This is a genomic window from Micromonospora sp. NPDC047793, assembly GCF_040642635.1.
GTDB lineage: Bacteria > Actinomycetota > Actinomycetes > Mycobacteriales > Micromonosporaceae > Micromonospora.
In genome coordinates this window covers 343,792-459,134 of sequence record NZ_JBEYSG010000001.1, presented here as the reverse complement: position 1 = coordinate 459,134, position 115,343 = coordinate 343,792, and the positions used below count along the sequence as shown (strand labels likewise).

Annotated in this window: 105 protein-coding genes, 4 tRNA genes and 2 pseudogenes (1 of these 111 running past the window's edge); 31 read left to right on the top strand and 80 right to left on the bottom strand. The window is 72.4% G+C overall.

All coding sequences use genetic code 11. The annotated features are described in order from the left end of the window. Positions 1–26: 26 nt before the first annotated feature. The 13 genes from rplK to ABZ738_RS02050 form a co-directional block, all read right to left on the bottom strand. Positions 27–458 (bottom strand): 50S ribosomal protein L11, encoded by a 432-nt coding sequence (gene rplK / locus ABZ738_RS02110; RefSeq protein ID WP_131052802.1) that lies wholly within the window; start codon positions 456–458, stop codon positions 27–29. A 215-nt stretch (positions 459–673) separates the two neighbouring features. Next, a complete protein-coding gene (gene nusG, locus ABZ738_RS02105; RefSeq protein WP_131052801.1) occupies positions 674–1,396 on the bottom strand; it encodes a transcription termination/antitermination protein NusG in 723 nt (240 codons plus the stop codon). Positions 1,397–1,434: 38 nt separating this feature from the next. Further along, the gene (gene secE / locus ABZ738_RS02100; protein WP_131052800.1) at positions 1,435–1,833 is read right to left on the bottom strand and encodes a preprotein translocase subunit SecE; all 399 of its coding nucleotides are present in this window, start codon (positions 1,831–1,833) and stop codon (positions 1,435–1,437) included. A gap of 211 nt (positions 1,834–2,044) precedes the next feature. After that, a tRNA-Trp gene (locus ABZ738_RS02095) sits at positions 2,045–2,117 on the bottom strand. A gap of 126 nt (positions 2,118–2,243) precedes the next feature. Then, a complete protein-coding gene (locus ABZ738_RS02090) occupies positions 2,244–2,636 on the bottom strand; it encodes a MaoC family dehydratase (RefSeq protein ID WP_131052799.1) in 393 nt (130 codons plus the stop codon). Between the two features lies 1 nt (position 2,637). After that, complete coding sequence (locus ABZ738_RS02085) at positions 2,638–3,084, bottom strand: MaoC family dehydratase N-terminal domain-containing protein (protein ID WP_131052798.1); 447 nt, start codon at positions 3,082–3,084, stop codon at positions 2,638–2,640. A 125-nt stretch (positions 3,085–3,209) separates the two neighbouring features. After that, positions 3,210–3,377 (bottom strand): 50S ribosomal protein L33, encoded by a 168-nt coding sequence (gene rpmG, locus ABZ738_RS02080; RefSeq protein ID WP_007073056.1) that lies wholly within the window; start codon positions 3,375–3,377, stop codon positions 3,210–3,212. Between the two features lie 131 nt (positions 3,378–3,508). After that, positions 3,509–3,581 (bottom strand) — tRNA-Met (locus ABZ738_RS02075). A gap of 25 nt (positions 3,582–3,606) precedes the next feature. Beyond that, positions 3,607–3,679, bottom strand: a tRNA-Thr gene (locus ABZ738_RS02070). Between the two features lie 92 nt (positions 3,680–3,771). Continuing rightward, a complete protein-coding gene (locus tag ABZ738_RS02065) occupies positions 3,772–6,303 on the bottom strand; it encodes a bifunctional diguanylate cyclase/phosphodiesterase (protein ID WP_131052797.1) in 2,532 nt (843 codons plus the stop codon). A gap of 515 nt (positions 6,304–6,818) precedes the next feature. Next, positions 6,819–6,968: a hypothetical protein gene (locus tag ABZ738_RS02060; RefSeq protein WP_161594943.1), complete on the bottom strand. Its 150-nt coding sequence runs from the start codon at positions 6,966–6,968 to the stop codon at positions 6,819–6,821. Positions 6,969–7,401: 433 nt separating this feature from the next. Further along, the gene (locus tag ABZ738_RS02055; protein ID WP_131052796.1) at positions 7,402–8,049 is read right to left on the bottom strand and encodes a hypothetical protein; all 648 of its coding nucleotides are present in this window, start codon (positions 8,047–8,049) and stop codon (positions 7,402–7,404) included. 248 nt (positions 8,050–8,297) lie between these two features. Continuing rightward, a tRNA-Tyr gene (locus ABZ738_RS02050) sits at positions 8,298–8,381 on the bottom strand. A 148-nt stretch (positions 8,382–8,529) separates the two neighbouring features. On the opposite strand from ABZ738_RS02050, the gene ABZ738_RS02045 reads away from it, so the two are divergent. Then, positions 8,530–9,024 carry a YajQ family cyclic di-GMP-binding protein gene (locus ABZ738_RS02045; protein WP_161594942.1) on the top strand — a complete coding sequence of 165 codons (495 nt, stop codon included), beginning with the start codon at positions 8,530–8,532 and terminating at the stop codon, positions 9,022–9,024. A gap of 96 nt (positions 9,025–9,120) precedes the next feature. Here ABZ738_RS02045 and ABZ738_RS02040 read toward each other — a convergent pair whose 3' ends face one another. After that, entirely contained in the window at positions 9,121–9,942 is an 822-nt protein-coding gene (locus tag ABZ738_RS02040; RefSeq protein WP_131052794.1) for an SDR family NAD(P)-dependent oxidoreductase, read from the bottom strand. A 123-nt stretch (positions 9,943–10,065) separates the two neighbouring features. On the opposite strand from ABZ738_RS02040, the gene ABZ738_RS02035 reads away from it, so the two are divergent. Further along, positions 10,066–10,755, top strand: coding sequence for a TetR/AcrR family transcriptional regulator (locus ABZ738_RS02035; RefSeq protein ID WP_357210382.1), 690 nt, complete (start codon positions 10,066–10,068; stop codon positions 10,753–10,755). 19 nt (positions 10,756–10,774) lie between these two features. On the opposite strand, the gene ABZ738_RS02030 is transcribed toward ABZ738_RS02035, so the two are convergent. The 8 genes from ABZ738_RS02030 to ABZ738_RS01995 form a co-directional block, all read right to left on the bottom strand. Continuing rightward, positions 10,775–12,034, bottom strand: a complete 1,260-nt coding sequence (locus ABZ738_RS02030; RefSeq protein WP_357210379.1) for an MFS transporter — start codon at positions 12,032–12,034, stop codon at positions 10,775–10,777. A gap of 155 nt (positions 12,035–12,189) precedes the next feature. Then, entirely contained in the window at positions 12,190–13,065 is an 876-nt protein-coding gene (gene htpX, locus ABZ738_RS02025) for a zinc metalloprotease HtpX (RefSeq protein WP_357210376.1), read from the bottom strand. A 126-nt stretch (positions 13,066–13,191) separates the two neighbouring features. Further along, the gene (locus ABZ738_RS02020; RefSeq protein WP_357210373.1) at positions 13,192–14,652 is read right to left on the bottom strand and encodes a proton-conducting transporter membrane subunit; all 1,461 of its coding nucleotides are present in this window, start codon (positions 14,650–14,652) and stop codon (positions 13,192–13,194) included. Positions 14,653–14,808: 156 nt separating this feature from the next. After that, positions 14,809–16,347: an NADH-quinone oxidoreductase subunit M gene (locus ABZ738_RS02015; protein WP_357210371.1), complete on the bottom strand. Its 1,539-nt coding sequence runs from the start codon at positions 16,345–16,347 to the stop codon at positions 14,809–14,811. After that, on the bottom strand, positions 16,344–18,263 hold the full coding sequence (locus ABZ738_RS02010; RefSeq protein ID WP_357210369.1) for an NADH-quinone oxidoreductase subunit L: 1,920 nt from the start codon (positions 18,261–18,263) through the stop codon (positions 16,344–16,346). Before ABZ738_RS02010 ends, ABZ738_RS02015 begins: the two co-directional genes overlap by 4 nt. Beyond that, a complete protein-coding gene (nuoK, locus tag ABZ738_RS02005; RefSeq protein ID WP_131057507.1) occupies positions 18,260–18,634 on the bottom strand; it encodes an NADH-quinone oxidoreductase subunit NuoK in 375 nt (124 codons plus the stop codon). Before nuoK ends, ABZ738_RS02010 begins: the two co-directional genes overlap by 4 nt. Beyond that, a complete protein-coding gene (locus ABZ738_RS02000) occupies positions 18,631–19,185 on the bottom strand; it encodes an NADH-quinone oxidoreductase subunit J (protein ID WP_131057505.1) in 555 nt (184 codons plus the stop codon). Before ABZ738_RS02000 ends, nuoK begins: the two co-directional genes overlap by 4 nt. Then, the gene (locus ABZ738_RS01995; RefSeq protein ID WP_176095253.1) at positions 19,182–19,856 is read right to left on the bottom strand and encodes an NADH-quinone oxidoreductase subunit I; all 675 of its coding nucleotides are present in this window, start codon (positions 19,854–19,856) and stop codon (positions 19,182–19,184) included. Before ABZ738_RS01995 ends, ABZ738_RS02000 begins: the two co-directional genes overlap by 4 nt. 148 nt (positions 19,857–20,004) lie before the next feature. Between ABZ738_RS01995 and ABZ738_RS01990 the strand changes: the two genes are divergently transcribed. Next, positions 20,005–21,036, top strand: coding sequence for a glutathione S-transferase C-terminal domain-containing protein (locus ABZ738_RS01990; protein WP_357210366.1), 1,032 nt, complete (start codon positions 20,005–20,007; stop codon positions 21,034–21,036). A 111-nt stretch (positions 21,037–21,147) separates the two neighbouring features. Here the strand turns inward: ABZ738_RS01990 and ABZ738_RS01985 are convergent, their stop codons facing one another. Next, on the bottom strand, positions 21,148–22,110 hold the full coding sequence (locus ABZ738_RS01985) for a complex I subunit 1 family protein (RefSeq protein ID WP_131057418.1): 963 nt from the start codon (positions 22,108–22,110) through the stop codon (positions 21,148–21,150). Next, a complete protein-coding gene (locus tag ABZ738_RS01980; RefSeq protein WP_176095255.1) occupies positions 22,110–22,922 on the bottom strand; it encodes an NADH-quinone oxidoreductase subunit C in 813 nt (270 codons plus the stop codon). Before ABZ738_RS01980 ends, ABZ738_RS01985 begins: the two co-directional genes overlap by 1 nt. Before the next feature lie 156 nt (positions 22,923–23,078). Between ABZ738_RS01980 and ABZ738_RS01975 the strand changes: the two genes are divergently transcribed. Next, positions 23,079–24,125 carry a glucose 1-dehydrogenase gene (locus tag ABZ738_RS01975; protein WP_357210363.1) on the top strand — a complete coding sequence of 349 codons (1,047 nt, stop codon included), beginning with the start codon at positions 23,079–23,081 and terminating at the stop codon, positions 24,123–24,125. Between the two features lie 17 nt (positions 24,126–24,142). Here the strand turns inward: ABZ738_RS01975 and ABZ738_RS01970 are convergent, their stop codons facing one another. The 5 genes from ABZ738_RS01970 to ABZ738_RS01950 form a co-directional block, all read right to left on the bottom strand. Further along, complete coding sequence (locus tag ABZ738_RS01970; protein ID WP_131054100.1) at positions 24,143–25,456, bottom strand: DUF2252 domain-containing protein; 1,314 nt, start codon at positions 25,454–25,456, stop codon at positions 24,143–24,145. 90 nt (positions 25,457–25,546) lie between these two features. Then, a complete protein-coding gene (gene nuoB, locus ABZ738_RS01965; RefSeq protein WP_357210360.1) occupies positions 25,547–26,170 on the bottom strand; it encodes an NADH-quinone oxidoreductase subunit NuoB in 624 nt (207 codons plus the stop codon). Positions 26,171–26,298: 128 nt separating this feature from the next. After that, complete coding sequence (locus ABZ738_RS01960; protein ID WP_131055176.1) at positions 26,299–27,774, bottom strand: aminotransferase class V-fold PLP-dependent enzyme; 1,476 nt, start codon at positions 27,772–27,774, stop codon at positions 26,299–26,301. After that, positions 27,771–29,240 (bottom strand): MFS transporter, encoded by a 1,470-nt coding sequence (locus ABZ738_RS01955; RefSeq protein WP_131055174.1) that lies wholly within the window; start codon positions 29,238–29,240, stop codon positions 27,771–27,773. The genes ABZ738_RS01960 and ABZ738_RS01955 overlap by 4 nt, the downstream gene beginning before the upstream one ends. Positions 29,241–29,272: 32 nt before the next feature. Next, positions 29,273–29,587, bottom strand: a complete 315-nt coding sequence (locus ABZ738_RS01950; protein ID WP_131055172.1) for an MGMT family protein — start codon at positions 29,585–29,587, stop codon at positions 29,273–29,275. A gap of 61 nt (positions 29,588–29,648) precedes the next feature. Here ABZ738_RS01950 and proB point away from each other — a divergent pair, with 61 nt between their 5' ends. Continuing rightward, positions 29,649–30,758, top strand: a complete 1,110-nt coding sequence (gene proB / locus ABZ738_RS01945) for a glutamate 5-kinase (protein WP_201272456.1) — start codon at positions 29,649–29,651, stop codon at positions 30,756–30,758. Positions 30,759–30,852: 94 nt separating this feature from the next. Beyond that, a complete protein-coding gene (locus ABZ738_RS01940; protein WP_131055169.1) occupies positions 30,853–32,097 on the top strand; it encodes a glutamate-5-semialdehyde dehydrogenase in 1,245 nt (414 codons plus the stop codon). Positions 32,098–32,210: 113 nt separating this feature from the next. Here ABZ738_RS01940 and ABZ738_RS01935 read toward each other — a convergent pair whose 3' ends face one another. From ABZ738_RS01935 to ABZ738_RS01910, 6 genes are all read right to left on the bottom strand, one after another. Next, on the bottom strand, positions 32,211–33,041 hold the full coding sequence (locus ABZ738_RS01935) for a prenyltransferase/squalene oxidase repeat-containing protein (protein ID WP_357210354.1): 831 nt from the start codon (positions 33,039–33,041) through the stop codon (positions 32,211–32,213). Between the two features lie 143 nt (positions 33,042–33,184). Then, on the bottom strand, positions 33,185–34,366 hold the full coding sequence (gene moeZ, locus ABZ738_RS01930) for an adenylyltransferase/sulfurtransferase MoeZ (protein ID WP_131056131.1): 1,182 nt from the start codon (positions 34,364–34,366) through the stop codon (positions 33,185–33,187). Between the two features lie 133 nt (positions 34,367–34,499). After that, on the bottom strand, positions 34,500–35,324 hold the full coding sequence (locus tag ABZ738_RS01925) for a DUF3152 domain-containing protein (protein ID WP_357210351.1): 825 nt from the start codon (positions 35,322–35,324) through the stop codon (positions 34,500–34,502). A gap of 60 nt (positions 35,325–35,384) precedes the next feature. Beyond that, positions 35,385–36,218 carry a DUF3152 domain-containing protein gene (locus ABZ738_RS01920; RefSeq protein ID WP_357210349.1) on the bottom strand — a complete coding sequence of 278 codons (834 nt, stop codon included), beginning with the start codon at positions 36,216–36,218 and terminating at the stop codon, positions 35,385–35,387. A 96-nt stretch (positions 36,219–36,314) separates the two neighbouring features. Beyond that, positions 36,315–37,277 carry an alpha/beta hydrolase gene (locus tag ABZ738_RS01915; RefSeq protein WP_131056137.1) on the bottom strand — a complete coding sequence of 321 codons (963 nt, stop codon included), beginning with the start codon at positions 37,275–37,277 and terminating at the stop codon, positions 36,315–36,317. 23 nt (positions 37,278–37,300) lie between these two features. Then, a complete protein-coding gene (locus ABZ738_RS01910; protein WP_357210347.1) occupies positions 37,301–40,147 on the bottom strand; it encodes a hypothetical protein in 2,847 nt (948 codons plus the stop codon). A 145-nt stretch (positions 40,148–40,292) separates the two neighbouring features. On the opposite strand from ABZ738_RS01910, the gene ABZ738_RS01905 reads away from it, so the two are divergent. After that, a complete protein-coding gene (locus ABZ738_RS01905; protein WP_131056701.1) occupies positions 40,293–40,931 on the top strand; it encodes a TetR/AcrR family transcriptional regulator in 639 nt (212 codons plus the stop codon). A gap of 63 nt (positions 40,932–40,994) precedes the next feature. Beyond that, a complete protein-coding gene (locus ABZ738_RS01900) occupies positions 40,995–41,225 on the top strand; it encodes a DUF3107 domain-containing protein (RefSeq protein WP_131056703.1) in 231 nt (76 codons plus the stop codon). A 3-nt stretch (positions 41,226–41,228) separates the two neighbouring features. Here ABZ738_RS01900 and ABZ738_RS01895 read toward each other — a convergent pair whose 3' ends face one another. Further along, positions 41,229–41,882 (bottom strand): ferritin-like fold-containing protein, encoded by a 654-nt coding sequence (locus ABZ738_RS01895; RefSeq protein WP_131056705.1) that lies wholly within the window; start codon positions 41,880–41,882, stop codon positions 41,229–41,231. Between the two features lie 356 nt (positions 41,883–42,238). On the opposite strand from ABZ738_RS01895, the gene ABZ738_RS01890 reads away from it, so the two are divergent. The 3 genes from ABZ738_RS01890 (at position 42,239) to ABZ738_RS01880 (ending at position 45,842) form a co-directional block, all read left to right on the top strand. Beyond that, complete coding sequence (locus ABZ738_RS01890; RefSeq protein ID WP_357210343.1) at positions 42,239–43,984, top strand: DEAD/DEAH box helicase; 1,746 nt, start codon at positions 42,239–42,241, stop codon at positions 43,982–43,984. Between the two features lie 168 nt (positions 43,985–44,152). Continuing rightward, a complete protein-coding gene (locus ABZ738_RS01885; protein ID WP_131057478.1) occupies positions 44,153–45,307 on the top strand; it encodes an SAM-dependent methyltransferase in 1,155 nt (384 codons plus the stop codon). 118 nt (positions 45,308–45,425) lie between these two features. Continuing rightward, positions 45,426–45,842, top strand: a complete 417-nt coding sequence (locus ABZ738_RS01880; protein ID WP_176095270.1) for a helix-turn-helix domain-containing protein — start codon at positions 45,426–45,428, stop codon at positions 45,840–45,842. A gap of 1 nt (position 45,843) precedes the next feature. Here ABZ738_RS01880 and ABZ738_RS01875 read toward each other — a convergent pair whose 3' ends face one another. Further along, positions 45,844–46,845 carry a hypothetical protein gene (locus ABZ738_RS01875; protein WP_357210341.1) on the bottom strand — a complete coding sequence of 334 codons (1,002 nt, stop codon included), beginning with the start codon at positions 46,843–46,845 and terminating at the stop codon, positions 45,844–45,846. Between the two features lie 132 nt (positions 46,846–46,977). Then, positions 46,978–49,137 carry a DEAD/DEAH box helicase gene (locus ABZ738_RS01870; RefSeq protein ID WP_357210339.1) on the bottom strand — a complete coding sequence of 720 codons (2,160 nt, stop codon included), beginning with the start codon at positions 49,135–49,137 and terminating at the stop codon, positions 46,978–46,980. A 380-nt stretch (positions 49,138–49,517) separates the two neighbouring features. Between ABZ738_RS01870 and ABZ738_RS01865 the strand changes: the two genes are divergently transcribed. Continuing rightward, positions 49,518–50,306 (top strand): hypothetical protein, encoded by a 789-nt coding sequence (locus ABZ738_RS01865; protein ID WP_131054297.1) that lies wholly within the window; start codon positions 49,518–49,520, stop codon positions 50,304–50,306. A 72-nt stretch (positions 50,307–50,378) separates the two neighbouring features. On the opposite strand, the gene ABZ738_RS01860 is transcribed toward ABZ738_RS01865, so the two are convergent. After that, positions 50,379–50,561 carry a hypothetical protein gene (locus ABZ738_RS01860; protein ID WP_131054298.1) on the bottom strand — a complete coding sequence of 61 codons (183 nt, stop codon included), beginning with the start codon at positions 50,559–50,561 and terminating at the stop codon, positions 50,379–50,381. A gap of 220 nt (positions 50,562–50,781) precedes the next feature. On the opposite strand from ABZ738_RS01860, the gene ABZ738_RS01855 reads away from it, so the two are divergent. Beyond that, entirely contained in the window at positions 50,782–52,116 is a 1,335-nt protein-coding gene (locus tag ABZ738_RS01855) for a potassium transporter TrkG (RefSeq protein WP_131054299.1), read from the top strand. Continuing rightward, complete coding sequence (locus tag ABZ738_RS01850; protein WP_131054300.1) at positions 52,106–52,777, top strand: TrkA family potassium uptake protein; 672 nt, start codon at positions 52,106–52,108, stop codon at positions 52,775–52,777. The genes ABZ738_RS01855 and ABZ738_RS01850 overlap by 11 nt, the downstream gene beginning before the upstream one ends. 8 nt (positions 52,778–52,785) lie before the next feature. On the opposite strand, the gene ABZ738_RS01845 is transcribed toward ABZ738_RS01850, so the two are convergent. From ABZ738_RS01845 to ABZ738_RS01815, 7 genes are all read right to left on the bottom strand, one after another. Then, a complete protein-coding gene (locus ABZ738_RS01845; protein WP_131054301.1) occupies positions 52,786–54,453 on the bottom strand; it encodes a serine/threonine-protein kinase in 1,668 nt (555 codons plus the stop codon). A gap of 70 nt (positions 54,454–54,523) precedes the next feature. After that, on the bottom strand, positions 54,524–56,077 hold the full coding sequence (locus tag ABZ738_RS01840) for a fused MFS/spermidine synthase (protein WP_131054302.1): 1,554 nt from the start codon (positions 56,075–56,077) through the stop codon (positions 54,524–54,526). A gap of 36 nt (positions 56,078–56,113) precedes the next feature. Continuing rightward, positions 56,114–57,118 (bottom strand): hypothetical protein, encoded by a 1,005-nt coding sequence (locus tag ABZ738_RS01835; protein WP_131054303.1) that lies wholly within the window; start codon positions 57,116–57,118, stop codon positions 56,114–56,116. Positions 57,119–57,377: 259 nt separating this feature from the next. Then, positions 57,378–58,187 carry an inositol monophosphatase family protein gene (locus ABZ738_RS01830; RefSeq protein WP_357210333.1) on the bottom strand — a complete coding sequence of 270 codons (810 nt, stop codon included), beginning with the start codon at positions 58,185–58,187 and terminating at the stop codon, positions 57,378–57,380. Further along, on the bottom strand, positions 58,180–58,632 hold the full coding sequence (locus tag ABZ738_RS01825) for a response regulator (RefSeq protein WP_131055476.1): 453 nt from the start codon (positions 58,630–58,632) through the stop codon (positions 58,180–58,182). The genes ABZ738_RS01830 and ABZ738_RS01825 overlap by 8 nt, the downstream gene beginning before the upstream one ends. Then, positions 58,629–60,515, bottom strand: a complete 1,887-nt coding sequence (locus tag ABZ738_RS01820; RefSeq protein ID WP_131055474.1) for an ATP-binding protein — start codon at positions 60,513–60,515, stop codon at positions 58,629–58,631. Before ABZ738_RS01820 ends, ABZ738_RS01825 begins: the two co-directional genes overlap by 4 nt. Beyond that, complete coding sequence (locus ABZ738_RS01815) at positions 60,512–61,717, bottom strand: fused response regulator/phosphatase (RefSeq protein WP_131055480.1); 1,206 nt, start codon at positions 61,715–61,717, stop codon at positions 60,512–60,514. Before ABZ738_RS01815 ends, ABZ738_RS01820 begins: the two co-directional genes overlap by 4 nt. 202 nt (positions 61,718–61,919) lie before the next feature. On the opposite strand from ABZ738_RS01815, the gene ABZ738_RS01810 reads away from it, so the two are divergent. Continuing rightward, positions 61,920–64,298, top strand: coding sequence for a M28 family peptidase (locus ABZ738_RS01810; protein ID WP_357210329.1), 2,379 nt, complete (start codon positions 61,920–61,922; stop codon positions 64,296–64,298). A gap of 71 nt (positions 64,299–64,369) precedes the next feature. On the opposite strand, the gene ABZ738_RS01805 is transcribed toward ABZ738_RS01810, so the two are convergent. The 3 genes from ABZ738_RS01805 to ABZ738_RS01795 all read right to left on the bottom strand — a co-directional run bounded on the left by ABZ738_RS01805 (position 64,370) and on the right by ABZ738_RS01795 (position 66,020). After that, a complete protein-coding gene (locus tag ABZ738_RS01805; protein ID WP_030329768.1) occupies positions 64,370–64,624 on the bottom strand; it encodes a Smr/MutS family protein in 255 nt (84 codons plus the stop codon). A 125-nt stretch (positions 64,625–64,749) separates the two neighbouring features. Continuing rightward, complete coding sequence (locus ABZ738_RS01800) at positions 64,750–65,118, bottom strand: tetratricopeptide repeat protein (RefSeq protein ID WP_117226333.1); 369 nt, start codon at positions 65,116–65,118, stop codon at positions 64,750–64,752. Positions 65,119–65,273: 155 nt separating this feature from the next. Further along, a complete protein-coding gene (locus tag ABZ738_RS01795; RefSeq protein ID WP_131051880.1) occupies positions 65,274–66,020 on the bottom strand; it encodes an ROK family protein in 747 nt (248 codons plus the stop codon). 79 nt (positions 66,021–66,099) lie between these two features. Between ABZ738_RS01795 and ABZ738_RS01790 the strand changes: the two genes are divergently transcribed. From ABZ738_RS01790 to ABZ738_RS01780, 3 genes are all read left to right on the top strand, one after another. Continuing rightward, positions 66,100–67,737, top strand: coding sequence for an ABC-F family ATP-binding cassette domain-containing protein (locus ABZ738_RS01790; protein WP_131051879.1), 1,638 nt, complete (start codon positions 66,100–66,102; stop codon positions 67,735–67,737). Positions 67,738–67,876: 139 nt separating this feature from the next. Further along, entirely contained in the window at positions 67,877–68,602 is a 726-nt protein-coding gene (locus tag ABZ738_RS01785; RefSeq protein WP_131051878.1) for a methyltransferase domain-containing protein, read from the top strand. A gap of 222 nt (positions 68,603–68,824) precedes the next feature. After that, on the top strand, positions 68,825–69,361 hold the full coding sequence (locus ABZ738_RS01780; RefSeq protein WP_131051877.1) for a phospholipase: 537 nt from the start codon (positions 68,825–68,827) through the stop codon (positions 69,359–69,361). A 41-nt stretch (positions 69,362–69,402) separates the two neighbouring features. Here the strand turns inward: ABZ738_RS01780 and ABZ738_RS01775 are convergent, their stop codons facing one another. After that, complete coding sequence (locus ABZ738_RS01775) at positions 69,403–72,234, bottom strand: NB-ARC domain-containing protein (RefSeq protein ID WP_131051876.1); 2,832 nt, start codon at positions 72,232–72,234, stop codon at positions 69,403–69,405. A 202-nt stretch (positions 72,235–72,436) separates the two neighbouring features. Continuing rightward, complete coding sequence (locus tag ABZ738_RS01770; protein ID WP_131051875.1) at positions 72,437–72,655, bottom strand: zinc ribbon domain-containing protein; 219 nt, start codon at positions 72,653–72,655, stop codon at positions 72,437–72,439. A gap of 38 nt (positions 72,656–72,693) precedes the next feature. Between ABZ738_RS01770 and ABZ738_RS01765 the strand changes: the two genes are divergently transcribed. Both ABZ738_RS01765 and ABZ738_RS01760 read left to right on the top strand, forming a co-directional pair. Next, positions 72,694–74,205, top strand: coding sequence for a lytic murein transglycosylase (locus ABZ738_RS01765; RefSeq protein ID WP_131051874.1), 1,512 nt, complete (start codon positions 72,694–72,696; stop codon positions 74,203–74,205). 72 nt (positions 74,206–74,277) lie between these two features. Continuing rightward, positions 74,278–75,294, top strand: a complete 1,017-nt coding sequence (locus ABZ738_RS01760; protein WP_131051883.1) for a GNAT family N-acetyltransferase — start codon at positions 74,278–74,280, stop codon at positions 75,292–75,294. Positions 75,295–75,325: 31 nt separating this feature from the next. Here ABZ738_RS01760 and ABZ738_RS01755 read toward each other — a convergent pair whose 3' ends face one another. From ABZ738_RS01755 to ABZ738_RS01715, 9 genes are all read right to left on the bottom strand, one after another. Next, a complete protein-coding gene (locus tag ABZ738_RS01755; RefSeq protein ID WP_236145604.1) occupies positions 75,326–75,763 on the bottom strand; it encodes a helix-turn-helix transcriptional regulator in 438 nt (145 codons plus the stop codon). Positions 75,764–76,242: 479 nt separating this feature from the next. Continuing rightward, the gene (hemB, locus tag ABZ738_RS01750; protein ID WP_357210323.1) at positions 76,243–77,226 is read right to left on the bottom strand and encodes a porphobilinogen synthase; all 984 of its coding nucleotides are present in this window, start codon (positions 77,224–77,226) and stop codon (positions 76,243–76,245) included. Positions 77,227–77,246: 20 nt separating this feature from the next. Further along, positions 77,247–78,827: a uroporphyrinogen-III synthase gene (locus ABZ738_RS01745; protein WP_176095283.1), complete on the bottom strand. Its 1,581-nt coding sequence runs from the start codon at positions 78,825–78,827 to the stop codon at positions 77,247–77,249. Next, a complete protein-coding gene (gene hemC / locus ABZ738_RS01740; RefSeq protein WP_357210319.1) occupies positions 78,824–79,813 on the bottom strand; it encodes a hydroxymethylbilane synthase in 990 nt (329 codons plus the stop codon). Before hemC ends, ABZ738_RS01745 begins: the two co-directional genes overlap by 4 nt. Then, a complete protein-coding gene (locus ABZ738_RS01735) occupies positions 79,810–81,135 on the bottom strand; it encodes a glutamyl-tRNA reductase (RefSeq protein ID WP_131051870.1) in 1,326 nt (441 codons plus the stop codon). Before ABZ738_RS01735 ends, hemC begins: the two co-directional genes overlap by 4 nt. After that, positions 81,132–81,902 carry a redox-sensing transcriptional repressor Rex gene (locus ABZ738_RS01730; RefSeq protein WP_131051869.1) on the bottom strand — a complete coding sequence of 257 codons (771 nt, stop codon included), beginning with the start codon at positions 81,900–81,902 and terminating at the stop codon, positions 81,132–81,134. The genes ABZ738_RS01735 and ABZ738_RS01730 overlap by 4 nt, the downstream gene beginning before the upstream one ends. A gap of 332 nt (positions 81,903–82,234) precedes the next feature. Further along, on the bottom strand, positions 82,235–82,912 hold the full coding sequence (locus ABZ738_RS01725; RefSeq protein WP_131051868.1) for an HAD hydrolase-like protein: 678 nt from the start codon (positions 82,910–82,912) through the stop codon (positions 82,235–82,237). A 21-nt stretch (positions 82,913–82,933) separates the two neighbouring features. Further along, positions 82,934–83,185 carry a glutaredoxin family protein gene (locus ABZ738_RS01720; RefSeq protein WP_131051867.1) on the bottom strand — a complete coding sequence of 84 codons (252 nt, stop codon included), beginning with the start codon at positions 83,183–83,185 and terminating at the stop codon, positions 82,934–82,936. Then, positions 83,178–84,836 carry an AMP-binding protein gene (locus tag ABZ738_RS01715; RefSeq protein WP_254876983.1) on the bottom strand — a complete coding sequence of 553 codons (1,659 nt, stop codon included), beginning with the start codon at positions 84,834–84,836 and terminating at the stop codon, positions 83,178–83,180. The genes ABZ738_RS01720 and ABZ738_RS01715 overlap by 8 nt, the downstream gene beginning before the upstream one ends. A gap of 636 nt (positions 84,837–85,472) precedes the next feature. Between ABZ738_RS01715 and ABZ738_RS01710 the strand changes: the two genes are divergently transcribed. From ABZ738_RS01710 to ABZ738_RS01700, 3 genes are all read left to right on the top strand, one after another. After that, positions 85,473–86,417: an ECF subfamily RNA polymerase sigma factor, BldN family gene (locus ABZ738_RS01710; RefSeq protein ID WP_131051865.1), complete on the top strand. Its 945-nt coding sequence runs from the start codon at positions 85,473–85,475 to the stop codon at positions 86,415–86,417. A 212-nt stretch (positions 86,418–86,629) separates the two neighbouring features. Beyond that, the gene (locus tag ABZ738_RS01705) at positions 86,630–87,487 is read left to right on the top strand and encodes a DUF5667 domain-containing protein (protein ID WP_176095285.1); all 858 of its coding nucleotides are present in this window, start codon (positions 86,630–86,632) and stop codon (positions 87,485–87,487) included. 104 nt (positions 87,488–87,591) lie between these two features. Continuing rightward, positions 87,592–88,500 carry an HAD-IB family hydrolase gene (locus ABZ738_RS01700; RefSeq protein WP_176095286.1) on the top strand — a complete coding sequence of 303 codons (909 nt, stop codon included), beginning with the start codon at positions 87,592–87,594 and terminating at the stop codon, positions 88,498–88,500. A gap of 47 nt (positions 88,501–88,547) precedes the next feature. Here ABZ738_RS01700 and ABZ738_RS01695 read toward each other — a convergent pair whose 3' ends face one another. From ABZ738_RS01695 to ABZ738_RS01645, 11 genes are all read right to left on the bottom strand, one after another. Further along, positions 88,548–89,405, bottom strand: a complete 858-nt coding sequence (locus tag ABZ738_RS01695) for a lysophospholipid acyltransferase family protein (protein WP_176096020.1) — start codon at positions 89,403–89,405, stop codon at positions 88,548–88,550. 116 nt (positions 89,406–89,521) lie between these two features. Next, positions 89,522–90,595: an NAD-dependent epimerase/dehydratase family protein gene (locus tag ABZ738_RS01690; RefSeq protein WP_131051862.1), complete on the bottom strand. Its 1,074-nt coding sequence runs from the start codon at positions 90,593–90,595 to the stop codon at positions 89,522–89,524. A 118-nt stretch (positions 90,596–90,713) separates the two neighbouring features. Then, entirely contained in the window at positions 90,714–90,815 is a 102-nt protein-coding gene (locus tag ABZ738_RS01685; protein WP_007465623.1) for an AURKAIP1/COX24 domain-containing protein, read from the bottom strand. 225 nt (positions 90,816–91,040) lie between these two features. Continuing rightward, positions 91,041–91,250 (bottom strand): helix-turn-helix domain-containing protein, encoded by a 210-nt coding sequence (locus ABZ738_RS01680; RefSeq protein WP_091079691.1) that lies wholly within the window; start codon positions 91,248–91,250, stop codon positions 91,041–91,043. A gap of 224 nt (positions 91,251–91,474) precedes the next feature. Continuing rightward, positions 91,475–92,659 (bottom strand): ABC transporter permease, encoded by a 1,185-nt coding sequence (locus ABZ738_RS01675; protein ID WP_131051861.1) that lies wholly within the window; start codon positions 92,657–92,659, stop codon positions 91,475–91,477. Further along, entirely contained in the window at positions 92,656–93,372 is a 717-nt protein-coding gene (locus ABZ738_RS01670; protein WP_176095287.1) for an ABC transporter ATP-binding protein, read from the bottom strand. The genes ABZ738_RS01675 and ABZ738_RS01670 overlap by 4 nt, the downstream gene beginning before the upstream one ends. Next, entirely contained in the window at positions 93,369–94,754 is a 1,386-nt protein-coding gene (locus ABZ738_RS01665; protein ID WP_176095288.1) for an HlyD family efflux transporter periplasmic adaptor subunit, read from the bottom strand. Before ABZ738_RS01665 ends, ABZ738_RS01670 begins: the two co-directional genes overlap by 4 nt. Before the next feature lie 50 nt (positions 94,755–94,804). Beyond that, positions 94,805–96,037: a hypothetical protein gene (locus tag ABZ738_RS01660; RefSeq protein WP_254876984.1), complete on the bottom strand. Its 1,233-nt coding sequence runs from the start codon at positions 96,035–96,037 to the stop codon at positions 94,805–94,807. 255 nt (positions 96,038–96,292) lie between these two features. Next, positions 96,293–96,868: a TetR/AcrR family transcriptional regulator gene (locus ABZ738_RS01655; RefSeq protein ID WP_131054774.1), complete on the bottom strand. Its 576-nt coding sequence runs from the start codon at positions 96,866–96,868 to the stop codon at positions 96,293–96,295. Further along, positions 96,861–97,661 carry an alpha/beta hydrolase gene (locus tag ABZ738_RS01650; protein WP_131054775.1) on the bottom strand — a complete coding sequence of 267 codons (801 nt, stop codon included), beginning with the start codon at positions 97,659–97,661 and terminating at the stop codon, positions 96,861–96,863. The genes ABZ738_RS01655 and ABZ738_RS01650 overlap by 8 nt, the downstream gene beginning before the upstream one ends. 125 nt (positions 97,662–97,786) lie before the next feature. Beyond that, on the bottom strand, positions 97,787–98,707 hold the full coding sequence (locus ABZ738_RS01645) for a proline dehydrogenase family protein (protein WP_131054776.1): 921 nt from the start codon (positions 98,705–98,707) through the stop codon (positions 97,787–97,789). A gap of 206 nt (positions 98,708–98,913) precedes the next feature. Between ABZ738_RS01645 and ABZ738_RS01640 the strand changes: the two genes are divergently transcribed. The 3 genes from ABZ738_RS01640 to ABZ738_RS01630 are packed head-to-tail and all read left to right on the top strand — an operon-like array spanning position 98,914 to position 100,940. Then, complete coding sequence (locus ABZ738_RS01640; RefSeq protein ID WP_236145883.1) at positions 98,914–99,195, top strand: hypothetical protein; 282 nt, start codon at positions 98,914–98,916, stop codon at positions 99,193–99,195. A 2-nt stretch (positions 99,196–99,197) separates the two neighbouring features. After that, positions 99,198–100,364, top strand: a complete 1,167-nt coding sequence (locus ABZ738_RS01635; protein WP_131054777.1) for a glutathionylspermidine synthase family protein — start codon at positions 99,198–99,200, stop codon at positions 100,362–100,364. A gap of 18 nt (positions 100,365–100,382) precedes the next feature. After that, on the top strand, positions 100,383–100,940 hold the full coding sequence (locus ABZ738_RS01630) for a CGNR zinc finger domain-containing protein (protein ID WP_131054778.1): 558 nt from the start codon (positions 100,383–100,385) through the stop codon (positions 100,938–100,940). 118 nt (positions 100,941–101,058) lie between these two features. On the opposite strand, the gene ABZ738_RS01625 is transcribed toward ABZ738_RS01630, so the two are convergent. Together ABZ738_RS01625 and ABZ738_RS01620 are read right to left on the bottom strand one after the other, a co-directional pair. Then, positions 101,059–101,868 (bottom strand): sugar phosphate isomerase/epimerase, encoded by an 810-nt coding sequence (locus tag ABZ738_RS01625; RefSeq protein WP_201272444.1) that lies wholly within the window; start codon positions 101,866–101,868, stop codon positions 101,059–101,061. Between the two features lie 98 nt (positions 101,869–101,966). Beyond that, complete coding sequence (locus ABZ738_RS01620; RefSeq protein ID WP_357210304.1) at positions 101,967–102,911, bottom strand: Ppx/GppA phosphatase family protein; 945 nt, start codon at positions 102,909–102,911, stop codon at positions 101,967–101,969. Positions 102,912–102,982: 71 nt separating this feature from the next. On the opposite strand from ABZ738_RS01620, the gene ABZ738_RS01615 reads away from it, so the two are divergent. After that, positions 102,983–103,792, top strand: coding sequence for a hypothetical protein (locus tag ABZ738_RS01615; protein ID WP_131054813.1), 810 nt, complete (start codon positions 102,983–102,985; stop codon positions 103,790–103,792). 22 nt (positions 103,793–103,814) lie between these two features. Here the strand turns inward: ABZ738_RS01615 and ABZ738_RS01610 are convergent, their stop codons facing one another. Together ABZ738_RS01610 and ABZ738_RS01605 are read right to left on the bottom strand one after the other, a co-directional pair. Further along, the gene (locus ABZ738_RS01610; protein WP_131054814.1) at positions 103,815–104,498 is read right to left on the bottom strand and encodes a response regulator transcription factor; all 684 of its coding nucleotides are present in this window, start codon (positions 104,496–104,498) and stop codon (positions 103,815–103,817) included. A gap of 59 nt (positions 104,499–104,557) precedes the next feature. Then, the gene (locus ABZ738_RS01605; RefSeq protein WP_254876990.1) at positions 104,558–105,847 is read right to left on the bottom strand and encodes an ATP-binding protein; all 1,290 of its coding nucleotides are present in this window, start codon (positions 105,845–105,847) and stop codon (positions 104,558–104,560) included. A 200-nt stretch (positions 105,848–106,047) separates the two neighbouring features. On the opposite strand from ABZ738_RS01605, the gene phoU reads away from it, so the two are divergent. Beyond that, positions 106,048–106,698 carry a phosphate signaling complex protein PhoU gene (phoU, locus tag ABZ738_RS01600; protein WP_131054815.1) on the top strand — a complete coding sequence of 217 codons (651 nt, stop codon included), beginning with the start codon at positions 106,048–106,050 and terminating at the stop codon, positions 106,696–106,698. Positions 106,699–106,784: 86 nt separating this feature from the next. Here phoU and ABZ738_RS01595 read toward each other — a convergent pair whose 3' ends face one another. After that, positions 106,785–107,552 carry a phosphoglyceromutase gene (locus ABZ738_RS01595; RefSeq protein ID WP_131054816.1) on the bottom strand — a complete coding sequence of 256 codons (768 nt, stop codon included), beginning with the start codon at positions 107,550–107,552 and terminating at the stop codon, positions 106,785–106,787. Between the two features lie 153 nt (positions 107,553–107,705). On the opposite strand from ABZ738_RS01595, the gene ABZ738_RS01590 reads away from it, so the two are divergent. Together ABZ738_RS01590 and ABZ738_RS01585 are read left to right on the top strand one after the other, a co-directional pair. Next, positions 107,706–109,013, top strand: a complete 1,308-nt coding sequence (locus ABZ738_RS01590; RefSeq protein ID WP_357210300.1) for an MFS transporter — start codon at positions 107,706–107,708, stop codon at positions 109,011–109,013. 75 nt (positions 109,014–109,088) lie between these two features. Beyond that, positions 109,089–110,411 carry an MFS transporter gene (locus ABZ738_RS01585; RefSeq protein ID WP_357210297.1) on the top strand — a complete coding sequence of 441 codons (1,323 nt, stop codon included), beginning with the start codon at positions 109,089–109,091 and terminating at the stop codon, positions 110,409–110,411. A 388-nt stretch (positions 110,412–110,799) separates the two neighbouring features. Here the strand turns inward: ABZ738_RS01585 and ABZ738_RS01580 are convergent. The 4 genes and pseudogenes from ABZ738_RS01580 to mshA form a co-directional block, all read right to left on the bottom strand. Then, positions 110,800–111,183: pseudogene (locus ABZ738_RS01580) on the bottom strand (hypothetical protein); the annotation flags it as partial. Between the two features lie 702 nt (positions 111,184–111,885). Continuing rightward, positions 111,886–112,155: pseudogene (locus ABZ738_RS01575) on the bottom strand (hypothetical protein); the annotation flags it as partial. Between the two features lie 280 nt (positions 112,156–112,435). Then, positions 112,436–112,999 (bottom strand): YbjN domain-containing protein, encoded by a 564-nt coding sequence (locus ABZ738_RS01570; protein ID WP_236145575.1) that lies wholly within the window; start codon positions 112,997–112,999, stop codon positions 112,436–112,438. A 131-nt stretch (positions 113,000–113,130) separates the two neighbouring features. Continuing rightward, positions 113,131–114,483: a D-inositol-3-phosphate glycosyltransferase gene (mshA, locus tag ABZ738_RS01565; protein ID WP_131051545.1), complete on the bottom strand. Its 1,353-nt coding sequence runs from the start codon at positions 114,481–114,483 to the stop codon at positions 113,131–113,133. 327 nt (positions 114,484–114,810) lie between these two features. On the opposite strand from mshA, the gene ABZ738_RS01560 reads away from it, so the two are divergent. Continuing rightward, positions 114,811–115,343, top strand: the 5' portion of a protein-coding gene (locus tag ABZ738_RS01560) for a class I SAM-dependent methyltransferase (RefSeq protein ID WP_357210294.1). 283 nt of this gene lie beyond the right edge of the window; only the first 533 of its 816 coding nucleotides appear in the window; it begins with the start codon at positions 114,811–114,813; the stop codon falls past the right edge of the window.

The window sequence follows — 115,343 nt, the reverse complement described above, 5'->3', positions numbered from 1 at the left end:
TCCGTACGGGTCGCTGGTGACCGAGATCAGTCGGTGACGTTCAGGCCCATCGACCGGGCGGTGCCGGCGATGATCTTCTCAGCCTGGTCGAGGTCGTTGGCGTTGAGGTCGGCCATCTTCTTCTCGGCGATCTCACGCAGCTGGGCGCGGGTCACCGAGCCGACCTTCTGGGTGTGCGGGACGCCCGAGCCCTTCGCCACACCAGCGGCCTTGATCAGCAGCCGGGCGGCGGGCGGGGTCTTCAGCACGAAGGTGAAGGACCGGTCCTCGTACACGCTGATCTCGGCGGGGACGACATCGCCCCGCTGCGACTCGGTCTGCGCGTTGTAGGACTTGCAGAACTCCATGATGTTCACGCCGTGCTGACCGAGCGCAGGGCCCACCGGCGGCGCCGGGGTGGCCTGGCCCGCCGGCAGCTGAAGCGTGAACGTCTTGACGAGCTTCTTCTTCGGAGGCATGTCACTTCCTGGGGCTTGGAACTGGGAATTGTTCGCACCGACGTCGCCGTCGAGCGCGCACGGTCAGCGCGTGTGGGACGGCGGCGACGTTCTAGGGTAGCGCAGGTCGGAATCCACCCGCCCACAGAGGTTGCCCGACGGGGGCGGGACGGGCCAGACGAACGACGGCGACCGCCGACGACGACCCTCTGGGCCGTCGCCGACGGTCGATGCGATCAGATCTTGGCGACCTGGTTGAAGTTCAGCTCCACCGGCGTCTCCCGGCCGAAGATCGACACCAGCACCTTGAGCTTCTGCTGGTCGGCGTTGATCTCACTGATCGTGGCCGGCAGCGACGCGAAGGCGCCGTCGGTGACCGTCACCGAGTCGCCGACCTCGAAGTCGAGGACCTTGATCTCCGGCTTGGCCTTCTTCTGCTCGGTCTCGACGGACGGCGCCAGCCACTTCAGCACCTCGTCGAGGCTCAGCGGGGCCGGACGGTCGGCCCGGTCCGTGGCACCCACGAAGCCGGTCACCCCGGGCGTGTTGCGCACGCAGGAGTAGGACTCGGCGGTCAGCTCCATCCGGACCAGGATGTAGCCCGGGAAGACCTTCGCCTGGACCTGGGACCGCTTGCCGTTCTTGACCTCGACCTCTTCCCGGGTCGGCACCTCGACCTGGTAGATGTAGTCCTCCATGTCGAGGGACGTGATCCGGGTCTCGAGGTTGGTCTTGACCTTGTTCTCATAGCCGGCGTACGAGTGCACCACATACCAGTCGCCCGGCGCGTAGCGCAGCTTCTGCCGCAGCTCCGCGACCGGGTCGTAGTCCTCGTCGGGTGCGGGCTCCGTCGTCGCGAACTCCGGCTCGCTGGCGGCCTCGACCGACTCGTCGTTCGCCGCCGTCGCCACCGTGGACTGCTCGTCCGGGGTCTCGGCGGTCTCGTCGTACTCAGGCACGCTTGCTCACTTCCGTCACTATCGGCACAGTCAGCCGGTCAGCTGGGGTTGCCGAAGACCCACAACACGCCCTTCGCGAAGGCGTAGTCAAGGCCGGCCACGATCGTCAGCATCATCGCGACGAATGCGACCACCACGGCCGTGTAGGTCAGCAGCTCCTTGCGCGTCGGCCAGATGACCTTACGCAGTTCGGCCACGACCTCGCGGATGAAACGCGCGACGCGGCCGAACAGGCCCACCTTGTCGGCATCGGCACGCGTCTTCGACCGGCTGTCGGCGGAATCCGCCTTCGCCCGTTCGCGGGTGGCGGTGCCGCCCCGCGATACCAGATCGTCCGCGTCGGTGGCGTCGTCGTCGGCACCGTCACCGTCGTTGACCACCTCGTCGTTCAGGCGGTCGTCGTCGGCGTCCTCGCCGCGCCGCTTGTTGTCGGCCACTTCGCCCTCCGTCGCGGGATGTCGGGGTCGCACGCGGTACGCGTACGCGGCGCTGGTCACGCCGGCCGGACCAACCGTCCCGGGACGGGCCGCGGCCGGCGGATCAACCGGAGGGGCCCCGATGCCTCGGAACCTCTCCGCCGATGCCACCACCACGGGCCGCACGCCACCGAGCGGTGACGCGACCCACGGAACGGTCAGGCCTGAGGCGCAGGGGTGACAGGACTTGAACCTGCAGCCTGCGGTTTTGGAGACCGCTGCTCTGCCAATTGAGCTACACCCCTGTGTGGCAACGCTCGTCCCACCCGGTCACACGACCAGGCAGGAGTCACTTGCCCCACGGCGGACCAGTGTACGGGTAGGGACCCGACTTTCCCAACCGGTCTGCCGATCGCGGCGAGCGGTGCCGGTCAGCCCGTCGTCCGCACGATGGCCCGCGCCTGCGACAACACCTTCTCGCCCTGACAGGTGGCGGTGATGTCGAGCCTGGTCAGGCCCGCATCGGTGACCTCGCGGACGACTGCGGTCACCACGATCTCGGTGCCCTGGTCGTCGTCCGGCACCACCACCGGACGGGTGAACCGGACGTTGTAGTCGACCACCGCGTCGGGTCCACCGGCCCAGGCGGTGACGGCCCGGCCGACCAGCGCCATGGTGAACATGCCGTGCGCGATCACGCCCGGCAGACCGACCTTGGTGGCGAACCTGTCGTTCCAGTGGATCGGGTTGAAGTCGCCCGAGGCGCCGGCGTAGCGGACCAGGTCCGCCCGGGTCACTCGGAACGTCTGGTTGGTCAGCTCCATGTCAGGCCTCCCCGCGTACGACGAGCTTGGACCAGACCGTGACCACCGGCTCGCCGGCGGTCGTGCTGACCTCGGTCCGGGTGGTCAGGAACTCGTGACCACCCCGGCTGGTGATGTCCTCCACGACGTTGACACAGACCAGCTCGTCGCCGGCCGCCACCGGGCGGGTGTACGCGAACCGCTGGTCGCCGTGGACGACCCGGCTGTAGTCGACGCCGAGGGCCGGGTCCTCGACGATCTGGCGGCTGGCGGCCATGGTGATCACCACGGGGAAGGTCGGCGGCGCGACCACGTCCGGATGGCCCAGGGCACGGGCCGCCTCCGGATCGTGGTAGGCGGGATCGGTGGCCCCGATCGCCGTCGCGAACTCACGGATCTTCTCGCGGCCCACCTGGTAGGGGGCGGTCGGCGGAAAACTGCGGCCGACGAAGGAGTGGTCCAGGGACATGTCGCGAACCTACACGCAACGCACGAACGCCGATCCGCGCGGTCGACGTCGGCCCGAGGGCCGCGCCGCCGCACGAACCGGCGATCCTGGTACGCGTCGACCCGGGCCGAGTCGGCCCGGACGGGTCAGCGGGTCTCGCGGTGAACGGTGTGCCGACCGTCCCGGGGGCAGAACTTCTTCAGCTCGATGCGGTCCGGGTCGTTACGGCGGTTCTTGCGCGTGATGTAGTTGCGCTCCTTGCACTCCACACACGCCAAAGTGATCTTCGGCCGGACATCGGTCGCCTTCGCCACGGCGGAGTGCCTTCCTCGCTAACGGATACAACTACAGCGCTACAGCGTACGCACCACAAGGGCGAACACGCAAAGCGGGCGCCCAAGGCGCCCGTGCCACCGACCGCCGGAATGCTCCGGACGGACGAGAGTAGCGGTGGCCGGACTTGAACCGGCGACACAGCGATTATGAGCCGCTTGCTCTACCATCTGAGCTACACCGCCGTGGTGGGCCCAGCCGGACCCTCTGAGCCCCCTTACGGAATCGAACCGTAGACCTTCTCCTTACCATGGAGACGCTCTGCCGACTGAGCTAAGGGGGCCTGCGCGATCACTCGGTGGCCGCGCAGAGGTAAGAGTACACGGCCCTACCGCGCTGGTGAAATCGGATCCCCGGGGACGTCGGACACCCAGCTCAGGGGACCACTCGCAGGCGCGGCAGCTCGTTGTCGGTGATCGATTCCGGGTCGACCTGGGCGCCGAACCATGCCTCCAGCCGCTCGTACGGCAGCGGGCGGCTGAACAGGAATCCCTGGCCGATCTCGCAGCCGATGTCCTGGAGCAGTTCCAGAGTCAGCTCGCTCTCCACTCCCTCGGCCACCACGGTCAGGCCGAACTGTTGGGAGAGGGTCACCACGGCGTTGACGATCGCCAGGTCACCGGGATCGGTCGCCATGCCCTGGACGAAGGAGTGGTCCACCTTGACCTCGTGCACCGGCAACCGGCGCAGGTGGGCCAGCGAGGAACTACCGGTGCCGAAGTCGTCCACCGAGAGCCGTACGCCGAGGTCCCGCAGGCGGCGCAGGGTCGGGATGGGCCGGTCGGTGCCGTCCAGCACCCCGGCCTCCTCGATCTCCAGGGTCAACAGCTGCGCCGGTACGTCGTACTCCGCCAGCAACTCGCGCACCCGCTCCGGGAAGTGCTGGTCGTTGAGCGTACGCGCGGAGATGTTGACCGCGACGGCGAGCGACTGGCCGCCGTGCGCCCAGTCGCGGCTGTGGCGCAGCCCCTCCCGTAGCACGAACTCGGTGAGCCGCCCGAGCTGGCCGGTGTGTTCGGCCACCGCGACGAAGTCCTGTGGGGCGACCGTGCCGTGGGTGGGATGCTCCCACCGGGCCAGGCACTCCACTCCCACCAGACGCCGGTCGCGCAGCGTCACCTTCGGCTGGTAGTAGATCTCCAGTTCGCCGTTCTCCAGGGCGCTGCGCAGGTCACCGGCGAGACCCAGCCGATGCAGCGCACGCGACTCCAGGGCGGGCGTATAGAGCTGCACGCTGCCGGGGACCGACTTGGCGGCCGACGCCGCCACGTCCACCCGTTGCAGCAGCGTCGCCGGATCGCTGCCGTGATCCGGATGCACCACCACGCCGACGGCGGTGTCCACGTCCAACGTGAGGGCGTCGAAGACCATCTCGTCCCGGATCTGCTCGCGCAGGTGGCCGGCGAGTTCCACCGCCGCCTCGGCACTCTCCAGACGCAACGTCACCAGGAACTCGTCGCCGCCGGCCCGACCGACCAGGGCCGCCGACGGTACGCATCCACGCAGCCGGTCGGCGACCTCGACCAGCACCTTGTCCCCCGCGGCGTGCCCGAGGGACTCGTTGACCTGTCGCAGGCGGTCGACGTCGAAGAGCAGCAGCGCCACCACCTCGCCGGGGGCCCGAATCCGGACCGCCTCGGTCAGCGCACCGAGGATCCGGCGGCGGTTGGGCAGCTTGGTGAGCCCGTCGTGGTACGCGTCGTGCCGCAACCGGTCGACCAGGCGCGAGTTCTCCAGCGCGACCGCCGCGTGGGCGGCGACCGTCTCGAAGACGGTCACGTCCGCGGCCCGAAACGAGTTGGTGTCGCCGAGCCGGTTGGTCACCTCAAGGGTGCCGATGACCGCCTTGCCAGACCGCAGCGGCACCACGATCACGTCCTTGACCGAGGTCGACTCCAGCGTGTCGCGCAGTTCCGGGTCGTCGCCGCCCAGCCGACTGCTGACCGCCACGGTCTCCTGCCGGGCCACCGCGACGTCCCGCAACGCGGCCGGGCTGTGCGTGGAGTCCAGCAGGCCGGGCTTGCCCTCCTGGGCGGTCAGCAGCACCTCCGGGTGGCGGCCCTGGGCCGGCAACCAGAGGGTGGCGGACTCCGCCTGCATCAGGCTGCGGATCCGGACCAGCAACGCGTCGATCAGGTTGCCGTCCGGGCCGCTCTCGGTGATCCCCTTGGTGAACTCGTACATCTCGGCGACCGTGCGGTGCTGCCGGAAGAACTGCGCGTACGAGCCGTAGACCAGAGCGAAGGCGATGCCCAGACCGGCGAAGAGGAACACCGCCCAGGGCGTGCCCTCCAGCGCGATGATGATCACCAGACCGATGGCGAGGTTGATCGTGACCGCGAGCAACATCGGCGGCGCCGCCCGGAGCATCTCCCGTCCGGCCTGCCAGCCCTGCACCACGGAGACCACCGCGACCACGGCGGCCAACGCGACGAGGGTGTGCGTACCCACGGCGACGGTCAGCACGGCCCAGGTACCCGGACCGACGCCACCCGGCTGCGGCAACACGTGGTAGACCACGGTCGCCAGAGATGTCGCTATCGCCGCGAGCGCGACGTTGAACCAGAACTTCGCCGGCAGCAGTTTGCGACGGATCTGCACCACGATGGCGGCGGCCGTGTACGCCAGCACCACCGAGAGCGGCGGCAGCAGATAGAGGGCGACGACCAACGGGATCTCGGTCGGCGTGGCGGCGAGCGCCTGACGCCGCACCACGACGTTGATGGTCGGCAGTGCGGCGGCCACCATCGCCGCTGTGAGCAGCAACGTCATCGGCCAGTCCCCCAGGGAGGGGGACGTCGTCAGCCCGAGGATCAGTGAGAAGACGACAGCACCGAGCGCCAACGGCCCGGTGACCAGCCAGGCGTACTCCGTCCGCCGTCGGATGGGGCGGGGGCGAGGCGTCATGGCTCCCCTAGCGACCTGAACTCAGCGGATCCCGGAGGGGCCCGGACGCGCGAAGGCCCGTCAGGGGATCAGCGACCCTAGGGTCGGCATGTTCCACTCGAGACCATTCGCCCTGACATCGAACTCCGCGACCGTGCTCGTCGCGAGAACCAGGCCGGAAACCAGCAAGAGGGAGCCGAGTAGCCGGCCCAAACGTCGAGCAGACATCTGTGCTCCTGAGTGGGGTGAAGGGAACGCGATGGAGGTCCCCCGATGGTGCCACAGCGAGTCGGCCGGTGGAAAGTTCACAGACCTGATGTTGGTCCGGTTGTCGTGCCGCACGACACGTACGTACCCGTCGCGTACAACGTCCGGGCAGGTCAGCGCTGGCAGCGCCGGTGCCACTGAAGAAGAAGACACCAACCACCCATTCCCCACTAAGGCGGCGTAGCGGATCTAGCGGACAATGGCGAAGAATACTTTTGACCGGATAATGCGGAATGGCGGAAGACCTCCAATCACGCCACCGTAAGCGATCAGTTACCCCGCGTCTGTGACCGCTCTTCCGCCCTGCGTCGGTCCGCGTCCTCCATTGCATGCCGAACAGCCAGCCGGATCACCAGGTAGAGCACCGCCAGCCCGACGCCCCACCCGGCGAGGGCGAACGGCACGCTCTCGAGCTGCACGAACCCAGAGTAGGCCGAACACACCATCGCAGTCACCCCCATGGATGGCCGAATCGTGCCAACCTACACGAAGGCGCTGCTCAACGGCGCCGACGGCCGATCTGTCGGGTACCCGCTCCCGCCGTCCGAGACATTCGGCGCCCTCGCCGACCAGCGGCCGGACGAAGAATGCGACCTTCCCGGTTCACCGCTACCCGACCTCGACCGGCTGAAGGTACCGACGGCTTCCGCATTATCGGACCCCGATTTCGTAGTCGATAAAGGCGCGGAGTCGCGTACGGGTCGACAGCCTTATGCCGTTCGCTGCCGGGCACGCTGGACCGAACTCGCGTTGACTGCCACCCGGAGAACACACCCCGAAGGCCGAGCGGGCCGCCGAGCGGATCATGGGCACCACCACTCCTCGCCGGGACAGTGCAGAGCAACCCGACGACTACAGGTAGCCGATTCCCACCTGGGTGACGTGAGCCGCGAGTGGCACCGGCCCGTTCTCGTCCTCGTGCTGGCATGGCACTGCCGCAGGCGCGCACACCGCCATGTAGCTCCCCAGGAAGACCTTCCGCTGCCGGCCGCCGGTCTCGTACTTCACGTTCACCCCGCGCCGGACCGCCCGGCCCTCCCCGACGAACTCGTAACCGAGCAAAATCTCGATGTGCACGGTGCCGTGAGGATGATCGACCGGATCAACGGCTCCAGGATCGGGAATGACGAACCCGGCCGCATCCTCCGCACCGTCAAGGTCACGGTGAGTCGGCGGCCAGCCCTCGGAGTCCACCACGGGTGAACCTCGGGACGCGGTCAGCAACCGCACCTGAGCACCGAGCAGACGAGTCGAACCACCGTGCATGACCGGCTCGATGCTCTTGATCGTCACCGGCCCCTTGTCGATCCGAACGATTGTGACGCCGTCCGTGAGTCGATAACCGACAGCGAAGGACCCTCCCCAGCCGTAGCTACTCGTCTGGGCAAACACGTCATCGCCAAGCTGGTCAGAGCCCAAGAACGACGAACCGCAGCCGGTGGCGGCGAGTGTCACGACAAGGATGCCCGCCATCCCCGCTCGGACGAACCGAGTGCTCACGCAACCTCCTCGACCTCACGGTGAGCCAGCCGCCGACAGGCTGCCCCGCCTTCTACAGCGCCGACCGACGGCACGCGGACATCGGCCCTCACAAGGATCCTGACAGCCCTCATCAATCCCCGACGGCAAGGGACTCGGCGCAGGAAGTCACTCAGGAGCGCAACGGGCTGGACTCAGCCGGACGGAGCTAGCTCAACGAGAGCGGCCCCTGATCAGCATCTCTGCTGGTCAGGGGCCGTTGTCGCACCTGGTGGCGGGTAGAGGATTCGAACCTCTGAAGCTTTCGCGACGGATTTACAGTCCGCTCCCATTGGCCGCTCGGGCAACCCGCCAGGGCGTACCACCGCACCGTGGCGCGGCAGCGGAAGCAAGGATAGCGGCTACCACCGGCTCCGGCGCAACCGGGTACCGTCAGGGAGTCGTACCCCTGGGCATCGGGGGCAAAGGATCACAAATCAGCCGGACAGCAGGAGCATGAGCATGGCAGCGAACCCGTCGTTCGACATCGTCAGCAAGGTCGACCGCCAGGAGGTCGACAACGCCCTTCGCCAGGCGGAGAAGGAGCTCGCGACGCGGTTCGACTTTCGGGGGACCGGCGCGGAGATCTCCTGGTCGGGTGAGGAGGCGATCAGCCTCCAGGCGGAGACCGAGGAGCGGGTGAAGGCCGCGCTGGACGTCTTCAAGGAGAAGTTGGTCAAGCGCAACATCTCGATGAAGTCGTTGGACGCGGGTGACCCGCGCCCGTCGGGCAAGATCTTCAAGATCGACGCCAAGGTGATCCAGGGCATCGACCAGGAGAAGGCCAAGGCGATCAGCAAGAAGATCCGCGACGAGGGTCCCAAGGGAGTCCAGGCGCAGATTCAGGGTGACCAGCTTCGGGTCACCGGCAAGAAGAAGGACGACCTGCAGGCCGTCATCACGCTGCTCAAGGGCGAGGACTTCGGCGTCGCCCTGCAGTTCAACAACTACCGCTGAGGCAGCGGCCCCCGCGGTCGGCCGCCCCTCAGGAATACCGGGGGCGGCCGGCGGGCGGCGTCTGCGCCGAGCCGGTGCGAGCGGGGTACGCACGGCTCAGCCGGGTGCCTGGCGGCTGAGGTCCTCCCAGGCTCGGTACTCGTCGACTCTGGCCTGCTCCATCTGCCTGACGATGTCGTAGGAGTTGCTGCCGACGATGAGGCGTAGCGGCGGCTCGGGCAGGTCGACCAGCGTCATGATGACCGGTGCGGCGGTCTCGGGCGGCGGGCCGGCGTCGTCGCCCCAGAGTTCGGCCAGTTGCGCCCGCAGCGGCGCGTACGCCGGTCGGGGTTCGGTAGCGGTCATGCCCGACGTGTAGAGGCCGGTGTCGTAGCCGCCGGGCTGCACGATGCTGACCCTGATGCCGAAGGGCGCGAGTTCCATCGCCAGAGATTGGCTGAGCGCGTCGAGTGCGGCTTTGCCGGCCGCGTAGAGGCCGACGGAGGCGACGCCGCCGCCGCTGCCCATCGAGGTGACCTGGAGCAGGCGACCGCCGCCCTGGGCACGCAGGTGCGGGATGACGGCCTGGGTGACCCAGACGGCGCCGAAGAAGTTGACGTCGAGGTGCTGCCGGATCTGCTCCTCGGTGGCTTCCTCCAGCATGCCGAGCAGCATCCCGCCGGCGTTGTTGAGGACGACGTCGAGCCGACCGAAGGTCTCGGCCGCGCGGTCCACCGCCAGCGTGACGGCGGCCCGGTCGGCGACGTCCAGGGGCAGTGCGACCAGCCGGTCGGGGTGGCGCGCGGCCAGCTCGGCCAACGGGTCGACGTCGCGGGCCGCTCCGACGACCCGGTCCCCTGCGGCCAGGGCGGCCTCGGTGACCGCCCGGCCCAGGCCACGGCTGGCTCCGGTGACGAACCACACGCGAGGATCTGCCACCCCGCACCTCCCTCGATCGAGTGAGACGAGACGGACCGTCTCGTTTGACGGATCGAGTCTGCTCCGCCGACACCGATCCGTCAAGACGGACCGTCTCGTCTCACTCTCGATATGCTCAAGCTCATGTTCCCGGCCCCGAGAAACACCTACCCGACCCAGGACCTGGCCACCACCCAGGCCCAGGCCACAGCCCAGGCACCGGCACCGGCACCGGCACCGGCACCGAAGCGTCCGGACCCGGCACGCCGGAGCGAACGGTCCCGGCAGGCCGTGCTGGGTGCCACGCGGGAGCTGGTCTCCGAGGTCGGGTACGCGAAGCTCTCCATCGAGGCCATCGCGGCGCGGGCGGGGGTCGGCAAGCAGACGATCTATCGGTGGTGGCGGTCGAAGGGGGCCGTGGTCTTCGACGCGTTCCTGGCGTTGAGCGAGGAGGCCGGCAGTGTGAGGCTGCCGGACACCGGCGACATCGAGGCCGACCTGAGGACGGTGCTGCGGGCCACCGTCGCAGAGTTCGCCGACCCGGCGTTCGAGGCGCCGATCCGGGCGCTCAACCTGGAGATCGCGGCCGATCCGGAGCTGGCCACGCAGTACCGGGAACGACTGGCTGCTCCGGTGGACGAGGCCAAGCGGGAGCGGCTGCGCAGCGCGCAGCGGGCGGGGCAGATCCGCGCCGACGCCGACCTGGACCTGACGCTCGAACTGCTCTACGCGCCGCTGTACCAGCGGTGGCTGCTCCGCCTCGGGCCGCTCACCGACGAGTATGCCGACGCGCTGGTCGCGCACGTGCTCCGCGCGGTGCGCCCCGGACCGTGAGCGGGTGCCGGGGACACGGTCAGACGGTGGCGGGCTCTTCGAGGCGTACCGCGTCGGCTTCGGCGCGGGCGATGGGGCCGGCGGGCAGGGCCGCGACCCCGGCCCCGACGGCGACCGCCGCACCGGCGAACAGGAAGGCCCAGGGCACCCCGCCGGCCTGGTCGACGATCAGGCCGGCGACGGCACCACCGGCCGCGCTCGCGCCGACCGACATGGTCACCACCCAGGTGTACGCCTCGTTCAGCATGCCCAGCGGGGAGATCCGCCCGACCAGGGTGTTCTCCAGGGTCAACGCAGGCGCGATGGCGGCGCCACCGATGACCAGGGCGACGCCCAGCGCGCCCGCCGTGGGCATCACGGCGAACACCACGAAGCTGCCCGCCACCAAGCCCAACAGCCAGGCGAACTGGCGGGTCATGTTGAGGGCCGGACGGCGCAGGCCGAACCAGAACCCACCGATCGCGCTGCCGATCCCCCAGACGGCCAGCAGCACACCGGCGAGGCTGTCCGGGTCGTCGGCGGCGTAGCGGGTGGCGAACGCCGGCACGGTCACGCCGGTCGCGCCGAACGCGATGCCGAGGCTGGCCACGCAGAGCAGCAGCGCCGGGAAGCCGGGGACCCGCAGCGGGCCGAGCCCTCGGGTGCGGTGCTCACGGGAGTGCGGCTGCCAGCCGCGCATGGTGCGGCCGAGCGCCACCGCGACGGTGCCGACGAGGGTGACCACGGCCGCGCCGATCAGGGCCGCTCCGGCGTCGGCGAACAGGATGAAGCCGGCGACGAGCAGCGGGCCGAGCACGAAGACGATCTCGAACAGCGTCGTCTCCGCGGCGAGCGCCGTGTTGCGCAGGTGGTAACGGCCCGAGGAGACGCTGGTCAGGTCGTTCCAGGCACCTCGGATGGCGGCGGTGAGCGGCGGGTACGACCCTCCGGCCAGCGCCGAGGCCACCAGCACCACGGCGAAGGGCACGGTGTCGGAGCGGGCCGACAGGAGTAGCCCGATCAGCGCCAGTGGATGGGCTATCGCGGTGCCGACCAGGACCGGGGTGGGACCGATCCGGTCGGCGATCCGTCCGGCGATCGGGCTGAGCGCGGCACCGGTGAGGGCGTAGCAGCCGCCGGCCAGGGCTGCCAGCGAGTAGCGGCCGGTGACCTGCTCCACGACGAGCAGCAGCGCCAGTGGCGTCATGCCGATCCCGAGCCGCCCGAGGATGCCGGTGATCAGCAGGGTCGGCGCACCTGGGATCTGCCAGACGCTCAGATACCGGCGCAGCCCGACCACCGTGCACCCCCACCGCAGATGTAATGAGCCAGATTCGTTTAGACCCTAACGCCCGGGTGGTGCCGCGCAACATGGTTATCGCGCTCACAGGCCGCACCGACGCGCCGCCCGCGCCGGATGCTCCGGCGCGGGCGGCGAAGGGGTTGGGTGGTGCGTCAGCGCTGGTAGCGGACCGGGCCGACCTGGGCGGCCATCTGCTCCAGCCGAGCCACGCGCTCCTCCATCCGGGGGTGCGTGGCGAACAGGGCGGAGATGCCGCCGCCCTTGAACGGGTTGTCGATCATCAGGTGGGCGGTGCTGGTGAGCTGGCCCTCGGCCGGCAGCGGTCGACGCTGGGTACCCATGTGGATCTTCCGCAGCGCGCTGGCCAGGGCCAGCGGGTCGCGGGTCAGCTCGGCGCCGGAGGCGTCCGCCTGGAACTCCCGGTTGCGGCTGATCGCGAGCTGGATGACGGTCGCGGCGAGCGGGCCCAGGATGACGGTGAGCAGCAGTACGACCGGGTTCGGGCCGTCCTCGTCACTGTTGCCGCCGAGCGGGATGAACAGAGCGAGGTTCGCCAGCATGGTGATGATGCCGGCCAGACCGGCCGCCACGCTGGAGATGAGGATGTCCCGGTTGTAGACGTGGGACAGTTCGTGGCCGATCACGCCCCGCAGCTCGCGGTAGTCGAGGATCTCCACGATCCCCTGCGTCACGCAGACCGCCGCGTTCTGCGGGTTACGCCCGGTGGCGAACGCGTTGGGCTGGGCGGTCGGGCTCACGTAGAGACGGGGCATGGGTTGCCGCGCCTCGGCGGCCAGTTCCCGCACCATGTGGTACAGCTCCGGGAACTGCGCCTCGGTGACCGGCTGCGCCCGCATCGAGCGCAACGCCAGCTTGTCCGAGTAGAAGTAGGTGAAACCGTTCATCGCCAGCGAGACGAGGACGGCGACGACCAGTCCGCCACTGCCGCCGAACCAGTAGCCCACCGCCAGGATCATTGAGGTGAGCAGGCCGAGCAGCGCGGCGGTCTTCAGACGGTTGTGGTGCACGATCACTCCTTCGGTGCACGGATGACGGGATCCGCTGACCGGTACAACAACCCGGTACCCGTAAACCATCCGCTTCATGACTGAGAGTTACCTGAACGGCAGTCATGACCAGGAGTGCGGTCGCGGTCAGCCTCCGGCGAGATCCAGCACGACCTGCGGTGCGAACCCGACCACCACGGCGAGGATCGTCGCCACCGCCAGCGCGGCGATCACCGCGCGTCCCGGTCGCACGGCGGGCGCGGCGGTCTCCCCCGGCGGCCCGTAGAGCAACGCCGCGACGCGCAGGTAGTAGGCCAGGCCGATGACCGCGTTCACCGCCACCACCAGGGCGAGCCAGTTCGCCTCGCCGCCGAGCAGCGAGCGGACCACCGTCACCTTGGCGAACAGCCCGGCCAGTGCCGGCGGCAGGCCCGCCAACCCGACCAGCGCGAACGCCAGGCCGCCACCGATCCACCGGTGCCGGCGGGCCGCACCCCGCAGGTCGTCCAGGGTGCCGCCGTCCGCACCGGCCGGGCGCAGTGCCACCACCCCGGCGAAGGCGGCCAGCTCCAACAGCACGAAGAAGACGGCGTACGCCAGGGCGGCCGCGTACGCACCGGTGCGCGCGTCGGGATCGGCCAGGGCCAGCGCGCCGAGCGGAGCGAGGATGTACCCGGCCTGCGCCACCGAGGACCAGGCCAGCAGTCGCACCGTACGCCGCTGACGCAGCGCCACCAGGTTGCCCACGGTCATCGTCAGCACGGCGACCGTCGCCAGCACCGGACCGGTCACCTCGGCCGGCAACGCGTGCTGCACCACGGCGAGCAGGGCCACCACCCCGCCGAGCTTCGAGGCCGTCGACAGGTACGCGGCCACCGGCAGCGGTGCGCCGTCGTAGGTGGCCGGCGCCCAGACGTGGAACGGCACCGCCGCCACCTTGAACGCCAGTCCCGCCACCACGAGCGTCACCGCCACCGTGGTCAGCGGCAGGTCGAGCAGTGCCCCGTCGGCGAGCAGCCCGCCCAGCCGTTCCAGGTGCAGTGCGCCGGTGACCGCGTAGAGCAGCGCGGCACCCAGCAGCGTCAGCGTGGTGGCCACCACGCTCACCACGAAGAAGGTCACCGCCGCCTCGGCGCTGGCCAGACTGCCCCGGCGCAGGCCCACCAGCACGTACAGCGGCAGCGTGAGCACCTCCACCGCCACGATCAGGGTGATCAGGTCACCGGCCACGCCGAGCACCACGCCACCGGTCATCGAGCAGGCGAGCAGGAAGCAGTACTCCCCCACCGGAGTCCGCCCGTCGCGCAGCAACGGCCCGGACAGCGCCAGCACCCCGACCATCAGCAGCGCCACCAGCGCCGCGACCAGAGCGGCCCGGCCGCCGAAGACGTACGAGCAGTCGGGGCCGACGCAGAACGTCCGCCGGTCCGGGAGGGTGCCGACCGCCGCCGCCCCCACGGCGGTGGCGACCGCACCGGTGACCGCCGAGGCCACCGTCGCCGCCGGACGGGCCAGCAGCAGGTCCACCAGGAGCACCAGGACGGCCGTCCCGGCGGCCAGGTACGCCGGCAGCAACGCGACGTGGTCCACACTCTGCACTTCGCTCATGCCGGCACTCCGCTCCGCTGCGTGCCGCCACGAGGCACCACCGCGCCGCGTTGACGATTCGCTCGCTGACGCTCGCTCATGCCGGCACTCCGCTCCGCTGCGTGCCGCCACGAGGCACCACCGCGCTGAACCGAAGATTCACTCGCTCACGCTCGCTCATGGCAGCACTCCCACCAGGGCGGCCACCGGTGCCTCGGCGACGCCCAGCACCAGGGTCGGGGCCAGCCCGACGGCGAGGGTCAGCAGCACCAGCGGCACCCAGGCGGCCAGCTCGCCCCCCGCGATCCCCGGGCCGAGGCCGCTCACCGTCGGTGTCGGTCGGCCGTGGGTGACCCGGCGCAACAGCCGCAGCAGGTACGCCGCCGTCAACGCCCCGCCCAGCGCCGCCAGCACCGCCAGTGTGGTCCAGAGTGCGCCGCCCACCTGGATCGCGGCGACCACGGCGAACGCCTCGCCCCAGAAGCCGGCCAGACCGGGCAGCCCGAGCGAGGCGACCGCCGCGAAGGCGAGCAGCCCGGAGAGCCGGGGTGCGGTCTCCCGCAGCCCGGACAGTTCGCTCAACGCGCCGGTGTGCGTACGGTCCTTGATCGCGCCGGCCAGGAAGAAGAGCAGGCCGGTGATGATGCCGTGCGCCACGTTGCCGATCAGCGCCGCCTGGATGCCGGTGGCGGTGAGCGTGGCGATCCCGAGCAGCACGAAACCCATGTGCCCCACGCTGGAGTAGGCGATCAGCCGTTTCAGCTCGGTCTGCGCCAGGCAGACCAGCGAGCCGACCAGGATGGCGGCCACGGCGAGCACGCCGAGCACCGGTGCCGCCCAGCGGGCCCCCTCCGGGGCCACTCCGACGGCGACCCGGATCAGGCCGTACGTGCCCATCTTGAGCAGCACACCGGCGAGCAGCACACTGCCGACCGTCGGGGCCTGGGTGTGCGCGTCGGGCAGCCAGGAGTGCAGCGGCCAGAGCGGGCTCTTCACCGCGAAGGCGACCGCGAACAGGGTGAACGCGGTGAGCTGGGTGGTCCTGGACAGGCCCGTGCCGCCGGTCAGCGCCACGATGTCGGCGGTCCCGGCGGCGGCCACCACGACGTACACGCCGACCAGCAGCAGCACCGAGCCGAAGAGCGTGTAGAGGGCGAACTTCCGGGCCGCCCGTCGCCGCGCGTCGACCGCCGCCAGGTCGGCGCTGTCGCCGCCCCAGCCGACGATGATCGCGTACATCGGCAGCAGGACCACCTCGAAGAAGAGGAAGAACAGCACCAGGTCGAGGGCGAGGAAGGTGCCGAGGATGCCGACCTCGACCACCAGCAGCAGCGCCACCAGCGCCTTACCGCTGCCGCCGGTCGGCACCCGCCAGAGGCTGTAGCCGCAGCAGAGCAGCGTGAGCAGGGCGGTGAGCACCACCAGCGGCCAGGAGATGCCGTCCACCCCGAGGTGGAAGCGCAGGTCCAGGCCGGGTACCCAGGACAGGTCGACGGTGTGCCAGGGCAGCACCGCCCCGGCGGTGCCGTCCGGCAGGTACGCCGACCAGCCGGCGTCCCGGGCGGCGAGCAGCGCGACGGCCGCGACCAGGGTCAGCGCGGCGACGACGGTGCCCAGCACCCGCGCGCCCCGGTCGTGCGGCGTGGCCGCCACCGCCAGGGCACCGAGGGCCGGCAGCGCGAGCACCGCCACCAGCAGGACTTCCCCGGACGTCATGCCGCTCCTCCGATCAGGACGGCGGCCAGGCCGAGCAGCAGCGCACCGGCGAGCACCGCGACGACCGCCCGGGGCAGTGCCGCCCGGTGCAGGGTGCCCAGCCCGCCGCCGAGCGCGCGGGCCGCCCGCCCGGTGCCGGTGACCGCGCCGTCCACCACCCGCTCGTCGGCGGTACGGGCCAGCCGACCCAACGCGGTCGTCGGGCGTACCACCAGGGCGTCCTGGACGTCGTCGAGCCGGAACGCGCGGGCGAGGACCGGCCGCAGCGGACCCAGCGTGGTGGCCGGGTCGACCGCCGGATCACGCCGCCAGGCCAGGGCCACCCCGACCAGCAGCAGCGCCAGCGGCAGCAGCATCAGCGGCCCGATGTGCACCAGCTCCGGCACGCCCAGCCCGCCGGGAGCGCCGGAGAGCAACCGGTCGGTGAACCAGGGCGAGAAGCCGACCAGGCCGAGCAGGGCCGCCGGCACCGCGAGCAGCAGCAACGGCCAGCGCAGGGCGGCGGGCGGATCGTGCGGCGGGAGCTGCGGGGTGCGCAGCGTGCCGAAGAAGGCCCGCAGCAGCAGTCGGGTGGCGTACCAGGCGGTGATCGCCACCCCGACCAGCCCGGAGACCAGCACCAGCCATCCCACCCAGCTCGGGGCCGGGCCACCACCGAGCACGGCGTCGGCGGCAGCGGCCAGCACGCCCTCCTTGCTCCAGAACCCGGAGAGCGGCGGTACGCCGGCCAGCGCGCCCAGCCCGATCAGCATGCACCAGAAGGTGACCGGCATGGTGTGCCGCAGCCCGCCCATCCGGGACATCAGCGCGGTGCCGACGCTGTGGATCACCGCACCGGCGGCGAGGAAGAGCAGCGCCTTGAACGCGGCGTGGGTGAGCAGGTGGAACAGGGCGGCGGGCGGCGAGCCGACGGCCAGCGCACCGGTCATGTAGCCGAGCTGGGAGACCGTGGACCAGGCCAGCACCCGCTTGATGTCGTCCTGTGCGGTGGCGGCCAGCGCACCGAGCAGCAGCGTCACCGACGCCATCACGCCGAGCACGGCCAGCGCGACCGGCGTCGCCTCGAACAGCGGCCACAGCCGGGTGACCGCGTACACACCGGCGGCGACCATGGTCGCGGCGTGGATCAACGCGGAGATCGGGGTCGGGCCGGCCATCGCGTCGGGCAGCCAGGTGTGCAGCGGGAACTGGGCGCTCTTGCCGGCCACCCCGGCGAGCAGCAGCAGACAGGCGGCGGTGAGCGTGGTGGTGCTGTGGGAGTGGGCGAGCACGTCGTGGATCCGGAAGCTGCCCGCCGAGACGCCGAGCAGCGCGATGCCGAGCAGGAAGCCGACGTCGCCGACCCGGGTCACCAGGAACGCCTTCATCGCGGCGGCCGGGGCCTCCGGCAGCCGCCGGTCGTGGGCGATGAGCAGGTACGAGCAGAGACCCATCACCTCCCAGCCGACCAGCAGCAGGATCAGGTCCCCGGAGACCACCACCAGCAGCATCGCGGCGGTGAAGAGGCTGATCTGGGCCGCGTACGGCGGGTAGCGATGGTCGACGTCCCCGTCCTCGCGCGGGCCACCGCTCAGGTAACCGGTCGAGTAGACCTGCACGGCCAGGGCGACGGCGGTGACCGCGACGGCGACCAGCGCGGCGGCCCCGTCGAGGCGTACCCCGAGGGTGACGGCGAGACCGCCGAAGTCGATCCAGGTGGTCGACGCCTCCACCGGGCCGTCCAGCGTGACCAGCAGGGCGACCGCCAACGCGAGAGCACCGGCCGCACCGGTCACGCCGAGGGCGACGGCGGTCCGGCGGGCCGGATCGGCACCGAGGGCGGAGCCGCGCGGCGAGGGCGGCAGCAGCAGGCCGGTCAGGCCGGCGACCAGCGGGACCACCGGCAGCAGCACACCCAGCAACGTCGTGGTGCTCACCGCTCCCCCTCCGCGACCACGTCACCGGCCGGACCGGCGACGACCGGCGTCGGCTCGTCGGCCGGGCGCTCGGCCAGCGGGATCTCGTCCACCGCCACGCTGGCCCGCATCCGATAGAGCTGGAGCACGATCGCCAGCCCCACCCCGATCTCGGCGGCGGCCAGCACGATCACGAAGAGGGCGAAGACCTGCCCGCCGTGCGGCAGCAGCGCCTTGGCCGTGGTGTCGGCGGTGACCAGGATCAGGTTCACCGCGTTGAGCATCAGCTCCACGGCCATCAGCACCAGCACCGCGTTACGCCGCCGCAGGACGCCGTAGACGCCGAGGCCGAACAGCAGGGCGGCGGTGACGTACGGGATGACCGGTCTCACCGCGACCGCCCCTCCGACACGTCGCCGCCGGACGCCGATTCCCTGTCACGCGGTGCCCGACCGATGTCCGGCCGGGACAGCACGATCGCACCGACCAACGCCGAGAGCAGCAGTACGGAGAGCACCTCGAACGGCAGCACCCAGCTTCCGAAGACCTGCTCACCGATGCGCTCGGCGTTGCCCGGCCCGGGCAGTTCCACGGCGGTCCAGCGGTACGCGTCGACGAGCAGGGCCGACAGCCCGAGCCCGACGCCACCGCCGATCAGCGCGGCCGGCCAGCCGGGCCGGTCCAGGTCGTCCGAGGCGCCGATCGGTGCCCGGGTCAGCATCACCGCGAACAGCAGCAGCACCACCACCGCGCCGACGTAGATCAGCACCTGCACCCAGGCCACCATCTCGGCGGAGAGCACCAGGTACATCCCGGCCAGCGCGCCGAGGCAGACCACCAGATAGAGCCCGGCCCGGACCAGATGGCTGGTCGCCACCACCAGCACCCCCGACCCGACCGCCACCGCACCGAGGGCGAGCAGCAGGGCGTCCACGCCGGTCACGCGGGAGTGCCTTCCCCGGCATCGGTCTCGGGCGTACCCGCACCTGCGGCGCCGGGCTCGGCGGCGGGTGGGCGGGCGGCGGGGCGGCGCTCGGGGCGTACCGCCGGGGCGGTCGGCCGGGCGGCGGACGCGGCGGGAACCGCGGCCTTGCGCGCGGCGGCGGTCTCCTCCTTGGCCGGCTCACCCTGCGGGTCGTGCGCGGGCGGCGGCGGCACGGTCGCCACCCACTCGCCCAGGTGCTCCTTGTCGTGCAGCAGGTCCTTGATGTCGTACTCGGAGTACTCGAACTCCGGCGACCAGTGGAGCGCGTCGAAGGGGCAGACCTCGATGCAGATGCCGCAGTACATGCAGAGCGAGAAGTCGATGTCGAACCGGTCGAGGACGTTGCGCTGGCGGGGCCGGGCCGCGCCGGGCACCGCCACCTCCTCCTTGTGCGAGTCGATGTAGATGCACCAGTCCGGACACTCGCGGGCGCAGAGCATGCAGACCGTGCAGTTCTCCTCCATCAGCGCGATCACCCCGCGCGAGCGGGGCGGCAGGTCGGGCGCGACGTCCGGGTACTGCTGGGTGGTGGAGCGCTTCGTCATCGTCTTGAGCGTGACCGCCAGCCCCTTCACCAGGCCGCTGCCGGGTACGCCGGCCGACTCGCTTCGCTCGCTCATGCGCAACATCCTGCCCTGTGGCCACGGCCCGCGCGACCACCACCCGAAGGATCGCCACCGACGGCCCGACCGTGGCGTCCGGCGGCTCCCCGCGCCGGCCCGCGCATGATCGGCCATGATGGGATGCAGGACGACGTGGCGACACCTTGGGGGCGGCATGGGCGCGGGCGGTACGAACAGCGACGGGAAGTACGTCGAGCAGGGCGAGTTCAACCGGGACCAGAACTACATCACCACCCGGATCACGGTCGACGGCCGGGACGGCTACCCGGTCGAGGCGGGTCGGTACCGGTTGGCGGTGAGTCGGGCCTGCCCCTGGGCAAACCGGCTGATCATCGTCCGGCGGCTGTTGGGGCTGGAGGACGCCATCTCGATGGCCGTCGCCGGGCCCACCCACGACGCCCGGAGCTGGACCTTCGACCTCGACCCGGACGGGCGTGACCCGGTGCTCGGCATCGAGCGTCTCCAGCAGGCGTACTTCGCCCGCTACCCGGACTACCCGCGCGGCATCACCGTGCCGGCCATGGTCGACGTGCCCACCGGGCAGGTGGTGACCAACGACTACAGCCGGATGAGCCTGGACCTCTCCACCGAGTGGACCGCACACCACCGCCAGGGCGCGCCGCAGCTCTACCCCGAGCACCTGCGCGACGAGATCGACGAGGTCAACGCGCTGGTCTTCAGCGACGTCAACAACGGCGTGTACCGCTGTGGCTTCGCCGGCAGCCAGGAGGGCTACGAGAAGGCGTACCACCGGTTGTTCGACCGGATCGACTGGCTCAGCGAGCGCCTGGCCGGGCAGCGGTACCTGGTCGGCGACACCATCACCGAGGCCGACGTACGGCTGTTCACCACGCTGGTCCGCTTCGACCCGGTGTACCACGGGCACTTCAAGTGCAACCGGCAGAAGCTGAGCGAGATGCCGGTGCTGTGGGCGTACGCGCGAGACCTGTTCACCACGCCCGGCTTCGGCGACACGATCGACTTCGACCACATCAAGCGGCACTACTACGAGGTGCACCGGGACATCAACCCGACCGGGGTGGTGCCGCTCGGCCCCGACCTGTCGAACTGGCTCGCCCCGCACGACCGGGAGGCGCTGGGCGGTCGCCCGTTCGGCGACGGCACTCCCCCGCCACCCCCGCCGCCCGCCGAGCGGGTCGACCCCGCGCACACTCCCCTGCGCTGACCGCCCGCCGTGCGGCGGCGGCTCGCCGTCGGGCGGCGACCGTGCGGCGGCGGTGAGAGGTGTTAGGAGGGGACCCCTGCTATACCGGAGACGGTAGTAGGGGTCCCCTCCTTACAGGGCCACCCGGACGGCGGCGGTCAGCACGAGCTGGGCCAGCGCGGTCGGCACCAGCACCAGCCAGCAGAGCCGCTGCAACTGGTCCTCCCGCAACCGGGGGTAGGAGACCCGCAGCCAGATGATCACGAAGCTGACGGCGGCCACCTTGAGCAGGGTCCAGAGCCAACCGAGCTGGTCGTCCGCGAACGGCCCCTGCCATCCGCCGAGGAACAGCACGGTGGTCAGGGCGGCGATCACCACGATCCCGACGTACTCGGCCAGCAGCAGGAACGCGAACCGCAGTCCGGTGTACTCGGTCATGTACCCGAACACCAGCTCGGAGTCGGCCACCGGCATGTCGAACGGCGGCCGGCGGATCTCGGCCAGACCCGCCACGAAGAACACCACCATCGCCGGGGCCTGCCAGATCAGCCACCACGGCTGCCACGCCTCGACGATGCCGGAGAGACTCAACGTGCCGGCGGCCATCGCCACCGACGCGGCGGCCAGCACCAGCGGCAGCTCGTAGCCGAGCAGTTGGGCGGCACCCCGCAGCCCACCGAGCAGGCTGAACTTGTTGGCCGAGGCCCAGGCCGACATCAGCACGGCCAGCACCCCCACGCCGACCACCGCCAGCACGAAGAACAGACCCACGTCGAGCGGCTGACCGACGAGGTCGTTCGGGCCGAGCGGGATCACCAGCAGGGCGAGCAGGTACGGCACCAGGGCCACCGCCGGGGCCAGCCGGAACACCGGCCGGTCCGCCGCGCGGGGGGTGACGTCCTCCTTCTGCACGAACTTCACCCCGTCGGCGACGAGCTGCGCCCAACCGTGGAACGCGCCCGCGTACATCGGGCCGAGCCGACCCTGCATGTGCGCCATCACCTTGTGCTCGGCCTGACCCACCAGCAGCGGCAGGACGAGGAAGGCGGCCACCACCCCACCGATGCGGATCACCAGTTCCAGCCAGAGCGGCATCAGGGCGTACCCTCCTCGCCGGCTCCGGGCTCCGCCGGATCCGCCGCAGGGCCGGACTTCGCCGGATCCGCGGCGGGGGCGGGTCCGGATTCCGTCGGGTCCGCCTCGGGGGCGGCGGCCCTGGGGGTACGCGGTGGGCGCGTACCCGGTGCCGGTCGGGCCGGACGCTCCCGAGCGGGCCGCGCCGGGGTACCGCCGCGCGGGCCCTCCCCGACACCACCGGCCCCGGCCGGGGTCGGCACCACGCCCCACTCCCCGGGTGCGGGTACGCCCGGCGGGCGGATCGGCCGCCGCCCGCCACCGGCCTCGGACTCGCCCGGTTCCTTCGCCCCCGGCCAGGGCTTCGCGACCCGGGAGGCGAGCACGAACTCCTTGCGCAGCGGATGGCCCTCGAACTCCGGCGGCAGCAGCAACGGTCGCAGATCGGCGTGCCCGGCGAAGTCGATGCCGAACATCTCGTGGGTCTCCCGCTCGTGCCAGGCGGCACCCGGGTAGACCGACACCACCGAGTCGACCGTGGGCGTGGCCCGGGACACCCGGGTCCGCAGCAGCACCCCGTGCCGGTGCGTGGTGGACCAGAGGTGGGCCACCACGTCGAACCCGTCGGCCAGTTCGTCGACCGCGGAGAGCCAGTCGAAGTAGTCGCAGGCCAGCTCCGGGTCGTCCCGCACCGCGAGCAACGCCGCCCGCCACTGCTGCGGGGGTACGTCGACGGTGGCCCGGGAGTGCGCCTGACCCCCGGAGAGCGTCGCGGTGGCCTCGACGGGGGCGAGCAGCGTGACGAGCCGCCGGCCGACCTCTTCCGGTGTCATGCCGCTGATCCTAGGGCGTGTCCGGCCGCCCGTGCCCGGCTGCGAGCCGGGTCCTGCGGTCGGTGACCCGGCCCACGGCCCGGCCGGTGGTGCGCGGCCGGGTGGAGATCCCGGCTTTGCCGGCGGCGGCCCGTCGGCGCCCGACAGGATGGGCCGGTGCGCGCTGTGACCGTGACCCCGGGAGTACCCGGCTCGCTGCGACTGCTCGACGACTACCCGGAACCCGCCACCGAGGAGGGGGCGATCCTGGTCGAGGCCGTCGCGGTGGGAGTCTGCGGCACCGACATCGAGATCATCGACGGGCAGTACGGCGAGGCGCCGCCCGACGCCGACCGGCTGGTGCTCGGACACGAGTCGCTGGGCCGGGTGCTGGAGGATCCGACCGGCACGCTGCAGACCGGTGACCTGGTCGCCGGGATCGTCCGGCACCCGGACCCGCTGCCCTGCCCGAACTGTGCGGTGGACGAGTGGGACATGTGCCGCAACGGCCTGTTCACCGAACACGGCATCAAGGGACTGCCGGGGTTCGCCCGCGAGCGGTGGCGGCTGCAACCCCGGTTCGCCGTCGGCCTCGACCCGGAGCTGGGCGAGGTGGGCGTCCTGCTCGAACCGACGAGCGTGGTGGTCAAGGCGTGGGACCACATCGACCGGATCGGGCGGCGGGCGGAGTGGCAGCCGCGTACCGCCCTGATCACCGGTGCCGGGCCGATCGGCCTGCTGGCCGCCCTGCTGGCCAGCCAGCGGGGGTTGTCGGTGCACGTGCTCGACCTGGCCAGCGACGGACCCAAACCGGCGCTGGCCGGTGCACTCGGGGCCACGTACCACTCCGGGCCGGTCGAGGAACTCGACTTCGAGCCGGACGTGATCGTCGAGTGCACCGGCGCACCGGTGGTCGTCCTGGAGGCCATGTGCAAGGTCGCACCGACCGGGATCGTCTGCCTGGCCGGGGTCTCCAGCGGCGGCCGGATCATCGACTTCGACGCTGGTGCGCTCAACCGCACCCTGGTGCTGGAGAACAACGTCGTCTTCGGGTCGGTGAACGCCAACCGGCGGCACTGGGAAGCCGCCGCCGAGGCGTTGGCCCGCGCCGACCGGGACTGGCTCGGCGCGCTGATCACCCGCCGGGTGCCGCTGTCGGAGTACGCCTCGGCCTACTCCCCCGGCCCCCAGGACATCAAGGTCGTCATCGACTTCGGCGCCTGACCGGCCTCCCGGAGCTGCTACACGCCCGGCAGTTCACCGTTGCGGAACAGGTCCACGAAGAGCTGATGGTCCTGCCGGGCCCGCACACCGTACGCGTGGGCGAAGTCGACCAGGTGCGCGACGAAGCCGGCGGGGTCCGCGTCGACGGCCGCGACGATCGCCTCCTCGGTCGAATAGTCGACCAGGTCGTGGCTGGACTCGTCGTCGGCGACCGAGTGCATCCGGGCGACCGCCCGACCGAGGTCGGCCAGCACCCCGGCCAGTTCTTCGGGCTCGTTGACGTCCGCCCAGTCGAGGTCGGCGGCGTACGGGGAGACCTCGGCGACGAGTTGACCCACCCCGTCCAGCTCGGTGAAGCCCACCCACGGGTCGGCGTGCGCCTGGAGGGCGCGCTGCGACTCGGCCGTCCGGTGGCCCTGGTGGCGGAAGTAGCCACGGACGCGCTCGTCGTCGACGTAGCGGGCGACCGCCGGGACCTGGGCCTGCTTCATGTAGATCAGGACGTCGTTCTCCAGCGCCTGGGTGTGCCCCTCCAGCAGCAGGTTGTACGACGGCAGCCCGGCCGAGCCGATCCCCACCCCCTTGCGCAGCACCACGTCCTTGATCTGCGCCGCCACCGGCCGGGTCTGGGTGCTGGCGGGCAGCGTGTCCAGGTAGTCCTGGAAGGCGGCGCAGACCCGCGCCCGGACGTCGTCGTCCACCTCGTACACGCCGTCGCGCAGCGAGAACCGCCGCTCGTACTGGTCCACGGTGGTCTGCTCGCGCAGCAGGTCGACCCGGGTGTTGAGGCGGGCCTGCTGGAGCACCCGGCGCAGGACGCCGTCGGCGTTGTCCAGCGTGATGGAACCGATCGCGTCGTCACCGCCGGCGGCGATGGCCCGCAGCTCGGTCAGGTAGTGCTCGGCGAACGCCGTCACCAGGTCGCTGATCACCCGGTCGGAGAGCGCCTTGGTGTAGCCGATCAGGGCCACGCTGGCGACGAAGCGCCGCAGGTCCCAGGTGAACGGCCCGACGTACGCCTCGTCGAAGTCGTTGACGTTGAAGACGAGTTGGCCGGAGCCGTTCATGTAGGTGCCGAAGTTCTCCGCGTGTAGGTCGCCGTGGATCCACACCCGGCTGGTCTGCTCGTCCAGGAACCGCTCGTCGGCGAAGTCGCCACGCTGGTCGGCATAGAAGACGCTGGCACTGCCCCGGTAGAACGCGAACGGCGACGCGGCCATCTTGCGAAACTTGCGCCGGAAGGCGGCCGGGTCGAGCGCCATCAGGGTGCCGAACTCCTCGGTCAGCACCTTGACGATGAAGGCGGAGCGCGGCTCCGCGAAGTCGGTCATGACCGCACGCTAGCGCTCGGCCGCCACCGTGGCGGCGACCGCGCCGAGCGGGGTGCCCCGCTGGCCCCGGATCGGGCGTCGCCGCGAGTTTCAGGAGGTCGGAGGGCGTACCGGCGGGGCGGTGAGGGAGGCCGCGTCGCGGGGTGGCACAGCCGGTGAGGCGCCGTCGGCGGGCCGCGCGTCGGCCGGTGGGGCGCCGTCGGCGGACGGTGCGTCGGCCGGTGAGGCGAGCGGGTCGGGGCGGGGTACGCCGCCGATGCCGGACTGCTCGGCGGCGATCTTCTCCTGGAGGCGGAGGATGCCGTGCAGCAGCGCCTCGGGCCGGGGCGGGCAGCCCGGCACGTAGACGTCGACCGGGATGAGCTGGTCGACACCCTTGGTCACCGAGTACGAGTCCCAGTACGGGCCGCCGCAGTTGGAGCAGGCGCCGAACGAGATGACGTACTTGGGCTCGGGCATCTGGTCGTAGAGCCGCTTGATCGCCGGGGCCATCTTGTCGGTGACCGTGCCGGAGACCACCATCAGGTCGGCCTGGCGGGGGCCGTGCGCGAACGGGATCACGCCGAGCCGCATGAAGTCGTGCCGGGACATGCTGGTCGCGATGAACTCGATGGCGCAGCAGGCCAGCCCGAAGTTGAAGACCCAGAGCGAATACCGCCGGCCCCAGTTGAGCACGAACCGGATCGGCTCGCCGAGCACCGCCGGTAGCTGCACGACCGTCCCCTTCCCGTCCCCGACAGTCAACCACAGCGCCCGTCCGGCCCGGCCGGGCCGCTCGGTAAGGAGGGGTCCCCTGCTAACGCCTCGTGTATATAAAGGGCCCCCTCCTAACAAGAAAGCGCTCAGAACGACGGGCGTTGCAGCAGACTCACGAACTCCACCAGGAGGCGCTCCCGCAGCGCGGGTGGGGCGGCGTCGAGGAGAGTGTTCACCGGTGCCATCCGGTCCGGCAGTCCACCGCCACCGCCGAGGCCCAGTCCGGCGGCCAGCCCGGCGACCATGTCGGCGGTGAGCGCCTCCGGGGTGAGCGCCCCGGCCAACGCGAGCAGGTCCGGTGGCAACGCGACCGGGCCGGCCGCCTCGGCCGCCACGACCGCCTCGGCCAGGTCGGCGCCGAACTCCGCCGCCGTGGGCGCGACCGCCGCGGTCACCGTCAGGTGCACACTGCGCGGCATACCGGCGTACGCGAGCTGGGGCTGGGTGTGCCAACCCCGCGCGGCCAACTCGTCGACCAGGACGAACAGGTCGGGGCCGGACTCGGTGGCGGTGAAGCAGACCACGGTCGACTCCGGCTCGGCGACCAGCCGCAGCCCGTCGACGCCGCGCACCGCGTCGGCCAGTACCCGTACCGCCTCCCGGGTCCGGCGGGCCAACTCCAGGTAACCGTCGTCGCCGAGGTGGCGCAGGGTGGCGTACGCGGCGGCGATCGGACCACCGGACCGGGTGGAGGAGATCACCGGGTTGACCATCGTGTACCCGGGCCAGTCGGCGTACGCGAAGTACTGCGGTGCGCGCAGCCCGGCATCACGGTGCAGCAGCACCGAGACGCCCTTCGGCGCGTAGGCGTACTTGTGCAGGTCCACCGAGATCGAGGTGACCCCGGTGACGGCGAAGTCGAACGCGGGCAGGTCGGTGCCGAGGCGACGCAGGTAGGGCAGGGTCCAGCCGCCGAAGCAGGCGTCCACGTGGCAGCGCACCCCGGCGGCGGCGGCCGTCTCGGCGATCTCTGCCACCGGGTCCACCACGCCGTGCGCGTACGAGGGGGCGGAGCAGACCACTAGCACGGTCTCCGGCGTGATCGCGGCGGCCACGTCGGCGACCGAGGGGCGGAGCGTGCCGGGGTCGACCGGCACCGTGTCGAGCGCCACCCGCAGGTAGTGGGCGGCCTTGGCGAACGCGGCGTGGGCACTGGCCGGCACCACGATCCGGGGTGCGGTGATCTCGGGCCGGGCGTCGCGGGCCGCCTTGACGGCCAGGATCAGCGACTCGGTGCCGCCGCTGGTGACACTGCCGACCACCTCCGGCGCGCTCGTGCCGGGCCCACCGCCGAGGACCCGCGCCGCCGCGCCGACCAGCGCGTTCTCCATCGCCAGCAGCGAGGGGAAGGCGGTCGGGTCGAGCCCGTTGACGTGTGCGCTCTCGGCGTACGCCGCCGCCGCCAACTCGTCCAGCCCGGCGACCGCCGCGTCGTACACGTACGCGAACAGTCGCCCGCCGTGCGTCGGCCGGTCGGCCTCCCGCAGCCTGCGGACCTCCGCCAACACCTGTTCCGCCGGTACGCCGTGTGCCGGCAGTGCCGACCCGCTCTCGTCGATCATGGAGTGGTGGTGCCCTTTCCGTGGCTTTTAACGGCATTCGTCCCGGCGACAACTCCATGATCGACGCCGGAGACACGGGGGGCGTCGGGAGCGCCGGGGAGGGGGGAGGCGTGGGGGGTGAGGGTGGCCAGGAGGGTGGGGGTCAGGTCGTAGGGGCGGAGCAGGAGGGTGGCCAGGCCGATCAGCAGGGCCGGGAGGAGGGTGAAGCCGAGCAGGACGCCCAGGCGGGCGGTGTCCGACTGGACCGCTGCGGTGCCGGTGGTGGAGGAGACGTAGCCGGTGAGCGCGAGCACCAGACCGAAGACGCCCGGCCCGAGGGCCAGGCCGAAGGTCTCGCCGGCCGTCCAGAGGCCGGTGAAGACGCCCGCCTGCCGCCGGCCGGTGCGAGCCGTGTCGTACGCGATGCAGTCCGGAAGCATGGCCAGCGCGAACACCTGCTGACCGGCGTACCCGACGCCCAGCGCCGCCACCAGCAGATAGACCACGACGGCGGGCAGCACCGGCGCGGCGACCAGGGCCAGCCCACCGACGGAGAGGATCAGCGACGCGGCCACCAGCGCGGCCAGTTTGCCCAGCCGGGCACCCACCCGCGACCACAGCGGCATCACCACCAGCGCCGGTCCGACGAAGCAGAGGAACAGCAGGGTCGGACCGGTCGTCGGGTCGCGCAGGATCTGGTCGGCGAAGTACTGCACCCCGGCGAGGATCGTGGCCACCCCGGCGGACTGGACCACGAAGCAGAGCAGCAGCGCCCGGAACGGCCGGTTCCGACCGGCGACGGTGAGCTGGGCACGCAGGCTCGGCTCGCTCTCCCCGACCGAGCCCTGCGGGGCCGACCGGGTGCCGAGGAACGCGCCGACGGCACCGACCGCGATCAGGGCGGCCACGAAGACGCCCATCCAGCGGTGCCCCGGCACGCCACCGCCGGCGGCGTCGCGGACCAGCGGGGCCACCGCGCCGGCGACCAGGATGGCCAGCGCCAACACCGCGATCCGCCAGGTCATCATCCGGGTACGTTCGGCGTAGTCGTCGGTCAGCTCGGCCGGCATCGCCACGTACGGCACCTGGAAGAAGGCGAACGCGGTGGCTGTCGCCAGGAAGGCGATCGCCACGTACGCCCCGGCGGCCGGTCCGGCGCCGAACGGCGCGGCGAAGATCGACCCGAACAGCACGGCCAACGCCAACCCACCGACGAGCAGGTACGGCCGGCGGGCACCCCACCTCGACCGGGTCCGGTCGGAGATCCGCCCGGCGACCGGGTTGACCAGCACGTCCCACGCCTTCGGCAAGAGCACCAGCAGGGCCGCCACTCCGGCGGCCACCCCGAGCGTGTCGGTCAGGTACGGCAACAGCAGCAGCCCCGGCACGGTGCCGAAGGCTCCCGTGGCCAGCGAACCGAGCGCGTACCCGGCGTGCACCTTGCGCGGCAACCCGGCCGCCCCTGCTCCACCCGGCGACGCGTTCATGGCGCCGAATGTTACTCACGTTATGGCGCGGGTCACATCCCCTCTCCGGGCTGCCACTGCGCCGCCCGCATGTCGACCCGGCCCGCGCGCAGCGGCGTACCCTCGCTGAGCCACCGCCCCCGCGCCTCGGCGGCGAGGCGGGGTGGCATCGTGCCCGTGGCGTTGACCACGCGGTGCCAGCCGACGGCCCCACCGTGCCGAGCCATGATCGATCCGATGAGTCGGGCGGACGCCCGTCCGGAGCGCTCGGCGAGCGCGTCGGCCACCCCGCCGTACGACATCACCCGGCCCGGCGGTATCCGGTCGACGAGCTCCAGCACCGCCTCGACGTACTCGTCTGGTGTCACAAGCGGCCAGACTATGGGAAGGCCGCCGGGCCGTACCGCGCCGACCACGCAGAATAGGCGGGTGCGTGACGCGGTAACGGCGGCCCGGCGGGTCGTTGTCAAGATCGGTTCCTCCTCGTTGACCACCGCCACCGGCGGTCTGGACGACGGGCGGGTGGACGCGTTGGTCGACGCCCTCGGGACACGGATGGCCGACGGACGTGAGGTCGTGCTGGTCTCCTCCGGCGCGATCGCCGCCGGCCTGGCCCCGCTCGGGCTCTCCCGGCGACCACGGGACCTGGCCACCCAGCAGGCCGCCGCGAGCGTCGGTCAGGGCCTGCTGATCAGGCGGTACGCTGCCGCCTTCGCCCGGCACGACCGGACCGTCGGACAGGTGCTGCTCACCGTTGACGACGTGACCCGCCGGGCGCACTACCGCAACGCGTACCGCACCCTGCGCAAGCTGTTGGATCTGCGGGCGGTGCCGATCGTCAACGAGAACGACACGGTCGCCACCGAGGAGATCCGGTTCGGCGACAACGACCGGCTGGCCGCGCTGGTGGCCGCGCTCGTCGACGCCGACCTGCTGGTGCTCCTCTCCGACGTCGACGCACTCTGGACCGGCAACCCGGCGCGTCCCGGTGCCCGCCGGATCGCCGAGGTACGCGACGAGTCGGACCTGGTCGGAGTCGACATCGGCGGTGCCGGGCGGGCCGGTGTCGGCACCGGTGGCATGGTGACCAAGGTCGAGGCGGCCCGGATCGCCACCGGATTCGGCATCCCGGTGGTGCTGACCTCCGCGCCGCAGGCGGTCGCGGCGCTGGCCGGTGAGCCGGTCGGCACCTTCTTCCATCCCAGTGTCAGCCGCCCGGCCGCGCGACTGTTCTGGCTGGCGCACGCCACCGCGCCCCGGGGACGGCTGCACCTCGACCCCGGCGCGGTCGCCGCGGTGGTGGGCCGCCGCAAGTCGCTGCTGCCGGCCGGGATCACCGCCGTGGACGGGGCGTTCACCGCCGGCGACCCGGTCGACCTGGTCGACACCTCCGGCGCGCCGGTCGCCCGGGGACTGGTCAACTACGACGCGGTCGAGCTGCCCGGCCTACTCGGGCGGTCCACCTCGGATCTTGCCGCAGCGCTCGGTCCGGCGTACGAACGGGAGGTCGTCCACCGCGACGACCTGGTGTTGCTGTGAGCGGACGATCCGCCGGCTTGAAGTGATTGCAGGGGGCCCTTCCTATGCACGAGGCGTTAACAGGGGGCCCTTCCTTACATCGAAGGAGCGTGTCATGAGCGTGAGCGAGCAGGCCCGACGGGCGCGTACGGCGGCGGAGGCGCTGGCCGTGGCGACACGTACGGCCAAGGACTCGGCGCTGCACGCGATGGCCGACGCGCTGGTGGCGCGTACGCCGGAGATCCTCACCGCGAACGAGGCGGACCTGGCGGCCGGGCGGGAGGCCGGGCTGAGCGCGGCCGTGCTGGACCGGCTCGCCCTCAGCGAGACCCGGGTGGCCGGCATCGCCGACGCGCTGCGCCAGATGGCCGGGCTGCCCGACCCGGTGGGTGAGGTGGTACGCGGCTCGACCCTGCCCAACGGGCTGGAGCTACGGCAGATCCGGGTGCCGTTCGGCGTGGTCGGGATCATCTACGAGGCGCGGCCGAACGTGACCGTGGACGCCGCCGGCATCTGCCTGAAGTCGGGCAACGCGGCGCTGCTGCGCGGTTCCTCGTCGGCCGCGCACTCCAACGCGGCGCTGGTGACGGTGCTGCGGGACGCCATCGACGGTGCCGGGCTGCCCGCCGACACGGTGCAGTTGCTCGACGCCACCTCACGCGACTCGGTCAAGGAGCTGATGCGGGCCCGGGGGCTGGTGGACGTGCTCATCCCGCGCGGCGGCGCGTCACTGATCCGCACCGTGGTCGAGGAGTCGACGGTGCCGGTGATCGAGACCGGGGTGGGCAACTGCCACGTCTACGTGGACGCCGCCGCCGACCCGGTCAAGGCCGTCTCGATCACGCTCAACGCGAAGACGCAGCGACTGTCCACCTGCAACACCGCCGAGTCGCTGCTGGTGCACCGGAACGTGGCGGACGCCGTACTGCCTCCGATGCTGGCGGCGTTCGCCGAGGCCGGGGTGACGGTGCACGGCGACGCCCGGACGGCGGCATACTCGGACGCGGTGGTGGCCGCCACCGACGAGGACTTCGCCACCGAGTACCTCTCGGCCGACATCTCGGTGGCCGTGGTCGACTCGCTCGACGCGGCGCTGGCGCACATCCGGCGGTACGGCAGCGGCCACACCGAGGCGATCGTCACCGACTCCCAGTCGGCCGCCCGGGAGTTCGTGGCCCGGGTGGACGCGGCGGCCGTGATGGTGAACGCGTCGACCCGGTTCACCGACGGCGGCGAGTTCGGCTTCGGTGCCGAGATCGGCATCTCCACCCAGAAGCTGCACGCTCGTGGCCCGATGGGCCTGCCGGAGCTGACCAGCACGAAGTACGTGGTCACCGGGGACGGTCACCTGCGGAGCTGATGGGCAGGCGCCCGATCCCGGTGGCAACGGCTGGCCCTGGTGGCACCCGGATCGGCCCTGGTGGCACCGCACGGACCGGTGGCGTCGACCGGGAGACGGTGGCATCGGCCGGATCAGCGGAAGGCGCGGATCACCGCAAGCGTGGCGTGCACGTCGAACTGGTGGCCGTCGTCGCTGCTCCAGCCGCCGTCGGTGCGTTGCGTCTCGGTGAGCCGGCGACGGGCCGCCACCACCGTCCACTCCTGCTCGTCGACCTCGACGCGGCGCAGGGTCGCGGCGAGCCAGGCGGCGTCGGCCGGGGACGCCTCCGGCATCCGCTCGGCGAGCAACGCCTTGATCCGTGCCGACTCGTAGAACAACTGCTGCCGGTGCAGGACAGCCGCACTCAGCCAGCCGGCGGCCAGGAAGGACGGCCAACTGCCGTCGGGGCGCAGGTGGGCGGCGAGCGCCTGCCCGGCGGCGTGCACCACCCCGGCGTACGCGCCGCCGACCCGGTGGTCCAGCGGCCCGGCGGCGCGGGCGTCCAACCCGGCCACGGTGAGCCAGAAGGCGGCGTTGGCGGTCAGGTAGAGCCGCGCCTCCGGGCTGCCCGGCCGGGCCCACTCCGGGGCGGTCTCGGCCAGCGCCGGATCCTCCTCCCAGCAGCCGTCGCGCTGTTGGGAGGCGGCGAGCCAGTCGAGTGCGCGACGCGCGGCCGGGCGACCCAGCGCCCCGAGGTCGTCCAGTTCGGCGAGACGGAAGCAGGTCGCGTCGACCGAGGCGACCGGGTCGCCCCAGGAGGCGGGCCAGCCGCCGCCCGAGGTCTGGCCGACCTCGGCACTGTCCAGCGTCTCCGGTTGCGGCGGCGTGCCGGTGCGCAGCCAGGAGAGACGGGCACGTTCGACCGTGTCCCCGTGAGCCACCACGAATCCGATCGCGGCGTCGATATCGACCACGGCGGTCACGCTACCGGCGGGAACATGATCCCGCCTCGGTACAACGGGCAGGTGGGACCGGCCGTCGGCCGGGTGGCGCGCGGGCCGTCGGCCGGATGTTAGGAGGGGTCCCCTGCTATACCTGAGGCGTTAGCAGGGGACCCCTCCTTACATCAGTACGCGGGCAGGGAGGGATCGATCTGCTTGATCCAGGAAAGCACGCCGCCCTGGACGTGCACAGCATCCCGGAAGCCGGCCGCCTTGAGCGCGGCGAGCGCCTCGGCGGAGCGGACACCGGACTTGCAGTGCAGCACGATCTGCCGGTCCTGCGGGAGCTTGGCGAGCGCCTCGCCGGAGAGGATCTCCCCCTTGGGGATCAGCGTCGCGCCGGGGATACGGACGATCTCGTACTCGGCCGGCTCCCGCACGTCGACCAGGAAGATGTCCTTGCCGGCGTCCTGCCACTCCTTGAGCTCGGCGGCGGTGATGGTCGCGTCGACGACCGCCTCCTGGGCCTCCTCGGAGACCGCGCCGCAGAAGTCCTCGTAGTCCTCCATCAGGTCGGTCAGGGTGGCGTTCTCGCCGCAGAGCACGCAGTTCGGGTCCTTGCGAACCTTGATCTTGCGGTAGCTCATCTCCAGGGCGTCGTAGACCATCAGCCGGCCGACCAGCGGCTCACCGATGCCGGCGAGCAGCTTGATCGCCTCGTTGACCTGGATCGAGCCGATCGAGGCGCAGAGCACACCGAGCACGCCGCCCTCGGCGCAGGAGGGGACCATGCCGGGCGGCGGGGGCTCCGGGTAGAGGCAGCGGTAGCAGGGGCCGTGCTCGGCCCAGAACACCGACGCCTGGCCGTCGAACCGGTAGATCGACCCCCAGACGTACGGCTTGCCGAGCAGCACCGCCGCGTCGTTGACCATGTACCGGGTGGCGAAGTTGTCCGTCCCGTCCACGATCAGGTCGTACTGGGAGAAGATGTCCCGGACGTTGTCCCGGTCCAGCGCGGTGTTGTGGATCTCGACGTTGACCAGCGGGTTGATCTCGCGGATGCTCGCCGCGGCGGACTCGGCCTTGGATCGGCCGATGTCGGAGACCCCGTGGATGATCTGCCGCTGCAGGTTGGACTCGTCGACGGTGTCGAAGTCGATGATGCCGAGCGTGCCGACACCGGCGGCAGCCAGGTACATCAGCGCGGGCGAGCCGAGACCACCGGCGCCCACACAGAGCACCCGGGCGTTCTTCAGCCGCTTCTGCCCGGTGACTCCCACGTCGGGGATGATCAGGTGACGGGAGTAGCGGCGGATCTCGTCTACGGTCAGCTCGGCGGCAGGCTCGACGAGCGGGGGCAACGACACGGTGGACTCCCCGGGATCGATGTGGCGGTCAACCGAGCCATTGTTGCTCGCCGGCCCACCCGCCGACCATGAGCAGCGACACGTCGCCCGGCATGCGGGAGCGGGAATATCCCGGATCGGGTGACGGCCGGGGTCAGGTGGCCGGGTCGCCGACGTACCGCAGGCCGTTGAGGTACGGCCAGGCGTACGCCAGGCAGCCGTCCAGGCCGTACGTCTGCTGCTGCATCACCGGCGCCGGTCGGCCCGCGCCGGGGCACGTCTGGTGCCCCTCCCCGAACTCGTGGCCCACCTCGTGGTTGATCACGTAGGCCCGGTACACCGCCAGCGGCGCACCGTAGCCGGGTACCGCCTCCGCCCAGCGCGCCAGGTTGATGATCACCTTCCCGGGCAGCCGGCACGAGGTGTAGCCCTCGGTGCTCAGACCGCCGGTCGCGCACATCGCCTCGGAGGTGGCCGGCGTGGCCAGATAGAGAGTGAAGTCGGCGTACTCCGGGTCGTCGATCCGGCGGACCCGCAGGTCCCCCGAGCCGATCCAGCTCCGCGGATCACCGAGCACCGCGTCGACCTCGGCGGCGAAGGCGTCCGGGTCCTGCCCGGTGCCCTGCTCGACGGCCACCCGGTAGTGCACGACCCGGCCGTCCAGGCCGCGCACCGGGGACGCACCGCCGGCCACCGCGAAGCTGCCCGCGCCGACCATCGGGTACGCCGGTCCCGATGGCGCGGTCGCCGTGTCGTCGTACGCCCGACCGGCCGGTGCCGCGCCGGTCGATCGTTCCTCTGCCGGTGCGATGCGCAGCACGAGGGTGACCGTCAGCACCAGCGCCACCGAGAGGGTCACGACCAGCCGGCGTCGACGCCGACGGACCGCCGGACGCTGCCCCGGCGGCGGATCCTCCGGCCGGGACTCCGGCGGATCGTCCGGCAGCCCGGGGCTGCCGTTGAGGGGCGAGGACGGCATATGCCCATCGTCGCACTCTAATCGGGCATATCAGAGCATTACCGCACGGTCAGTCCGCCCCTACAGCGGCGGGCCGGCGTACCGCTTCCCGTCCAGGTACGGCCACGGGTTGGCCACGCACCCCTTGAGGAAGATGGTCTGCTGCATCATCACCGGGGCCGGCTCACCCCGCCCCGGACAGCGCTCGTGCCGGTGGCCCAGCTCGTGCCCGACCTCGTGGTTGACCACGTACGTGCGGTAGACCGACAGCGGCACCTCGGCCTCGACGTAGTGCGGCACCGACTGCCGCCACCGGTCCAGGTTGATGATCACTTTCCCGGGGGCCCGGCACGAGGTGTACGGGCGGCCACCGATCCGGATGTCGACCCCACCGGCCGCACACATCCGTCCCGCCGTGGTGGCGGTGGCCAGATAGACGGTGAAGTCGTACCGGGACGCGGTCTCCACCTGCCGCAACCGCAGCTTCCCGCTGTCCACCCAGCTTCCCGGCCCGGCCAGCGCCGTGTGGACCGCCAGGGCGAACTCGCCCGTGTCCACGCCCGCGCCGGACTCGACCGCCACCCGGTACCGCCGCACGTCGCCGGCCGTACCCAGCACCGGACCGGTCCGCTCGTCGTAGTCGAAGCGACCCGGCCCGGACGACGGGACCGGCCCGGACGACGGGACCGGCCCGGACTCCCGCAGCACCGGCTCGGGCGACGGGACCACCGCCGACGGCGACGGTGACACGGACGACGGCGAGACCGGGGGCGGCACCGGCGGTGGGGACGCCACCGCCGCCACCTCGTCGGCGGAACCGACCGGGGTCCGGGTCACACCGGTCACCAGCGCCGCCCCCGCCCCGAGCGCCACCACCAGCACGGCCAGCCGGCGCACCACGGCACGCCGCGACATGGTGGCCGTGGCCGGTCCCGGTGACCGGGTGTGCCGACCGACGGAGCCAGACCGCCCACGACCACCAGGACTACGCATTCGGGTCATCCTGCCAGGTCAGCTCTCCCGGGCGCACTCCGCCGACTCGGTCAGAAGCCCGACCACGGCTCGCGCCACCAGGCGCGGCACCTCCAACTGCGCGACGTGCCCGACGCCGTCGAGCATCAGCAGCCGACTGTCCGGGATGACCCGAGCGGTCTGCGGTGCCACGCGGACGTCGACCAGGCGGTCCTGCCGACCGCCCACCACCAGCGTGCGGGCCCGCACCGCCCCGGCCATCCGCCACAGCGACCCCGACCCCGGCAGGTACGACCGTAGGAAGCTGGAGACGATCCCCCGGAACGTCCGGACGTACGCGGCGGCGTAGTGGCTCTCCTCGTACCGCACCCGGATCTCCTCCACCGCCTCCTGCCGGCGCTGTTCGGAGATCCGGCTGATGTCGGCCACGCACGCCTCCATCGACTGCTGCGCCATCACCTCCGGCGCGAGTTGGGCCAGCCGCCAGGCGGCCAGTTGCTCGGCGCGGGGTATCGCCAACAGTGGAAGCATCCGGCCCTGCAACGACCGCCGGAAGTCGAGGAACGGCAGGGCCGGCGACACCAGGGTCAGCGTCCGCACCAGATCCGGCCGCAGCGCGGCCACGCGGACCGAGACCGCCCCGCCCAGCGAGTTGCCGAACAGGTGCACCGGGCCCCGGTCGGAGTGCTCGATCCAGCGGATCACCCGGTCCGCGAAGGACGGCAACGTGTAGCGCAGGCCCGGCTCACTGCGCCCGAACCCCGGCAGGTCGATCGCCTGACCGTCGAGGCGGTCGGCGAGCAGGCCGGCCAGGTCCGTCCAGTTCTGCGAGGACCCGCCCAGGCCGTGCACGTACAGCGCCGGCTCCGCGTCCGGGCCGGTGGCCGGCGTCTCCCGGACATAGGTCACCGTGCCGTCCAGGCGTACCTGCCGGCCCGGCCAGGGCGGCGGCATCGAGGGGGCGGGCAACAACCGATCGGGCCAGAGGGTGGCAGGCTTCACCACTCCAGTCTGCCCCGAACGGGTCAGGCCAGCAGAGCCTCCAGCCGCCGGTTGACCGCGGCCAGGCTGGCGCGGACCACCGCCTGCCGGGGGTCGCCGGCCACCAGCGCCGACCCGGCCAACTGCTCGACCCATCCGTCGCAGACCAACAGCACCACGACGGTGGCCACCTCGCAGTTGCCGAACGGCACCACGGCGGCGTGCTCCACGAAACAGCGTCCCCGCTCGGCGGTGGGGTCGGCACCGCGCAGCAGTTCGTCGATGGCGGCCGCGGCGGCCACCGCGCAGAGCCGCAGCACGTACCCGTCGACGGCCGGGCCGGTGGCGTACCCGGCGGCACTCTGGTCCCCGGCGAGCAGGCGCACCTCGACGGTCGCGTCGAGACCGAACGTGCTGACCTGGACGTGGTCGAGCACCACCCGGGGACCGGGCACCCCGCCGGTGTCCAACGGCCGGGACGGCGCGGACTCGGTCGTGGTGAGCTGCCCACCCGAGTAGGAGGAGCCGAGTGTCGCCGGGCTGCCGGTCGGGCCGGGTTCCTCGACGACGGCCCGTCCCCGGGGCGGGGCGGGCGTCGGGCGTCGGCGGCGGGCGGGCTCCGGCTCGGTGCGGGACGGTGGGGCCTCCGTCCGCGCTACCGCCGGGCGGGACGGTGGGGCCTCGGTCCGCACCCCCGCCGGGCGGGCCGCCGGACGTCGGGGCTCGACGGGCGGACGTGACTCGCCGCCGTCGCGGGGGTCGGTGGAGCGGCGGCGCACCGGCACGGCCGGTGGTCCCGGCACTTCGCTCGGCGCGGCGGCCAGCCCCATCCGCTCCTGGAGCAGGCGGGCGACGTGCCGGCTCACCTCGGCCGGGTCGGCACCGTCGGAGAGGTCCAGACGCAGGCTGTGGGCACCGGCCGGGGTACGCCGCAGGGCCGCGTCGCGTACTCCCTCCACGCCCCGCACCGCGTCGAGGATCGCGTTGACGTCGAAGCCCTCGGGCCGCTCACGCAGCGGTGCCGGTTCGTCGTCGCGACGCAGATGGGTGGCGATCCGGGCGAGTTCCGGGGTTTCTGCGGGTGGGTCCACGGCTGGCGGCTCCGGCACGACGGGCACGTCCGGCTCGGCGGGGACGCGCTGCGGCAACACCGCCGAGGTGCCGTCCGGCGACCGCTCGCCGGGCGTTTCGGGATCGGGAGCTGATCGGCGGGCCGCGTAGGGGGCCGCGCTCGTCGGGACGGGCGCGGACGGGGTGCGTTCACGGTGCGTGGGCACGTCGGAAGCCCGGACGCCGGATGCCGGCTCGGTCGGAGCCGGAGTGGCGGGCGGGCAGGGCGAGGCGGGCGGCGGGGCGGTCGGCCCCGGATCGCTGGGCACCGGTCGGAGCCGGAACGGCCGGTAGGCCGGGCCGCCGCCGGAGGCGTTCGCGGCCTCGGTGGCCGGCGGCCTGGGCGGCTCGGGCGGGGTCGTCTCGCGCGCTCCGGCCGGTGGTGCGCTGGCGGGCGGTGCGCTGGCCGGGTCACGCGCCCAGGGCAGGCGGTCGTCGGCGGGCGGCGGGCCGCCGACACGCATCCCCCAGGGCAGGCCCTCCTCGGTACGCGCGCCCCACGGCAGGCCCTCGTCGGCCGGAGCCGCGCTGACCGGACGGGTTCGCCAGGAGGCGCGCTCGTCGGCGGGGACCCCGCTGACCGGGGACGCCGACCAGGCCGGCCGCTCGTCGGCGGGCGCGCCACTGACCGGGGACGACGACCAGTGGGGCCGCTCGTCGGCCGCCCACGCGGGCCGGTCCCGCGTCGGTGGCGCGGCGGTCGGTTCGGTGGACTCCCGTGCGGGGCGCTCGTCGACCGGTGGCGCACTGGTCGGCGCGGCGGCCCACGAGGGCCGGTCGGTGGACCCGGGCGGTCCGGCCGGGGTACGCGGCCCGGACGCCTCCGGCCGGGTCGGCTCGTACGGCCGGGGCCGCTCGACCGGCACCGGCTGGTAGGGGCGGGTCGGCTCCACCCGGACCGGCTCGTACGGCCGGCTCGGTTCGCTGGACCAGCCCTGCCCCGAGGTCTCCCGCCCGCGTCGGCCGCTCTCGTCCTCGCCGCGCGCCCAGGACGGCGCCCAGTCACTCGGCGGGCCGGAGCGGGCCCAGTTCGGCTGCTCGTCCTCCGGCGGGTCTGCCTCCGCCGACCAGCCACCGCGCCGGTCGGCACTCGGCGGAGGCCATCCACCGCCCTGGTCGGCGGCGTAACCGTGGTCGCCGGACGGACCGGCGGCGGGGTGGGACGGACCGGTCGGCTCGGCCGGATACGGCTCGTCCCAGCCGCGCGACCGGCCGGCGGACGGATCGTCCCCGTGGCGTTCGGCGGTGGGCGCATGCACGCCGGGCGGCATCTCGAAGCCGGAGGCGGCGGTGCCGACGGGCGGCACCTGCACGGCCGGCGGCGCCGAGGTGGGCAGGCCGGCGGTCGAGGTCACCGGCTGCTCGCCGGCGGGGGTGGGACGTGGCGCCGGCACCACCATCCGGTCGTGACCGGCGTCACGGCCCGACTCACGCAGGCCGGGCGGGGCACTGACCGGGGTGTGTCGACCGGCCGACGACTCGTCCTCGGGGTGCACGCCGTTGACGTGGTGTCCGTTCGTGCGCGTCGCGCGTTCCGGCTCCGACTGGTCACCGGCGGGAGCGGGCAGGTCGGCGTAGCGTGGTGAGGCGGTCGCCCAACCGGAGGGCGGCTCGGGGTGACGCCGGGGCGCGCCGAGGTCGCGGGAACCTTCCGCCCCCCACGACCAGTCGGCCGCCGACGGTGCCCACCCGTTGCCGGAACGGGCCAGGTCATCCCACTGACCCGTCCCGTCGCCGTGCTCTCCCGGGGTGGCGGCACCGGGTTGCCCTGCTTCACTCACCGCGCGCTCCTTGGTCGCCCCCGCTGAGGCTACCGTGTGGCGACAGTGGCGATAAGTTACAGCGGCGGGCCAATTCCGCGCGGGGCCATGGCGGCCCTGAGCGGTTCGGGCGAAATGCGGCCCGTCTACAGACTCGGAGGTTCCCATGACCGCTGTGGGGAACGGCGCCCAGACCACCGGCAGGCCGACCCGCCTGCCCCGTTCGGCACGCCGCAAGCAGCTGCTCGCCGCTGCTCAGGAGGTATTCGTCGCGCAGGGTTACCACGCCGCGGCCATGGACGACATCGCCGAGCGGGCCGGCGTCTCCAAGCCCGTGCTGTACCAGCACTTCCCGGGCAAGATGGAGCTGTATCTCGCCCTGCTCGACACGCACTGTGACGCAATCGTCGCCAAGGTGCACGACGCGATGGCGAGCACCGCCGACAACAAGGAGCGGGTCAGCGCGTCCGTACGGGCGTACTTCGACTTCGTCGACCACGAGAGCGAGGCGTTCCGCCTGGTCTTCGAGTCGGACCTGCGTAACGACCCGGCCGTGCGGGAGCGCGTGGAGCGGGTCGAGCAGGGCTGCATCGCGGCGATCACCGACACCATCATCTCGGACACCGGGGTCAGCCGGGCTCATGCGGAGCTGCTCGCCTCCGGCCTGGTCGGCGCCGCCGAGACCGCGGCACAGTTCTGGCTGGCCCGCGGGCGGCAGGTACCCAAGGCCGAGGCGGAGGCGTTGGTGGCCGCGCTGTCCTGGCGGGGCATCGCGAGCTTCCCGCTGCAAGGTGAGTCAGCCTGAACTCGCACCTTGTGATCGGATAGCCTTCGCACGGCGACCATTTCGCCCGACGGAGGAGGCACAGTGGAGGTCAAGATCGGGGTGCAGTACGCACCGCGCGAGCTGGTCCTGGAGAGCGCACAGTCGCCGGCCGAGATCGAGCAGATCGTGACCGACGCGATGGCCAGGAACGAGGGCGGCACGCTCTCCCTGACCGACGAGAAGGGCCGGCGGGTCATCGTGCCGGTCAGCAAGGTCGCTTACGTCGAGATCGCCGAGGCGTCCCCTCGGGCAGTGGGCTTCACCGTCCGCTGACGATCAGTTGTTGAGGCCGGCGGCGGCCATCCGCGCGGTGTGCGCGGCGGTCAGCCGCCGGAACAATCCGGGTACGTCCGCCTGCCCGTCCGCGACGATCAGGGCGGTCAACGTCCCCCGGTCGGCGGCGACCACCCGGCCCGCCTGGGACAGCGCCTCGCCGACCAGTCGCCGGGCCCACATGGACAACCGACCGGCGACCTTCGGGTCCGCCGCGACGGCGTGCCGGATCTCGGCGGCGGCGAACTCCGCGTACCGCGAGTCACGCAGCACGTCCAGGACCAGGCGCCGGTCCGGCTCCCGCAGCGCCTCGGCGATCTCGCGGAGGAAGTCCTCGGTGATCCCGTCACCGACGTACGCCTTGGTGACCGCTTCCGCCCAGTCCCGGGGCTCGGTCGAGTCGTGGTACCCCTGCAACGGCTCGACGTAGGCCGCCATCGCCTCCTCCACCGGCACGCCGAGCACCGCCAGCCGGTCGGCCAGCCGCCGGTAGTTGGCGATCTCGGCGGCGGCCATCTCGCTCAACGCGGCCCGACGGCGCAGATCCGGGGCGAACCGGGCATCGGCCGCCAGACGTTCGAAGGCGAGCAGTTCACCGAGGGCCACCAGGCCGAGCAGGTCGGCGACGGCGTGATCGGGCGCGGCGGGGGCGGACACCCGCGCAGGCTACCGCCGTCGGCCGCCCGGGGAGCGCTCGGCGAGGCGTCACCGGGCGGGCTGACCAGGCAGCACCGACCACATGCATGTGATACAGGTCACATAGAAGCCCTCCCGGTGACTCTTGCCGGACTGGAATCGGGACGGCTTCACACCCGTTCAGGTAACATGGACGAGTTGCCGTAGGCGCCGATCCCGACCGGATTCAGATCCAACCCGGTCGACGTCCGACCCACGGCGCGCGTGCGGCCCGGTCCGCCCGGCATCTCTGCCGCCGACCGTGTGGCCCGCGCCAAACCGAACGCGCCCTGAGGACATGACGGGGCGCACCCACGAGAGGGCACCCCCAAATCCACATGAGTGAGCCGATTCAAGACCTCACAGACGGCCAGGAACTGGCCCCGACCGCCCCGGTCCGACCGGAGGCACCGACCTTCGCCGAGCTCGGCGCGCGCGCCGAGACCGTCGACGCGCTGGCCGCGTCCGGCATCACCCGCGCCTTCGCCATCCAGGAGTACGCGCTGCCGATCGCCCTGCGCGGCGCCGACCTGATCGGGCAGGCGCCGACCGGCACCGGCAAGACCCTCGGCTTCGGCGTACCGCTGCTGGAGCGGGTCTTCGCACCGGGCGAGGGCAGTGACGGCGTGCCGCAGGCACTCGTCGTCGTGCCCACCCGTGAACTGGGCATCCAGGTCGCCAAGGACATCGCCGCCGCAGGCCGCACCCGGGGCGTCCGGGTACTCCCGATCTATGGCGGGGTCGCGTACGAGCCGCAGGTCGACGCGCTGCGCAAGGGCGTGGAGATCCTCGTCGGTACGCCGGGCCGCCTGCTCGACCTGGCCAAGCAGAAGCACCTGCGCCTGCACGGCGTACGCGCGCTGGTGCTGGACGAGGCCGACCGGATGCTCGACCTGGGCTTCCTCGACGACGTCGAGCGGATCCTGGCGATGCTCCCGGAGGAGCGGCAGACCATGCTGTTCTCCGCCACCATGCCGGACCCGATCGTGACGCTGTCCCGGCGGTTCCTGCGTCACCCGATCACGATCCACGCCGGGCACACCGCCGAGACCGGCCCGTCCCCGCAGACCGAGCAGCTGGTCTACCGCACCCACTCGATGAACAAGATCGAGATCGTGGCCCGGATCCTCCAGGCGGAGAGCCGTGGCCTGACGATGATCTTCACGCGGACCAAGCGGGCCGCCGACCGGGTGGCCGAGGACCTCGACTTCCGTGGCTTCGCGGTCGCGGCCGTGCACGGCGACCTCGGACAGGGCGCCCGTGAGCGGGCCCTCCGGGCCTTTCGCGCCGGCAAGATCGACACTCTGGTCGCCACCGACGTCGCGGCCCGGGGCATCGACGTCAGCGGCGTCACCCACGTCATCAACTACGACTGCCCCGAGGACCAGGACACCTACACCCACCGGATCGGCCGTACCGGCCGGGCCGGGGCGACCGGTGTGGCGGTGACCTTCGTCGACTGGGACGACATGCCCCGCTGGCGGATCATCGACAAGACGCTCGGGCTGGACATGCCCGAGCCGCAGGAGACCTACCACACCTCTCCGCACCTCTACACCGACCTGCACATCTCGACCGAGGTGACCGGCACGCTGCCGACCGCCGAGCGCACCCGCGCCGGATTGTCCGCCGAGGTCGAGGAGGACCTGGGCGGCGGTCGCGCCCGCCGTGGCGGCGAGCCGCGCGGCGCCGGACGTCGCCAGGGCCGTGGACGCGGCGAGGGCGGACGCGGCGACAGCGGCGGACGCAGCGAGGGCGGACGCGGTGAGAGCCGGGGTCGTGGCGAGGGCCGGGGCCGCGCCGAGAGCGGTCGTGGGCCGGGCGGCGACGCCGGGCCGGAGTCCGCCGAGGCCGGCGCAGAGCTGTCCGGCGAGGCCGGTGAGGGCACCCGCACGCCGCGCCGCCGTCGGCGCCGCCGCGCCGGCGAGGTCATCGCCGGTGTCGACTCGACCAACTCCGCCGAGACGGGTACCCCCGTCGAGGCCGCCACCGGCACCGAGGGCACCGCCGAGACGCCCCGCCCGCGCCGCCGTCGGCGCCGCCGGGCCACCGCCGGCAGCTCGGCCGAGGCCAGCACCGACTGATCCCGCTCCGTCCACCGGACGGAGCGGCACAGGAGACCATGCAACGGCATCGCGCCGACGACCAGCCCGGTCGTCGGCGCGATGCTGTCACCACCCGCCGCCTCGAACACACAGCACCGCCGCCCCGCCGATGTCGGCATGCCCCGGGCCGGCGGGGAAGATGGAGCGATGCCCGAACCGTTGGACTCCGCCCTGGCCGAGGTCCGCTCGATGCTGCTGGATCCCGCGCTCACCCGGGCCGTGGCCGCCGGTCGTCGGCGCGGCCAACGACCTTCCGTGGTCCGGGCCGAGCTGCGACCGGTCGCGCTCAAGGCCGGCCCGAGGTTGCAGATCTCGACGTCCGACGGCGACCGGCCGTACACCCGCAACGTGACCGCCGGGCCGGAGGCGGACGCGGCGGTCGAGGCGCTGCTGGCCGAGCCCTTCGGCAACTGGCACGTGGAGACCACCGGGGCCACGCTCCAACTGCGGGTCACCAAGTCGGGTGAGGCGCAGGTGCACCGCAGCTCCAGCGACCGCCCGGCCGCCGCTCCGGCCGGACACGACCGGGCCAAGGAGTACCTGCTCGACCCGGGCGACCCGCTCTTCGCCGAGATCGGCGGCTCGGCGGCCAAGCGTCGGCAGGTGGACGCGTTCCTGCGGGCGCTGGCGGCGACGCTGCCCGACGAGCCGGGTCCGCTGCGGGTGGTGGACCTGGGCTGCGGCAACGCGTACCTCAGCTTCGCCGCGTACCGCTATCTGTCCGGGCGCGGGTGGGACGTCGAGCTGGTCGGTGTCGACGTACGCGACGACCAGCGGCACCGCAACACCGCGCTGGCGCAGCGGCTGGGCTGGGCCGACCGGGTCCGCTTCGTGGCCGGCACCATCGCCGACGCGGTCGTCGAACCGGCACCGGACCTGGTGCTCGCCCTGCACGCCTGCGACACGGCCACCGACGAGGCGCTGGCCCGCGCGGTGCGCTGGGAAGCCCGGTGGGTGCTGGCCGCGCCCTGCTGCCACCACGACATCGCCGCGCAGCTCCGCGCCCGCCCGGCACCCGCGCCCTACGAGCTGCTGACCCGGCAGGGGATCCTCCGGGAGCGTTTCGCGGACGTGCTCACCGACGCGGTGCGGGCCGGTCTGTTGCGGCTGCACGGCTACCGGGCCGAGGTGGTCGAGTTCGTCGACTCGGCACACACCCCCCGCAACCTGCTGATCCGGGCACGACGCACCGGCGCCGCACCGACCGACGCCCACCGCGCGGAGTATCGCGAGCTGGTGACGCAGTGGCGGGTCTCACCACGACTGGAGACACTGCTCGCGCCGCTCGCCGAGAAGCGTTGACCCGACTCGACTCCGCCGTCACTGTCGTCTGGTCGATCAGTCAGTTGCGTCCGCAACTTCGCGTACTAGTCTCGAAGAACGCACCGTCGGGTGCCGGTCGGGAGGGCATACCCACCGGATGAGTTCGGCAGAGGTCTCGCCGCAGATGGCGTTCGCGCGCTTCGTGCGCCGCGCCATCGACGACGCCCGGGAGGAACGCGGATGGACGGTCACCGACCTGGCCGGGCACACCGGCGTCGGGCGCTCGACCGTCTTCCGCTGGTTGGCCGGTGACTGGCAGGACTACCCCGAGTTGGCCAAGGTTCGCGGCTTCTGCGCCGCGCTGGACCTGCCGGTGGCAGCGGCCTTCCGCGCGCTCGGCCTGCCCGACGCCGGCCCCGGGCCCTGGCGACGCGGCGACGAGGGCCCGGTCGAGGCCGACGTCCGGGTGATCCTGCAACGGCTGGCGGACCCGGCCGTGCCGGCCGAGGAGAAGCATCACATCCGCGACCTGCTGCGTTACCTCGCCCGCCGACCGATCCGCCGGGCCGGCTGAGCTAGCCGACGGTCACCGTGAACTCGGCGGTACGGACCTGCCCGCCGGTGGCGAAGTCCAGATAGAGGCGGTACCGCCCCGGCCCCGGCGCGGTCAGCCAGAACTGGATCGCACCGTCGACCAACTCCGTCTCGGGGTGCACGTGCAGGTACCCGAGGTCGCCCTCGCGCAACGCGACGAGATGCCCGTACGCGCCGAGGTACCGCTCCAGCGCCGGGACGGCGCCGTCCGCACCGGCGACCCGGAAACTCAACGGCACCGTCAGCCCGGGTTCGGGGCGGCCCTGGTATCCGACGGTCCACCCGTCGACCGTGTCGGTGGTGGCCGGGGCGGGCAGGTCCCGGGGCTGGTACGTGCCGGGCGCGACCAGGTCCACGCCGAGCGTGGTGGCGGTCTGCCGGCCGTCGTCGGCGAGCGCGGTGAAATCGGCGTACGCCCGCCACAGGCCGGGCTGCGCCAGGGTGAGCGGCACCGACCAGGTGCCGTCCGCCGCCATGGTCGGGTGCAGGTGCTGATAGCCGCTCAGGTCGCGACGCACCACGATGACGTGCATCGGCTTGTCGTGCACGACCGCGAACCGGGTGACCGCGCGGCGCTGCCCGTCCTCGACCCGGAACCGCAGCTCACCTTCGCGGCCGGCGGTGAACTCGGCCGACAGCGGGGCGAGCGTGTAGCCGTCCCGGCTGATCGCCAGCCCACCGGCTTCAGCGGCGGCCTCCTGGTCGGCGCCGTGCGAGTGCGCGCCGACGCCGGGTGCGTGACTGTGGTCGGCCAGCGCGCTGTCCCCCGCGCCGCCGAGTGCCGCTGCCGGACCACCGCCGTTGATCCGGCCGAGCCCGAAGCCGAGCAGCACTGCCAGCACCAACCCGCCGACCACCAGGGCCAGCCGCAGCGTGGCCCGGTCCGGCGTCGCGGGGACCGCGTCCGGGTCGCCGCCCGCCGCCGGCCGCTCGGCGACCCGCACCGACCCGAACGCGGGCGCGTCGGGTTCCTGGTCAGCCATGCGCCCACCGTACCGCCGGATGCTGCGGCGCCCCGGCGGGTACGCCCGGTCGTGGCTCCGGTCGCACCCGCGGACCGGTCCCGGTCTGGCGCGGCACGTGGGTGAGGGTGTCCGCCGGCCGTGTGCCGAGCGTCAGCCGGCGACGGCGAGGGCCAGCGGCAGGACGTCGGGGGCACCGGCGCGGCGCAGTTCCCGCGCCGCCATCGTCATCGTCCAGCCCGAGTCGACCAGGTCGTCGACGAGCAGGACCGGGCCGTCCAGCCCGGTGAGGGCGTCGGCGAGCGGCTCGGGCACGGTGAGGGCGCCGTGCAGGGTGCGTACCCGCTGGGCGCTGTTGCCACGCGGACCGGCCGGCGGACCGGCCGAGACGACCCGGCCCAGCAGCGGCAGCCGCCCGACGGCGGCGATCCGCTCGGCCAGCGACCCGACCAGCACCGGATGGGTCCGTGAGTCGACCGCGACCACGCCCGCCGGGCGGCGGGGCCACGGGTCGTCGCCGTGCGCCCACGCCTTGAGCACCTCGATGACGGCGGCAGCCAGGTCGTCCGGCAGCGGGCCGTCCGGCGTGCCCGGCCCGACCAGGCCGCGCAGCCGGCCACCCCAGCCGAGGTCGGAGAGCCGGCCCACGGCCCGTCCGGAAAGGGCCTGCTCCGTCGGGGCGATGCGGCCCTTCAGCGGTACGCCGACCGCCTCCAACCCGGTCGGCCAGAGCTTCTTGGGCGCGAGCGGCACGCCGGGGCGACCCAGGAACGTCTGCGCGGTGGTCAGCGCGGCCGGTGACACCTCCGCCGTGAACAGCGGCGCGGCGCACCGGTCACAGCGCCCACAGTCGGCCGCCTCCGCGTCGTCCAGACAGTCCCGCAGGTAGCGCATCCGGCAGTCGGTCGTCGCGGCGTACCCGAGCATGGCCTGTTGCTCGTCGGCGCGGGCGGCGGCGACGCGCCGCAACCGGGGCTCGTCGTAGACCCAGGTTTCGCCGGTGGCGAGCCACCCACCGCGCACCCGGCGGACGGCGCCGTCCACGTCGAGCACCTTGAGCATCAGTTCCAGCCGGGCCCGGCGCAGGTCGACCAGGGGCTCCAGGGCCTGGGTGGAGAGCGGCCGGTCGGTGTGCAGCGCGGCCAGCACGGCGCGGACCTGGTCCTCGGGCGGGAAGGCGAGCGACGCGAAGTACCGCCAGATGGCCTGGTCCTCGACACCGGGCAGCAGCAGCACCTCGGCATGCTCGACCGCGCGGCCGGCACGGCCGACCTGCTGGTAGTAGGCGATCGGCGACGGGGGCGCGCCCAGGTGCACCACGAAGCCGAGGTCCGGCTTGTCGAAGCCCATGCCGAGCGCGCTGGTGGCGACCAACGCCTTGATCTTGTTGTCGAGCAGGTCCTGCTCGGCGGCGCGGCGGTCGGCGTCCTCGGCCTGCCCGGTGTACGCGGCCACCGTCCAGCCCCGCGACCGCAGGAACTCGGCGGTCTCGGTCGCCGACGCCACGGTCAACGTATAGATGATGCCGGAGCCGGGCAGCCGGTCCAGGTGGTCGGCGAGCCAGCCGAGCCGGTGCGCCGGGCTCGGCAGGTCGAGTACGCCCAGCCGCAGCGACTCCCGGTCCAGGCTGCCGCGCAGCACGAGGACGTCCGGTCGCTGCCGCCCCGACGTGACCGCCTCGGTGCCGAGCTGCTCGGCCACGTCCCGCGTCACCCGCTCGTTGGCGGTGGCGGTGGTGGCCAGCACCGGCGTCTGCTCCGGCAGGTTGCCGAGGAAGGTCCGCAACCTCCGGTAGTCCGGCCGGAAGTCGTGCCCCCAGTCCGACACACAGTGCGCCTCGTCGACCACCAACAGGCCGGTGGTGGCGGCCAACCTCGGCAGTACGCCGTCCCGGAAGTCCGGATTGTTGAGCCGCTCCGGGCTGATCAGCAGCACGTCCACCGCACCGGCGTGGATCTCGCCGGTGATCTCGTCCCACTCGTCGAGGTTGGCCGAGTTGATGGTGCGCGCCCGGATACCGGCCCGGGCCGCCGACTCGACCTGGTTACGCATCAACGCCAGCAGCGGCGACACGATCACGGTGGGCCCGGCCGGCTCCCGGCCGTCCACCTCCTGCCGCAGCAGCGCGGTGGCCACGAAGTAGACCGCCGACTTGCCCCAACCGGTGCGCTGCACGCAGAGCACCCGCCGTCGGTCGACCACCAACGCCTCGATCGCCCGCCCCTGGTCCTCCCGGAGCCGGGCGTCCTCGCCCGCCAGCCGCCGCAGCACCGCCTCGGCCCGCTGCCGGATCGTCGTCCGTTCCTGGCTCATCCGGCCTTTCTACCAGCACCGTCGGACGACCGGCCCGTCACGGCGTGCGCTCAGCGGGCTCGGCGGGCTCGGCTGCCAGGCGGGCGGCGCGCTCGGCGGGCTCGGCTGCCAGGCGGGCGGCCGGGCGCCCTGCTGCGGTCGGTCCGGTGTTGTCCCCGGCGTCCTTTGCTCTGCTTCAACTGGCGCAACAGAATCCGGGCGTGTTCGGTGCGTGGGGTGAAGCAGAGCAAAGGGCGCACGGTGACATGACCGACGGCTGACGAGAGGCGCGGCGGGCCGGCGGTGATGTGGGGGTGGGTGTGGCCGTGCGACGTGGTGGCGGGACGCGGCAGCGGGGCGTCTGGCATACGATTCCGTTCGATCCGCGGAAGAGAGACGAGATGACTCAGCGAACCGGTACCACCGCCACGACCCGGCGCTTCGCGGTCGCGACGATCGCCCTGCTGGCCGCGACCCTGGTGGCCGGCTGCGACGACAAGGACGCCCCGGAGGCGGCCCCGCCACCGCCGGACCCCAAGCAGGAACTGCTGGACGCGGTACCCGGCGAGCAGGACCCGGCGTTCCGTTTCACCACCTCCGGCGACGTGTCCGGAGTGGTCGACCCGGCGAACCGGGGCATGGACATCGACACGGTCACCAAGGACAAGGACTTCACCCTGGAGATGTCCTTCCGGATGATCGAGTCACGCACCTGGATGAAGGTCAACTTCAAGGGCGACAAGAACATCCAGAAGCTGATGAAGCTGCCCACCACGTGGATGGAACTGGACCCGTCGAAGGTCGACGGGCCGGACTCCCTGCCCACCTACGAGGGCACCGACCCCGGCAACGCCGAGGTGATCATCCAGGCGGCCAGCGACGTCCAGGCCGGTGAGGGCGGGACGTACACCGGCACGGTCGACCTCTCCGCCCAGCCGGACCTGGCGGACGCCCTGGAGGGCGTGGCCAAGCTCAGCGACGCCATCACGCAGATCCCGCTCACCGCCGTGGTGGGGGCGGACGGCAACCTCACCTCGCTCACCCTGGCGATCCCGGCCGACGGGGAGCAGAAGGCGTCGGAGTACGTGGTCGAGTACTTCGACTTCGGCAGCGCCCCCGCGATCGTCGCGTTCACCGAGGACGAGGCAGAGAAGGCGCCCACGGCGGCATACGACCTGCTCAACGGCTGATCGGTCAGGGGCGGCACGGCGACGGGCCGCCCCTGCCGCCGTACCCTCCCGCCTGTCCCCGGCCAGGCGACGTCAGGTGCGGGACAGGTGACACGGCCCGTCGTGGTCGGCCAGCCGCAGACACCGGCCACCGTCGAGCGGCTGATCACAGAACACCCAGTGGCGGATGAACTGGGTTTCCTCCTCGGAGACCGTCGTACCCACCGCCTCGACGTTCGGGAAGAAGCCCAACCCGCCCCGCAGCCCCTCCATCACCCCGCGATCATGGAGTTGTGGTCGTGACGAAAGGGATATACATCCGCGATTCCCTCGCCACAACTCCATGATCGGCGCTAGGGGCGAGGGGCGAGGCGTGAGGACAGCGGCCACTGCCGCACGGTGGCCGGTGGCCGGTGGCTGGGGCGCCTGACGGTCGGTGGAGGCTCGGGATCTCGATTCCCGCACCCCGAACCGGGCGGAATCGGAAGATTGTCTGGTGCGCCGGTTCCTTCGTCACCCCGTGCGGCTGGTACCGGTCGGCTTCCTCGTGACGATCCTGCTCGGCGCCGGCCTGCTGATGCTGGAGCCGATGACCATCCAGCACCAGCACCCGCCGTTTCCGGTCGCGCTGTTCACCGCCACCTCGGCGGTCTCGGTCACCGGGCTGGCCATCACCGACACGCCGAACTACTGGTCCGAGACCGGACTGGTGGTGATCACGGTGCTGACCCAGGTCGGCGGACTCGGCATCCTGACGCTCGCCGCGCTGGTGGTCCTGACCGTGTCCCGGCGGCTCGGTCTGCACAACCGGATGCTGGTCCAGGCCGAGACCCTGGAGTACGGACTGGGTGACGTACGCCGGTTGCTGATGCGCATCGGGACCACGGTGCTGGTCTGCGAGGTGGTGATGACGGTCGTGCTCACCGCCCGGCTCTGGCTCGGCTACGAGTATCCCCTGCGGCGAGCGCTCTGGTCGGCGTCCTTCCACTCGATCCAGGCGTTCAACAACTCCGGCTTCTCGCTCTACTCCGACGGGCTGCTGGCCTTCGCCCGGGACCCCTGGGTGACCCTGCCGCTGGCTCTCGGTTCGATCGTCGGCGGGCTGGGGTTCCCGGCGCTGTTCGAGGCGGTCCGGGAGTGGCGGCGGCCGGTGCGCTGGGCGGTGGCCACCAAGCTGACCATCTGGGGCAGCGTCGTGCTGGTGGCCGTCGGGTTCGTGATCCTGCTGGCCAGCGAGTGGTCCAACCCGTGGACCATCGGCCAGTACGACGTTCCGGGCAAGGTGAACGCCGCGTTCACCCAGATCACGTTCTCCCGCACCGGCGGCTTCGAGGTGATGCCGATCGACCGGTTGCGGGAGGAGAGCTACCCGCTGCTGATCGCGTTGATGTTCATCGGCGGCGGCAGCGCCAGCACCGCCGGTGGCATCAAGGTGTCCACATTCTTCCTGCTCGCCTTCATCATGTGGGCGGAGATCCGGGGCGAGCCGGACGTCACGGTCGGGCACCGGCGCATCGCCACGTCGAGCCAGCGGCAGGCGTTGACCGTCACCCTGCTCAGCGTCGCGATGGTGGCCGCCGGCACCAGCGTGTTGATCCTGCTCACCGACGGGTTACCGCTCACCAGCACGCTGTTCGAGATCACCTCGGCGTTCAGCACCACCGGGCTCACGGTCGGGCTGACGTCGTCGTTGGAGGACGGGGGCGTGTTCCTGCTGACCGTCCTGATGTACATCGGCCGGGTGGGTCCGCTCACCCTCGGCTCGGCGATCGCCCTGAACACCCGTCGCCGTCTCTACCGCTACCCGGAGGAGCAACCCATTGTCGGCTAGAAGATCCGACGACGAGACCATCGCCGTGATCGGGCTGGGCCGTTTCGGCTGTCACCTGGCCGAGTCGCTCAGCGCCCTCGGGCACGACGTGCTGGCCATCGACCGCAACGCCCAGCAGGTGCAGAAGTGGTCGGCCCAGCTCGACGAGGTGGCCCAGGCCGACTCCACCGACGAGGACGCGCTGCGCCAGCTCGGCGTCGCCGACCTGCAACGCGTGGTGGTGGCCATCGGCGCCTCGGTGCAGGCCAGTGTGTTGACCGTGCTGGCTCTGGTCGAGCTCGGCGTACCGCAGATCTGGGCGCGGGCCACCTCCGCACAGCACGCGAAGATCCTCTCCTCGGTCGGCGCGCAGCACGTGATCTTCCCCGAGGCGGAGACCGGCGAGCGGCTGGCCCACCTGATCGTCAGCCGGATGCTCGACTTCGTGGAGTTCGACGACGCGTTCGCCATCGCCAAGCTCCGCGTACCGGAGTCGCTGGTGGGACAGGCGATCAGCGAGGTACGGCTGCTGGACCGCTACGGCGTACGCGTGATCGGTATCAAGCCGCCCGGGGAGAGCCGCTTCCGCTACGTCTCCGACGGGCTGGAACTGGTCCGGGACAGCACGCTCATCGTCGAGGGGACCATCGAGCACGTACAGCGGTTCTCCCTGGTCACCTGAGGTCGGTGTCACCCCTTGCCGGGCTTGCCCTTCTTCGGCTTGTCCTTGCCGGGTTGCTTGTCCTTGCCCGCCTTCTCCTTACCGGGCTTCTCCTTGCCGGGCTTGGTCTTCGTGCCGGCCGGCTTCTTCTCCGCCCCGCCCTTGGCCCTGGTGCCGCCGGAGCCGCCCGAACCGGCCTTCGACGTCGTGGTGGTGGCCTTCACCGGCTTACCGGCTGCCGGGGCGCTCCCGGCGACCCCGGAGACCTGCACCCCGCACCGCGCGTCGCCGACCCGGAACTCCACCGGCAGCGGGTTCGGTCCGGTGTACCGGCCGGTCAGGCTCATCTTCTCGGTGGCTCCCGGCGCCAACGTCGGCTTCCCCGACGCCGGTTGCACGGCGACCGATCGGCCCTGCTGGCGGGCCTGCGCCGGGCTCGCCTTGGTCACCTTCTGCTTCCCGGGGAAGGTGAAACTCATCGTCCAGTCGCGCAGTTCCCGCTCGCCGGAGTTGGTCAGGCTCAGCTCGGCGGTGAACTCGGTGCCCGAGTCCGTCCGCAACGCGTAGCTGACCTGGCAGGGGACCGTCTCCTCGACGCCCATCCGGGCCTGGGTGAGCTGATCGATGCCGCCACTGGCCGGGCTGCGCGAGGTCATCGTCCAGACCATCGCCGTGACGCCGATCAACGCGGTGGCGGCCACCGCCGCCTCGATCCGGCGGCGGCGGGTCGTGGCACGGCGGGTCCGCTGGCCGGCGAAGGGCAGCGCGTCGGTCGCGGCGGACCAGGGCAGAATCGTGGTGCCGACGCTGGCCAGCATCATCGGCGCGGGGACCCTTTCGTCCTCGGCCCGCGCGGTCACCTTGCCGACCGCCTCGGCGAGGCACCGGGCCAGTTCGGCGGTACGCGGCCGGTCCCCCGGGCACTTCGCCAGGCAGCGGTGCACCAGCGCGGCGACGCCGTCGGGCAGCCCCGGCACGTCCGGCATCGGCTCGGGTTCGCGGTACAGGTGCGCCCGCAGCATCTGCGTGGTGGTGTTCGCCTCCCAGGGCAGCCGCCCGGTGAGCATCCGGTAGAGCAGCAGGCCGACCGCGTACACGTCGGTGGCCGGGCTGACCTGGCCGTTGTCGAGCCGTTCCGGGGCGAGGTAGGCGGGGGTGCCGAGCAGTGTGCCGTCCGGCCCCTTCTCGCTCTCCCCGACCAGCGCCGAGATGCCGAAGTCGACGACCTTGACGCCGGTCGGGGTCAGCATCACGTTGCCGGGCGTGACGTCCCGGTGCACCACACCCCGGGCGTGCGCGGTGGCCAGTGCGGAGGCCACCTCCGCCGCCACCGTCACCGCCTCCCGCCACGGCAGCCGGGCGTCGCGGCGCAGTCGTGCGGTCAGCGGAGCGCCGTCGATGAGTTCCATCACCACGTACGGCACGGTCAGCCCGACCTGCTCGGACTCCCCGTAGTCGTACACGTTGGTGATGTTGGGGTGGCAGAGCCGGGCGGCGGCCTGTGCCTCGATCCGGATCCGGTGCCGGAACGCCCGGTCGCTGGCCAGCCGGGACGCGAGGACCTTGACCGCCACCTGGCGGCCGAGCACCTCGTCGTAGCCGCGCCAGACCACCGACATCCCGCCGGTGCCGACCTGCTCGATCAGTCGGTACCGCTCACCGACCAGTTGCGTGCCCCTGCGTTGGCCACCACCCATGGTCGGCGTTGTTGCCCGACACGAACCCGCCTACACCTTTCTGGTCGGATTCGGTCAGGATCTCACCCGATCAGGCGGTCGCGAGCAATTGGTCCACCGGCGCGTAGTCATCGGTCAACACCAGTGCGTCACCGACGAAATCAGTCAGGTCGCCGCCGGAGAGCAGGCTGACCGCCTCGTTGCGGTCGTCCAGCCGGGCCCGCACGGCGGCCAGCGGCAGCGGCGTGTCCGAGGCGACGATCAGGAAGTTGGCGCCCCGCTCCCCCGCCAGCGCCTCCGGCGGGGCGATCAGCGCGACGTGCCGGAACTCGGCGGAGACGGTGGCGACCTCGCTGCGGATGAAGCGCAGCGGCGGGTAGTCGATCACGTTCTGCACGTACACCCCGCCGGGCCGGACGACCCGCCGCACCTCAGCCGCCATCTCCCGGGTCGCCAGGTGCCACGGCACCACCAGGTGGCCGAACGCGTCGCCGACCACGAAGTCCCGCGTGTCGGTGCCCTCCGCGACCACCAGCATCCGGGCGTCGCCCACCTCGGCCCGCAGGTCCGGTCCCTGCCGTACGCCGAGGTGGCGCTCACCCAACTCGACCAGCCCGCCGTCGATCTCGAAGACCAGGTTGTCGGTGCCGGGCCGGGTGGCGGTCAGGTAACGCGGCACGGTGAACCCGCCGCCGCCCAGGTGCAACGCGTCGAGCCGCTGGCCCTCCGGCGCCATCACGTCCGCCACCGCCCCGATCCACCGGGTGTACGCGTACTCCAGGTGGGTCGGGTCGGCCAGGTCGACGTACGAGTGTTGGGCCGAGTTCAGCAGCAGCGTCCGCCCGGTGGACCGGCCGGGATCCGCCTCCACCCGGGCGCAGTGGTACGCCGTCTCCACGTCGCACGGGTCCGGCGCCACCACGGTCAGTCCCACCCCGACCAGCCCCAGCACCGCCAGCGCGGCCCTGGTCCGGGCCGGACCCGGCAGGCCGGCCCGGTCCTGCCGGTGCAGGTACACCCCGAGCGCGATCCCGGTGATGCCTAGCGAGGCGGCCAGCCCGAACAGGATGACCGTGCTCGGCAGCGCAGCGACCAGCACGAAGCCGGTGACCAGGGTGGCCGTCACCGCACCCAGGGTGCCGATGCCGGAGAGCCGGCCGACCACCTGACCGGTCCGGCGCAGGTCGGCGAGCTGAAGCTTGATCACCAGCGGGCTGACCGAGGAGAGCAGCATCGCGGGCGCGAAGACGGCGACCACCACGAGCAGCAGGATCGCGCTCTCCGCGCCGCCACGCAGCACCTCACCGGCGTACCGCACCGCCGGCAGGGTGATCGCGGTGGCGATGCCGGAGAGCACCAGCGCGGGCGCCAGCAGCGTACGCGGATTGCGCCGGTCGGCCAGCCAGCCGCCCGCCCACGCCCCGTACGCGATCGCGGCCAACGCGATGCCGATGACCGAGCTGGTCACCTGGAGAGTGACCCCCACGTACGGCCCGACGAGGCGCAACGCGGCGGTCTCCAGGACCAGGACGGCTCCGCTGGAGTAGAAGACCAGGAACGCGGCGAGCCCGTTGGGCAGTGCCCGGGGTGCCTCCGGTTCGGAGGGCACGGCGGGCACCGCCACCTCAGGCGATGGAGAGTTCATCGTGGCGATGGTACGCAGCGGGAAAGGGGCGCCGGGTCAGTACATCGAAGTGTGAACATGGTTCGTGTGATCCGCGGCCGGACTGCCACTGCCGCCGTACGCCCGCCAGCCGGTCCCCGGGTGCCAGATCTGTCGGTACCAGATCACGTAGAGCACACCGAGCCGGTCGGCGTTGCGGACGTGCCAGGCGGCCAGGCTGTCCCCGTACGACTTGTCGCCGCCGGTGGCCGTGCGGTCCTCGAACCCGTTCGTGGCGGCCGAGAAGTCGCAGGCCCGGCCCTTCGGGTGCTCACCCGAGCCGCCGCTGCGGTAACAGGAGACGTGCCGCTTGTAACCGGCCGCCTTGGTCTGGTTGAGCATGTGCAGCGTGCGCGCGGTGATGCAGCCGGAGGTCGTCGGGTCGTTCACCGAGCACGACTCACCGGGCCAGGAGCCGTCGGAGTTGCGCGGTGCCGGGCTGGCCGAGCTGGAGTTGCCGCCGCTGAAACCGCCACTGCCGCCCGAGCTGACGGCGGCCAGGGCCGTCTCGGCCTCCTTCTTCTTCTTCGCCATGACGGCGAGCTGCTTGCGCTGCTCGCGCACCTCGGCGTTGATCGCGAGCTTCGCCTGCCGGGCCTCCTCGCGGGCCGCGGTCAGCTCGCGCACCCGGCGACCGTCCCGCTGGGCCATCATGTCCAGGCTGGCGGCCCGCTGCACGAAGGCCTCCGGGGTGCCGCTGTCCAACAACGCGGCCGCCGCGCTCAGCCGGCCGACCCGGTAGGACTGCGCGGCCACCTCACCGACCAGATCGGTCAGCTCGCCGAGCCGGCCCTCCACGTCGGCCAACTGCGCGGCCATCTCCTTCTGCCGCTTCTCCGAGCCCTGAAGCTTCCGCTTGGCCTCGATGTGCGCCTTGGCGGTCGACTCCAGGGCGTCCCGCAGCTTCTTGCTGCCCCCCTCGTTGGGCTCGGCGTACGCCGGGACGGCCCCGAGGCCGAACAGCAGCGCCACCGCGGCGAGCAGGGCGATCAGCGGCCGGAGAGCCCGCCGCCCGATGGGCATGGACCTGCGCACGAAAGCATCCTTCCGTCGGCCGCCGGCCCCCGATGGGGCGCTGCGCGGCGTCGGCCGCCGCCGACGCCGGTCGGCGGCCTGCTGGCGAAGACCGCCGGTCAGGATACCGGACCGGACCCGCAGAACCACGCCCCCGAACCCGCACCGGCCGCACCGTCGACACACCGACACCACGCCCTCACCCAGCGCACTCGCATTCACGTCGGTCACGGCGTGCGAGCGGTCGTGGATCTCCCGATGCCAGCGGTCAGGGTGCCAGGAGCGTGTTGTGCACCTCGGTCCACACCTTGTCGCTGGCGGCCACCAGCAGACCCGGCTCGGTGTCGGCCGGGTGGTAGTCGGTGCCGTCGAGACGACGGGCCACCCCACCGGCCGCCCGGACCAGCAGCGTGCCGGGGCCGTGGTCCCAGGGCAGGGTGCGCCAGAACAGCACGAACTGCTGCCGCCCGGTGAGCACGTCGAGATACTCGCGGCCGGCGCAGTGCTGGCCGGGCAGCAACTCGCCGATCCGGGAACTGCCGGCCACGACCGTCCGCTGCGACGGCCCCGGCAGGAACTTGGTCATCGCGGCCCCCCGCAGCTCACCGACGGGTGGCGCGTCGGCGGGCAGGCGCAACGGCGCACCGTCGACGTACGCGCCCCCGCCGTCCTGCGCGGTGGCCAGCGTCCCGGCGACCGGATCGAGGATCCACGCGGCCGTCGGACGCCCCTCGGTGAGCAGGGAGACCATCAACGCGAACGGGGACTTGCCGGCCGCGAAGTTGGCGGTGCCGTCGATCGGGTCCACCAACCACACCTCGCCCGAGGAACCCAGGTGCCGCAGCAGGCCCGGATCGTCGGCCACCGCCTCCTCACCGACCACCACCGAATTGGGGCGTAGCCGACGCAGCCCGGCACTGATCATGTCCTCGGACCGGCGGTCGGCGACGGTGACCAGTTCACCGGGGGCCTTCTCGGTCACGTCGGCGTCGTCGAGGTGCCGGAAAAGCGGCAGCACCACCCGGTCGGCGGTCTCCCGCAGCAACCCGGCGACGTCGTCGACCAGGGTGTCAGCCACGCGGCGGCAGCTTCACCACGCTGACGAAGAACTCGTCGATCTGTCGGACCACCGCGATGAACCGCTCGAAGTCCACCGGCTTGGCGACGTACGCGTTGGCGTGCAACTGGTAGCTGCGCAGTATGTCCTCGTCGGCCTGCGAGGTGGTGAGCACCACGACCGGGATGCGGCGGAGCTGCTCGTCCTTCTTGATCTCCTCCAGCACCTCCCGGCCGTCCCGGCGCGGCAGGTTCAGGTCGAGCAGGATCAGGTCGGGCATCGGCGCGTCCGCGTACTCGCCCTCGCGGCGCAGGTAGGCCAGCGCCTCGGCGCCGTCGGAGACCACGCTCAGCCGGTTGCGCAGCTTGTGCTCCTCGAAGGCCTCCCGGGTCATCAGCACGTCGCCCGGGTCGTCCTCGACCAGCAGCACCTCGATCGGGCTGTTGCCGTCAGCCGGCGCGGTCATCTCACCGCCTCCTTCATGCCACCAGTTCCGTTGCCCGCCGCCCCGTCCGGGGCCTGCGGTCCGCCGTCGTCGGGCGACCCGCCGGTGCGCTGCGCGACGCCGGACGAGGGCCGCCCCGCACCCACCTCTTCGCCGACCGTACCGCCGTCACCTGGGGTTTCCGCACCCGATCCGGCTCCGTCACCGCGCGACGACCCCGCGTCGACGCCGGTGGCCCCGGCCGTCGACGGCCCGTCACCGGGCCGCTCCGCCGCGTCCGGCCCGGCGCCATCCGCGTCCGACGCCGCCTCGGCGGTCGATCCGTCCGCACCGGCGGTCTGCCTGGCGCGCTCGATGTCGGCGGGGAGCGCCGGCAGGGTGAAGCGGATCGCGGTGCCCTCCGGCACGTCGGTGTCCACCCAGACCCGGCCGCCGTGGTACTCCACGATCTTCTTGACGATCGCCAGCCCGATGCCGGTGCCCGGGTACGCATCCTTGGCATGCAGCCGCTGAAAAATCACGAAGATCTTCTCGGCGAACTCCGGCTCGATCCCGATGCCGTTGTCCTGGCAGGTGATCTCCCACTCGTCGTCGACCAGCCGGGCCGAGACGTGCACCTTCGGGGTGACGTCCGGCCGGCGGAACTTCACCGAGTTGCTGACCAGGTTCACCAGCAGATTGGTGAGCAGCGGCTCCTCGCCCCGGATCACCGGCAGGTCGCCCCAGGTCAGCTCCGCGTCGGCGTACTGGCGGGCCGGCTCGGTCTGCGCCGACACCTCGCCCATCAGGCGGTTCAGGTCCACCTCGGTGAACCCGGCGGTGATCCGGCCGATCCGGGAGAACGCCAGCAGGTCGTTGATCAGCCGCTGCATCCGCTGCGCGCCGTCCACGGCGAAGGCGATGTACTGGTCGGCCCGCTCGTCGAGGCGGCCGGCGTACCGGCGCTGGAGCAGCTGGCAGAAGCTGGCCACCTTGCGCAGCGGCTCCTGCAGGTCGTGCGAGGCGACGTAGGCGAACTGCTCCAGGTCACGGTTGGACCGGGTCAGCTCCTCCGCCTGCTTCTGCAACTGGGTGTTGACCCACTCGATCCGTTCCCGCGCCTCGCGTACCTCGGCCAGGTCCGCGGCGATCTTCTGGCGCATCGCGTCCACGTCCTCGCCGAGACGCTGGAACTCCGGGGGCCCGGCACCGGTGATCCGGTGCGAGTAGTCGCCGGTGGCCACCTGACGGACCTGCCCGGCCAGCGTGGTCAGCGGACGCAGCACCATCCGGTCCAACGAGAGCAGCAGCGCGATGCCGGCCAGCGCGACCACCAACGCGGCGACGATGAGCAGCACGACGAGCAGGTTGCCGGTCCGCTCGACGTCGCGGGCGGTCGCCTCCCGGGCGGTGAAGATCTCGTCCTGCAACGCGGCGACCGAAGCGCGCAACTCGTCGAACCGCTGACGGCTCTCGTCGGTCAACAGGGCCTGCCCCGCCGCCGTGCCGCTGCTGTTCGTGGTGTCGATCACCGGCTGGGCGACGGTGCGCCGCCACTCCTGTGCCTGCTGCTCGACCACCACGAGGTCGTCCACGATGGCCGGGTACTTGCCGGACAGCTCCCGGATCTCCCGGGCTGTCGCCTGCTCCCGCGCCAGTCCCTGCTCGTACGGGCCCAGGTCCTCCGGATCACCGGTGACCGCGTAACCGCGGACCCCGGTCTCCTGGTCGAGAAGCGCGTTGAGCATCTCCTGGCCCTGCACCCGCAGCGGTCCGACCTGCATCAGCAGCACGTCGGTGTACTCGCGGTTCTTGGTGGCCACGACCGCCTCCGCGCCCGCGACGCTGAGCAGGATCGCGCCGACCACGCCGAGCATCACCAGCACCCGGCGACGCAGCGTCCACGCACTCGCCACCAGGTTCATCGGCCGCCGCCCCGGGAGACCAGCAGCATCGCCACGTCGTCCGCGAACGGGCCACCGTTGAGCTGCTCGGCCCGACCGACCAGCCAGGCCGGCATCTCGGAGAGCGGGAGCTTGCGGCTGTCCGGCTCGGCGAGCAGGCGGGTGAGGCCGGGCACGTCGAGGCGTTCGTCACCATCGCCCACCCGGCCCTCGATCAGGCCGTCGGTGTACATCAACAGGGACCACTCATCGGTGTCGAACTCCAGGTCGAAGGCAGTCGGCCGGCGCGGCCGTACACCGAGCAACAGACCACCCGGTGCGGGTACGGGCACCACCCGCCCACCGGTGAGCATCACCGGCGGGGGATGACCCGCCAGCCGGACGGTCGCCCGGTTGGCCGCCAGGTCGAGGCGGACCGCCGCGACCGTGGCGAAGATCTCCTGGAGCCGGCGCTCGCTCATCAGCACCTGCTCCAACGCGGGCAGCACCTCGTCGTCGGGCACCCCGGCGAGGACCAGCGCCCGCCAGGCCACCCGGAGTTCGACGCCGAGCGCCGCCTCGTCCACCCCGTGCCCGCAGACGTCCCCGACGATCAGGTCGACCCGGTCCGGGCGGGTCTGCACCACGTCGTAGAAGTCCCCGCCGATCAGGGCGGCGTGCCGACCGGGGCGGTAGAACGTGTGCACCGCGATCTCGTCGGTCGACATCAGCGGCTGGGGCAGCAGGCCGCGCTCCAGACGCGCCGACTCGGCCTGGCGCAGCTCGACCTCGCGCAGCCGGCGGGCGTTCTCGTCGGCCCGCTTGCGTTCCACCGCGTACCGCAGCGCCCGGGTCAGCAGCACCCCGTCGACCTGGCCCTTGACCAGGTAGTCCTGTGCCCCCTCGGCGACCGCCACGATGCCCAGGTGCTCGTCCGAGCGCCCGGTGAGTACGCACACCGCCGCGCTGCCGGACATCTCCAGCACCTGCCGCAGCCCGTCCAGCCCCTGCGCATCGGGCAGCCCGAGGTCGAGCAGGACGCAGTCGACCCCGGCGACGCGTTTGCGGGCCTCGCGCAGGCTCGTCGCGACCAGCAGGTCGATTCCCGAGTTGGTCTCGGCGAGCAGCTCGCCCACGAGGAACGCGTCTGCCTCGTCGTCCTCGACCAGCAGCACCCGGAGTCGCTCACCGGGCGGCAGGTTGGGATTGCCGCCGAGACCGCCCTGCGGATACGGCCACGACACGACGGAGGGACCGGTCACACCGGTCCCCCGGTGCGGCCGGGTCACCGCCGCCACGGGCGGGAGGTCGTTGGCGATGTCGGGCTCCTTCCGAGTGCCCTGCTGATCCTGTATTAGACAACGTTCGCACACAACACGAGGGGGCGGCCCGGCCCGGCATGGAGGATGATGTCCACCCCCAGGTCCCACCCCCGAGGAGCCACCCGTGGGCGTTCCCCCCAGCCCCGCCGCCGACCGTGCCCTCTCCCGACCGGCCCGGCGACCCCTGGCCGCGCTCGCGGCACTCGTCGCGCTGGTCGCCGTCGGCACCACCGCGCTGCTCGACATCCGGCCCCCGGCACCCCGTCCGGCCGACGCGCCGGCCGGTGAGTTCAGCGCCGGGCGGGCGTACCCGCACGTGCAGCAGGTGGCGAGCCGGCCGCACGTCGCGGGCAGCCCGGCCAACGACGAGGTCCGCGCCCACCTGGAGACGGTGCTGCGCGGTCTCGGCCTACAGACCGAGGTGCAGGACACGGTCGCCGAGGAGGCCGGTCAGCTCAGCGGGGCGGCGGGCGGGGCCACGCTGGCCCGGGTACGCAACGTGGTGGCCCGGCTGCCCGGCACCGCCTCCACCGGCACGGTGTTCCTGGTCGCCCACTACGACGCGGTGCAGACCGGCCCGGGCGGCAACGACGACGGCGCCGGTGTCGCCACCATCCTGGAGGTGGCCCGGGCCCTGACCGACGGCCCCGCCCCGCGCAACGACATCGTGTTCGTGCTCACCGACGCCGAGGAGGCGTGCCTCTGCGGAGCCTCGGCCTTCGCCACCGAGCACCCGCTCGCCGCCGGCAAGGGAGTGGTGCTCAACCTGGAGGCGCGCGGGCGGACCGGGCCGGTGATCATGTTCGAGACGTCGCCCCGGAACGCCGCGCTGGTCGACGTCTTCGGTCGGGCCGCACCGCATCCGGTGGGCACCTCGTTCGCCGTGGAGGTCTACCGGGCGCTGCCCAACGACACCGACTTCACCGCCTTCCTCGACGCCGAGTTCGTCGGGCTGAACTCGGCGTACCTGGACGGCGGGGCGATCTATCACACCCCGCTGGACACCCCGGCCTCGATGGACCGGGCCAGCCTCCAGCACCACGGCGACAACACGTTGGGACTCGCCCGCGAGTTCGGCGCGATCGACCTCGGCGACCTGCGTGCCGGCCACGACGCCACCTACTTCCCGGTGCCGGGCGGGCTGGTCCGTTACCCCGGCACGCTGGTGCTGCCGCTGGCACTGCTGGCGCTGGCGGCCGTCGTCGCCCTCGGCTGGCTGGCCCGCCGCCGGGGTCGGGTCACCACCGGTCGGCTGGCCGCCGGCTTCGCCCTGGGGCTGGTGCCGATCGTGGTCGCGCCGGTCGGCGCACAACTGCTCTGGGTGGCGATCACCGCCCTGCGGCCCGGGTACGCCGAACTCCTCGACCCGTACCGTCCGACCCTCTACCGGCTGGCCGTGCTGGCGCTCGCCGCCACCGTCCTGTTCACCTGGTACGCGCTCACCCGTCGCCGGGTCGGTCCCGCCGCGCTGGCCGTCGGAGGGCTCGGCTGGCTGGCGCTGCTCGGCGTACTCCTCGCCGTGCTGGTGCCCGGCGGGGCGTACCTGGCGACGCTGCCGGCCCTGGCAGGCGCGCTCGCCGGCCTGGTCGCGGTCGCCACCCGTCGCGACGGCCCGGTGCCGGTGGTCGCCGTCACCCTCGGCGCGGCGGTGGCGGTGATCGTGCTGCTGCCCACCGTGGTGCTGCTCTTCCCGGCCCTCGGCATGGGGATGGGCGGCGTGGCCGCCCTCTTCGCCGTGCTGCTCGGCCTGGCCGCGCTCCCGGTCGTGGACCTGCTGCACCCGGAGGCCGGGGGCCAGCGCGGCATGGTGGCGCTGCGGGCGCGCCGACTCGGCGCCCTGCCGGCCGGGGCCGCCGCGCTGGTCACCGTCGTCCTCGCCGCCACCGGCTTCGCCGTCGACCGCTTCGACGCCGCGCACCCGGTGCCCACCCACCTGATGTACGCCCTGGACACCGACACCGCAACGGCCCGCTGGCTCAGTCACGAGTCGACCCCGCAACCCTGGACCGACGAGTACGTGGACGGGACGGTCCGGATCGCCGACGAGTTCCCCGGCATCGGCGCCGAGGAACTGCTCGCCGGCCCGGCGCAGGCGGCGGCCCTGCCCGCGCCCCGGCTGGAGGTGCTGGCCGACACCGGCACCGCCGACGAGCGCACCCTGCGGCTACGGCTCACCCCGCAGCGCCCGGTACGCCTGACCACCCTGCACGTCGACACCTCCACCGCGACGGTCCGCAGCGCCCAGGTGGCGGGGCGGCCGGTGCCGGTCGAGGTCCGCGACGGCCGGTGGGGTTTCGGGGTGGTCTTCCACGCCCCACCGCCGGAGGGCATCGAGATCACGCTGACCGTCGCGCCGAAGGCCCCGCAGGTCGCGTTCCGCGCGATGGACGCCAGCGACGGTCTGGACGCGGTACCCGGTTTCCGGCCCCGACCGCCGGACGTCGGTGTCGCCGGCTCGCACAGCTCCGAGATGCTCGCCGTGGCCCGCACCTATCCGCTGTGAGCGGGCTGCCCGGCCGGTGGGCCGGGCGCCCGCTGGCGCGGTCCCGCCGCCCGTGCTGCGGCGGGTCTGGCCTACTTCCAGCGGAAGTGCACGAAGAGTCGGCCGAAGTTCTTGGAGTCCTTCTCGACCCGGTGGTAGAGCTGCTTGACGTCCTTCTGGTCGAGGAAGCGCAGCACCCGCTTCTTGAGCTGACCGGAGCCCTTGCCCGGGATGATCTCCACGAGAGTGGCCTTCTTGGCCACCGCCTCGTCCATGATCCCGCGCAGTGCCCGGTCGATGTCGTGGCCCTTGTTGAAGATCTCGTGCAGGTCCAGCTTCAGCTTCATGCCCCGTCCACCGTCCGGTCGGCTCCCATGCGGCCATCGTAGGCACGTCGCCGGCAGGGCCCGGAGACGACGAGAGGGCGGCCCGGTCCGGGCCGCCCTCTCGTCGTCGTGTCGCGTACGCCGCCTCAGCGGCTACCGCCGACCCGGGTCTCGACCCGCCGCAGCGCGGTCGTGTAGTCGTCGTTGGCGGAGTGCATGGCCGCCGCGATGCGCAGGTGCCGCAGCGCGTCGGTGTACCGGTTCAGCCGCTCCAGCGTCCGGCCCAGCACGTGGTGGGCGTAGTGGTCGCTGGGGTTGCGGTCGATCAACTCCTGCAACTGCTCCTCGGCCCGCCGGAGCTGGGCCGACTGGAAGTACGCCCGGGCCAGCAACTGGCGGACGGCGGAGTTGTCGGGCTCGGCCTCGACGATCGGCTCGAGCAGCCGGGCCGCTCCGCTCGGGTCGCCCGACTCGAAGAACAGGGTCGCTCGCCGGTACTCAGCCAGAAGATCCATTCTGCCCACCCCCTAGTTCGCACCACTGCCCTGACGCTGGCACAACACCGGCGGGCGCGCGAGTGTTCCCGCGCGGCTTCGGCCGGGGGTGGGGCGGCTGCACGTGTTAGCAGGGGTCCCCTGCTATGCCGCAGGCGTTAGCAGGGGACCCCTGCTTACACCAGGTCCCAGGCGCGGACACCACCGACGATGCCGGCGCTGTTGGGCACCACCACCACGTCGTCGCCCATCCGGGCGAGTTGCTCGGGCCGGATCAGCCGGGAGTTGCCGCCGCCCAGATAGAGCCGGTCCCAGCGGAACACCGGGCGCAGCCCCTCCACCACCTGCCGGATCCGTCGGGACCAGAACGCGTCGCCCAACCGGCGGCGTTCCGGCTCGCCCACGTACGTGTCGTAGGTGGTGCCCCACCGCACCGGGGCGTGCGACAGCTCCAGGTGCGGGGCGAGCACACCACCGTCGAAGAGGGCGCTGCCCAGCCCGGTGCCGAGGGTCAGCACCAGCTCGCAGCCGGTGCCCGCGACCACCCCGGCACCGTGCACCTCGGCGTCGTTGAGCACCAGCGTGGGCAGCTCGAACGCGGCGGCGAGGGCGCTGCGGGCGTCGTACCCGGACCACTGGGCGTTCAGCCCCGGGTCGACCCGGCTGCGCGGGCCGGAGCGGGTCACGTAGTGCGGGGTGGTGACCACCACGCCGTGCCGGATCATGCCCGGCATGCCCACGGTCACCCGGTCGGCGGAGGGGAGCCGGTCGCCGAGTTCCCGCAGGGTCCGCACGAACAGCTCGGGCGGTAGCGGGTACGGGGTGGGCACCCGCATCGGTTGGGCCCGCATGGTGCCGGCGGCGTCCAGGACGGACGCCTTGATCCCGCCACCGCCGCAGTCGATCGCCAGAGTGGTCTGCACGACCGTGAGTCTGCCTCGTGTGCGGCGTCCGGGCATGGCGGGCCACGCCAACCACGCCGGCGGGTAGGCTCGGCTGCTTGTGAGCGCCACGTTGATCGCCAAGGACCTGGCCGCCGGGCACGGGGAGCGGACGCTGTTCACCGGGCTGGACCTGGTGGTCGCCCCCGGGGACGTGATCGGCCTGGTCGGGCCGAACGGGGCGGGCAAGTCGACGCTGCTGCGTACGCTCGCCGGGCTGTTGCCGGTGGAGGCCGGCAGTGTCGCGGTGAGTCCGCCCGGCGCGAGCGTCGGGCACCTGCCTCAGGAGCCGGACCGCCATCCCGGCGAGACGATCCGGGCGTTCCTGGCCCGGCGGACCGGGGTGGCCCGGGCGCAGGCCGCCCTCGACGCGGCCACCGAGGCGCTGACCACCGGCGCACCGGGCGCCGACGACGCGTACGCCACCGCGTTGGAGAGTTGGCTCGGCCTGGGCGGAGCCGACCTGGACGAGCGGGCCGAGGAGGTCGCTGCGGAGCTGGGTCTCGCCGTCGACCTCGACCACGAGATGACCGGGCTCTCCGGCGGACAGGCCGCCCGCGCCGGGCTCGCGTCGCTGCTGCTCAGTCGGTACGACGTCTTCCTGCTCGACGAGCCCACCAACGACCTGGACCTGGCCGGGTTGGAGCGCCTGGAGCAGTTCGTCACCGGGTTGCGGGCCGGCACGGTGCTGGTCAGCCACGACCGGGAGTTCCTGACCCGGACGGTGACCCGGGTGCTGGAGCTGGACCTGCATCAGCAGCAGGTCAACCACTTCGGTGGCGGCTACGCGGCGTACCTGGAGGAGCGGGAGGTGGCGCGCCGCCAGGCACGCGCCGAGTTCGAGGAGTACGCCGACACCAGGTCGTCGTTGGAGGCGCGGGCGCGCACGCAGCGATCCTGGATGGAGAAGGGTGTCCGCAACGCCCGGCGCAAGGCCACCGACAACGACAAGATCGGCCGCAAGTTCCGCTCCGAGGCGAGCGAGAAGCAGGCGGCGAAGGCCCGACAGACCGAACGGTTGATCGAGCGGCTGGACGTGGTCGAGGAGCCACGCAAGGAGTGGGAGCTGCGGATGGAGATCGCCGCCGCGCCCCGTGCCGGCGCCGTCGTGGCCACTCTCCGCGACGCGGTGGTACGCCGGGGCGACTTCACCCTCGGTCCGGTGCATCTGCAGATCGACTGGGCCGACCGGGTGGCGATCACCGGGGCGAACGGCTCCGGCAAGTCGACGCTGCTCGCCGCCCTGCTGGGCCGGCTGCCGCTGGACACCGGTCAGGCCGCGCTGGGCCCGGGTGTGGTGGTCGGCGAGGTGGACCAGGCACGCGGGTCGTTCCTCGGGGACGCGCCGCTGTTGGACGCCTTCCGGGTCGCCGTACCGGACCTGTCGCCGGCCGACGCGCGGACGCTGCTGGCCAAGTTCGGCCTGCGCGCCCAGCACGTGCTGCGCCCCGCCGCGACGCTCTCGCCGGGCGAGCGGACCCGGGCCGCGTTGGCGCTGTTGCAGGGGCGCGGGGTCAACCTGCTGGTGCTCGACGAGCCGACCAACCACCTGGACCTGCCGGCGATCGAGCAGTTGGAGTCGGCGCTGGCCGGCTACCCGGGCACGTTGCTGCTGGTGACGCACGACCGGCGGATGTTGGACGCGGTACGCGTGGACCGCCGTCTGCGGGTCGACGCCGGGCGGATCGCCGAGTCCTGATCCCGGCCCGCCACACCGGGCTGACCGGCCCCTTCCCGGCGCACCGGTCCGGCCGACGGCCCACCGGAGCGCCGCCTTCTGGGCTAAGTTGCCCATAACGGGCAGCGATCGGGGTATCGCGCCGGCCGGAGGTGGGCGAATGGTCGCGTTGGCACACACTCCGCCCTCGGCCGAGCGGCTGCGGGCGGTCGACGGGTTCCTCGCGGAGGCATGGGCGGAGCAGGCCCGCCACGACGAGAGACTGCGACCGCTGGCCGTGGAGGTCCGCTTCGACCGGGGCGTCGCCCACCTGACCGGCGAGGTCGACGAGCCGGCCCAGCTCCGCCTGGTACGCGAACAGGTCGGCCGACTCGCCGGGGTCTTCGGCGTCTGGTGCCGGGTACGTGTCGGCGGACGCGACCCGGTGGTGGTGGACCTCGGCTGCGGCGGCACCAAGCAGTGGCCGGGCAACCTCGGGCTGGACATCTATCCGGCGCCCGGCGTGGACGCGGTGGCCGATCTCTCCGGCTCGCTGCCGCTGGCCGCCGACTCGGTGGACGTCCTGTTCGCGGTGCACATCCTGGAGCACCTGATCGACTTCCTGCCACTGCTCGACGAGTGCCACCGGGTGCTGCGCCCCGGCGGCGTCCTGCACGTGATGAGCCCCTGGTGGGGGCATGTGAACGCGGTTGCCGACCCGACCCACGTCCGACTGTTGGACGTACAGACCATCAAGGGGGTCTGCGCGATGCGTCCACCGGGCACACCGCGCTGGCACCCGTTGCACGCCGGCACCGACGGCGCCTCGATCTTCGCCGACCTCACGCCGTTGGGCGTGGACGACGACGGCCCCTCCCCCGCCCACATGGCCCGCTTCTTCGACTGACCACCCACCGGTCCACCCGGCACTGAGCGGCGAATCGGGCCGACCGGCCCGCGAATGCCCCGGACGTCGTCGACGTCCGGGGCATTCGTCTGTTTCAGCACGGTCACCAATATTTCTCAGTGGCTACACCCGGATACCAGGACCTTGATCGAGACTGTTCGAACTCCGGGTACTCGCCGGTAACCACTGCCCCCACCGCACACCCCCGCGGAGGTATCCCCCGTGCTCAGACGTCTCACCACCGTCCTGGCCTCCGGCGCGGTCGCGCTGGCCGCCACGCTCGCCGTGGCGTCCCCGGCGGCTGCGGCCGTCACGCCCGCCCAGAAGCTGTCCGTCCTGTCGAGCTGGACCCAGACCAGCGCCAGCAGCTACAACGCCTGGAACTCGGCCCGGCAGAACCGCACGCCGTGGGCCGGCTACAACTTCGACTGGTCCACCGACTTCTGCTCGTCCAGCCCGGACAACCCGCTCGGGTTCCGCTTCTCCCTCTCCTGCCACCGACACGACTTCGGCTACCGCAACTACAAGGCGGTCGGCCAGTTCAGCGCCAACAAGTCCCGCCTGGACAGCGCCTTCTACGAGGACCTCAAGCGGGTCTGCGCCACGTACAACTCGGTCGTCCGGCCGGCCTGCCTCAGCCTGGCCTGGACCTACTACCAGGCGGTGAGTGTCTTCGGCTCGGCCGCCGCCGTCCAGCAGTCCGACATCGACCGGGCCGCCCGGATGAAGGCCGAGGCCGAACTCCTCGCCCGCACCTGACCCGCGCGCCGAGGGGTCCGCGTCCGACGCGGGCCCCTCGGTCAGGCGTGTTCGGTGTGCCGGTCGGCGGCGGCGGTCGACTGCCGGGGCGTCGCCCGGCCCGCCCGCGCCGCGAACCGGGCCGAGTCGCCGGTCAGGTCGGGATGCTGGACGCCGAGTGCCAACGCCACGGCCTCGTCCAGGCCCAGTTCGGAGCCTTCGCCGTACGCCTCGTCGAAGGCGACGTCGCCCAACGTCCGGCGCAGCGCCACCTGCCGCTCGTTCCAGTAGCCGTCGTAGATGCCGGTGGTCGACCGCAGCCCCGCCCGGGTCGCCTGCGCCGCACCGAACAACCGGGCCGAGGTCAGCGGTTCGCCCCCCGCGAGGCAGCGCACCGCGATCGCGTTGAGCGTGTCGCAGGCCCGACCGTGGAAACCGTGGTTCATCCGGGACCGCAACGCCGCCAGCAGGTGCTCGTGCGCGGCCACCAGGTCGCCCCGGGCCAACGCCACCATGCCGAGCAGCATGTCCACCGAACGCCGACCCCGGTCGACCGGGCGGGCCGCCTCCACCGGTCGCGCCGCCGCGAGCAGGTCGGCCGCCTCGTCCAGGGCGCCCCGCCGCCAGAGCAGCTCGGCCAGCCGGAACACCGCGAACAGCGCGTCCGACTCCACCCCCTGCTCACGGGCCCAGTCGATGACCTCCCGGCAGATCCGTTCGGCCTCGGCGAACTGCCCCATGTCCACCAGCGGCGCCGCCCGGCCGGCGAGCACCCGGGCCAGCAGCCCGGCGTCCCCGGCCTGCCGTGCCGCCGCCTCGGCCCGCTGCGAGTAGCGCAGCTCCTCGGCGTACTCGCCGTCGCCACCGGCGTGCAGCGAGTGCATGTGGTACGCCGCCGCCAGCTCGGCCTCGGGGATCACCTCCCCGGTCTCGGCGATCCGGCTGTAGAGCCGGAACAGCCACAGCCGCCCCTCCCGGGCCAACCCGCGCTCACGCCACCACTGGTCGAGGCCACCGGCCAACCGCAGGCCCGCCCGGGCACTGCCGCCGGTGGCGCACCAGCGCAGGGCGGCCCGCAGCTCACCGGCGAGTGGATCGAGCGCGTACAGCGACAGCGTCACCGGTTGGCCGTCCGGGCCCAGGTGCGCCCGTTCCAGGGCGTGCGCCGACCAGCTCACGTGCCGGTTGCGCGCGTCCCGCTCCTCACCGGCCTCGGCGAGCCGGCGGGCCGCGTACGCCCTTATCGGGTCGAGCATCCGGTACGTGCAGCCGCCGGCCTGCGGCTCCGCCAGCACCATGGACTTGTCCACCAGCACCGAGAGCGGGTCGAGCGGGTCGTCGTCGAGCAGCCACTCCACGCTGGGCAGGTCGACCGGGCCGGCGAACACCGCAAGCCAGCGCAGCAACCGCGCGGCCCGGGGACCGAGAGTGCGGTACGACCAGGTGACGGTCGCCTGCATGGTCAGGTGACGTTCGATCGCCGACCGCGCCACCGCCCGCATTGCCGGGGTCTGCGGACTCGTCCCGGTCGCCGCCGCCACCAGGTCCACGGTGTCCCGCTGGTTGCCGGAGTTGCCGTGGTCGGCCGGAGGCGGCTCCGGGTCGTCCCGACCGGCGTCCAGAGTGCCCAGCACGTCGTCGAGGCGTTCGGCGAGCTGCCCGACCGAGAGCACCCGCAGCCGCGCCGCCGCCAGCTCGATGGCCAACGGCAACCCGTCCAGCCGGCGTACCACCCGGCGCAGATCCGCCGACTCGACCGGGTCCGGACGTCGTCCACCACGGGCGGCGGCGGTCCGGTCCAGCAGCAACGCGACCGCGTCGCTCTCGGTGCCGTCCGGTGACGGGTCGACCGAGAGCGGCGGGATGCGCCACACCACCTCGCCCGGCAACGCCAGGGGTTCCCGGGTGGTCGCCAGCACCTTCACCCCGCTGCCGCCGGAGAGCAGCCGGGACACCGCCTCGGCGCAGGCCGTCGGCTGCACGTCGCAGGTGTCGAGGACGATCAGCATCCGGCGACCGGCCGCGTACTCGACCAGGGTGTCCACCATGGGACGACCCGGTTCGGGACGCAGCCCGAGCACCGCGGCGATCGCGAACGCCACCAGTCCCGGATCGGTCACCGAGGCGATGTCGACGAACCAGACTCCGTCGGGGTACTCGTCCACCAGGTCGATGGAGAGTTCCACGGCCAACCGGGTCTTGCCGCCACCACCGGCACCGAGCACGGTGACCAACCGGTGTCCGGCCACCAGCTCGCGCAACTCGGCCCGTTCGACCTGCCGGCCGACGAACGAGGTGACCGGGATCGGCAGGTTGTGCGCCACCGCGTCGGCCGTACGCGGACGCGGGAACTGCCGCTCCAGGCCGGGCGCGACGAGTTGGAAGAGGCGTTCCCGGTCGTCGAAACCGCGCAACCGGTGCAGCCCCAGGTCGATCAGGGACGCGCCGAACGGCAGCGGATCGGCGTGCCGGGCGGTCGCGGCGGAGCAGAGCACCTGCCCGCCGTGCGCGGCGGCGGCGACCCGGGCGGCCCGGTGCACCTCCGGACTGGCGTACTCGCCGTCACGCGGCTCCGCCCACCCGGTGTGCAGGCCCATCCGGACCCGGGGTGCCGCCTCCGGCGTCGGCCACTCGTGCTCGCCGAGCGCGCGTTGCGCGGTCAGGCAGGCGGTCAGCGCGGCACCTGCGTCCCCGAAGGCCAGGAAGAACGAGTCGCCCTCGGTCAGCAGCTCGGCGCCCTCGGTCGCGGCGATCGTCCGGCGCAGCAGGCGGCGATGTTCCCGCAGCACCGGGCTATACCCGGAGCCGAGCATCTGCGCCAGTCGCGTGGAGCCCTCGATGTCGGTGAAGACGAAGGTCACCCAGCCACTAGGGAGGTGGATCCGTGGCGGCATGCGTGGAACCTCCCCCCTGACCTCGGCTTCATACTTCCCGAAACCAGATCATCACGCATCGTGAGAACGGTCGGCCGAGACTCCGCCCCAAGGTGCCATCGCACCCGGCGTCCGGGCAAGACCGACATCAACCGTCCCACCACGTACGACGACCCTCCGGCCGGTCCGACCACGTCCGACCGGCCACCGTCGCCAACGGCGTTCAACAGCCGCAGCCGCCACCGCAGCAGCCGCCGCCGGAGAGCGCGGGCGGGCCGCCGGAGGCACCGGAACCCCGTCCTGTGACCGCGACCGTCGACAACAACTTCACCGTGTCGGAGTGCCCCTTCGGGCAGGATGCGGGCTCGCCCGCCTGGGCCATCGGCCGGTTGACCTCGAAGGTGTCACCACAGGCGCGGCATCGGAACTCGTACCGGGGCATGGCATCAGGGTACGACCGGACCTGACGGTGGCGGCGACATGGGTGATACTCGACGGGTGGCAGACGGCGAAGAGCGGAGAACCCTTCGACCCCTGCGACCGGCCGCGCCGGGCGCCCAAACCGGTGCCACTACGGACAGACCGGTCAGCGCGGTACCCCGGCCGCGTCGACCGTGGCTGGACTCCGGCGGACCGGCCGACGGGTCGCCCACCACCGGGGCCGACGCGGCCACCAGCGCGCCGACGATCAGGGCCGCCACACCCGCGCCCGAGCAACCGGCCGAGCCCGAGCCCACGGCCGCCGCGAAGCCCGCCGCCACGGCCGACGGGGTGCCTGCGGCCAAGCCCGACGCCAAGCCTGAGCCCGACGCGAAGCCCGAGCCCACGGCAGACGCGAAGGCTGACCCCACGGCCGAGGCCAAGCCTGCGACCACGGCTGACGGCAAGGAAGCCACCAGAGCGGTCGGCGAACCGACGGCCACGGCCGACACTCCCGCCAAGGACCCGTCAGCCAAGGCCGACAGTTCCACCAAGACCGACGGTGACCCCTCGGCCACGGCCGACCCGTCCGGGACGACCGACGGGAAGACGGGAGACGGGACGGGTACCCGGCCGCCGCGAGCCCGGCGTCGCCGGGTGCGCTTCGCGCATGCCGTACGCGTGCCGGGTCCACGGGCCGCCGCCCTCGCGACCCGGGACTGGTCGCGGCGGCCCGGCGGGCGACTGACCCTGCCCGGGGTGTTCCTGCTCGCGCTGGTCATCGCGACCGCGACGGCCGGCGCGCTGCTGGTGCCGGCGACCGTCGGCGCGCCGCGTCCGGTGGCGGCCGACGCGACCGCCGGGCCGGAGACGACCGACGGCACCACACCGCTGACCGAGGCCCCGCCGATCGGCGCCGTCCCGCCGGGCACCGGGACGCTGCCGCCGGGCGCCACGCCGTTCCCGGGCGCGACGGGTGATACCGCGCCGGTGAGCGGACGCCCCTCCGACGCTCTGGCCGGGTGGGCCAGCGACGTGGGTGCCAAGACCGGCATCGACCCGATCGCGGTGCAGGCGTACGGCTACGCCGAGCTGGTGCTCGCCGAGACCAACCGGGCCTGCGGCCTGAGCTGGACCACGCTGGCCGCGATCGGTTTCGTCGAATCCCGACACGGGCAGGCCAACAACGCGCGACTCGGGCCGGACGGCAGGGCCACTCCGGAGATCATCGGACTGCCGCTGGACGGGCAGGGCGGTCGGATGCGGATCGCCGACACCGACCGGGGCGAGCTGGACCGGGACACCACCTACGACCGAGCGGTCGGACCGATGCAGTTCATCCCGACGACCTGGGAGGAGAACGGCGCCGACGCGGACGGCGACGGGATCAAGGACCCGCACAACATCCACGACGCCGCGCTGGCTGCTGGAATGTACCTCTGCAAGGGGGGCCGCAACCTCACCGTTCCGGGTGACTGGTGGAACGCCATTTTGTCGTATAACAACGTCGGTCGGTATGCCCAGGCCGTCTTCGAAACGGCCAACCGGTACGGACAGGCCAGTCGCACGTGAAGTGATCGTCCGCGCACATTGGAGGACTGGACACTTCCCCCCGGCAGCCGTTAACGGCAAGCTAGACGCGTGATGGTGCGCGAGTGGGACCCCAGGACCGCGTCGTCCGCCGAGATCGCGTCGCTGTTGGACACGCTGAACGCGGTCCTGGCGGTCGATCTTCCGCAGGATCCGCCATGGCGGGAGAGTTCCGTGCGGGAGTACCTCACCGAGGTGATGCCCGGCGAACGACGGATCGCCTGGGTGGCCCAGGCCGAGGCGGCCGCGGACGGGACGCCCGGCCCGATCCTGGGTCAGGTGCACGTGTTGCTGCTCGGCAGCATCGGCGTGCTGGAGGTGCTGGTACACCCCGACCACCGGCGCAGGGGCCTCGGCCGGGACCTGGTCCTGCGCGCCTCCCGTCGGGTCTACCAGGAGGGCTTCGAGTCGATCGGCGTCGAGGTGGTGGGTGACACCCCGGCCGTCGCCTTCTACGAGTCGCTGGGCTTCAGCCGGGAGTACGTCGAGACCCGGAGCGTGCTCGACCTGGCCGGTGTCGACTGGACCGAGTTGGCCGAGATGTCGACCGGTGTCGGCGCCGGCTACCACGTGCAGTTCCACCCCGGCGGGCCGCCGGACGACCTGATCGAGGCGTACGCCCGGGCCAAGGCCGAGATCCGGGACGTCGAGGACGGCGAGCTACGACCCAGCTCGTACGACCCGCAGCGGCTACGTGACAGTCTCGACTGCCTGCACCGGCGGGGAATGAAGCCGTACATCGTGCTCGCCCTGCACGAGAAGACCGGCGAGGTGGCGGGCCTGACCGAGGTGGTCGTGCCGGCGCAGCACCCGACCCGCGCGGACCAGTACGACACGATCGTGGTGCAGGAGCACCGCGGCTACGGGATCGACCGCGCCATCAAGGCTCGGATGCTGCTGGAGTTGCGCTCGGCCGAGCCGCATCTGACCGAGGTCCAGACCTGGAACGCCCAGGCCAACGAGGCCATGCTCAAGGTCAACGCGGAGCTGGGCTACCGGCCCGACCGGGAGTGGTGCGAGTACAGCGTCGACGTGGCCGAGTTGGTGCACCGCCTCGACGCCGCCCGCTAAAGCTCGGGCCGCTCCGCCGGGTCGCGGTCGGTCAGTAGTACCAGGATCGGGGGTCCGGGGGCGGCGGATCGTTGCGGTACTTCGCCACCCGTACCTCCCACTGGCTGCGCCGCCGACGGGCCTCTCGCTCGACCCGGCACCGCTTGAACGTCTCCGGCGGGCGGGCGAGTCCGTAGATGTCCGCCCACCACTCACCCGGCTTCGGGTCGAGAATCGTGTCGAGATGTGCCGGGTAACGGCGGCCAGCCCCGTCCAGGGTGTCGTCCCACACCTCCATCGGCAGGATCACGTGCCCGTCCTGGTCGACCACGACGAGGTAGAGCCCGGCGGCGCCGATCAGGCGTTCCAGCACCGCGAGACTCGGAGTCAGGGTGCCGGACTCGACCCGGGCGACGGTGGAGGGCGCCACCCTCGCGAACCGGGCCATCCGCGTCTGACTGAGCCCGACGATCCGCCGGACACGCCGCACCAGACCAGCGATGGGAAACGCCCCGAGGGTAGGGCCGCGGTCTGTGGGCTCGAAGATGGAAGACATACCGGCGACCCTCGCCGACCCCCAGAACCCGCCGCAACCCCTGTGGATAAACCTGTGGAAAATTTGCGGCAGCCCGCCCGGTTTCGCCCCTCCCGGACTACCTCATCGGCCCCTTTGCTCTGCTTCAACCCACGCAACGGATTCGGCGCGGAACTGATGCGTGGGTTGAAGCAGAGCAAAGGGCGCCAAGGGGTTACCCGGAGCCGACGGGCCAGGCCACCAGGACCGTCGGCCCCCTGCCAGGCCACCAGGACCGTCGGGACATCGGGGCGACCAAGACCGCCGGGACATCAGGAGCCGGGCCCGACCACACAGCGGAGCGCGACGAGCTCTGACCGGGACGGACCGGCCAGCAGTGCCGACCAGCGCGACCAGCGGCGCTCCGTGCCGGCCGGGCCGGGTGCCGGGAGGGGTCAGTAGCGGTCGCGGAGCAGGCCGGCCGCTTCCACGGCCCAGTAGGTGAGGATGATCTGCGCACCGGCGCGGCGGATCGAGGTGAGCGTCTCCAGCATCACCTTCTCGCGATCGATCCAGCCGTTGGCGGCGGCGGCCTCGACCATGGCGTACTCGCCGGAGACCTGGTAGGCGGCGACCGGGACGTCGACTGCGGCCCGGACCGCGGCGACCACGTCGAGGTAGGGCAGGGCCGGCTTGACCATCACGATGTCCGCGCCCTCGGCCACGTCCAGCTCGACCTCACGCAGGGACTCGCGTAGGTTCGCCGGATCCTGCTGGTACGACCGGCGGTCGCCGTCGAGCGCCGACTCGACCGCGTCGCGGAACGGACCATAGAACGCCGAGGCGTACTTGGCGGTGTAGGCCAGCACCGCGACGTCGGTGTGCCCGGCCGCGTCGAGCGCCCGGCGTACCACGCCGACCTGGCCATCCATCATCCCGGACGGGCCGACCATGCCGGCCCCGGCGTCGGCCTGGGCCACCGCCATCTCGGCGTACGCCCCCAGCGTGGCGTCGTTGTCCACTGATCCGTCCGGCCGGAGCAGGCCGCAGTGCCCGTGCGAGGTGAACTCGTCCAGGCAGAGGTCGCTCATCACGACGGTGGAGTCACCCACCTCGGAGACCACGTCCCGGATGGCGACGTTGAGGATCCCGTTCGGGTCGAGCCCGCCGGAGCCGCGCTCGTCGCGTGACGTCGGCACCCCGAACAGCATGATCCCGCCGACGCCGGCGCGTACCGCCTCGACGGCTGCCTTGCGCAGCGAGTCGCGGGAGTGCTGAAGCACGCCGGGCAGCGAACCGATGGCCCGGGGCTCGGTCAGCCCCTCCTTGACGAACATCGGCACGATCAGCTCGGCCGGGTCGAGACGGGTCTCGGAGACCAGCCGCCGCACGGCTGCGGTACGCCGCAGCCGGCGGGGGCGGTTCTCGGGGTACGGCACGGTGCCCTCCCTGACGACTACTACCGGAACCTGAGCGCGGTCGGCCCCTGGACCTTCGAGCCACGGCGCTGCTTCGCCGGCATCGCGGCGAGCTTCTCCCGCAGCTCGACGGCGTACCCGGCGAGCGCCTCCACCAGGTCCGGCACGGATGCGTGCGGCGGCTGGACGTCGACCCGCAGGCCGAACTCCGTCGCGGTCTCCGCGGTCTTGGGCCCGATGACGGCTACCACGGTACGCGCGTGCGGCTTGCCGGCGATGCCGACCAGGTTCCGGACCGTGGACGACGAGGTGAACAGCACCGCGTCGAACCCGCCCGACTTGATCGCGTCGCGGATCTCGGCGGGCGGCGGGGCCGCCCGGACCGTCCGGTACGCGGTCACGTCGTCGACCTCCCAGCCGCGCTCGGTGAGCCCGGCGGCGAGCGTCTCGGTGGCGATGTCGGCGCGCGGCAGCAGCACCCGGCCCACCGGGTCGAGCACCTCGTCGTGCGGCGAGAACTCGGCCAGCAGCCCCTCGGACGACTGCTCCCCGGAGGGGATCAGCTCCGGCTGGATGCCGAAGGCACGGACCGCGTCGGCGGTGGCCTCACCGATACAGGCGATCTTGACGCCGCCGAAGTGCCGGGCGTCCAGGCCGTGCTCGGCGAACTTCTCCCAGACCGCGCGCACCGCGTTGACCGAGGTGAAGATGACCCAGGCGTACCTGCCGTCGACCAGCCCCTTGACCGCGCGCTCCATCTGCGCCGGGGTACGCGGCGGCTCCACCGCGATCGTCGGCACCTCGCACGGGATGGCCCCGTACGCGCGCAGCCGGGCACTCATCGCGCCGGCCTGCTCCTTGGTGCGGGGCACCAGCACCTTCCAGCCGTACAGCGGGCGGTTCTCCCACCAGCTCAGCTTGTCGCGCTGGCCCACACCCTCACCGAGGGTCAGCACGACCCGGCCGGTGAAGCCGAGTGCCGCCGCGACGAAGGAGTCCACGGTCGACGTGGTGGTGTACTGCGTCTCCCCGGTGCCGTCCCCGGTCACCCCGACGTCGGTGGTGCCGTCGACCCCGGCGGCGAGCAGCCCGTCGCGGATCGCGGCCAGATCACCGGCGTCCACCGCGAGCGCCAGCGAGCCGCGCTGCACGGCTGCGGCCAGCGCCTCGAAGTCCAGCGAGCCGACGTCCTCGACGTCGGCGGCGGTGCGTACGCCGGGCAGCGGCACACCCGCGTACGCGGCCACGCCCTCGGCCTGGCCGACGCCGGGCACCACCTCGAAGTGCGCGGCGGTACGTGCCACCGCCTGCACCTCCTTGACCACCGAGTCGTGGCCGAACGGGTCGCCGGCCACCAGGTGCACCGCGTTCTGCCCGGAGCGGGCAGCCGAGATCAGCACCTTCGCCACGTCGCCCGGCGCGCCCTCGGCGGGGGTGAACTGGGCGTCTTCCCTGGCCTCGGCCCGGACGACGTCGAGTAGCGACTCGGGGACTCCCCGGTCGTACACCACCTGGTCGGCGTCGACCAGGGCGTCGTGCGCCCGGCGGGTGAGCAGGCCCGGGTCGCCGGGACCGGCACCGACGAATGCGATCCGGCCTACGGGCTTACGGGTGCGGGTCATTCTGTGCTCCCAAATTGCTGGGTCCCCGGGCCGTCGTGTCCTTGCGGGCCGAGGATCGAGTCGGCGCCGAGGTCGAGGAGTTCGGCGGCGAGTGCCTTGCCGATCTCCGCCGCATCGGCGGGCGTTCCGGTGCGGGACAGCCGGATGTCACGGGTGCCGTCCGGGCTGATCACCGCCCCGCGCAGGTAGATCTCATCACCGGTCTCGCCCTCGGCGAGTTCGGCGTAGGCGGCGACCGGAGCAGAGCATCCGGCCTCCAGGGTGGCCAGCATCGCCCGCTCCGCGATGACCGCAGCGCGCGACGGTGCGTCGTCGAGCGTGGCGAGCAGTTCGACCAGGTCCGGGTCGTCGACCCGGCACTCCACCGCCAGCGCTCCCTGCGCGGGAGCGGGCAGCATCAGCATCGGGTCGAGCGTCTCGGTGATGACGTCGGTCCGGTCCAGGCGGGCAAGGCCCGCCCGGGCCAGGACGACGGCGTCCAGGTCGGCCTCCGGGCCGAGCACCCGGGCCAGCCGGGTGTCGACGTTGCCCCGGATGGGGGTGACCGACAGTTGCAGACCCAGCGCGTGCAGCTGGGCGATCCGGCGCAGGGCACCGGTGCCGACGTTCGCTCCGGGGGCGAGCTCGGCCAACGTCTTCCCGTCGCGGGCGATGAGCGCGTCGCGCGGGTCCTGCCGCGGCGGGACCGCGGCGATGTGCAGCCCGGCCGCGGTGGCGGTGGGCAGGTCCTTGTACGAGTGAACGGCGAAGTCGATCGTCCCGGCGACCAGCGCGTCCCGCAGCGCGGAGACGAACACGCCGACCCCGAGCCGGTGCACCGGCGCGCTGGACCGGTCGCCGGCGGTGACCACCTCGACCAGTTCGACCGGCCTCCCGGTACGGGCGGTCAGGGCCTCGGCGACCTGCCCGGACTGGGCCATCGCCAGCTTGCTGCCCCGGGTACCGAGACGCAGTGGGGCGGCAGCACCGAGCTGGTGCTCGCTCATTGCTCACCTCCGGGTGGGGTGATGTCGGGGACGGTGTCCACCGGCGAGGTCTGCGGGACCTGGAGGTCGAAGAGCTCGCGCAGCAGGGCGGCGTACTGGTCGCCGCCGGGTTCGGCGGCGAGTTGCCGGACCCGCACGGTCGGCTGGTGCAGCAGTCGCTGGACCACCCGGTGCACGGTCCGGGCCACCTCGGCGCGCTGGTCGTCGGTGAGGTCGGGGCGGCGCTGCGCGAGTCGGCGCAGCTCGGCGGTGACCACGTCGTCGGCACGGCCACGCAGGGCGGCCACGGTCGGTGCCACGTCGGCGCCGCGCAGCCAGGTGAGGAAGGACTCGACCTCGCCGGTCACGATCCGTTCGACGGCGGCGGCGTCGGCGGCGACCGGGCCTTCGGCGAGCAGGGCCGCCATCCGGTCGATGTCGATCACCTCGACGCCGGGCAGCTCGGCCACGCCGGGCCCGACATCGCGAGGTACGGCCAGGTCCAGCAGGACCAACGGGCCGCGCTCCGGCGCTCGTGCGGCCACCGCCTCGGCGACGACCGGACGGGTGAGGACCGGCTCGGTGGACGCGGTGGCGGCCACTACGATGTCCACCGTGGACAGTGTGTCGGCCAGCTCGGTGAGCTCCCGCGCGGCGGCACCGTACGACTCGGCCAGCCGGACGGCCCGGTCGGCGCTGCGGTTGGTCACGGTCACCGGCCCGGCGCCGAGCCGGGACAGCGTCGCCACGCCCAGCGAGCCCATCGCCCCGGCGCCGACCACCAGTGCGGGACGGCCGACGAGGTCGTTGCCGAGATGACCGGCGGCCAGCCCCAGCGCGGCGGTGACCACGCTCTGCCCGGCCCGGTCGATGCCGGTCTCGGAGTGGGCCCGCTTGCCCACCCGCAGGGCCTGCTGCATCAGCTCGTGCAGCAGCCGGCCGGCGGCGTCGGACTCGCCGGCCCAGTGGTAGGCGTCCCGGAGCTGCCCGAGGATCTGCGCCTCGCCGATGACCATGGAGTCCAGCCCGGCGGCGACCCGGAAGACGTGCTCGACCGCAGCGGAGTCGAAGTGCACGTAGAGGTTGTTGGCCAGCGCGGTGGGCGGGCAGCCGGCCTGCTCGGCGAGGACGGCGCAGATGTCACCGAGGCCGCCGTGGAAGCCGGAGACGGCCGCGTACACCTCCACCCGGTTGCAGGTGGAGACGAGGACGACCTCGCTGACGTACGGCTGCGCCATCAGGCGGTCGAGGGTGGCGCCGAGATCAGCCGGCGGCACCGCGAGCCGTTCCAGGGTGGCGACCGGCGCGGTGCGGTAGGAGGCGCCGACGACGATGAGTTTCACGTGCCGATCGCCTCCTGGCTCTCGGTGACCGCGAAGCCGCCCGGCAGGGCGGTGAGAGCGGACCCACCGGCGGCGGGGAGCGCGGTCAGGGCTGCCTTGCGGTGCTCGTGGAACGACAGGATCTGCAGCTCGATGGCGAGGTCGACCTTGCGGACGTCGACCCCCTCGGGAACCGAGAGTACGCACGGCGCGAAGTTCAGGATGCTCGTCACGCCGACGGCGACCAACTGGTCGGCGACCCGCTGGGCGGCGGTGGCCGGGGTGGCGATGACCCCGATGGCGACGGCCTCGGCGGCGGCGACCTCGGGCAACTCGTCGATGTCCCGCACGACGAGCCCGTTGATCTCCTCACCGATGCGGCGCGGGTCGGCGTCGAAGAGGGCGACGATCCGGAATCCGCGACCGGTGAACCCGTCGTAACCGGCCAGCGCGTGACCGAGGTTACCGACGCCGACCAGGGCGACCGCCCGACGCTGGGTGAGCCCGAGCACGTACTCGATCTGCTCGACCAGCAGCGCCACGTCGTAACCGACGCCCCGGGTGCCGTACGAGCCGAGGTGGGACAGGTCCTTGCGGAGTTTCGCGGAGTTCACCCCGGCGGCGTTGGCCAGCCCCTCGCTGGAGATCGTCTCGTGGCCGGTTTCGGCGAGGTTGTGCAGGGCACGGAGGTACTCGGGGAGCCGGGCGACCGTCGCCTCGGGCAGGTCCGGGAGCGCCGGTACGGCACCGGCGCGGCCGGGCGCGCCTGGGTGACGGTGCTGACTCATGAGACTCCGTGCGGTGCGATCCTCGACCAACTCCACCGGCCGGTCGTTTCGGGACTCCCGCTGGCGACCGGAATTGCCGGCTGTGCTAGCAGGGCGCGTCGGAATTACAGAGTAGGCGCTTGTGAAGACGTGCACAAATCGCGATCTTGTCGGCACACGCCGCGCCCCCACCAGCCCCTCCGTCTCGCAAGATCGACCGGAGACCCCTGCATCACGACTACCGGCGCGATTATTACTCAATCCCGACTTCTCTGACTAATCACACACGCCAATCATTGATCGAATGCGGAGATCGGAAGACCGCGACCACACACGGTGACACCCGTTTCGACTCAGCTGGGCGATTCCACCGTCGGCACATCGGCCAGCGCGGTGGCGAGCGTCACGGCCTCGACCAGGGTGTCGGCGACCGGGTGGCCGGAGTCCACCAGCCGGGACCGGTCGGTGAATCCGCCGCTGTAGAGCACGGCACGCCCGCCGACGGCGTGCGCCGCGTCGGCGTCGTCGATCGAGTCCCCGATCACCACCACCGACCGGCCGTCCACCCCGATCTCGGCCAGGTGGCGGGCCAGCGACTCGGCCTTGCGGTCCCCGCCGACCTGGTCCCGCCATCCGTCGACCCGGACGAACCGGCCGGTCAGCCCGTACGTCCGGACCGCCGGCACCAGCTCGTCGTGGAACCACATGGACAACAGCGACTGGCTGCCCGGCCAGGCGGCCATCGCGTCCGCGGCGTCGTGGGCCAGCTCACAGCCGGTCAACCCCCGCCGGTACGCGTCGTGGAAGATCTTGTCGAGGCGTCCGAAGTCCTGCTCGTCCACGGCCCGGCCGAGTACGTCCGCGTAGTAGTCGGCGATCGGTCGGCGGAACCGCACCCGGTGCTCGGCGACCGTCACCGACGGCCCGCCCGCGCTGCCGAAGGCGGCGTTGGTGCAGGCCACCACCAGATCGAGATCATTGAGCAGGGTGCCGTTCCAGTCCCACACCAGATGGGTGCGCGCAGGGGTCATCAGCGCACCCTACCGGCGGCCTCAGAGCTGCGGGGTGGTCAGATCCTTCAGCAGCCGCTGCTCCTCGACGCGCCAGTAGCCGTGCTCCTTGCCGTCGAGCAGCACCACCGGCAGCCGGTCGCCGTACTCCCGTTCCATCTCGGCGTCGCCGCTCACGTCCTGCTCGATCCACCGGTCGCCGGTGACCGCGACGACCCGGTCGAGGGCCGCCTTGGCGTCCTCGCAGAGGTGGCAGCCAGGTCGGGTGATCAGGGTCAGGCGGGGCTCACGCATCGGTCTCCTCCGTCGTGGCGGTGGGTCGGAGCAGGGTCTTGCGCACCTTCCCGATCACCGAGCGCGGCAGCAGGTCGACGAACTCGACGTCGGTGGGGCACTTGAATCTGGCCAGATTACGCGCGCAGTGCGCGATCAGCTCGGCACCGGTCGCCCGATGCCCCGCCGCCGCCACCACGTACGCCCGGACAGTCTCCCCGGTCCGGGGGTGCGGCACCCCCACTACCGCCGACTCCGCCACCGCCGGATGGGCGCAGAGCACCGACTCGACCTCGTGCGGGTACACGTTGAAGCCGTTGACCAGGATCAGCTCGCCGAGCCGGTCGACCAGGAAGAGATCACCGTCGGCGTCGGCGTACGCGACGTCGCCGGTGGGCCACCAGCCGTCCCGGTCGGGCCCACCCGTGCCGTCCGGCCAGTACCCGGAGAAGAGGTTCGCCCCGCGCACCACGATCTGACCGGGGTCGGTGCCGGCCACCGGGTCGGAGAGGTCCCACTCCTCCGCGTCGTCGTCGGGCGCGGCCAGGCCGTCGCGCCACAGCTCGCTCCCGTCCGCCCCGACCAGCCGCAGGTCGACGCCGGGCAGCGGGCGGCCGATCGAGCCCGGCTTCGGCTCCCCGCCGACCAGGGTCGAGGTGAGCACCGGGGCGGTCTCGGTCAGGCCGTAGCCGATCTGCACCGGCCTACCGGCGGCCTCGATGAAACGCGCCGCGTCGGCCGGGTCGAGCGGCGCCGCGCCGCAGACCACGACCCGCACCGCTGCCATCGCCTCGGCCAGCACCTCGGCGTCCGCCCGTGACCAGGACTGCACCATCGACGGCACGCCGACCAGCACGGTGGCCCGGTGCCGGGCGATCTCGGCCAGCGCCGCGTCGGCACCAAGATCGTCGACGAGTACGCCGGTCGCGCCGTGGTGCAGCACCGCACCGAGTCCGGTGTTCAGCCCGTACGCGTGGAACAGCGGCAACGCCAGCAGCACCACGTCGTCCGGCCCGACCACCGGCGGCACGATCCGGCCGACCTGGTCGTGGTTGGCCGCCAGGGCGCCGTGCGAGAGCATGGCGCCCTTCGGCCGCCCCTCGGTGCCCGAGGTGTAGAGCAGCACCGCCAGGTCGTCGGCGGACCGCGCCGGGAAGGTCTGCGGCCCCCCGTCGGCGACGGGAGGTCTGAGGTGTACGGCGCGCAGCGCGGGCAGCTCGACGTCGGCCACCAGGTCACGAAGACGTTCGGTGCCGATCAGCACGGACGCGGCCGAGTCGGCCAGCACCTGCCGCAGCTCGCGGGCCGTCAGCGTGGGGTTGACCGGCACCGCCGTCAGTCCGGCCCGCAGCGCACCGAGCAGACCGACCACGAAGTCCGGAGAGTTGGGCAGCGCCACGGCCACCCGCGCCGGTCGGCCGCCAGCGTCCGGGACCGTCTGAGCCAGCGCCCGGGCGACCCCGGTCACCGCCTCGTCCAGTTCGGACCAGGTGATCGTCCGGTCGGAGGAACACAGCGCCGGCTTGTCCGGACTACTCCGGGCCGCCCGGGTCAGACGTTCGGCGAGATTCGGCCCGGTGCCGTCGGCCACCTGCGGCCGGGCGGCAGTGCCTGCGTCCTCGTCGGCGGCGGGGTGCGACCCCGGCCCGACGGTTGCGTCTCGGTCCTGCACGGTGGCTGAGTCTGGCACAGCCGGCGCCGCCCGGCCATGCCTCCCGGGCGGTGACCGACACCGATCCGGGAACACCGGCTTGTCGTCCCGACCGGTCCGTCCCGGTACGGTCCCGATCGGACGGCATCACCTCGGCCACCGAGGACGCAGCCCGGTCCCGTGCACGGAACTCCCGAGGGGTCACCGACGGTGTGCGACAGCCCCGCCGGATTGTCGCCGCAGCCGGCCGCGTCCGGCACCGCCGCAGGCACGCAGGTCGCTGTACGCACCGTCCCACCACGACTCTGACCAGGGGATACATGCCCAACCAGCTCGTCGGCCAGTTGTCAACAACCCCCGACGGACAACCGGTCCGCCAGGTGTGCGACCCGCCGGGAAATACTTTGGCCCTGTGTAACGGACTTGCCACGCGCGGGTGACGTTGGCCCTATCATCACTCGGGTCGGCTCACCCCATTTTGCCGTGAGTCGACACCCCTCAGCCCGAGGAGGCCCCCGTGCCCGTGAGCGCATTGGACCAGCACCTCAAGGGGAACTGCCGCCCGTCGGCACACCCCGGAGCCGCCCTGCCCGACGGAGGCCCGATCGATCGACCGGGCACCGTCGGCGCGACGGCCGGTGCAACGGAGGCGGCCCGATGACCGCCTTCGGCTTCGCATCCCGCCCGGTCGGCCTACCCGGCCCACTGGCACGTACGCCGGTCAACGAGCGCGGCAACGCTCACGGCCAGCAGGACAGCACGGGGAACCTGCCCCCACGCGGCGAGAGCGCCGTGACGCGGGTGGGCAGCAGACCACATCAGAACGATCCGCCACCCCGACCACCGACGCCCGGCGGGAACGCGAAACCCGCCGGAGGCCGGGTCGCCTCACCGAGTCGACCGACCATGCCGGCCCAGGCCCGCCGCAGCGGGGACGCCCCGGTCACCGAGGTGTCCACCTCGGAGACGGCGGTGCTGCCCGCAGTCTCCTCGGCCGGCACCTCCACCGGGTTCCCGAGCCGTCCCGACCCCTCCGACCCGGCCACCGAGGTCTGGGCCCTGGTCGAGCGCGCCCAGGCCGGCGAGTCCGAGGCGTTCGGGCTGATCTACGACCGGTACGTCGACACGGTCTTCCGCTTCGTCTACTTCCGGGTCGGCAACCGGCAACTCGCCGAGGACCTCACCTCGGACACGTTCCTGCGGGCGCTCAAGCGGATCGGCAGTTTCACCTGGCAGGGCCGGGATCTCGGCGCCTGGCTGGTGACGATCGCCCGCAACCTGGTCGCCGACCACTTCAAATCCGGCCGGTACCGGCTGGAGGTCACCACCGGCGACGTCCTCGACGCCGACCGCGAGGACCGCGGCCCCGAGGGCAGCCCGGAGGCGGCGGTGGTGGAGCACATCACGAACGTCGCCTTGTTGACAGCGGTCAAGCGGCTCAACCCGGAGCAGCAGGAGTGCATCGTGCTGCGGTTCCTCCAGGGGTTCTCGGTCGCCGAGACCGCCCGTGCGATGGGCAAGAACGAGGGCGCGATCAAGGCGTTGCAGTACCGCGCGGTGCGGGCGCTGGCCCGACTTCTCCCGGACGGTTTCCAGCCGTAGCCGATCACGTTGGGTGATTTCGCCGCCGGCCGGCCCGTAACCCGGCCCCGGCACGGCGCGTTTCTCCGGGTGCGACCGATGACCGGCCGGAAACCTCCGAGGTGGACCGGCGGCGGTGCCGACGAGGGTTTCCGTCTCCGGTGTCATGCGGTGGTCGGTCGCTGGTGGTGAACGCGGCCGACCGGCCGCGACCAGCGAGAGGAGGTGCCGCGGTGGACAACGCCCTCTTCTCCCGTCGGCGCACCGAGCGCTTCGCGCAGCTTCTCGACGAAGCCAACGGTGGCCTACGTCATCACGTCCGGTCCCGCGCCGACGACCAGCTCGCGCCGCTCGTCGCGCTCGGCCGACAACTCGGTGCCAACCCGCCGCGTACCGAGGTCGACCCGGAGTTCCGGACCGGCCTGCGGGCGATGCTGCTGGCCACCGCCGACCGGGAGGGCATCGGGGCCACCGTCGCCGCACCGGCCGCGAAGACCACCACCGGTCGCGGATCGCTGCTACCGGCCGTCACCGCCCGGCGGGCCCGCGCCCGGGGCGCGATCCTGGTCGGCATCGCGGCCGGCGCCATCGCCGTCTCCGGCATCTCCGCCGCCAGCGAGAACGCGGTGCCCGGTGACGCGCTGTACGGCATGAAGCGCAGCACCGAGCGCGCCCAGTTGGCGCTCGCCAGCTCCGAGATCAGCCGTGGGCAGCTCTTCCTCGACTTCGCCCGGACCCGGCTGGCCGAGGCGTCCTCGCTCAACGGCAGCCGCGCCGGCTACCGCGGCGTGCTGGACGACATGGACGCGGACATCCGCCAGGGCGTACGCCAACTCACCGGTGCCGCCGTCCGGCGCGCGGACCCGACGGCACTGAACACCGTCGACGCTTTCCTCACCGGGCAGCGGCGCACACTCGACGCGCTGGCCGAGCGGGGTTCCCGCGCCGACCGGGAGCGGACCGCCGAGTCGTTGGAGCTGCTGGACATGGTCGCGGAGCGCACCGAGGCCCTGCGCGCCGCCATCGCCTGCGGCCGGTCGGGTGGCACCGCCAGCGACGACCTCGGCCCCACCCCCGGCGCCTGCGCCTGACCCGGCGGGCGTACGCCGTCCCCGCGTCCGGCGGCGGTGACCGCTGCTCCGGATACCCTCGCTGAGGACAGTGGGCTCAGGGTGGGCGACATGAGGGGGTGCAGGTGGCGCGCAGCCGCAAGGTGACCGTCAGCACCGACGTGCACGGGCACACCACCGGTTGGGCGCAGACCGAGCCCGCTCCCCCGGCCGCGCCGGATCCCCGCGCCGCCGCCTTCTTCGACGTGGACAACACGATGATGCAGGGCGCCTCGATCTACTGGTTCGCCCGTGGGCTCGCCGCACGCAACTACTTCACCACGGGGGACCTGGCCCGGTTCGCCTGGCAGCAGTTGCGGTTCCGGCTGCTCGCCCGCGAACACGCCGGGGACATCTCCCAGGCCAAGGAGGCCGCACTCGCCTTCGTCGAGGGCTGGCGGGTCCAGGACGTCGAACGGCTTGCCGAGGAGATCTTCGACGAGCTGATGGCGCCGAGGATCTGGGCCGGGACCCGCCGGTTGGCGCAGGGCCACCTGGACACCGGTGAACGGGTGTGGCTGGTCAGCGCCGCCCCGGTGGAGATCGGTCGGGTGATCGCCACCCGGCTCGGGTTGACCGGCGCGATCGGTACGGTCGCCGAGATCGTCGACGGGGCGTACACCGGTCGGTTGGTCGGTGACCTGATGCACGGCCCGCTCAAGGCCGAGGCGGTCGCCCAGCTCGCCGCGGTGGAGGGCCTCGACCTGACCCGGTGCGCTGCCTACAGCGACTCCGCCAACGACCTGCCGATGTTGTCGCTGGTGGGGCGCGCGGTGGCGGTCAACCCGGACGGCACGTTGCTGCGTCAGGCCCGGCAGCGCGGCTGGGAGGTACGCGACTTCCGCACCGGCCGTCGGGCGGTCAAGATCGCTCTCCCGTCCACGGCAGCAGCGGGACTCGTCGCCGGAGCGGTCACCGCCGGAGTCGCCCTTCAACGCCGCCGCCGCGCGGCCGACGCCCCCTCCGGACGCACCCGACGCGGCACCGCACCCTAGACCGGGTCGACGCCACGCACCGGGTCGACGCCGGCGGCAGGGGACGGCTACGGGCCGAACGGGTCCGGGCGGCGTTCGAGCAGTTGGTGCACGGTCTGCTGGATGGTCTCCCGCACCTGGTCGGCAAGGTTGAACACGACCAGCGGGTCGTCCGCCGAGTCGACCAGGTGGGCCGTCGGGATCGGCGGACAGAACTCGATCAGCCACTTGCTCGGCAGCGGCACCATGCCCAGCGGCCCGAGCCAGGGGAAGGTCGGTGTCACGGGGAAGTACGGAAGTTTGAGCAGTCGGGCGAGCGGCTTGAGGTCGGCGAGCATCGGATAGGTCTCCTCGCCACCGACGATCGCCACCGGGATGATCGGGGTGCCGGTGCGCAGTGCCGCCGACACGAACCCGCCCCGCCCGAAGCGTTGCAGCTTGTAGCGGTCCGCGTACAGCTTGCCGATGCCCTTGAAGCCCTCCGGGAAGACACCCACCAGCTCGCCGCCGCGCAGCAGTCGTTCGGCGTCCGGGTTGCAGGCCACCGTGCCACCGGTCTTGCGGGCGATCTCGGAGACCACCGGCATCCGGAAGACCAGGTCGGCGCCGAGCAGGCGAAGATACCGGTTGGCGGGGTGCTCGTGGTGCAGCGCCGTGGAGAGGATCAGCGCGTCCAGCGCCACGGTGCCGGAGTGGTTGCCGACCACCAGTCCCGCCCCGTCGGCGGGTACGTTCGCAAGCCCCGTGACCTCGGTCCGGAACCAGTCGCGATAAAGGCGGCGCAGCAGCGGATGGAAGACCGCCTCGGTCAGCTCCGGGTCGAAGCCGAACTCGTCCACCTCGTAGTCGCCGGCCAACCGCCGACGCAGGAACGCGAGTCCGCCGGCGACCCGCCGGTCCCAGACGTCACCGGTCCGGTCCGGCACCGCCGCCTCGGCGGGACGGTGCCCGTTGCGCCGGACGGGGTCGAGCTCCGCCGGCACCGGGGACGGGGCGTACCGGTCGTCCAGGTGCGCCTCGTCGCGCTGCTCCTCCGGCCCGGTCACGAACGCTCCCGTACGGCGGCCCGGGCCTGGCGGATGCTGTCGAGCACCATCTGCTCGGCGACGGCCAACTGTTCCCGGGTCACCACGGCCCGGCCGTGGTGGGCGCGGATGAAGTCGTCGAAGGCGGCGGCGGTCGAGCGGGGGGTGAAGCCGTACTCCTGCTCCAGACGGGAGATGTCCACCACCCGGCCGTGCACGAAGAGGTCGACCTGATCGAGCCCGTACCGCCCGAAGCCCATCGTCCGGGCCAACGCGACGGCACCGGCGACGCCCGGTTCCAGGACCGGCACCGAGATCCGGCCGGCCCGCCGGATCGCCTGGGACAGCGCGAGCACACCGGGACCGGCCACGTTGTAGGTGCCCGGATGGTCCTCGACGACCGACCGGTGCAGCACTTCGAGGGCGTCGTCGAAGTGCAGGAACTGCAACCGGGCGTCCCGGCCGAAGATGGTCGGCACCACCGGTTGGGAGAAGTACCGGGTCAGCGTGGTGTCGGCGGTCGAGCCGATGAAGGGGGCGAAGCGCAGCACCGTGGCGGTGACGTCGGAGCGCCGGCGACGGAAGCCGCGCACGTACCCCTCGATGTCGAGGATGTCGCGGCCGAAACCGCCGCGCGGCACCTCGCGGGGTTCGGTCTCCTCGGTGAAGACGGCCGGGTCGCGGAACGAGGCGCCGTACGCCGCGGTGGAGGACCGGACCACGATCTTGCGCAACCGTGGAGCCCGCTGGCACGCGGCGAGCAGCTGCATGGTGCCGATGACGTTCTGTTCCTTCATCGCCGCACGCCCGCCGTGCTGCGAATCCGGGGCGCTGACCAGGGCCAGGTGCACCACGGTGTCGACGTCGAGGTCGGCGAGCAGACCGCCGATCGACCCGGCGTCCACCCGGACCCGTTCCACCTGCGCCAACAGCTCGGCCACCTCGGGGCCGGGCTCGGCCAGGTCGACGCCGATGACCCGGGCGATCCGGGGATCACCCGCGAGGCGGGCGGCGACGTGCGCGCCGAGGTATCGACTGACCCCGGTCACGACGACAACCCCCGGAGGGCTCGATGAGCCACCGGGGGTCATGTCTCGCACCTACCCCGGCCTACGGGACCGAGCCGGGACAGCCACGGCCTGATCACCTGAGCCTCCGAGGGTCGACAGTTGGCAAGCGACGAATGCCGGGCCAGGGCCCGGCACACGGTCACTTGCCGAGACGGCGACGCTGGACGCGGGTCTTGCGCAGCAGCTTGCGGTGCTTCTTCTTAGCCATGCGCTTGCGGCGCTTCTTGACCACCGAGCCCATACGAAAGCCTTTCGATGCAACGTGCGGCGCGACCGGTAAGACACCACGAGTCCGTGGTGTCGGCGACCGCTTGCGGACAGCGGACCGGACCGGCGGAGTGGGCGGCAGAGCGCACCAGCGGTCACGATCTCCAGTCCAGCGTAGCGGGGATGCGTCAGCAGGACCAACGCGCCCCCGGTCGATGCCCGTTCACCGGGCCCGCAGCGACCGGGTCGGCCCCGTGGATCAGGCGGTCTCCTGGAAGGCGCCACGGAGATATTCGTGCACCGCGTGCTCGGGCACCCGGAACGACCTGCCCACCCGCACCGCGGTCAGCTCACCGCTGTGCACGAGACGGTAGACCGTCATCTTGGAGACCCGCATGACCGTTGCCACCTCGGCGACGGTCAGGAACTTGACATCCGACAGCCGACCATCGGACTGCGACCCGGCCATGGCTCACCGACCCATCCCATGCCCGGCGCGTGCCGCCCCACGGGTCCTCCCGCGCGGCCGGCGACGCGCGTGTTACCAGTACGGTAGCGGGACGGCTGTGACCGGCGCGATCCCTTCCTGCAACTGATCATGATTCGACCGGGGCACTGGGGCGAAAAACCCCTGGTCGGGTGGATGCGAGCGGATCCGGCAACCGATCATCCTCGGCCACCTGACGAGAACCGTCACTCGGCGCGCAGCGCCACCACCGGGTCGAGCCGACCGGCCCGCTGTGCGGGCAACACTCCGAAGACGATCCCGACCGCGGCCGAGACACCGAAGGCCAGCGCCAACGACCACCAGGTCACCGCCGCCGGGATCGGCGACAGGGCGGACACCAGCAGCGCCCCGCCGATTCCCAGGGCCATCCCGGTCAGCCCGCCGACCGAGGTCAACAGCACCGCCTCCAGCAGGAACTGCATGCCGATGTCGCGCGGACGGGCGCCCACCGCCTTGCGCAGCCCGATCTCCCGGGTCCGCTCGCGCACCGAGACGAGCATGATGTTGGAGACCCCGACGCCGCCGACCAGCAGCGAGATCCCGGCGATGGCGGCGAGTACGCCGGTCAGGATGCCGAGGATGTCACCGAGTACGCCGAGGATCTGCTCCTGGGTGACCGCGCTGAACTCGGTGCCCGGATGCCGGCCGTTCAACTCGGCCACGATCCGCTCGCCCAGTTCGTCGATGCGCTCCCGGTCCGGGGCCTTGACCGCGATCGCGTCGACCCGCTGGGTGCCGTACAACCGTTGGGCCGCCGTCACCGGGATGTGCACCTCGTCGTCCCGGTCCACGCCGAGGCTCTGCCCCAGCGGCGTGAAGACCCCGATCACCCGGAACCGTACGCCGGCCACGGTGACCTGCTGGCCGACCGCCTCCCGGTCGGGGAAGAGCGCCCGGGCGACCGAGTCGCCGAGCACCGCGACCCGCCGTCCGGTGTCCACGTCGGACCGGGTCAGGTAGCGGCCCCGGCCCAACTCCCGGGCGAAGACCTCCGGGGTGGTCTCCAGCACCCCCTGGACGGTGGTGAAGTCCTGCCGGGTCCCGGCCCGCACGGTGGCGCCGGAGGCGACCGTCACGGCCACCCGGCTGGGATCCCCGACCACCCGGCCGACCGCGTCCACGTCCTTGAGGGTCAGCGGCGACACCGCCGGGGCCGACCCGACGTCGAGGCGCCCCGGCACGACCAGCAGCAGGTTGGAGCCGAGCCCCTCGACCTGCTGTTCCACCGTCTGTTTGGTGCCGGTGCCGATCGCCACCAGCAGCACCACCGAGGCGACGCCGATGATCACCCCGAGCATGGTCAGCGCGCTGCGCATCCGGTTCGCGCGCAGCGCGTCCCAGGCCACCCGCCATGCCTCCGCGAGCCTCACCGGAGTACCCCGTCGTCCGTGCCGGCCGCGCTGTCCGCGACCATCACCCCGTCGCGCATCGTGATCCGGCGGCGGGCCCGGGCCGCCACCTCCGCGTCGTGGGTGACCATCACCAGCGCCACGCCGGACTCGACGTTGAGCTGTTCCAGCAGTTCCAGGACGGCCGCGCCGGTGGTGCTGTCCAGGTTGCCGGTCGGCTCGTCGGCGAGCAGCACCGTCGGGTCGGTGACCAGCGCCCGCGCGATCGCCACCCGCTGCTGCTCACCGCCGGAGAGTTGGTTGGGACGGTGGTCCAACCGGTGCCCCAGACCGACCCGCCCGAGCATCGCGGCGGCCCGCGCGCGGCGCTCGCGGGCCCCCACCCCCCGATACACCAGGGGCAACGCCACGTTCTCCACCGCCGAGGTACGCGGCAGCAGGTGGAACGCCTGGAAGACGAAGCCGATGGTCTCGTTGCGCAGCCGGGCCAGCTCGGGTGCGGAGAGCGCACCGACCTGCCGCCCGTCGATCGCCAGCCGACCACCGGTCGGCCGGTCCAGGCCGCCGAGCAGGTGCATCAGCGTGGACTTGCCCGAACCGGACGGCCCGATCAGCGCCACGTAGTCACCGGCCGCCACGGTCAGCGTGACGCCGCGCAGGGCGGGTACCGAGATCCCGTCGAGCTGGTACGTCCGGGAGACGTCCACCGCCTCGATCGCCGGAACCCGGCTCACCCGACCTCCTGGCCGTCCCGGACCTGGTCGGTGCCGCGCACCACGATCCGGTCGCCGGGCTGCACCCCGTCGACGATCTGCACCAGGTCCTGGCCCTGCACGCCGACGGTGACCGCCGCCTGGCCGGCCCGACCCTCGCGGATCAGCCAGACCGTGTCCCGACCGTCGACGGAGAAGACCGCCGAGGCGGGTACGGTCACCGCGTCCGCCGCCTCCCGGACCCGCAGCCGCACCACCGCGTTCATGCCGGGGCGCGGCGCCGGAGCCGGTTCCGCCTCGCCGAACCGCCCCGGGCCGAGAGAGAGCCGGACGCGATAGCTGACCCCGCCCCGGGCCGAGGTGCTGGGTAGCACGTCGATCGACTTCACGGTGGCGTCGTACACGGCACCGGTCACCGCGTCCAGCTCCACCGTGCCGGTCAGCCCGGTCCGGACCAGCAGCACGTCGGTCTCGTCGACCTCGGCCAGCAGACCCAGCTCGCCGGTGTCCACCACGGTCAGCACCGGAGTGCCGGCGGTGACCCGGCCGCCGACCGGGACGGCGGTGTCCACGCCGGCCGGGGGTCCCGCCGGGGCGCCACCGAGCGCGGCCGGGTCGAGCCCGGGCGGCAGCCCGCCCGATTCGAGCAGACCGGCGAGCGCACCGGACGGATCGCCCCCGGCAGCGACGCCGCCCGGCTGCACCACTCCGGCGATCGGCGCCCGCAACGTCAACGCGTCGACGGTCGACTTGGCCAGGTCGTACGCCTGCTGGGCCTGGAGGCGCTGGGCGGTGGCGAGCGCGCCGACGGCGGAGTTCAGGTTGCGTACGCCGCGCTGCACCTCGCGTACCGCCTGGTCGGCGGTGCGGGCGGCGGCGTCGTACCGCTTCTGCGCGGCCTTGACCTGGGCCAGCAGCGCCTTGCGCAACGTCGGATCGCTGATCTTGCGGGCGGCGGCGCGGGCCGCCTCGTGCGCCTCGTCGGCCGCGCGGTCGGTGCCGCGCAGGCTACCGGCGAGATCGCCACCGCCACCGCCGGCCCCGGCCCGCCTGGCGGCGGTGAGCGCGCCCCGCGCCTGCCGGAGCCGCTCCCGCGCGGCGGGTGACTCGACCACGGCGAGCACCTGGCCGCGCCGGACGCGTTCGCCCGGCTCGACACGGAGGCTGGCCAGCGTGCCGTCGGCGGGGGCGGTGAGGGTGGCCGCCGCGCGGGCGGTCACGGTGGCCGGAGCGTCGATCTCCTCGGCCACCGGGGCGAGCACGGCCGAGGCGAGCGAGATCGAGGGCGGATCCTCGCCGCACGAGGCGGCACCGGTGAGGGTCAGGACGGCGACGGCGGTCAGGGCGGTGAGCAGGCGGGGCCGCGTGACTGCGGGCAGCCGCGGCGAGTCGGTGCGGCGCACCCGCCCATGCTACGAGTCGCCCCCGTCAGACCTGCGGCGCGCCGCCGTGGTCAGCGCACCGTGGCGCGGATGTACGCGACACACTCCTTGTGCAGGGTGCTCCACTCCTCCTCGAAGATCTCCTCGCTGACCTGTGCCGGCACACGAAGGTCGTGCAGCACGGCCTTGGCGAAGGCGAGCACCCGCTCCTCACCGAACCGGTCGACGAGGTAGCGGACCGCCAGGAAGGCGGTGCCGTAGCTGCCGTTGACCAGTTCCTGCGGGGTGTCGGCGTCGGGGATCAGGCTCTCCAGCTTCCCGTCCCAGTCCCCCTCGACCAGCTCACGGACCGCGTCCAGCCCCTCGTACCGCCCGACCGGCTGGCCGTCGACGCCCGCCTGCTCGGCCAGTCCCTCGCTCAGCCACCACGTCGAATCGTCCGCGTAGTTCTTCTCCGGCAACGACGCGGCGTGGGCCAGCTCGTGTCGCAGCAACTCGTCCAGGTAGGGGCCGTACTCGAAGCTCTCCGGTCCGAGCACGATCTCGTAGTGGCCACCGCCGACGTTGATCGCGTACCCGGCACCCCACTCCGGCTGCTCACCGCCGTACCAGCGTTTCCACTCCTTCGGCCCGGCGTAGAAGATCCGGTACCGGTCGGGCGGGCTGCCCGCGACCACGTACGCGTCGGCCACCGTCGCCGCCGCCTCGGCCCGCCGCAGCAGGCCCGGCAGCCGTTTGCGGTACGCCGGCGTGGTGGCCACGACCGTACGCTCGCCCACCGCCACGACCAGGTCGCTGACCTCCCAGGGCAGGCTGCCGGGCTGCCCGTTGGACCGGCCGCTGACGTGGTGCGCGGGCTTCGACCTGGAGAGCGCGAGCAGGCGGGGCTCCGCGCCGTCGCGCCACCGGGTCTCGATCACCACCGGGCTGGGCGTGCAGTCGGGCAGCACGAAGCAGTACCGGTACTCGACCGGCAACCGCCATTCGCCCGCCCGTCCGGCCGAGGTGGGCAGCCCGCTCGGGCGCGCCTCCCAGCGGGTGACCCGCAGCGCGGTCAGTGCGCCGTACCGGCGGCGCAGGTCCTTCTGCGCGGCGGGTGCGGCGATCGCCAGGAAGCCGGCCCGGTCCCGACCGAGCAGCGCCGCCGACTGCTTCTCCAACTGCGCGGTGATCCGCTCGGCCGCCTGCCGGGCGGCGATCGTGGTCGGGTTCTCGGTCGGCGAGGCGGCGGTGGCGGGCTTCCCGAGGTCGGTGTCGGGCAGCCCGCCGGCCAGCAGCACCACCGGCACGCCGCAGGCCAGCACCAGCACTCCCGCGACCAGTGCCGTCCAGAGTGGCCATCGCCGACGCGGCGTCGCGTCAGCCGATGTCGCGTCAGCCGATGTCGCGTCAGCCGATGTCGCGTCGACCGGCGTCGTTGCGGCCGGCGTCGTTGGCGCTTGCGTCACGTCAGCCGGCGTCGGATGGTCGCCGGCCGTGGATCCCCCGTCGGTCACCGGCGCAGAGTACGGGTCCACCTGTGCGGGCGGAAGTGCCGCGACGCGCCGGGTGTGGGGCGGTCAGCCCTCGGACCCGGGCCAACTCCGGTAGGCGACTCCGAGGGCGGTCACCATCTGGTCGAACGAGCGGTCGACCTCGCGCGGCAGGCCGAAGTCACCGCCCGCCTCCAGCGAGACGAAGCCGTGCACGGCGGCACGGAACATCCGCACCCCGTCCACCGCCGCGTCGCCCTCGATCCCGTACCCGCGCAGAATGGCGTAGACCACCTCCACCGCGCGCCGACCGGCGGCCACGTGCGCGGGGTCGTCCGGGTCCGGTACCCGCTGCGTGGCCGGGTAGCGGCCGGGATGACGGCGGGCGTACGACCGGTAGGCGACGGCGACGGCACGCAACGCGTCCTCGCCACTACGACCGGCGGCAGCCGTCGTCATCTCGTCGGCGATCTCGGCGGTGGCCAGTGCGGAGAGTTGCTGCGCGAGCGCGTCGGCGCCCCTGACGTGCTTGTAGAGGCTGGGCAGGGCGACGCCGAGCCGGCCGGCCAACGCGGCGAGCGTGAGCTTGTGGTAGCCGACCTCGTCCGCCAGCCTCGCCGCCTCGCGTACCACCACCTGGGGGTTGAGCCCGGCCCTAGGCACGGTCGATCACCGCGAGGAACTCGGTCAGCTCACCGGCCATCGCCTCGGGACGGTCGGCGTGCGGGTAGTGGCCGGCCTCGCTGATCATGCGCGCCTCGGCGACCGGGAAGAGTCGTCGTGCGGCACGCGCCTCGGCGGCCGGGTCGGCGAAGTCCGGGTCCTTCGTACCCATCAGCACCAGCACCGGCTGCCGCACCCGGGGCGCGACGGCGGTCCAGTACGGCTCGACCGGGACGATCAGGCCGCGTACCGCCGCCATCCGGCCGGGCCGGCGCAGCGCCGCCACCATCGCCGTGCGGTACGCCGCGTCGTCGGCGGGCCGGTGGACCGGGAAGAGGGTGCGGTGGAAGAGCCCGAACAGGCGGGCACTGCGCAGCACCGCACCGATGGCCAGCCGCATGAACGGGTTGAGCTTGCGCTGCTCGACGAACGCGCCGACCAGCACGATGCCCTCGACCAGGTCCGGTGCCTCGGTCGCGGCGAAGACGACGGCCGCGCCGCTGGACGAGTTGCCGACCAGGGTGGCCGGGCCACCGCCGATGTCCCGGACCACCGCCAGCAGGTCGGCGCCGACCTCCGCCGGGGCGTACGACGGCCACCCGACGCTGGAGTCGCCGTGCCCCCGGACGTCGACCGACGCCACCCGGTACCCCGCCGACACCAGCAGCGGGACCAGGTGCCGGTAGGAGTGCCGGTTCTCCCCCATGCCGTGCGACAGGACGACCAACGGCCCCTGCCCGTGCACCTCGTAGGCGACACGTCCACCGTCGCGCGCGACAAAGCTAACAGTCATAGCTAGAAAGCTAACCTCATTAGCCAATTTCGTCAAGGCGACGGCCCCGGATCGCCGGTCGACGGTCCGGGGCCGGTGGGAGACGGTCGATCCCGGGAGGCCGGGCTGGCTCCGGGAGGCCGGGGTTACTTGCGGGAGGCCACGGCGCGGGCGAAGAAGGCCAGGTTGGCAGGGCGCTCGGCGAGCCGCCGCATCAGGTAGCCGTACCAGTCGTCGCCGTAGGGGACATAGGTGCGGACCGCGTAGCCCTCGCCGACCAGACGGGCCTGCTCCTCCGGTCGGATGCCGTACAGCATCTGGAACTCGAAGCGGTCGGGTCCCCGGTCGAACCAGCGGGCCCGGTCCTCGCCGATGGCGATCAGGCGCGGGTCGTGGGTGGCCAGCATCGGGTAGCCGTCACCGGACATCAGGATGTTCATGCAGCGCACGTAGGACTTGTCCACCTCGCGGGGCGACTGGTACGCCACCGACTCCGGCTCCTTGTAGGCGCCCTTGCAGAGCCGGACCCGCGACCCGGCCGAGGCCAGCTCACGGCAGTCCGACTCGGTCCGCCGCAGGTACGCCTGGAGCACCGCCCCGGTCGACGGAAAGTCCTTGCGCAGGTCAGCCAGGACGTCCAGCGTCGAATCGGTGGTGGTGTGGTCCTCCATGTCCAGGGTGACCGTGGTGCCTGCGTCGACGGCGGCGGCGCAGATCGCCCGCGCGTTGTCGTACGCCAGGTGCTCGTCGAAGGCCTGGCCGAGCGCGGACAGTTTGACGCTCACCTCGGCGGCTGGCGTCAGGCCCGCCCCGGCGAGACTCCGCAGCAGGGTGAGGTACTCGTCCCGGGTGGCGTTGGCCTGCTCGGGGGTGACGGTGTCCTCACCGAGGTTGTCGAGGGTGACCGCGAGACCGTCGTCGACGAGTACGCGGGTCACGCGCAGCGCGTCGTCGGTCCCGGCGCCGGCGACGAACCGACGCACGACGTCCCGGGAGAACGGGGCCGTCGCGACGAGCCGCTCGACCCGGGTTGACCGGGAGGCGGCGAGAATGACGGAACGGAGCATGAGCCGAGCGTAACGCCCGAGCCACCCCCCACCGCGCCCGCCCGAGGTGCAAGGAAGGGCCCCCTGTTAACACTCAGGTGTGAGAAGGGAACCCTTCTATACCTGAGGCGTTAATAGGGTGCCCTTCCTTACAAAAATCCGTACTACGGACTGCGTACCAGTACCCCGGGCGGCGGGCGTGGCGTGCATCGGTTACAACGATGGACGTGGAAAACCGCCCCCGCCGCCGGCTCCGGTCGGCCTCCGTGCAGCTCGGCGCGCTCACCGCCCTCGCGCTCGCCCTCTCCGGCTGCAACATGTCTTCCGACGACGACGATGACGACTGCGCCATGGGCCCGACCGGGGGCGGTGAGACAGTCGCCCTGGCCCTGCACACCCCGGCACCGTCGGTCGGCACGGCTGTCACGCGGGGCGCCCCGGAGCCGGTCGGCGCGTCCGTGCCGGACCGTGGCGGCTTCGGCACCCATCTCGCCTCCTGCGGCGGCTGAGCGTGCGTCGGGAGCAGGTCACCCCGCGACCCGACTGGGACGCGACGATCCGCGCGCAGGGGCTGGTGTACGTCGACACCGAGCTGCCCGACGGCGGGGTCATGTCGTACTGGGACGAGACCGCCGCGTACGCCTTCGACCTGGACGAGGTGCTGCGTCTGGAGGAGGCCACCGAGGAGTTGCACCGGATGTCGGTGGCCGCCGCCGAGCACGTGGTGGCCCGTGACCGGTACGAAGAGTTCGGCATCCCGCAGTGGGCGGCCGAGGCGGTGGCCCGGTCGCTGCGGGAGTCGCCGCCGACCCTCTACGGCCGGTTCGACCTCTGGTATGACGGCAGTTGGCCGCCGAAGCTGCTGGAGTACAACGCGGACACCCCGACCGCGCTGGTCGAGGCGAGCATCATCCAGTGGTACTGGCTGGAGCAGACCCGCCCGGAGCTGGACCAGTGGAACAGCCTGCACGAGCGGCTGGTGGGCGCCTGGGCGAAGATCGGCGCCGGCCTGCACGACCGCCGGGTGCACGTGGTCTGGTCGAACGAGGAGGAGAGCGGCGAGGACCACATGACGGCCGGTTACCTGGCCGAGACCGCCCGCCAGGCCGGGCTGGACGTGGAGCTGCTGCCGATCCAGGAGATCGGTTGGGACGGCCGTCGCTTCGTCGACACCGCCGACCGACCGGTCACCACCTGCTTCAAGCTCTACCCGTGGGAGTGGATGCTGGCCGAGCCGTACGGGCCGCTGGCGCTGGATCCGGGTACGCCGACCACCTGGATCGAGCCGGCCTGGAAGCTGCTGCTGTCGAACAAGGCGTTGTTGGCTGTGCTCTGGGAGCTGTACCCGGGGCACGAGTTGCTGCTGCCGGCGTACCTGGACTCGCCGCGCGGCATGACCGAGTACGTCGCCAAGCCCCTGCTCGGTCGGGAGGGCGCCGCCGTGCGGATCGTCACGGAAAGTGAGGAGATCACGAATCCGGGCGATTATGGCAGTGAGGGGTTCTGCTATCAGGAGTTCCGTGCACTGCCCCAATTCGACGGGAGTCACCTGGTCCTGGGCGCATGGGTGGTGGACGGCGAATCGGCCGGGGTGGGGTTGCGAGAGAGCGCCAGCCTGATCACTGATGGTTACGCCAGATTCCTTCCGCACTACATCGACGCGCCACGTCCGGGGTGAGTCGTCTACCGTTGGAGTGTGAACTTCGACGCGTACGCCCGGACCGGAGTTGACCTTGTCAACGCCCGCCTGGACGACCTCGACGACCTGCGGGCCATCTTCTGCGACGACCACGAGTGGATGCGCGACGAGGTCGCGGAACGGGATCTTGCCACCTTCCGGCGCGCACAGAAGCGGCTGCGGGACGTCTTCGAGTACGGCACCACCGGGCGGGACGGCCAGGCGGTCGCCGAGCTGAACTCGCTGCTGGAGGTCCACCCGGTGCAGCCCCGCATCTCGGGGCACGACTCCAGCGACTGGCACATGCACGCCACCGGCCGGGGCGCCTCGGTCAGCTCGGAGTACCTGGCCGGCGCGGTCTGGGGCCTGTCGGTCTGGCTCTGCGAGTACGGCAGTGCCCGTTTCGGGGTCTGCGCCGACGACCGCTGCGGCAACGTCTACCTGGACACCTCGTCGAACTGCTGCCGCCGGTTCTGCTCGGAACGCTGCGCCACCCGCTCGCACGTGGCCGCCCACCGTGCCCGCAAGCGGGCCGCCGTGCCGGCCCAGAGCGATCCGCTGACGTCGGTCTCCTGACCGGTCCCGCGTCGCCGGACGCGACCTCCGGTGCCGTCCGGGCCGGACGCGACCGAAGCCGGTCCGCCCTGTCGAGACGCGGCCGGGATCAGGCCGCCCCGACCGGACGCGGCTGAGGTCAGGCCGCCTCGACCGGGGACGGGGTGTTCAGGTGCTGGCGGGCGAAGGCCAGCGCCTCCCGCAGGTCCGCCTCGCGCACCTGTCGACTCTTCGCGCCCCGGGTGGTCACCTCGACCGCCACCGAGCCGGTGAAGCCCCGACCGGCCAGCGAGCGCAGCAGCTCGGCGCAGGGCTGGGTGCCGCGCCCGGGCACCAGGTGCTCGTCGCGACCCTCACCGGTGCCGTCACCGAGGTGCACGTGCGCCAGCCCGGCACCCATCCGGTCGGCCATCTCCAGCGCGTCGGTGTGCGAGGCGGCGCAGTGCGACAGGTCGAGCGTGTACGAGCGGTGACCCGTCTCGGTCGGGTCCCAACCGGGCGCGTACGGCACGAACTGCCGCCCGGCCATCCGCACCGGGTACATGTTCTCCACCGCGAACCGCAGCCCGCCGAACTCGTCGGCCACCGTGTCCAGCCCCTCGGCGAAGCTGCGGGCGTAGTCCCGCTGCCAGGTGAACGGCGGGTGCACCACCACGGTCGGTGCCTGGAGCGTCTCGGCCAGCATCGCCGCCCGGCGCAGCCGCTCCCACGGGTCGGTGCTCCACACCCGCTGGGTCACCAGCAGGCAGGGGGCGTGCACGCTGAGCACCGGCACGCCGTAGTGGTCGGACAACCCGCGCAGCGCGCCGGCGTCCTGGCTGACGGCGTCGGTCCAGACCATCACCTCGATCCCGTCGTAGCCGAGCTCCGCGGCGAGCTGGAACGCCGCCGCGGTCCGCTCAGGGAAGACCGAGGAAGTGGACAGGAGCACCGGGACGCGGGAAGTCACACCACCGAGGGTAGCCCCCGGCCATTGCACTAATCCGATGTTAATCCGTGAATCGGATTTTACGGACACCTGGTGTCACATCGGGTCGCGGCCCGGTCTCACACCGGCGCGAGCCGGTCCAACCGGTCCAGGATCACGCCCTCGCGCAGCGCCCAGGGGCAGATGTCCAGCGAGTCGACTCCGAGTCGGCGCATGACCGCCTCGGCCACCACGGCACCGGCCAGGAGCTGGTGCGACCGGCCGGCGCTCACCCCCTCCAACTCGACGAGCTGGGCCGGTGGGATGTGCCGGATGAAGCCGAGCACCTGCCGCAGCCCCGAGCGGGTCAGCCGACGCCGGGCCCAGAGCCCGGCACCGCTGGGCGCGGCGCCGGCGAGCCGGGCCAGCGTGCGGAACGTCTTGGAGGTGGCCACCGACCGGTCCCAGCCCACCCCGGTCATCCGCTCGACCACCGGCTCCAGCAGGCCGTCGACGTACTCGCGCAGCCCGTCCACGGTCTCCGGCGCGGGCGGACGGCCGCTCTGCGGGTCCACACCGAGCCGGTCCCGGGTCAGCCGACCGGCACCCAGCGGCAGCGAGACCGCCAGGTCCGGGTTCTCGTCGATGCCGGCCGCGATCTCCAGCGAGCCGCCGCCGATGTCCAGCACCAGCAGCCGACCGGCGGACCAGCCGAACCACCGCCGCACGGCGAGGAACGTCATCCGCGCCTCGTCCGCGCCGGGCAGGACCTCCAGGCGTACGCCGGTCGCCTCCCGGACCCGCGCCAGCACCTCGGCGGCGTTGGTGGCCTCGCGTACCGCCGAGGTGGCGAAGGCGAGCAGCTCGTCCACGCCCAGGGCATCGGCTGAGGCGCGGGCCGCGCCGACGGCCTCCACCAGGGCGTCCGCACCGGTGTCGCGGAGTGCGCCGTCCGGGCCGATCTGCTCGGCGAGCCGCAGCACCACCTTCTCCGAGTGCGCCGGCCACGGGTGCGCGCCGCGATGGGCGTCCACCACCAGCAGGTGCACCGTGTTCGAACCGACATCGAGGACACCCAGTCGCATGGGGAAACACTAGGGCCAAGGTTCGCGTCACTCACCGGCCATCCCCCTGCACCACGCGTACGCTGGGCCGAGTGACAGGGCAGATCGAACTCCGCGTGCTGGTGGACGACCCGGCGGACCCGCGCAGCCGTGAGGTGCCGCTGGACTTCCCTCGGGAGTGGATCGAGTTCGTCGACCCGGCCGACGAGCGGCACCTGATCCGGGCCGACCTCACCTGGCTGCTGTCCCGGTGGACCTGCGTCTTCGGGCAGGGCTGCCACGGCATCATCGCCGGCCGCTCCGCCGACGGCTGCTGCTCGCACGGCGCGTTCTTCACCGACTCCGACGACGAGAAGCGGGTACGCGGCGCGGTGAAGCGGCTGACCCCGCAGACCTGGCAGCACTACCGGCGCGGCACCAAGAACTGGACCGAGAACGACACCGTGGACGGCAAGAACCCGGCGCGGCGTACCGCCACCCAGGGTCCGGACGCACCGTGCGTCTTTCTCAACGACGCCGACTTCCCCGGCGGCGGCGGATGCGCGCTGCACGCCCAGGCGCTGCGCGACGGGGTGCACCCGCTGGAGTACAAGCCGGACGTCTGCTGGCAGTTGCCGGTCCGGCGGGACCAGGAGTGGGTGAAGCGGCCGGACAACACCAAGGTGCTGGTCTCCACGTTGGCCGAGTTCGACCGGCGGGGCTGGGGCGCGGGCGGGCACGACCTCGACTGGTGGTGCACGTCCTCCACCGACGCCCACGTCGGCAGCGAACCGATGTACCTCTCCTACGGGCCTGAGCTGACCGCCCTGGTCGGCGCCGCCGCGTACGCCCGGCTGGCCGAGCTGTGCGCGGCGCGGGTCCGGCAGGGCCTGGTCGCCCCGCACCCGGCCGACCCGGCCTGACGACCGGTCGCCGGTCGGTGGATCACGGCTCGAACTTGTAGCCCAGACCACGCACCGTCACGATGTGGCGCGGCGTGGACGGCTCCGGCTCGATCTTGGAGCGCAGGCGCTTGACGTGGACGTCCAGCGTCTTCGTGTCGCCCACGTAGTCGGCGCCCCAGACGCGGTCGATCAACTGTCCCCGGGTCAGCACCCGGCCGGCGTTGCGCAGCAGCAGTTCGAGCAGCTCGAACTCCTTGAGCGGCAACTGCACCGCGCCCCCGTCGACGGTCACCACGTGCCGTTCGATGTCCATCCGGACCGGGCCGGCGGCCAGCGTCGGCAGGCCCGACTCGGTCGTCTCGACGGTCTGCCGGCGCAGCACCGCCCGGATCCGGGCGACCAGTTCGCGGGGAGAGTACGGCTTGGTGACGTAGTCGTCGGCACCGATCTCCAGGCCGACCACCTTGTCGATCTCGCTGTCCCGGGCGGTGACCATGATGATCGGCACGTGCGACCGCTGCCGGAGCTGCCGGCAGACCTCGGTCCCGGACATCTCGGGCAGCATCAGGTCGAGCAGGACGATGTCGGCCCCGGTCCGGTCGAACTCGGTCAGCGCCGACGTGCCCGTGGCGGCCACAGAGACCTCGAACCCCTCCTTGCGGAGCATGTACGACAGGGCGTCGGAGAAGGACTCCTCGTCCTCGACCACCAGTACGCGGCTCAACGGTGTTTCCCTTCGATCCGGGTCGGACCGGGCGGTGCCCGGCCTGATCCATGTGTGGTTCAGACCTGCCGGAGGTCGGCCGGGCCGGCCTCGATCCCACCGGCCGGCAGTGCCGCCAGCAGGTCGTCCGGCGGTCGGGCCGGCAGCCGGAGGGTGAACGTCGACCCACCACCAAGAGTGCTCGTCACGTACACCCGGCCGCCATGGTTGCTCGCGATGTGTTTGACGATGGCCAGCCCCAGGCCGGTACCGCCGGTGGAGCGGGACCGGGCCTGGTCGGCCCGGTAGAACCGTTCGAAGATCCGGTCCACGTCGGTGGGCGCGATCCCGATGCCCTGGTCCGCCACGGCGATCTCCACGTGATCGTCGGTGGCGCGCGTGGTGATCCGTACCGTGGTGTCCTCGCCCGAGTAGTTCACGGCGTTCTCCACCAGGTTCGCCACCGCCGTGGCCAGTTGGCTGTCGCTGCCGTACACGGTCAGCCCTCGGCCGGAGTCGGCCGTCACCCGGACCCGGCGGGCGGCGGCCGTGGTCCGGGTCCGGTCCACCACCTCGGAGATGACCCAGTCCACCGCGACCGGTTCGGGGGCCGGCTGCGGCTCGGCGCCCTGGAGGCGGGTCAGCTCCAGCAGTTCCTGCACCAGCCGCCCCAAGCGGGTCGACTCGTGCTGGATCCGCTCGGCGAACCGCCGGGCCGCCACCATGTCCTCGGAGAGGTCCGGCCGGTCACCGCCGGCCGGTTCGGTGGCGTCGAGCAGCGCTTCGGCGAGCAGTTGCAGCGCGCCGATCGGGGTCTTCAGCTCGTGGCTGACGTTGGCCACGAAGTCGCGTCGCACCCGGGCCAGCCGGTGCGACTCGGTCACGTCGGTCGCCTCCACGGCGATGTAACCGCCGCCCAGGCCCATCGCCCGCAGGTGCACGCCGAGCGGGTTGTCCCCGGCGTTGTCGCGGCCCCGGGGCAGGTCCAGCTCGATCTCGCGGCGTACGCCGGTGCGGCGTACCTGCCCGGCCAGCGTACGGACCAGCGGGTGGGCGATGATCGAGCCCGGCCGGCCACCGGTCCGTAGCAGGCCCAGGGCCCGGGCCGCCGGATTGACGAGCACGGGTACGTCCTCGGGGTCGAGCACCACCACTCCGGCACGCAGCGAGTCGATCGCGCGGCGGCCGAGCCCGACCTGCACCTCGTCGACGATCGTGTGCCTCCCCCTACCGAGCCGGAGACCGGCCCACCCACGTCCGGCGGAGCCCGCCGACCGGCGCGCCGCCGGGACGAACCGGGACAGCGACAGTCCGGCGACCAGCCCGACCACCAGGGCCGAGGCCACTCCCACCGTCACCGCCCACGTCACCCGGCGATCGTAGGGTCATTGTCGACCCGGCTACCGTACGGAACGGGACGAAGCACTCTCACTTCCGGGAAAGTTCACCTGCGCGTCCGGCTCAGTTCACCGGCGTTCACCTGAGGTCCTCCCGGTGCTCCTAGCTTGGGCGGCGTACCTGCACGAACCCTCGCCGGCGCGGTGCCGGCGCCGACCGACAGGACGTGAGCATGCGCGACGAGTTCCGGGCCGATCTCGAGACGGTCAGCCAGATGCTGGTGGAGATGGCCGAGGGGGTGCGGGCGGCGCTGCGCCAGGCCACCCGGGCCCTGCTCACCGCCGACCGGCAGGCGGCCGAATCGGTGATCGCGGGGGACGCCGGGATCGACGCGCTCTACCGGCAGGTGGAGGAGCGGGTCTGTGACCTGCTGGCCCGCCAGGCACCGGTCGCGTCGGACCTGCGCGCCATGATCACCGCCCTGCACGTCGCCGCCGACCTGGAACGGATGGGCGACCTGGCCGACCACGTCGCCAAGACCGCGCTGCGCCGGCACCCGTCGCCGGCCGTGCCGGCGGAGCTGCGGCCGGTCTTCACCGACATGGCCGGCATCGCCGACCGGATGGCCGAGAAGATCGCCTCGGTGCTGGCGCGTCCCGACGCCACCGTCGCCGCCGAGCTGGACAGCGACGACGACGCGATGGACGAGCTGCACAAGGGGTTGTTCGGGGTGCTGCTCGGCGAGGACTGGCCGTACGGCGTGGAGACGGCCATCGACGCCACCCTGCTCGGACGCTTCTACGAGCGGTTCGCCGACCACGCGGTGAACAGCGGCGAGCACGTGGTCTACCTGATCACCGGCGAGCCCGTCACCCCGGCCTGAGAGCGAAGGAAGGGCCCCCTGCTAACGCCTCGCGTATAGCAGGGGGCCCTTCCTAACGTCCGAGCCCGACGGGCCGGGTGCGGGCGTCAGCGGCCCTGGTTGGCCACCGCGGCGGCGGCGGCCTTGGCGGCCTCCGGGTCGAGGTAGGTGCCGCCCAGCGTCTGCGGACGCAGCTGCGGGTCCAGGTCGTAGCGCAGCGGGATCCCGGTCGGGATGTTGAGCTTGGCGATCGCCTCGTCGCTGATCTGGTCCAGGTGCTTCACCAGCGCCCGCAGCGAGTTGCCGTGCGCCGCCACCAGCACGGTCCGACCGGCCAGGATGTCCGGCACGATCGAGTCGTACCAGTACGGCAGCATCCGGTCGACGACGTCCTTGAGGCACTCGGTGCGGGGCATCAGCTCGGTCGGCAGCAGCGCGTACCGCGGGTCACCGACCTGCGACCACTCGTCGTCGTCCGCGATCGGCGGCGGCGGGGTGTCGTACGAGCGGCGCCAGAGCATGAACTGCTCCTCGCCGTACTCGTTCAGGGTCTGCTTCTTGTCCTTGCCCTGCAGGGCGCCGTAGTGCCGCTCGTTGAGCCGCCACGACCGGCGCACCGCGATCCAGTGCCGGTCGGCGGCGTTCAACGCCAGTTCGGCGGTGCGGATGGCGCGGCGCATCACGCTCGTGTGCACCACGTCGGGGAGCAGGTCGTGCTCGCGCAGCAGCTCGCCGCCGCGGCGCGCCTCGTTCTCCCCCTTCGCGGTCAGGTCCACGTCGACCCAGCCGGTGAAGAGGTTCTTGGCGTTCCAGTCGCTTTCGCCGTGCCGCAGCAGGACCAGCGTCCCGACGGTGGGTCCCTCGCTAGCTGTCATGCGGATCATCCTGCCGCAACCCGCGAGGGGACGCGCGGGAAGGGGGGTGACGACCACCACGTGGAAAACGGCGTGACCGGGCTTCCGGCCGACATCTAAGTTGTAAGGGATCATCTCGATCATTGGTCATTACCGAAACGGGGGTGCGCCCAGGTGCGCGCGATACGGGGCTGGTTCCGGGACACCACAGGCGGTCTACCGACGACCTTCTGGTACCTCTGGACCGGAACGCTGATCAATCGCCTCGGCTCGTTCGTCCTCGTCTTCCTCGCGATCTACCTGACCCAGGAACGCGGCTTCTCGGCCTCCCAGGCGGGCCTGGTGATCGGCGCGTGGGGCGTCGGCGGCGCGGTCGGCACCACCGCCGGCGGTACGCTCACCGACCGCTGGGGACGGCGACCCACCCTGCTCACCGCCCACCTCGGCGCGGCGACCATGATGCTCGCCCTCGGCTTCGCCCGGGACCTGTCGACCCTCGCGGCGGGAGCGCTGCTGCTCGGCCTCTTCGCCGAGGCGGCCCGGCCGGCGTTCGGCGCCATGATGATCGACGTCGTGCCGGAGCGGGACCGGTTGCGCGCGTTCTCGCTCAACTACTGGGCGATCAACCTCGGCTTCGCCTGCGCGGCGGTGCTGGCCGGCTTCGCCGCCCAGGCCGGTTACCTGCTGCTGTTCGTGGTGAACGCGTCGACCACACTGGTCACCGCACTGATCATCTTCATCCGGGTACGGGAGACGCGCACCGTGAGCGTGGGGATGCCCCGCGACGGCAAGCGCCCCGGCGCCCTGCGCACCATCCTCACCGACCGGGTGTACCTGGGCTTCGTGGCACTGAACCTGCTCGGGGCGCTGGTCTTCCTCCAGCACATCTCGATGCTGCCGATCGCGATGGCCGACTCGGGCCTGAGCCCCGCCACGTACGGCTCGGTGATCGCGCTCAACGGGGTCCTCATCGTCGCCGGCCAGCTCTTCGTACCCCGGCTGATCCGGGACCGCAACCGCTCGCACGTGCTCGCCCTGGCGGCGGTGGTGATGGGCGTCGGCTTCGGGCTGACCGCCTTCGCCGACGTGGCCTGGTTCTTCGGGCTCACCGTGCTGATCTGGACGTTGGGCGAGATGCTCAACTCGCCGTCCAACGCCACCCTCATCGCCGAACTCTCCCCCGGCGAGCTGCGTGGCCGATACCAGGGCGTCTTCTCGCTCTCCTGGCAGCTCGCCGGAGCCGCCGCACCGATCCTCGGTGGCCTGGTGCGGGAGCAGGCCGGCAACGCCACCCTCTGGCTGGGCTGTGCCGCCATCGGTGCCGTGATGGCGGTCGGCCACCTGGTCTCCGGGCCAGCCCGGGAACGGCGTGCGCTGGCGCTGCGGACCGCCGGTGCCGCCCCCGTGGTGACCGTCCAGTCGACCGCACCGCAGCCGGCGGCGCCCCAGGCGGCCGAGCCGGTGGCGACCACCCGGAGCTGAGTCCGCCCCTCGTCCCACCCCTCCGACCGGCTCGGGCAAGATCTGTTAGGTAACCGAACAGATCGGGAGGTCGGGGTGCGGGCCGCAGACCAGCACGAGCGCGGTACGGCCACCGGGCCGCGCCGCTGGCTCGCCGACACGGCAGGTGGACTGCCCGCCACCTTCTGGTACCTCTGGGCCGGGCTGCTGATCAACCGAGCCGGCGCGTTCGCGATGCTCTTCCTGTCGCTCTACCTGACCGCCGCCCGAGGAGCCAGCGCGTCGCTGGCCGGGGTGGTGGTCGGGGCGTACGGGGCCGGTGGGGCGATCGGGGTACTGCTCGGCGGGGTGCTGGCCGACCGCTGGGGCCGCCGGTCGACCCTGGTGGCCGCGCACCTGGTCACCGCCGGGCTGATGGTCGCGTTGGCACTGAGCCAGCACCTCGCGGTCATCGCGGCGCTCGCCCTGCTGGTCGGCGTGACGCACTCGATGCCCAGCCCGGCGTTCGTCGCGGCGATCGTCGACGTCGTGCCGGAACACCGCCGCTCGCGCGCCTTCAACCTCCAGTTCTGGGCGTTCAACCTGGGCATGGCGGTGGCCTCGCTGCTGGCCGGACTGCTGGCCGAGGCGAGCTACGTCGCGCTCTTCCTGGTGGACGCCGCCGCCACGCTGGCCACCGCGCTGCTGATCGCGTGGAAGGTCCCGGAGACGATGCCCGCCAGGTCCACACCACCGGCGGGTACGGCACCACCGCCGCCGACCTCCGTCCGGCGACGTACCCGCCGCCCCGGGCTGCACACCGCGCTCACCGACCGGCACTTCCTGGTCTTCGTCGGGCTGACCTTCGTGCTGGCGGTCCTGACCATGCAGGCGTCGACGATCATGCCGCTGGCGATGCGCGCGGACGGGCTCGGCCCCTCCGCGTACGGCTCGGTGGTGGCTCTCGGCGGGGTGCTGATCGTGCTGGGGCAACTCTTCGTACCCCGGCTCATCGACCGGCACCGCAAGGGCACCGTCCTCGCCGTCTCCACGGCGTTGCTGGCGGTCGGCTTCGGGGCGTTGGCGTTCGCCGACGGCCTCGCCTTCTACCTGGGTGCCTGCGTGGTCTGGACGGTCGGCTCCATGCTCGCCGCGCCGCCGAACGCGCAGATCAACGCCGACCTGGCCCCACCGGCGCTGCGGGCCCGCTACCAGTCGGTGTTCTACCTGGCCTTCCCGGCGGCGTCGTTCGTGGCGCCGACGCTCGGCGGCTTCAGCCTCCAGCAGTGGGGCGACGGGCACTGGCTGATCGTCGGCGCGCTGGGGCTGGCGGCGGCCGGCGGCCACCTGCTCGCCGGCCCGGCCCGGGATCGCCGGGTGGCCGCGCTGCGGCGGGCCCCGGCCGAGCCGGTCGGCACCTCGGTCGCCGCCGCATCCTGAGACACGGCCGGCCCCGAGAACGCGTGGTGCCCGGTACGCGGGGCGTACCGGGCACTCGCGTCGTACGACCGGCGGCGGCGGGCGGCACTCACCCCCGTAAGCGACGCCCGCTCACGCCGCCGGTCCAAACAGGTGGGGCACCGTCCCCCAACGGTGTTGATCCACCCGTCCCCCGACACCCCACTCGGTGCACGGACCTGATCGATCCGCCGCTCCCCCGAACGTTTCCGAGCGTGGCGCGGTGTAATAAAGCTAGTTCGGCCAGCGGGGGCGATTCAACTCGAACGGCTGTCTCGCCCGTCACAACGCGCAGTTGGAGTCCCCTGAGCTGCGTGTTTGCCCCTGCTCGGCGCCAACAGCGGGTACCCGACCGAGATTCCCGCAAACCTCAGCCGTCCTCCCGATCGGGTGACTCCGTCCGGAAGAAGTTGCTCGGTCGACCGTCCCGCAGCTGCTCCTGGAAGATCAGGTTCAGTCTCCGCAGATCGAAGGTGCGGAACCACTCCTCCCAGGTGATCTCGCGGATCCGGCTGCTCTCCCGGTAACCCGGGATGTTGAACGTCAGCACCCCGGCCCGGCCGTCCCGCTCGGTACCGTTGATGGTCGCCGGCTTCGCACCGCGCGCCTGGGCCCACCGCCGGATCACGTCGTGGTCGGTGGTGACCAGGCTGCGACCGGGACGCTCCGGCCGGTCCTGCACCGAGGAGATGACCTGCGACGACCGGACCGACCGCGCGGTCGACCCACCGGTACGCACCGCCCCGCCCCGCGACGACGTGGCCTTCGCCGCCCCGGACCGGCCCGACGTGGCCTTCCGGGCCGTGCTCGTGCGGGCCGCACCGGTCGTGTTCCGGCCCGGACCCGCCGTCGTCTTCCGGCCCGCTGTCGTCTTCCGGGCCGCCGTCGTCTTCCGGGCCGCTGTCGTCCTGCCGGCCGTCGTCGCCTTACCGGCGGTGGCCGTCTTCCGGGCCGTCGTCGCCTTGGCGGCTGCCGTCGCCCTGCTGGCTGCCGTCGCCTTGCTGGCCGACGGCGCCTTGCGGGCGGTGGTCGCCTTGCTGGCCGACGTCGTCTTGCGGCCTGTCGTCGCCTTGCTGGCCGACGTCGTCTTGCGGGCGGTGGTCGTCTTTCGCGCCGGGCCCGACGTGGTCCTGCGGGCCGTCGTGGTCGTCCGGGCCGTGGTCGCCTTCCGGGCCGGAATCGCCTTGCGGGCGGTCGTCGCCTTGCGGGCCGTGGCCGTCTTCCGGGCGGGCGTGGCCTTTCGGGCCGGAGTCGCCCTGCGGGCGGTGGTCGCCTTGCCGGCCACGGTGCTGGTCTTGCGGGCCGAGGTGGTGCTCCGGGCCGCGCTGGTGCTCTTCCGGGCGGTGGCCGCCTTGCGGGTCGTTGCGGTCGTCGCCTTCCGGGCCGACGCTGCGCGCTTAGCCGGTGCCGCCTTCGCCCGGCCCGGAGCGATGCGGGACGACGTGGTCTGCCGCGTACCGGACGCCTTCGTGGCCTTGGCCCGACCGGCCGGACCACTGCTGCGACGGGCGGCACCACCGGACCGCAGGGTCTTCGCCAGCGCCTTCACCAGCTCCGGCTTGCGCAACGCGGAGATGCCCGAGACGCCGTACCGCCGCAACTGGCCCCGGATGTCCTCCGCCCGCATCTGCGAGATCTCCGACTCCGACATCCGTCCGCTGCTGCTGCTCCGTCGGGTGGTGCTGGTCGCGGTCCCGCCGCGACCCGAGCTGCTTCGCTGAGCCATGGACGCTCACGCTCCTCGACACTTGGTCTCGGCGCGGCGGGTCCCGAACGCCGCACCGCGCGGTGCGGCGGCTTACCCGCCAGAAGCGATCCGAATCCCCGGTCGTCGCCGGACGACCCGCCCCCTGCGGGGACGCACTCAGCTACGGCGACAGCTCGCCCTGCGGACACCCCTCACCCCGGTACGGCTGCGGCTCGCCCCGCAGGGACGTCTCGCCTTGTGGAGACGGCTCGGGCTGCGGAGACAGCTCGACGTGCAGTGGTGAGGAGGGCCCGCCAGGCTACGGCTGTGCCTCGCCATGCGCAGACGGCTCGGGCTGCGGAGACACCTCGTCCTGCGATGATGGCTCGACCTGCTGCGGCGACGGCTCGAACAGGTGCGCGAAGGCCGCGAGGTTCGCGGTGGATTCACCCCGCTTGACCCGCCACTCCCACTCCCGCCGGATCGAACTGCCGAAGCCGATTTCCAGCATCGTGTCGAAGGACTCGTCGGCGTAGGTGAGCACCGCGCCGAGCAGCCGGTCGAGTTCGTCGGCGTCGACACCGGCGGGGTTGACCCGGCCGGTCAGGTAGACGTCCCCGGACGCGTCGACGGAGAACGACACGGCGTACATCCGGGCGTTGCGCTGCAACAGCCAGGCCCACAGTTCCTCGCGCCGCTCGTCCGGCTGGCGCATCACGAACGCCTCGATCCGCAACGCGTGCTCGCCGACGATCAGGTTGCAGACCGTCTTGAGTTTGTGCGTGCCGGGCAGGGTCACCGCGTACGACCCCGGACCGGTGGACTCCCAGTCCAGCTCCCGCTCGGCGCAAACCGACTCGATCAGGGCCCCAAGGTCACTCATCGGATCAACTCTACGGCCGGCACTGTGCGTACGCCGGGTCGCCGAGGTGTTAGGAAGGGACCCCTGCTATGCACGAGGCGTTAGCAGGGGTCCCTTCCTTACACGCAGGGTGCGAGCTCTCGCGGGTACCGCTACCAGGAGCGGGACGCGGTCAGCTCGGCGGTGAGGCGGGCACGGTGGGCAGCCATCGCCTCGCCGTAGACCGTCAGCAGGCTGGCGGCGGTGCGGTGCCAGGAGAAGTCGCGAGCGTGTCGAGCCGCCGCCACGGACAGCTCGGCCCGGCCGGCCCGGTCCGGCAGCAGGCGGCCGAGCGTACGCGCCCAGTCGACGGGGTCGTGCCCACGGACCAGTACGCCGCTGACCTGATCGCGTACGGCGGTCACCAGACCGCCCACGGCGGCGGCCACCACCGGCGTACCGCAGGCCTGGGCCTCCAGCGCGACCAGCCCGAAACTCTCGTTGTACGACGGCACCGCGACCAGATCGGCTGCCTGGTAGAGCAGGGGCAGGTCGGCGCCGGTGCGCGGCGGCAGGAAGTGCACCCGGTCGGTGACACCGAGCGTGGCGGCCAGTTCGATCAGCGCGGTGGGCCGGTCCAGTCCGCTGCCGCTGGGACCGCCGCAGATCACCACCGCCACCTCCTGCGCCAGGACCGGGTCCCGGTCACGTAGCGCTGCGATCGCGCGGATCAGCACGTCCGGGGCCTTGAGTGGCTGGATCCGGCCGACGAAGGCGACCAGGTGGCCCTGGACGGGCAGGCCGAGCCGGGTACGGGCGGCGACGGTGGCGGCCTCCCGGTCGCCGGAGAGCGGCCGGAACCGGTCGAGGTCCACGCCGGGTTCGACGACCGCGACCCGGGTCGGGTCGGCGTCGTACCTGTCGATCAGGTCCCGGGCCTCGACCTCGGTGTTGGCCACCAGCCGGTCGGACTCGGCGACCACCTGTTCCTCGCCGATCACCCGGGCCTTGGGTTCCGGCCGGTCCCCGGCGGCGAGCCGCGCGTTCTTCACCTTGGCCAGGGTGTGCGCGGTGTGCACCAGCGGTACGCCCCAGCGCTCCTTGGCCAGCCAGCCGACCTGGCCGGAGAGCCAGTAGTGGGAGTGGATCAGGTCGTAGTGGCCCGGTGGGCGGGCCGCCTCGGCACGCAGCACTCCGGCGGTGAAGGCGCAGAGCTGGCCGGGCAGTTCCTCCTTGGTCAGTCCTTCGAGCGGACCGGCCATCACGTGCCGTACCTGCACGCCCGGGGCGACTTCCACCACCGGGGGCAGGTCGCCGGAGGTGGCGCGGGTGAAGATCTCCACCGCCACGTCCGCCTCGGCGAGCCGCCGGGCGACCTCCAGGATGTAGACGTTCATACCGCCCGCGTCGCCGGTACCCGGCTGGTGCAGGGGTGAGGTGTGCACCGAGAGCGTCGCGATCCGCCGGGGGCGGGGCCACGGCAGGGCACCGCGCTGACGTCCTACACCGGTGTGCATTTCCGCCACGTCCGCTCCCTTTGCCACGGTTGATGCCGTCGCGCACGACCGGCGCTCCTGCGTCAACCTCCACGCCGGATGTCATCTTCCCGATCGGCGGCCGGAAATACGCCGTCCAGGTGCCCCGGCGTGACCGACCTCATCACCAGGGTGCCGCTTCCGGCGACCGCAGGAGAGGCGAGAATGGCCGGATGAGTCGTGTCGCCGTCGTCACCGGAGCCGCCAGCGGGGTCGGCGCGGCCACCGCCCGTCGACCGGCTCACGAGGGCCGCCGCCTCCTCGTCGCACCGGCAGCGCGGCCCAGGGTCCACCGGGCGAGCTGAGCCGGTTCGCACGATGGCGACGCGGGCATCCCGGCCGCTCGGTGTGGTGACCCGGGGCACCACGAATCCCAACCGGCTGCGCCGGGTGGACAACTGGATGGTGGAGAACTGCGCGGACGCGCTGCGGGCCGCGCCGGACCCGCTGGTGGTCGACCTCGGGTACGGTGCCACGCCGGTGACGGCGGTGGAGCTGCGCGCCCGGCTGGCCGCGCGGGTCCGTAGCGACGTGCGGGTGGTCGGGCTGGAGATCGATCCGGTACGCGTCGACGCCGCCCAGCCCGCCGCCGACCCGCCCGGACTCACCTTCGCCCGGGGCGGCTTCGAGCTGGCCGGGCTCCGGCCCACCGTGGTCCGCGCCTTCAACGTGCTGCGGCAGTACGACGAGAGCGAGGTGGCCGCCGCCTGGGCCACCGTGCTCGCCGGGCTGGCCCCGGGCGGCCTGCTGGTGGAGGGCACCTGCGACGAGCCGGGCCGACTGGGCAGCTGGATCCTGCTCGACTCCACCGGCCCTCGTACGCTGACCCTGGCCGCCCGGCCGACCACCCT

Coding starts and splice junctions, on each gene's coding strand:
- ABZ738_RS01760 (WP_131051883.1), top strand. CDS start 74,278: ATGGTGCGCGAGTGGGACCCCAGGACCGCGTCGTCCGCCGAGATCGCG.
- ABZ738_RS01960 (WP_131055176.1), bottom strand. CDS start 27,774: ATGATCGACGAGAGCGGGTCGGCACTGCCGGCACACGGCGTACCGGCG.
- hemC (WP_357210319.1), bottom strand. CDS start 79,813: ATGAGCGAGCACCAGCTCGGTGCTGCCGCCCCACTGCGTCTCGGTACC.
- phoU (WP_131054815.1), top strand. CDS start 106,048: ATGCGCGACGAGTTCCGGGCCGATCTCGAGACGGTCAGCCAGATGCTG.
- ABZ738_RS01825 (WP_131055476.1), bottom strand. CDS start 58,632: ATGACCGCGCCGGCTGACGGCAACAGCCCGATCGAGGTGCTGCTGGTC.
- ABZ738_RS02015 (WP_357210371.1), bottom strand. CDS start 16,347: ATGACGTCCGGGGAAGTCCTGCTGGTGGCGGTGCTCGCGCTGCCGGCC.
- ABZ738_RS02090 (WP_131052799.1), bottom strand. CDS start 2,636: ATGGAGCTGACCAACCAGACGTTCCGAGTGACCCGGGCGGACCTGGTC.
- ABZ738_RS01955 (WP_131055174.1), bottom strand. CDS start 29,240: ATGAACGCGTCGCCGGGTGGAGCAGGGGCGGCCGGGTTGCCGCGCAAG.
- ABZ738_RS02045 (WP_161594942.1), top strand. CDS start 8,530: ATGGCAGCGAACCCGTCGTTCGACATCGTCAGCAAGGTCGACCGCCAG.
- ABZ738_RS02085 (WP_131052798.1), bottom strand. CDS start 3,084: ATGTCCCTGGACCACTCCTTCGTCGGCCGCAGTTTTCCGCCGACCGCC.
- ABZ738_RS01905 (WP_131056701.1), top strand. CDS start 40,293: ATGACCGCTGTGGGGAACGGCGCCCAGACCACCGGCAGGCCGACCCGC.
- ABZ738_RS01890 (WP_357210343.1), top strand. CDS start 42,239: ATGAGTGAGCCGATTCAAGACCTCACAGACGGCCAGGAACTGGCCCCG.
- ABZ738_RS01925 (WP_357210351.1), bottom strand. CDS start 35,324: ATGCCGTCCTCGCCCCTCAACGGCAGCCCCGGGCTGCCGGACGATCCG.
- ABZ738_RS01595 (WP_131054816.1), bottom strand. CDS start 107,552: ATGACAGCTAGCGAGGGACCCACCGTCGGGACGCTGGTCCTGCTGCGG.
- ABZ738_RS02065 (WP_131052797.1), bottom strand. CDS start 6,303: ATGACGCCTCGCCCCCGCCCCATCCGACGGCGGACGGAGTACGCCTGG.
- ABZ738_RS01880 (WP_176095270.1), top strand. CDS start 45,426: ATGAGTTCGGCAGAGGTCTCGCCGCAGATGGCGTTCGCGCGCTTCGTG.
- ABZ738_RS01720 (WP_131051867.1), bottom strand. CDS start 83,185: ATGCGTGAGCCCCGCCTGACCCTGATCACCCGACCTGGCTGCCACCTC.
- ABZ738_RS01800 (WP_117226333.1), bottom strand. CDS start 65,118: ATGGATCTTCTGGCTGAGTACCGGCGAGCGACCCTGTTCTTCGAGTCG.
- ABZ738_RS01990 (WP_357210366.1), top strand. CDS start 20,005: ATGGGCGCGGGCGGTACGAACAGCGACGGGAAGTACGTCGAGCAGGGC.
- ABZ738_RS01770 (WP_131051875.1), bottom strand. CDS start 72,655: ATGCCCCGGTACGAGTTCCGATGCCGCGCCTGTGGTGACACCTTCGAG.
- ABZ738_RS01840 (WP_131054302.1), bottom strand. CDS start 56,077: ATGAACTCTCCATCGCCTGAGGTGGCGGTGCCCGCCGTGCCCTCCGAA.
- ABZ738_RS01870 (WP_357210339.1), bottom strand. CDS start 49,137: ATGAGCCAGGAACGGACGACGATCCGGCAGCGGGCCGAGGCGGTGCTG.
- ABZ738_RS01875 (WP_357210341.1), bottom strand. CDS start 46,845: ATGGCTGACCAGGAACCCGACGCGCCCGCGTTCGGGTCGGTGCGGGTC.
- ABZ738_RS01685 (WP_007465623.1), bottom strand. CDS start 90,815: ATGGGCTCGGTGGTCAAGAAGCGCCGCAAGCGCATGGCTAAGAAGAAG.
- ABZ738_RS02035 (WP_357210382.1), top strand. CDS start 10,066: ATGTTCCCGGCCCCGAGAAACACCTACCCGACCCAGGACCTGGCCACC.
- ABZ738_RS01745 (WP_176095283.1), bottom strand. CDS start 78,827: ATGACCCGCACCCGTAAGCCCGTAGGCCGGATCGCATTCGTCGGTGCC.
- ABZ738_RS01775 (WP_131051876.1), bottom strand. CDS start 72,234: ATGCCGCCACGGATCCACCTCCCTAGTGGCTGGGTGACCTTCGTCTTC.
- ABZ738_RS01725 (WP_131051868.1), bottom strand. CDS start 82,912: ATGACCCCTGCGCGCACCCATCTGGTGTGGGACTGGAACGGCACCCTG.
- ABZ738_RS01680 (WP_091079691.1), bottom strand. CDS start 91,250: ATGGCCGGGTCGCAGTCCGATGGTCGGCTGTCGGATGTCAAGTTCCTG.
- ABZ738_RS01980 (WP_176095255.1), bottom strand. CDS start 22,922: ATGACACCGGAAGAGGTCGGCCGGCGGCTCGTCACGCTGCTCGCCCCC.
- rplK (WP_131052802.1), bottom strand. CDS start 458: ATGCCTCCGAAGAAGAAGCTCGTCAAGACGTTCACGCTTCAGCTGCCG.
- ABZ738_RS01845 (WP_131054301.1), bottom strand. CDS start 54,453: ATGGGTGGTGGCCAACGCAGGGGCACGCAACTGGTCGGTGAGCGGTAC.
- ABZ738_RS01710 (WP_131051865.1), top strand. CDS start 85,473: ATGACCGCCTTCGGCTTCGCATCCCGCCCGGTCGGCCTACCCGGCCCA.
- ABZ738_RS01820 (WP_131055474.1), bottom strand. CDS start 60,515: ATGAACCTGGTGGCGAGTGCGTGGACGCTGCGTCGCCGGGTGCTGGTG.
- ABZ738_RS01995 (WP_176095253.1), bottom strand. CDS start 19,856: ATGTTGCGCATGAGCGAGCGAAGCGAGTCGGCCGGCGTACCCGGCAGC.
- ABZ738_RS01620 (WP_357210304.1), bottom strand. CDS start 102,911: ATGCGACTGGGTGTCCTCGATGTCGGTTCGAACACGGTGCACCTGCTG.
- ABZ738_RS01645 (WP_131054776.1), bottom strand. CDS start 98,707: ATGCTCCGTTCCGTCATTCTCGCCGCCTCCCGGTCAACCCGGGTCGAG.
- ABZ738_RS02020 (WP_357210373.1), bottom strand. CDS start 14,652: ATGAGCGAAGTGCAGAGTGTGGACCACGTCGCGTTGCTGCCGGCGTAC.
- ABZ738_RS01970 (WP_131054100.1), bottom strand. CDS start 25,456: ATGACCGACTTCGCGGAGCCGCGCTCCGCCTTCATCGTCAAGGTGCTG.
- ABZ738_RS01940 (WP_131055169.1), top strand. CDS start 30,853: ATGAGCGTGAGCGAGCAGGCCCGACGGGCGCGTACGGCGGCGGAGGCG.
- ABZ738_RS01650 (WP_131054775.1), bottom strand. CDS start 97,661: ATGACTGTTAGCTTTGTCGCGCGCGACGGTGGACGTGTCGCCTACGAG.
- ABZ738_RS01690 (WP_131051862.1), bottom strand. CDS start 90,595: ATGACCCCCGGTGGCTCATCGAGCCCTCCGGGGGTTGTCGTCGTGACC.
- ABZ738_RS01920 (WP_357210349.1), bottom strand. CDS start 36,218: ATGTCGCGGCGTGCCGTGGTGCGCCGGCTGGCCGTGCTGGTGGTGGCG.
- ABZ738_RS01730 (WP_131051869.1), bottom strand. CDS start 81,902: ATGAGTCAGCACCGTCACCCAGGCGCGCCCGGCCGCGCCGGTGCCGTA.
- ABZ738_RS01985 (WP_131057418.1), bottom strand. CDS start 22,110: ATGCCGCTCTGGCTGGAACTGGTGATCCGCATCGGTGGGGTGGTGGCC.
- ABZ738_RS01865 (WP_131054297.1), top strand. CDS start 49,518: ATGACTCAGCGAACCGGTACCACCGCCACGACCCGGCGCTTCGCGGTC.
- ABZ738_RS01805 (WP_030329768.1), bottom strand. CDS start 64,624: ATGAAGCTGAAGCTGGACCTGCACGAGATCTTCAACAAGGGCCACGAC.
- ABZ738_RS01785 (WP_131051878.1), top strand. CDS start 67,877: ATGGTCGCGTTGGCACACACTCCGCCCTCGGCCGAGCGGCTGCGGGCG.
- ABZ738_RS01570 (WP_236145575.1), bottom strand. CDS start 112,999: ATGAGTGACCTTGGGGCCCTGATCGAGTCGGTTTGCGCCGAGCGGGAG.
- ABZ738_RS01765 (WP_131051874.1), top strand. CDS start 72,694: ATGGGTGATACTCGACGGGTGGCAGACGGCGAAGAGCGGAGAACCCTT.
- ABZ738_RS01885 (WP_131057478.1), top strand. CDS start 44,153: ATGCCCGAACCGTTGGACTCCGCCCTGGCCGAGGTCCGCTCGATGCTG.
- ABZ738_RS01835 (WP_131054303.1), bottom strand. CDS start 57,118: ATGCCCATCGGGCGGCGGGCTCTCCGGCCGCTGATCGCCCTGCTCGCC.